Source organism: Ureibacillus galli, assembly GCF_014836845.1.
Taxonomy (GTDB): Bacteria; Bacillota; Bacilli; order Bacillales_A; family Planococcaceae; genus Ureibacillus; species Ureibacillus galli.
In genome coordinates this window covers 173,015-288,357 of record NZ_JACSQA010000001.1, presented here as the reverse complement: position 1 = coordinate 288,357, position 115,343 = coordinate 173,015, and the positions used below count along the sequence as shown (strand labels likewise).

Annotated in this window: 125 protein-coding genes, 1 pseudogene and 2 riboswitches (2 of these 128 running past the window's edge); of the genes and pseudogenes, 102 read left to right on the top strand and 24 right to left on the bottom strand. The window is 35.5% G+C overall.

Annotated elements, in window-relative coordinates; all coding sequences use genetic code 11:
- The 5 genes and pseudogenes from H9636_RS01460 to H9636_RS01440 all read left to right on the top strand — a co-directional run.
- Positions 1 to 601, top strand: partial view of an ABC transporter ATP-binding protein gene (locus tag H9636_RS01460; RefSeq protein WP_191705865.1) — the 3' portion only. The gene continues 161 nt to the left of window position 1, outside the view; only the last 601 of its 762 coding nucleotides appear in the window; its start codon lies beyond the left edge, outside the window; the stop codon is at positions 599 to 601.
- The gene (locus H9636_RS01455) at positions 602 to 1,351 is read left to right on the top strand and encodes an ABC transporter permease (RefSeq protein ID WP_191705864.1); all 750 of its coding nucleotides are present in this window, start codon (positions 602 to 604) and stop codon (positions 1,349 to 1,351) included.
- 283 nt (positions 1,352 to 1,634) lie between these two features.
- Positions 1,635 to 2,005 (top strand): annotated as a pseudogene (locus H9636_RS01450) (DUF2089 family protein).
- On the top strand, positions 2,006 to 2,395 hold the full coding sequence (locus tag H9636_RS01445; RefSeq protein WP_191705863.1) for an SHOCT-like domain-containing protein: 390 nt from the start codon (positions 2,006 to 2,008) through the stop codon (positions 2,393 to 2,395).
- Between the two features lie 3 nt (positions 2,396 to 2,398).
- Positions 2,399 to 2,668, top strand: a complete 270-nt coding sequence (locus H9636_RS01440; RefSeq protein WP_191705862.1) for a hypothetical protein — start codon at positions 2,399 to 2,401, stop codon at positions 2,666 to 2,668.
- A gap of 83 nt (positions 2,669 to 2,751) precedes the next feature.
- Here the strand turns inward: H9636_RS01440 and H9636_RS01435 are convergent, their stop codons facing one another.
- The 4 genes from H9636_RS01435 to H9636_RS01420 are packed head-to-tail and all read right to left on the bottom strand — an operon-like array spanning position 2,752 to position 6,152.
- The gene (locus H9636_RS01435; protein WP_191705861.1) at positions 2,752 to 3,540 is read right to left on the bottom strand and encodes a carbon-nitrogen family hydrolase; all 789 of its coding nucleotides are present in this window, start codon (positions 3,538 to 3,540) and stop codon (positions 2,752 to 2,754) included.
- A 5-nt stretch (positions 3,541 to 3,545) separates the two neighbouring features.
- On the bottom strand, positions 3,546 to 4,814 hold the full coding sequence (locus tag H9636_RS01430) for an MFS transporter (protein ID WP_191705860.1): 1,269 nt from the start codon (positions 4,812 to 4,814) through the stop codon (positions 3,546 to 3,548).
- A 14-nt stretch (positions 4,815 to 4,828) separates the two neighbouring features.
- Positions 4,829 to 5,500 carry a DUF2848 family protein gene (locus H9636_RS01425; RefSeq protein WP_191705859.1) on the bottom strand — a complete coding sequence of 224 codons (672 nt, stop codon included), beginning with the start codon at positions 5,498 to 5,500 and terminating at the stop codon, positions 4,829 to 4,831.
- Positions 5,484 to 6,152 (bottom strand): GntR family transcriptional regulator, encoded by a 669-nt coding sequence (locus H9636_RS01420; RefSeq protein ID WP_191705858.1) that lies wholly within the window; start codon positions 6,150 to 6,152, stop codon positions 5,484 to 5,486. The genes H9636_RS01425 and H9636_RS01420 overlap by 17 nt, the downstream gene beginning before the upstream one ends.
- A gap of 258 nt (positions 6,153 to 6,410) precedes the next feature.
- Here H9636_RS01420 and H9636_RS01415 point away from each other — a divergent pair, with 258 nt between their 5' ends.
- Complete coding sequence (locus H9636_RS01415) at positions 6,411 to 7,325, top strand: RCC1 domain-containing protein (RefSeq protein WP_191705857.1); 915 nt, start codon at positions 6,411 to 6,413, stop codon at positions 7,323 to 7,325.
- A gap of 261 nt (positions 7,326 to 7,586) precedes the next feature.
- Here the strand turns inward: H9636_RS01415 and H9636_RS01410 are convergent, their stop codons facing one another.
- Entirely contained in the window at positions 7,587 to 8,129 is a 543-nt protein-coding gene (locus H9636_RS01410) for a metal-dependent hydrolase (RefSeq protein WP_191705856.1), read from the bottom strand.
- Positions 8,130 to 8,244: 115 nt separating this feature from the next.
- Entirely contained in the window at positions 8,245 to 8,688 is a 444-nt protein-coding gene (locus H9636_RS01405) for an Lrp/AsnC family transcriptional regulator (protein WP_191705855.1), read from the bottom strand.
- A 132-nt stretch (positions 8,689 to 8,820) separates the two neighbouring features.
- Between H9636_RS01405 and H9636_RS01400 the strand changes: the two genes are divergently transcribed.
- The 7 genes from H9636_RS01400 to H9636_RS01370 all read left to right on the top strand — a co-directional run bounded on the left by H9636_RS01400 (position 8,821) and on the right by H9636_RS01370 (position 12,555).
- Positions 8,821 to 9,288 carry a carboxymuconolactone decarboxylase family protein gene (locus H9636_RS01400; RefSeq protein ID WP_191705854.1) on the top strand — a complete coding sequence of 156 codons (468 nt, stop codon included), beginning with the start codon at positions 8,821 to 8,823 and terminating at the stop codon, positions 9,286 to 9,288.
- 118 nt (positions 9,289 to 9,406) lie between these two features.
- Entirely contained in the window at positions 9,407 to 9,970 is a 564-nt protein-coding gene (locus tag H9636_RS01395) for a hypothetical protein (protein WP_191705853.1), read from the top strand.
- A gap of 203 nt (positions 9,971 to 10,173) precedes the next feature.
- Positions 10,174 to 10,581, top strand: coding sequence for a hypothetical protein (locus H9636_RS01390; protein WP_191705852.1), 408 nt, complete (start codon positions 10,174 to 10,176; stop codon positions 10,579 to 10,581).
- 157 nt (positions 10,582 to 10,738) lie between these two features.
- Complete coding sequence (locus H9636_RS01385) at positions 10,739 to 11,200, top strand: hypothetical protein (protein WP_191705851.1); 462 nt, start codon at positions 10,739 to 10,741, stop codon at positions 11,198 to 11,200.
- Positions 11,201 to 11,283: 83 nt separating this feature from the next.
- Positions 11,284 to 11,442, top strand: a complete 159-nt coding sequence (locus tag H9636_RS01380; protein WP_191705850.1) for a hypothetical protein — start codon at positions 11,284 to 11,286, stop codon at positions 11,440 to 11,442.
- Between the two features lie 108 nt (positions 11,443 to 11,550).
- Positions 11,551 to 11,745, top strand: a complete 195-nt coding sequence (locus tag H9636_RS01375) for a hypothetical protein (RefSeq protein ID WP_225230009.1) — start codon at positions 11,551 to 11,553, stop codon at positions 11,743 to 11,745.
- Positions 11,746 to 11,943: 198 nt separating this feature from the next.
- A complete protein-coding gene (locus H9636_RS01370; RefSeq protein WP_318240979.1) occupies positions 11,944 to 12,555 on the top strand; it encodes a Type 1 glutamine amidotransferase-like domain-containing protein in 612 nt (203 codons plus the stop codon).
- Positions 12,556 to 12,771: 216 nt separating this feature from the next.
- Here the strand turns inward: H9636_RS01370 and H9636_RS01365 are convergent, their stop codons facing one another.
- On the bottom strand, positions 12,772 to 13,329 hold the full coding sequence (locus tag H9636_RS01365) for a flavodoxin family protein (protein ID WP_191705849.1): 558 nt from the start codon (positions 13,327 to 13,329) through the stop codon (positions 12,772 to 12,774).
- 112 nt (positions 13,330 to 13,441) lie between these two features.
- On the opposite strand from H9636_RS01365, the gene H9636_RS01360 reads away from it, so the two are divergent.
- Positions 13,442 to 14,338 carry a LysR family transcriptional regulator gene (locus H9636_RS01360; RefSeq protein ID WP_191705848.1) on the top strand — a complete coding sequence of 299 codons (897 nt, stop codon included), beginning with the start codon at positions 13,442 to 13,444 and terminating at the stop codon, positions 14,336 to 14,338.
- 151 nt (positions 14,339 to 14,489) lie between these two features.
- On the opposite strand, the gene H9636_RS01355 is transcribed toward H9636_RS01360, so the two are convergent.
- Together H9636_RS01355 and H9636_RS01350 are read right to left on the bottom strand one after the other, a co-directional pair.
- Positions 14,490 to 15,059 (bottom strand): DUF6434 domain-containing protein, encoded by a 570-nt coding sequence (locus tag H9636_RS01355; protein WP_191705847.1) that lies wholly within the window; start codon positions 15,057 to 15,059, stop codon positions 14,490 to 14,492.
- 127 nt (positions 15,060 to 15,186) lie between these two features.
- A complete protein-coding gene (locus H9636_RS01350; RefSeq protein WP_191705846.1) occupies positions 15,187 to 15,768 on the bottom strand; it encodes a TetR/AcrR family transcriptional regulator in 582 nt (193 codons plus the stop codon).
- Between the two features lie 207 nt (positions 15,769 to 15,975).
- On the opposite strand from H9636_RS01350, the gene H9636_RS01345 reads away from it, so the two are divergent.
- Positions 15,976 to 16,710, top strand: a complete 735-nt coding sequence (locus H9636_RS01345) for a glucose 1-dehydrogenase (RefSeq protein WP_191705845.1) — start codon at positions 15,976 to 15,978, stop codon at positions 16,708 to 16,710.
- Positions 16,711 to 16,967: 257 nt separating this feature from the next.
- On the opposite strand, the gene H9636_RS01340 is transcribed toward H9636_RS01345, so the two are convergent.
- From H9636_RS01340 to H9636_RS01330, 3 genes are all read right to left on the bottom strand, one after another.
- On the bottom strand, positions 16,968 to 17,381 hold the full coding sequence (locus tag H9636_RS01340) for a hypothetical protein (protein ID WP_191705844.1): 414 nt from the start codon (positions 17,379 to 17,381) through the stop codon (positions 16,968 to 16,970).
- Between the two features lie 272 nt (positions 17,382 to 17,653).
- A complete protein-coding gene (locus H9636_RS01335; RefSeq protein WP_191705843.1) occupies positions 17,654 to 18,517 on the bottom strand; it encodes an AraC family transcriptional regulator in 864 nt (287 codons plus the stop codon).
- 206 nt (positions 18,518 to 18,723) lie between these two features.
- Positions 18,724 to 19,677, bottom strand: a complete 954-nt coding sequence (locus H9636_RS01330) for an alpha/beta hydrolase (protein WP_191705842.1) — start codon at positions 19,675 to 19,677, stop codon at positions 18,724 to 18,726.
- A gap of 258 nt (positions 19,678 to 19,935) precedes the next feature.
- Between H9636_RS01330 and H9636_RS01325 the strand changes: the two genes are divergently transcribed.
- Entirely contained in the window at positions 19,936 to 20,187 is a 252-nt protein-coding gene (locus H9636_RS01325) for a YqkE family protein (RefSeq protein ID WP_191705841.1), read from the top strand.
- Positions 20,188 to 20,276: 89 nt separating this feature from the next.
- On the opposite strand, the gene H9636_RS01320 is transcribed toward H9636_RS01325, so the two are convergent.
- From H9636_RS01320 to H9636_RS01300, 6 genes are all read right to left on the bottom strand, one after another.
- Complete coding sequence (locus H9636_RS01320; RefSeq protein ID WP_191705840.1) at positions 20,277 to 20,378, bottom strand: IS3 family transposase; 102 nt, start codon at positions 20,376 to 20,378, stop codon at positions 20,277 to 20,279.
- 10 nt (positions 20,379 to 20,388) lie between these two features.
- Entirely contained in the window at positions 20,389 to 22,731 is a 2,343-nt protein-coding gene (gene helD, locus H9636_RS01315; protein WP_191705930.1) for an RNA polymerase recycling motor HelD, read from the bottom strand.
- A gap of 313 nt (positions 22,732 to 23,044) precedes the next feature.
- Positions 23,045 to 23,128, bottom strand: coding sequence for an IS3 family transposase (locus H9636_RS19420; protein ID WP_404817732.1), 84 nt, complete (start codon positions 23,126 to 23,128; stop codon positions 23,045 to 23,047).
- A 393-nt stretch (positions 23,129 to 23,521) separates the two neighbouring features.
- Positions 23,522 to 24,874, bottom strand: coding sequence for an amino acid permease (locus tag H9636_RS01310; RefSeq protein ID WP_191705839.1), 1,353 nt, complete (start codon positions 24,872 to 24,874; stop codon positions 23,522 to 23,524).
- A 326-nt stretch (positions 24,875 to 25,200) separates the two neighbouring features.
- Positions 25,201 to 25,278, bottom strand: a riboswitch (glycine riboswitch).
- A 208-nt stretch (positions 25,279 to 25,486) separates the two neighbouring features.
- Positions 25,487 to 25,981, bottom strand: coding sequence for a VanZ family protein (locus tag H9636_RS01305; protein WP_191705838.1), 495 nt, complete (start codon positions 25,979 to 25,981; stop codon positions 25,487 to 25,489).
- A complete protein-coding gene (locus H9636_RS01300; RefSeq protein WP_191705837.1) occupies positions 25,978 to 26,877 on the bottom strand; it encodes an aldo/keto reductase in 900 nt (299 codons plus the stop codon). The genes H9636_RS01305 and H9636_RS01300 overlap by 4 nt, the downstream gene beginning before the upstream one ends.
- A gap of 83 nt (positions 26,878 to 26,960) precedes the next feature.
- On the opposite strand from H9636_RS01300, the gene H9636_RS01295 reads away from it, so the two are divergent.
- The 12 genes from H9636_RS01295 (at position 26,961) to H9636_RS01240 (ending at position 37,815) form a co-directional block, all read left to right on the top strand.
- Positions 26,961 to 27,500 carry an NUDIX domain-containing protein gene (locus H9636_RS01295; RefSeq protein WP_191705836.1) on the top strand — a complete coding sequence of 180 codons (540 nt, stop codon included), beginning with the start codon at positions 26,961 to 26,963 and terminating at the stop codon, positions 27,498 to 27,500.
- A 165-nt stretch (positions 27,501 to 27,665) separates the two neighbouring features.
- Positions 27,666 to 28,175 (top strand): hypothetical protein, encoded by a 510-nt coding sequence (locus H9636_RS01290; protein WP_122972857.1) that lies wholly within the window; start codon positions 27,666 to 27,668, stop codon positions 28,173 to 28,175.
- A gap of 66 nt (positions 28,176 to 28,241) precedes the next feature.
- Positions 28,242 to 28,694, top strand: a complete 453-nt coding sequence (fur, locus tag H9636_RS01285; RefSeq protein WP_122972858.1) for a ferric iron uptake transcriptional regulator — start codon at positions 28,242 to 28,244, stop codon at positions 28,692 to 28,694.
- Positions 28,695 to 28,812: 118 nt separating this feature from the next.
- Positions 28,813 to 29,715 (top strand): site-specific tyrosine recombinase XerD, encoded by a 903-nt coding sequence (gene xerD, locus H9636_RS01280; RefSeq protein WP_191705835.1) that lies wholly within the window; start codon positions 28,813 to 28,815, stop codon positions 29,713 to 29,715.
- Between the two features lie 131 nt (positions 29,716 to 29,846).
- Positions 29,847 to 31,025, top strand: coding sequence for a phosphopentomutase (deoB, locus tag H9636_RS01275; protein WP_191705834.1), 1,179 nt, complete (start codon positions 29,847 to 29,849; stop codon positions 31,023 to 31,025).
- Between the two features lie 12 nt (positions 31,026 to 31,037).
- Positions 31,038 to 32,342, top strand: coding sequence for a pyrimidine-nucleoside phosphorylase (locus tag H9636_RS01270; RefSeq protein ID WP_191705833.1), 1,305 nt, complete (start codon positions 31,038 to 31,040; stop codon positions 32,340 to 32,342).
- A gap of 286 nt (positions 32,343 to 32,628) precedes the next feature.
- A complete protein-coding gene (locus H9636_RS01265; protein WP_122972864.1) occupies positions 32,629 to 32,982 on the top strand; it encodes an STAS domain-containing protein in 354 nt (117 codons plus the stop codon).
- Positions 32,975 to 33,418 carry an anti-sigma F factor gene (gene spoIIAB / locus H9636_RS01260; RefSeq protein ID WP_191705832.1) on the top strand — a complete coding sequence of 148 codons (444 nt, stop codon included), beginning with the start codon at positions 32,975 to 32,977 and terminating at the stop codon, positions 33,416 to 33,418. The genes H9636_RS01265 and spoIIAB overlap by 8 nt, the downstream gene beginning before the upstream one ends.
- 131 nt (positions 33,419 to 33,549) lie before the next feature.
- Positions 33,550 to 34,338, top strand: coding sequence for a SigF/SigG family RNA polymerase sporulation sigma factor (locus H9636_RS01255; RefSeq protein WP_122972866.1), 789 nt, complete (start codon positions 33,550 to 33,552; stop codon positions 34,336 to 34,338).
- Positions 34,335 to 35,804, top strand: a complete 1,470-nt coding sequence (locus tag H9636_RS01250; protein WP_191705831.1) for a spore germination protein — start codon at positions 34,335 to 34,337, stop codon at positions 35,802 to 35,804. The genes H9636_RS01255 and H9636_RS01250 overlap by 4 nt, the downstream gene beginning before the upstream one ends.
- Before the next feature lie 102 nt (positions 35,805 to 35,906).
- Positions 35,907 to 37,232: a diaminopimelate decarboxylase gene (lysA, locus tag H9636_RS01245; RefSeq protein ID WP_191705830.1), complete on the top strand. Its 1,326-nt coding sequence runs from the start codon at positions 35,907 to 35,909 to the stop codon at positions 37,230 to 37,232.
- 211 nt (positions 37,233 to 37,443) lie between these two features.
- On the top strand, positions 37,444 to 37,815 hold the full coding sequence (locus tag H9636_RS01240) for a GNAT family N-acetyltransferase (RefSeq protein ID WP_191705829.1): 372 nt from the start codon (positions 37,444 to 37,446) through the stop codon (positions 37,813 to 37,815).
- Between the two features lie 50 nt (positions 37,816 to 37,865).
- Here the strand turns inward: H9636_RS01240 and H9636_RS01235 are convergent, their stop codons facing one another.
- Positions 37,866 to 38,384, bottom strand: coding sequence for a DUF309 domain-containing protein (locus tag H9636_RS01235; RefSeq protein WP_191705828.1), 519 nt, complete (start codon positions 38,382 to 38,384; stop codon positions 37,866 to 37,868).
- A gap of 107 nt (positions 38,385 to 38,491) precedes the next feature.
- Between H9636_RS01235 and H9636_RS01230 the strand changes: the two genes are divergently transcribed.
- From H9636_RS01230 to H9636_RS01155, 16 genes are all read left to right on the top strand, one after another.
- A complete protein-coding gene (locus tag H9636_RS01230; RefSeq protein ID WP_191705827.1) occupies positions 38,492 to 39,271 on the top strand; it encodes a segregation/condensation protein A in 780 nt (259 codons plus the stop codon).
- Positions 39,240 to 39,827, top strand: a complete 588-nt coding sequence (gene scpB, locus H9636_RS01225; RefSeq protein WP_225230006.1) for an SMC-Scp complex subunit ScpB — start codon at positions 39,240 to 39,242, stop codon at positions 39,825 to 39,827. The genes H9636_RS01230 and scpB overlap by 32 nt, the downstream gene beginning before the upstream one ends.
- Positions 39,828 to 39,857: 30 nt before the next feature.
- A complete protein-coding gene (locus H9636_RS01220; RefSeq protein WP_404817731.1) occupies positions 39,858 to 40,838 on the top strand; it encodes a D-alanyl-D-alanine carboxypeptidase family protein in 981 nt (326 codons plus the stop codon).
- A gap of 282 nt (positions 40,839 to 41,120) precedes the next feature.
- Positions 41,121 to 41,855, top strand: a complete 735-nt coding sequence (locus tag H9636_RS01215; RefSeq protein ID WP_191705825.1) for a pseudouridine synthase — start codon at positions 41,121 to 41,123, stop codon at positions 41,853 to 41,855.
- A 106-nt stretch (positions 41,856 to 41,961) separates the two neighbouring features.
- A complete protein-coding gene (resA, locus tag H9636_RS01210; protein ID WP_191705824.1) occupies positions 41,962 to 42,507 on the top strand; it encodes a thiol-disulfide oxidoreductase ResA in 546 nt (181 codons plus the stop codon).
- A gap of 5 nt (positions 42,508 to 42,512) precedes the next feature.
- A complete protein-coding gene (locus H9636_RS01205) occupies positions 42,513 to 44,180 on the top strand; it encodes a cytochrome c biogenesis protein ResB (RefSeq protein ID WP_191705823.1) in 1,668 nt (555 codons plus the stop codon).
- Entirely contained in the window at positions 44,177 to 45,364 is a 1,188-nt protein-coding gene (gene ccsB / locus H9636_RS01200) for a c-type cytochrome biogenesis protein CcsB (protein ID WP_191705822.1), read from the top strand. Before H9636_RS01205 ends, ccsB begins: the two co-directional genes overlap by 4 nt.
- 210 nt (positions 45,365 to 45,574) lie before the next feature.
- Complete coding sequence (locus H9636_RS01195; RefSeq protein WP_191705821.1) at positions 45,575 to 46,291, top strand: response regulator transcription factor; 717 nt, start codon at positions 45,575 to 45,577, stop codon at positions 46,289 to 46,291.
- Complete coding sequence (locus H9636_RS01190; RefSeq protein ID WP_191705820.1) at positions 46,284 to 48,059, top strand: ATP-binding protein; 1,776 nt, start codon at positions 46,284 to 46,286, stop codon at positions 48,057 to 48,059. The genes H9636_RS01195 and H9636_RS01190 overlap by 8 nt, the downstream gene beginning before the upstream one ends.
- A 231-nt stretch (positions 48,060 to 48,290) precedes the next feature.
- Positions 48,291 to 48,596: a hypothetical protein gene (locus H9636_RS01185; protein WP_191705819.1), complete on the top strand. Its 306-nt coding sequence runs from the start codon at positions 48,291 to 48,293 to the stop codon at positions 48,594 to 48,596.
- A 390-nt stretch (positions 48,597 to 48,986) separates the two neighbouring features.
- Positions 48,987 to 49,523, top strand: coding sequence for a sigma-70 family RNA polymerase sigma factor (locus H9636_RS01180; protein ID WP_191705818.1), 537 nt, complete (start codon positions 48,987 to 48,989; stop codon positions 49,521 to 49,523).
- Positions 49,513 to 50,709 carry a hypothetical protein gene (locus H9636_RS01175; RefSeq protein WP_191705817.1) on the top strand — a complete coding sequence of 399 codons (1,197 nt, stop codon included), beginning with the start codon at positions 49,513 to 49,515 and terminating at the stop codon, positions 50,707 to 50,709. The genes H9636_RS01180 and H9636_RS01175 overlap by 11 nt, the downstream gene beginning before the upstream one ends.
- A 99-nt stretch (positions 50,710 to 50,808) precedes the next feature.
- Positions 50,809 to 50,973: riboswitch (FMN riboswitch) on the top strand.
- A gap of 257 nt (positions 50,974 to 51,230) precedes the next feature.
- A complete protein-coding gene (locus tag H9636_RS01170) occupies positions 51,231 to 51,797 on the top strand; it encodes an ECF transporter S component (protein ID WP_191705816.1) in 567 nt (188 codons plus the stop codon).
- A gap of 298 nt (positions 51,798 to 52,095) precedes the next feature.
- Positions 52,096 to 52,491, top strand: a complete 396-nt coding sequence (locus H9636_RS01165) for a MerR family transcriptional regulator (protein ID WP_191705815.1) — start codon at positions 52,096 to 52,098, stop codon at positions 52,489 to 52,491.
- Between the two features lie 40 nt (positions 52,492 to 52,531).
- Positions 52,532 to 53,866 (top strand): type I glutamate--ammonia ligase, encoded by a 1,335-nt coding sequence (gene glnA / locus H9636_RS01160; RefSeq protein ID WP_191705814.1) that lies wholly within the window; start codon positions 52,532 to 52,534, stop codon positions 53,864 to 53,866.
- A 146-nt stretch (positions 53,867 to 54,012) separates the two neighbouring features.
- Complete coding sequence (locus H9636_RS01155; protein ID WP_191705813.1) at positions 54,013 to 54,735, top strand: TlpA family protein disulfide reductase; 723 nt, start codon at positions 54,013 to 54,015, stop codon at positions 54,733 to 54,735.
- A 50-nt stretch (positions 54,736 to 54,785) separates the two neighbouring features.
- Here the strand turns inward: H9636_RS01155 and H9636_RS01150 are convergent, their stop codons facing one another.
- Positions 54,786 to 55,562: an enoyl-ACP reductase FabI gene (locus H9636_RS01150; RefSeq protein WP_191705812.1), complete on the bottom strand. Its 777-nt coding sequence runs from the start codon at positions 55,560 to 55,562 to the stop codon at positions 54,786 to 54,788.
- Positions 55,563 to 55,757: 195 nt separating this feature from the next.
- On the opposite strand from H9636_RS01150, the gene H9636_RS01145 reads away from it, so the two are divergent.
- The gene (locus H9636_RS01145) at positions 55,758 to 56,099 is read left to right on the top strand and encodes a PadR family transcriptional regulator (RefSeq protein ID WP_191705811.1); all 342 of its coding nucleotides are present in this window, start codon (positions 55,758 to 55,760) and stop codon (positions 56,097 to 56,099) included.
- On the top strand, positions 56,083 to 56,754 hold the full coding sequence (locus H9636_RS01140; protein WP_191705810.1) for a DUF1129 family protein: 672 nt from the start codon (positions 56,083 to 56,085) through the stop codon (positions 56,752 to 56,754). Before H9636_RS01145 ends, H9636_RS01140 begins: the two co-directional genes overlap by 17 nt.
- A gap of 48 nt (positions 56,755 to 56,802) precedes the next feature.
- Here H9636_RS01140 and H9636_RS01135 read toward each other — a convergent pair whose 3' ends face one another.
- Positions 56,803 to 57,051, bottom strand: a complete 249-nt coding sequence (locus H9636_RS01135; RefSeq protein ID WP_097072328.1) for a ferredoxin — start codon at positions 57,049 to 57,051, stop codon at positions 56,803 to 56,805.
- Positions 57,052 to 57,156: 105 nt separating this feature from the next.
- Between H9636_RS01135 and H9636_RS01130 the strand changes: the two genes are divergently transcribed.
- From H9636_RS01130 to H9636_RS01110, 5 genes are all read left to right on the top strand, one after another.
- Positions 57,157 to 58,200, top strand: coding sequence for a helix-turn-helix domain-containing protein (locus H9636_RS01130; protein ID WP_191705809.1), 1,044 nt, complete (start codon positions 57,157 to 57,159; stop codon positions 58,198 to 58,200).
- Positions 58,190 to 59,635 carry a RecQ family ATP-dependent DNA helicase gene (locus tag H9636_RS01125; protein ID WP_191705808.1) on the top strand — a complete coding sequence of 482 codons (1,446 nt, stop codon included), beginning with the start codon at positions 58,190 to 58,192 and terminating at the stop codon, positions 59,633 to 59,635. Before H9636_RS01130 ends, H9636_RS01125 begins: the two co-directional genes overlap by 11 nt.
- Before the next feature lie 118 nt (positions 59,636 to 59,753).
- Positions 59,754 to 60,455 carry a LysM peptidoglycan-binding domain-containing protein gene (locus H9636_RS01120; RefSeq protein ID WP_191705807.1) on the top strand — a complete coding sequence of 234 codons (702 nt, stop codon included), beginning with the start codon at positions 59,754 to 59,756 and terminating at the stop codon, positions 60,453 to 60,455.
- Between the two features lie 222 nt (positions 60,456 to 60,677).
- A complete protein-coding gene (locus H9636_RS01115) occupies positions 60,678 to 61,394 on the top strand; it encodes a metallophosphoesterase (RefSeq protein ID WP_225230005.1) in 717 nt (238 codons plus the stop codon).
- 40 nt (positions 61,395 to 61,434) lie between these two features.
- Positions 61,435 to 62,403 (top strand): YpdA family putative bacillithiol disulfide reductase, encoded by a 969-nt coding sequence (locus H9636_RS01110; RefSeq protein WP_191705806.1) that lies wholly within the window; start codon positions 61,435 to 61,437, stop codon positions 62,401 to 62,403.
- A 421-nt stretch (positions 62,404 to 62,824) separates the two neighbouring features.
- On the opposite strand, the gene H9636_RS01105 is transcribed toward H9636_RS01110, so the two are convergent.
- Positions 62,825 to 63,793, bottom strand: coding sequence for an asparaginase (locus H9636_RS01105; RefSeq protein WP_191705805.1), 969 nt, complete (start codon positions 63,791 to 63,793; stop codon positions 62,825 to 62,827).
- An 84-nt stretch (positions 63,794 to 63,877) separates the two neighbouring features.
- Here H9636_RS01105 and prsW point away from each other — a divergent pair, with 84 nt between their 5' ends.
- The 35 genes from prsW (at position 63,878) to H9636_RS00930 (ending at position 95,883) form a co-directional block, all read left to right on the top strand.
- A complete protein-coding gene (prsW, locus tag H9636_RS01100; RefSeq protein WP_191705804.1) occupies positions 63,878 to 64,552 on the top strand; it encodes a glutamic-type intramembrane protease PrsW in 675 nt (224 codons plus the stop codon).
- 167 nt (positions 64,553 to 64,719) lie between these two features.
- Positions 64,720 to 65,487: a spore cortex-lytic enzyme gene (gene sleB / locus H9636_RS01095; RefSeq protein WP_225230018.1), complete on the top strand. Its 768-nt coding sequence runs from the start codon at positions 64,720 to 64,722 to the stop codon at positions 65,485 to 65,487.
- Between the two features lie 12 nt (positions 65,488 to 65,499).
- Positions 65,500 to 66,789: a PepSY1/2 domain-containing protein gene (locus H9636_RS01090; protein WP_191705802.1), complete on the top strand. Its 1,290-nt coding sequence runs from the start codon at positions 65,500 to 65,502 to the stop codon at positions 66,787 to 66,789.
- A 76-nt stretch (positions 66,790 to 66,865) separates the two neighbouring features.
- Positions 66,866 to 67,537 (top strand): flagellar brake protein, encoded by a 672-nt coding sequence (locus H9636_RS01085; RefSeq protein ID WP_191705801.1) that lies wholly within the window; start codon positions 66,866 to 66,868, stop codon positions 67,535 to 67,537.
- Positions 67,538 to 67,639: 102 nt separating this feature from the next.
- A complete protein-coding gene (cmk, locus tag H9636_RS01080) occupies positions 67,640 to 68,314 on the top strand; it encodes a (d)CMP kinase (RefSeq protein WP_191705800.1) in 675 nt (224 codons plus the stop codon).
- A gap of 126 nt (positions 68,315 to 68,440) precedes the next feature.
- Positions 68,441 to 69,586, top strand: a complete 1,146-nt coding sequence (gene rpsA, locus H9636_RS01075; RefSeq protein ID WP_191705799.1) for a 30S ribosomal protein S1 — start codon at positions 68,441 to 68,443, stop codon at positions 69,584 to 69,586.
- A gap of 159 nt (positions 69,587 to 69,745) precedes the next feature.
- A complete protein-coding gene (gene der, locus H9636_RS01070) occupies positions 69,746 to 71,056 on the top strand; it encodes a ribosome biogenesis GTPase Der (RefSeq protein WP_191705798.1) in 1,311 nt (436 codons plus the stop codon).
- Positions 71,057 to 71,080: 24 nt separating this feature from the next.
- Entirely contained in the window at positions 71,081 to 72,091 is a 1,011-nt protein-coding gene (locus tag H9636_RS01065) for an NAD(P)H-dependent glycerol-3-phosphate dehydrogenase (protein WP_191705797.1), read from the top strand.
- 129 nt (positions 72,092 to 72,220) lie between these two features.
- Positions 72,221 to 72,478: a DUF2768 domain-containing protein gene (locus H9636_RS01060; RefSeq protein ID WP_225230004.1), complete on the top strand. Its 258-nt coding sequence runs from the start codon at positions 72,221 to 72,223 to the stop codon at positions 72,476 to 72,478.
- Positions 72,479 to 72,537: 59 nt separating this feature from the next.
- Positions 72,538 to 73,263, top strand: a complete 726-nt coding sequence (locus H9636_RS01055; protein WP_191705796.1) for a hypothetical protein — start codon at positions 72,538 to 72,540, stop codon at positions 73,261 to 73,263.
- A gap of 217 nt (positions 73,264 to 73,480) precedes the next feature.
- Positions 73,481 to 74,959, top strand: a complete 1,479-nt coding sequence (spoIVA, locus tag H9636_RS01050) for a stage IV sporulation protein A (RefSeq protein ID WP_191705926.1) — start codon at positions 73,481 to 73,483, stop codon at positions 74,957 to 74,959.
- A gap of 205 nt (positions 74,960 to 75,164) precedes the next feature.
- Positions 75,165 to 75,437, top strand: a complete 273-nt coding sequence (locus H9636_RS01045; protein ID WP_004232618.1) for an HU family DNA-binding protein — start codon at positions 75,165 to 75,167, stop codon at positions 75,435 to 75,437.
- Positions 75,438 to 75,627: 190 nt separating this feature from the next.
- A complete protein-coding gene (gene folE / locus H9636_RS01040; RefSeq protein WP_191705795.1) occupies positions 75,628 to 76,197 on the top strand; it encodes a GTP cyclohydrolase I FolE in 570 nt (189 codons plus the stop codon).
- A 61-nt stretch (positions 76,198 to 76,258) separates the two neighbouring features.
- Positions 76,259 to 76,480, top strand: coding sequence for a trp RNA-binding attenuation protein MtrB (gene mtrB, locus H9636_RS01035; RefSeq protein ID WP_122970901.1), 222 nt, complete (start codon positions 76,259 to 76,261; stop codon positions 76,478 to 76,480).
- Between the two features lie 80 nt (positions 76,481 to 76,560).
- Complete coding sequence (locus tag H9636_RS01030) at positions 76,561 to 77,307, top strand: heptaprenyl diphosphate synthase component 1 (RefSeq protein ID WP_191705794.1); 747 nt, start codon at positions 76,561 to 76,563, stop codon at positions 77,305 to 77,307.
- Between the two features lie 26 nt (positions 77,308 to 77,333).
- Positions 77,334 to 78,038 (top strand): demethylmenaquinone methyltransferase, encoded by a 705-nt coding sequence (locus H9636_RS01025; RefSeq protein ID WP_191705793.1) that lies wholly within the window; start codon positions 77,334 to 77,336, stop codon positions 78,036 to 78,038.
- Between the two features lie 18 nt (positions 78,039 to 78,056).
- Entirely contained in the window at positions 78,057 to 79,031 is a 975-nt protein-coding gene (gene hepT, locus H9636_RS01020) for a heptaprenyl diphosphate synthase component II (protein ID WP_191705792.1), read from the top strand.
- A gap of 117 nt (positions 79,032 to 79,148) precedes the next feature.
- Positions 79,149 to 79,565: a nucleoside-diphosphate kinase gene (ndk, locus tag H9636_RS01015; RefSeq protein ID WP_191705791.1), complete on the top strand. Its 417-nt coding sequence runs from the start codon at positions 79,149 to 79,151 to the stop codon at positions 79,563 to 79,565.
- Between the two features lie 106 nt (positions 79,566 to 79,671).
- On the top strand, positions 79,672 to 79,923 hold the full coding sequence (locus H9636_RS01010; RefSeq protein WP_191705790.1) for a hypothetical protein: 252 nt from the start codon (positions 79,672 to 79,674) through the stop codon (positions 79,921 to 79,923).
- A 120-nt stretch (positions 79,924 to 80,043) separates the two neighbouring features.
- Entirely contained in the window at positions 80,044 to 80,814 is a 771-nt protein-coding gene (locus H9636_RS01005; RefSeq protein WP_191705789.1) for a CheR family methyltransferase, read from the top strand.
- Positions 80,815 to 81,065: 251 nt separating this feature from the next.
- On the top strand, positions 81,066 to 82,247 hold the full coding sequence (aroC, locus tag H9636_RS01000; RefSeq protein ID WP_191705788.1) for a chorismate synthase: 1,182 nt from the start codon (positions 81,066 to 81,068) through the stop codon (positions 82,245 to 82,247).
- A 3-nt stretch (positions 82,248 to 82,250) separates the two neighbouring features.
- Positions 82,251 to 83,342: a 3-dehydroquinate synthase gene (aroB, locus tag H9636_RS00995; protein ID WP_191705787.1), complete on the top strand. Its 1,092-nt coding sequence runs from the start codon at positions 82,251 to 82,253 to the stop codon at positions 83,340 to 83,342.
- Positions 83,339 to 83,716, top strand: a complete 378-nt coding sequence (aroH, locus tag H9636_RS00990) for a chorismate mutase (RefSeq protein WP_191705786.1) — start codon at positions 83,339 to 83,341, stop codon at positions 83,714 to 83,716. The genes aroB and aroH overlap by 4 nt, the downstream gene beginning before the upstream one ends.
- A 13-nt stretch (positions 83,717 to 83,729) precedes the next feature.
- Positions 83,730 to 84,830 (top strand): histidinol-phosphate transaminase, encoded by a 1,101-nt coding sequence (hisC, locus tag H9636_RS00985; protein WP_191705785.1) that lies wholly within the window; start codon positions 83,730 to 83,732, stop codon positions 84,828 to 84,830.
- The gene (locus H9636_RS00980) at positions 84,827 to 85,924 is read left to right on the top strand and encodes a prephenate dehydrogenase (RefSeq protein ID WP_191705784.1); all 1,098 of its coding nucleotides are present in this window, start codon (positions 84,827 to 84,829) and stop codon (positions 85,922 to 85,924) included. The genes hisC and H9636_RS00980 overlap by 4 nt, the downstream gene beginning before the upstream one ends.
- A 32-nt stretch (positions 85,925 to 85,956) precedes the next feature.
- On the top strand, positions 85,957 to 87,252 hold the full coding sequence (gene aroA / locus H9636_RS00975; protein ID WP_191705783.1) for a 3-phosphoshikimate 1-carboxyvinyltransferase: 1,296 nt from the start codon (positions 85,957 to 85,959) through the stop codon (positions 87,250 to 87,252).
- 164 nt (positions 87,253 to 87,416) lie between these two features.
- Positions 87,417 to 88,652 carry a tetratricopeptide repeat protein gene (locus tag H9636_RS00970; protein ID WP_191705925.1) on the top strand — a complete coding sequence of 412 codons (1,236 nt, stop codon included), beginning with the start codon at positions 87,417 to 87,419 and terminating at the stop codon, positions 88,650 to 88,652.
- A gap of 16 nt (positions 88,653 to 88,668) precedes the next feature.
- Positions 88,669 to 89,226: a ReoY family proteolytic degradation factor gene (locus tag H9636_RS00965; RefSeq protein ID WP_191705782.1), complete on the top strand. Its 558-nt coding sequence runs from the start codon at positions 88,669 to 88,671 to the stop codon at positions 89,224 to 89,226.
- Positions 89,227 to 89,407: 181 nt separating this feature from the next.
- The gene (locus H9636_RS00960) at positions 89,408 to 89,857 is read left to right on the top strand and encodes a YpiF family protein (RefSeq protein ID WP_191705781.1); all 450 of its coding nucleotides are present in this window, start codon (positions 89,408 to 89,410) and stop codon (positions 89,855 to 89,857) included.
- Positions 89,858 to 90,011: 154 nt separating this feature from the next.
- Positions 90,012 to 90,515: a QcrA and Rieske domain-containing protein gene (locus tag H9636_RS00955; RefSeq protein ID WP_191705780.1), complete on the top strand. Its 504-nt coding sequence runs from the start codon at positions 90,012 to 90,014 to the stop codon at positions 90,513 to 90,515.
- A gap of 21 nt (positions 90,516 to 90,536) precedes the next feature.
- Positions 90,537 to 91,211, top strand: coding sequence for a menaquinol-cytochrome c reductase cytochrome b subunit (qcrB, locus tag H9636_RS00950; protein ID WP_122970916.1), 675 nt, complete (start codon positions 90,537 to 90,539; stop codon positions 91,209 to 91,211).
- A gap of 47 nt (positions 91,212 to 91,258) precedes the next feature.
- Positions 91,259 to 92,047 (top strand): menaquinol-cytochrome c reductase cytochrome b/c subunit, encoded by a 789-nt coding sequence (locus tag H9636_RS00945; protein ID WP_191705779.1) that lies wholly within the window; start codon positions 91,259 to 91,261, stop codon positions 92,045 to 92,047.
- Between the two features lie 118 nt (positions 92,048 to 92,165).
- On the top strand, positions 92,166 to 92,768 hold the full coding sequence (locus H9636_RS00940; RefSeq protein WP_191705778.1) for a DUF1405 domain-containing protein: 603 nt from the start codon (positions 92,166 to 92,168) through the stop codon (positions 92,766 to 92,768).
- A 59-nt stretch (positions 92,769 to 92,827) separates the two neighbouring features.
- Positions 92,828 to 93,502: a zinc metallopeptidase gene (locus tag H9636_RS00935; RefSeq protein WP_191705924.1), complete on the top strand. Its 675-nt coding sequence runs from the start codon at positions 92,828 to 92,830 to the stop codon at positions 93,500 to 93,502.
- A gap of 179 nt (positions 93,503 to 93,681) precedes the next feature.
- The gene (locus tag H9636_RS00930; protein ID WP_225230003.1) at positions 93,682 to 95,883 is read left to right on the top strand and encodes an outer membrane protein assembly factor BamB family protein; all 2,202 of its coding nucleotides are present in this window, start codon (positions 93,682 to 93,684) and stop codon (positions 95,881 to 95,883) included.
- A 67-nt stretch (positions 95,884 to 95,950) separates the two neighbouring features.
- Here H9636_RS00930 and H9636_RS00925 read toward each other — a convergent pair whose 3' ends face one another.
- Complete coding sequence (locus tag H9636_RS00925) at positions 95,951 to 96,799, bottom strand: YitT family protein (protein ID WP_191705777.1); 849 nt, start codon at positions 96,797 to 96,799, stop codon at positions 95,951 to 95,953.
- Positions 96,800 to 97,083: 284 nt separating this feature from the next.
- Between H9636_RS00925 and H9636_RS00920 the strand changes: the two genes are divergently transcribed.
- The 16 genes from H9636_RS00920 (at position 97,084) to H9636_RS00845 (ending at position 112,710) form a co-directional block, all read left to right on the top strand.
- Positions 97,084 to 97,416: a nucleotide pyrophosphohydrolase gene (locus H9636_RS00920; protein WP_191705776.1), complete on the top strand. Its 333-nt coding sequence runs from the start codon at positions 97,084 to 97,086 to the stop codon at positions 97,414 to 97,416.
- Positions 97,417 to 97,418: 2 nt separating this feature from the next.
- On the top strand, positions 97,419 to 98,216 hold the full coding sequence (gene dapB / locus H9636_RS00915) for a 4-hydroxy-tetrahydrodipicolinate reductase (protein WP_191705775.1): 798 nt from the start codon (positions 97,419 to 97,421) through the stop codon (positions 98,214 to 98,216).
- A 14-nt stretch (positions 98,217 to 98,230) separates the two neighbouring features.
- Positions 98,231 to 98,635: a methylglyoxal synthase gene (gene mgsA / locus H9636_RS00910; protein ID WP_191705774.1), complete on the top strand. Its 405-nt coding sequence runs from the start codon at positions 98,231 to 98,233 to the stop codon at positions 98,633 to 98,635.
- Positions 98,636 to 98,833: 198 nt separating this feature from the next.
- Entirely contained in the window at positions 98,834 to 99,970 is a 1,137-nt protein-coding gene (gene bshA / locus H9636_RS00905) for an N-acetyl-alpha-D-glucosaminyl L-malate synthase BshA (protein ID WP_191705773.1), read from the top strand.
- On the top strand, positions 99,967 to 101,151 hold the full coding sequence (locus tag H9636_RS00900) for a CCA tRNA nucleotidyltransferase (RefSeq protein ID WP_191705772.1): 1,185 nt from the start codon (positions 99,967 to 99,969) through the stop codon (positions 101,149 to 101,151). The genes bshA and H9636_RS00900 overlap by 4 nt, the downstream gene beginning before the upstream one ends.
- Complete coding sequence (locus H9636_RS00895; RefSeq protein WP_191705771.1) at positions 101,129 to 102,112, top strand: biotin--[acetyl-CoA-carboxylase] ligase; 984 nt, start codon at positions 101,129 to 101,131, stop codon at positions 102,110 to 102,112. The genes H9636_RS00900 and H9636_RS00895 overlap by 23 nt, the downstream gene beginning before the upstream one ends.
- A gap of 497 nt (positions 102,113 to 102,609) precedes the next feature.
- Positions 102,610 to 103,446 (top strand): 3-methyl-2-oxobutanoate hydroxymethyltransferase, encoded by an 837-nt coding sequence (gene panB / locus H9636_RS00890; protein ID WP_191705770.1) that lies wholly within the window; start codon positions 102,610 to 102,612, stop codon positions 103,444 to 103,446.
- Positions 103,446 to 104,309: a pantoate--beta-alanine ligase gene (panC, locus tag H9636_RS00885; RefSeq protein ID WP_191705769.1), complete on the top strand. Its 864-nt coding sequence runs from the start codon at positions 103,446 to 103,448 to the stop codon at positions 104,307 to 104,309. Before panB ends, panC begins: the two co-directional genes overlap by 1 nt.
- A complete protein-coding gene (gene panD / locus H9636_RS00880) occupies positions 104,302 to 104,685 on the top strand; it encodes an aspartate 1-decarboxylase (protein ID WP_191705768.1) in 384 nt (127 codons plus the stop codon). Before panC ends, panD begins: the two co-directional genes overlap by 8 nt.
- Before the next feature lie 303 nt (positions 104,686 to 104,988).
- The gene (gene dinG / locus H9636_RS00875) at positions 104,989 to 107,802 is read left to right on the top strand and encodes an ATP-dependent DNA helicase DinG (RefSeq protein WP_191705767.1); all 2,814 of its coding nucleotides are present in this window, start codon (positions 104,989 to 104,991) and stop codon (positions 107,800 to 107,802) included.
- A gap of 30 nt (positions 107,803 to 107,832) precedes the next feature.
- Positions 107,833 to 108,315 (top strand): cell wall elongation regulator TseB-like domain-containing protein, encoded by a 483-nt coding sequence (locus tag H9636_RS00870; protein WP_191705766.1) that lies wholly within the window; start codon positions 107,833 to 107,835, stop codon positions 108,313 to 108,315.
- Between the two features lie 15 nt (positions 108,316 to 108,330).
- Positions 108,331 to 109,524, top strand: coding sequence for a pyridoxal phosphate-dependent aminotransferase (locus H9636_RS00865; protein WP_191705765.1), 1,194 nt, complete (start codon positions 108,331 to 108,333; stop codon positions 109,522 to 109,524).
- A 63-nt stretch (positions 109,525 to 109,587) separates the two neighbouring features.
- Complete coding sequence (asnS, locus tag H9636_RS00860; protein WP_191705764.1) at positions 109,588 to 110,883, top strand: asparagine--tRNA ligase; 1,296 nt, start codon at positions 109,588 to 109,590, stop codon at positions 110,881 to 110,883.
- Between the two features lie 87 nt (positions 110,884 to 110,970).
- Positions 110,971 to 111,690 (top strand): DnaD domain-containing protein, encoded by a 720-nt coding sequence (locus H9636_RS00855; protein WP_191705763.1) that lies wholly within the window; start codon positions 110,971 to 110,973, stop codon positions 111,688 to 111,690.
- A gap of 11 nt (positions 111,691 to 111,701) precedes the next feature.
- Complete coding sequence (gene nth / locus H9636_RS00850) at positions 111,702 to 112,367, top strand: endonuclease III (RefSeq protein ID WP_191705762.1); 666 nt, start codon at positions 111,702 to 111,704, stop codon at positions 112,365 to 112,367.
- Positions 112,360 to 112,710, top strand: a complete 351-nt coding sequence (locus tag H9636_RS00845) for a YpoC family protein (protein WP_191705761.1) — start codon at positions 112,360 to 112,362, stop codon at positions 112,708 to 112,710. Before nth ends, H9636_RS00845 begins: the two co-directional genes overlap by 8 nt.
- A 45-nt stretch (positions 112,711 to 112,755) precedes the next feature.
- Here H9636_RS00845 and H9636_RS00840 read toward each other — a convergent pair whose 3' ends face one another.
- Positions 112,756 to 115,343, bottom strand: the 3' portion of a protein-coding gene (locus H9636_RS00840) for a PBP1A family penicillin-binding protein (RefSeq protein WP_191705760.1). Its footprint extends 73 nt past the window's final position; only the last 2,588 of its 2,661 coding nucleotides appear in the window; its start codon lies off the right edge, out of view — the gene reads right to left on this strand; the stop codon is at positions 112,756 to 112,758.

Sequence of the window (115,343 nt, the reverse complement as noted above, 5' to 3'; positions counted from 1 at the left end):
GATGAAAGCTGAAGGAGGAGAGTTGGCTATTTGTGGTTTTGATGTCCAGCGCCAACCCGATCTTGTTCGTCAGCGTATCAGCTTAACAGGGCAATTCGCAGCCTTAGATGGCATGCTCACTGGGAGAGAGAACCTAATGATGATTGCTAAATTACGCGGAGTTTCCAATCCTACTCAAGTCGCAGACAATTTACTAACGAGGTTTAGTTTGACGGATGCGGCCAATCGTCGGGCAGACCAGTATTCAGGTGGGATGAAGCGTCGGCTTGATATCGCCATGAGTCTAATTGGTACTCCAGCAGTTATTTTTCTCGACGAACCAACAACTGGGTTAGACCCCGAAGCACGGATTGAAGTGTGGGAAACCGTTAAAGAACTTGCAGATGGTGGTACGACGATCTTACTGACAACTCAATATCTAGAAGAAGCAGAACAACTGGCGGACCGAATCGCCATTCTGCATGAAGGAAAAATCATCACGACAGGTACCCTTACTGAACTAAAAGAGATGTTCCCACCAGCAAAAGTGGAGTACATCGAAAAGCAGCCGACATTAGAGGATATTTTCCTCGCGATTATTGGTAAAAAGGAGGAAATGTAAATGAAAAACAGAACAGGGGTTTTACTTGGTCGTTTACTGCGTAACATCATGCGCAGTCCAGATACGATTATTACGGTGGCGATCACGCCGATTATGATGATGTTACTATTTGTCTACGTTTTTGGTGGGGCCATCGAAACAGGAACAGATAATTACGTAAATTATTTATTACCGGGAATCTTACTGATGGCAATCGCATCCGGTGTCGCTTACACATCCTTGCGGTTATTTACAGATGTAAAGAGTGGATTAATGGCCCGTTTCATTACGATGCCTATTAAGCGTTCGTCGATAATGTGGGCTCACGTGTTGACCTCTCTTGTTTCCAATGGGTTAACGTTAGTAGTAGTTATTTTGGTAGCCCTTTTAATGGGCTTTCGTTCCAGCGCTAATTTCTTAGATTGGCTCGCTGTAGCTGGAATAATCGGTCTGTTCACGCTAGCACTGACATGGTTGGCGGTCATTCCAGGGTTGAAAGCGAAGTCTATGGAAGGGGCGACAGCCTACTCATACCCGCTAATTTTCTTACCTTTTATTAGTTCCGCTTTTGTCCCTACGGAAACAATGCCTAAATTTATACGCCTATTTGCTGAGAACCAGCCTGTAACGTCAATCGTAAACGCCATTCGCACCCTCTTGTATGAAGGAGCTGTTGGCGACGATATTTGGATTGCACTTGCATGGTGCGTCGGCATCATGATCATCGCTTATTTTTTTGCAAGTAGAGCATTTAAACGGCAGCTAGGGTAAGTACACCATTTGCCTAGTATCTCTTGGGATAACTAAATGTTTTAAAGGCGAGGAGAATATTTCCGTGCCTTTATTAGTTATCAAGCTAAAGGATGATATTATTTCTTATTAAATAAAGTATTTTGCTTTTTACGAGTCAACCACATCCAAAAAATCAATTTATTTAACTTATTAATTAATTTTTTAAATAAAATTATAAAAAATTATAAATAAATTTAAATATAAGTTTAAAAAATAAAATGAATGGTGTATGATAGGATTAAAATAAAGAAAGGAGAACAGTATGGCGTATCCTTTACTTACTAATTGTCCTGTTTGCAGTAAGGCACTTAAAATAACTAAGTTACAGTGTAACCACTGCACGACAACAATAGAAAATGAATTTGAAGTTACAAAACTGGCGACACTTGGTCAAGAGCAGCTCCATTTTATTGAGATTTTTCTTAAATGCCGCGGCAATATTAAAGAGGTCGAAAAGGAGCTCGGAATTTCCTATCCAACGGTCAGAGGAAAATTAGATGAAATTATCTCTACTCTGGGATATTCCACTCAAAAGAAGAAGTAGATAAGAAAAAAATAGTATCGTTATTGGAAAAAGGGGAAATTACGGCAGAGAAAGCCATTGAGTTGTTAAAAGAAGGGGAGGAACTATAAATGAAGGACGAAATTTCAAGGGTCTTAACGCTCGTGGAGGAAGGAAAAATAGATAAGGAAAAAGCGAGCGAATTAATTAGTATTTTACAAGGTAATGATCAACCGGACGAAGGAACGTTAAAAAAGGAAGTCCCATATGGGAGTAAAATGTTAAAAGTTCGTGTGAAATCCGAAGAAGGTGATAATGTCAATGTGAATTTACCGATTAATCTAGTAAAGGCTGTTTTAAAAGTAGGTACAAATATTGCGGATAAAATACCTGAGGCAGAAAAATATGTAAAAGATATAAACGTTGACTTGCTTATCGAAGCAATTGAAAATGAATTGGACGGACAAATTGTTGACATTACATCGGCAAATGGCGATAAAGTTTCTGTGGTGATTGAGTAAATTATGTTAAAAGTTAAGATGACAGTTAAGGGTAAACGATACTTTATTCCGGTTCCCTATGCAGTTTTACACGTCGTTACTTTATTTATTACATCCAAAAGGATCACTGGCATTATCAATCGCGCAATGAAAAAGGAAAGTAGCAAATTCATTTTCCCAGAAATTGAAAGAAAAGATTTAAAGCACTTGTTGCAGGAAATCTCTCATAACAGTGGTGTTACACTTGTTGAAACGAAATTGAAGGATGGAACTGTAGTAGAAGTGAAGCTTTAATGAACTTCTTCTTTTAGATTTTTCGATGGAAAGAAATAGAGAAAAAGCTACTTCAAGAGATTTATCTTGAAGTAGCTCCACTATTATAATTTTCTATATTTCTCCGGTACTCTGGACTCGAATATCGGAACTTCTTTTCGGATTTTTGGTACTTTATCTAAATCTAAATTTGCTTTAAGCTCACCAACTTCTTGATCTAATTTTTGAACGATATCTCCCCACGGGTCTATAATTTGTGAGCAACCTGCAAATTCTACTCCTAACTTTGTCCCCGTAACATTGGATGCGACAACATACATTTGGTTTTCAATTGCACGCGCACGGAGTAACGTATTCCAGTGACTCTCCCTTGCAAGTGGCCATTCCGCTACAATATGGAGCACTTGAATACCTTGTAAGGCTAAATCACGAATAATTTCAGGGAATCGTAAATCATAACAAATAATGACGCCCATCTTTACACCTTCAAGTTCAAATACTTCCACTTGATTAAGGCCGGCACTTAAATACTTTGGCTCATCAAGCATTGGGACAAGATGCATCTTATCGTATTTGTGAACAATTTCACCCGTTCGATTGACAATAACAGCACGATTAAAGATATCGTTACCTTCCAATATGGCCATTGAACCGCCTACTAAGTTTACATTAAACTTTTTAGCTAACGACTGTAAAAATGTAATGGATTGCGAACCATCCACTTCACAAATATCTCTCAATTCTTCCAACGCATATCCGGTAGACCACATTTCAGGAAGTACTACGATATCTAAATCATTACTGTAGTTTGCTTCTAACCAGCTCTCTATGATTCTTCTATTCTCTTCTGGCTTTCCAACTTCCAATTCCATTTGAAATACTAAATAATTCATATTGGTCACTCCTCATTTGTATTTAATAATGATGTATCCGGTTTCACTAACAACCATAAGATAGCTGCAATGAATACTGGGACAATCGTTAGTCCTAACGTCATATTCCATCCGAACTCTTCCGCTAACCAACCACATAACAATGGTGACACGAATGCTCCTAGATTTCCCCACAAGTTCATCCAACCTGAAACGGAACCGGAAAAGTTTCTACCTAAATCTGTAGCAGTAGCCCAAGAACAAACAACGGTGAAACCTAGTGAACCTAAGCATAATGATAACCATAAAACATTCAAATAGGGCGAAACAGTCATAACAGCTAAGTACATTGAAATAATAAATATAATTAGGCCTGAAATAGCTAATGATGATCTAGAAATTTGTTTTGAAAAACCTTTGCGTACTAAACGGTCTGAAAGAATACCACCTAACATGACAGTTATTAATATTGCTAACCATGGTAGACTTGCAGCAAATCCCATTTTAGTTAATGAGAATCCTCTATCTTCTAGTAAATATGTAGGTAACCATACTAAAAAGAACGTAATGATATATAAAACTACAAAATATTGGACGCCTAATGCCCAAAATCGATAGCTTTTCAAAAATGTTTTCCATGGTGCTCTCGCCTTGTCGGTATTAACAATTTCTCTACCTTCAATAATATATTCTTTTTCGTGTTCATTTACTAATTTGTGAATTTCAGGATAATCTCTAGCAATCACCCACCATACACCCGCAATGATAATTCCGATTATCCCAAAAATATAAAATACTGCTTGCCAGCCAAAAAATTGATAGATGTATACTGTAACGATAGGGGCTATAACGGGTCCAAAATAGGAACCAGCCAATAAGGCACTGGATGCTCGAGCTTTTTCATCTCTTCTAAACCAGTTTGTATTAAATACAGCATTCGCTGGAAACATTGGCCCTTCTCCTACACCAAATAAAAATCTAACGGCATATAACAAACCGTGGGATTTAACTAAACCGGTTAATGCAGTAAATACCGACCACCATATTAAAGCGAAAGTAATCATTTTCCTTGGTCCAAATTTTTCTGCCAAAAGGCCAGCGGGAATTTGTACTAACGCATACCCTAATGAGAATAATGATGCAAGCATCCCAAATTGAACTTTATCTAAACCTAAATCGTCCATCATTGGTTTTGCAATGATTGAAATATTCGATCTATCCATGTAAGCGATTACACCAATGATAAAGAAAAAAAATGCTAGTCCCCATCTAACCTTTGTTGGTTTCTTTTTCAAGTAAATTCCACTCCTTAATTAACAATAGAATAATAGTGCTTAATTTTTCTGTTTAACTTCGGATGTTCGATTTCGTATTCGAATTTTTCACCAAAAATAAATCCATTTTTTGTAGGCACCGTACCGGAATAAATTACAGTGTTTTCTAAATCCTTTTCCCCTAAGTCGTCCAGTTTTTTTAATAAAATATCAACCTCTAAAAGGGCCTCTAAAGTGTCTTCTTGATATAAATATTTTTCTCCATTGGATGTAACATAGGAACGGAGAATAATATGATCCCAATCATCTTTCAAATCTGCTAATTTCCAAAAATCAGATGCAATTGGTTTATCACATATTAATTTAGACTTTAAAATATCTTCCTTTTCTACTTCCCGATCGGTATGATCGCTTCCAAGGGTAACTAACCATTCTGTTCCGTCATGGAATAAGACATATTCGGCTTCTCCAGAAGAAGTTTTGCTACTATGACATTCATTTGAAAAATTAAGTTGATCAATTTGTTGTGGGTAAATCATCGGTACACTAGATGGGGGTGCAATCCCTAATTCGTTCAATTCATCAATGTGTTCTTGGATTTTTTCGATATTTCTACCCCCATACCCAACAACAATTACTTTTTTAATATGAATTTCATGCTTTTTAATCTCTCCATTGGAAAGGTGTAAATTAATCATTTTCTTCATTTGATTTCCTCCTTAATTGGCTAATAATTTCATTTTTTGTATTGCCCACATGGGTATTTGAAGCTTTTAGAAGCTGATTGATATCTTGTGATTTTAAAGCTTCAATAATTTCTTTATGCTCCGAAATTGTTTCTTCAATCCGTGACTCTTTCGTGATAGCTTTTAAGCCGAACCATCTAATTTGATCTCCAATTTCCTCAAACCATTTTTCTAATCGCTCATTTTTAGTTAATAATACGATTTGGGAATGGAATTCCTTATCTAAATCAATAAATTTCTGATGGTTTGTTTTATTTTTTTCTTGTTCCTCAATGTAACCTTCTAATCTTTTAATTTGTTCTGACGTAATATTTCCGCAAATTTTTTCAAGTGAGAAACGGTCAAACATAATTCGGATTTCCATTACTTCTAAAACTTGTTCTTCTGTAATTTCATTAATAAACGTACCTACACGTGGCTTTGAAACAATCCATTTTTCTCGTTCTAATAACGAGAGTGCTTCTCTAATAGGAGTTCTACTTATTCCTAATTTTTCACTTAAGTCTCTTTCATAAATTGCCTGACCCGGTAAGAGTTCATAATTCAGAATGGATTTTTTAATTTCTTCAAAAGCAATTTCCCTTAAAGCCATCCCTGTCTCAATTTTTTTCATCTTTAACCTCCCTGGTATGTGGTATACCAATGATACTATAATCGTAAAATTCAGTCAACTTAATAAATTGCTAGTTAAATACATTTTTTTCTAAATTTCTTAGAAATGAACAACTGCATTTGCCATCGGAAAAAGATTATAATGAATTATAGTATAGAAAAACCTACTTCTTGAATAAACAGTAGAGGTAGGGAATCCATGAATTAAATGTACTAGTTTAAATAATTACTAGGATACTTTTATGAAAGGATGTAAAATATGGATTTTATTTCGTCCGAAAAAGCGATGTTACAGATAAAACAGTGGCCAAAAGATACCATTGCCTCGGGGCGTCGGCATACCGTTGGACTTAAATCGGACGGCACGGTGGTAGCTGTGGGTGATAATAAATTGGGCCAATGTGATGTAAATGACTGGCGAGATATAACGGCGGTCGCTGCTGGTAAAGTTCATATGGCGACAAACACGGGAAATGTTCATACAATCGGTCTTAAAATAGACGGCACCGTATTGGCTATGGGTTGGAATAAGTATGATCAATGCAATGTAAACAGTTGGCATAATATTGAGGCGATTGCGGCGGGTTGGCGTCATACCGTTGGATTGAAATCAGATGGTACGGTAGTAGCGGTAGGTCGAAATAATGACGGTGAATGCAATGTGAATGACTGGCATGATATTGTGGCAGTTTCTGCAGGTGATTGGCATACAATCGGTCTTAAAATAGACGGCACCGTATTGGCTACAGGTAATAATCGTTATCGTCAATGCAATGTTAACGACTGGGCTGATATAGTAGCCGTCGGAGCAGGTTATCTTCATACAATTGCTCTGCAATCAAATGGAACTGTGATGGCTGTAGGTTTCAATAAACATGGACAATGCGAAGTAAGTGACTGGCGAGAGATTGTGTCAATTGCAGCAGGAAGTAATCATACAATCGGCCTCAAATCAGACGGCACGGTAGTAGCGGTAGGTTGGAATGAGTATGGTCAATGTAATGTAAGTGATTGGTTTGATATTGTGGCGATATCGGCAGGTTGTGCCCATACGGTTGGTCTAAAATCGGACGGCACGGTTGTTGCAGTAGGTAATAATGAATATGGCCAATGTGATGTAAGTGACTGGTTTAATATCAAACTTCCTAACAGTTTATCTAACTTCGATTCGTAAAACACTAAACAATGGGATTTCCTTCTTTATTACTAAATAAAGGATAGTAAAATAATATTTTTTTCAAGCTAACGATTAAATTCTTGAACGTTAAAGCCTATTCCCTCCTTGCGAAGAAGTAATGTAATCTAGTACCGACTGCTCTTTGAAAAGATTCACCTATGGGAAATCTATTACCGGTAAGTTCAAATTGTAAAGTGCTCATTAAAAAAGGGTGTTATCTATTTGTAAAAATAGGATAACACCTTTTTTGGGGTATTTTTAGAAAACAAATGGAACGATCGTATCTAGTACCATTAAAACAATTAAAATTGGGCCAATTACCATTGTTAGGGAATCGCCGATGCCGCCCCCTTTAAATTTAGCAATACGGAAACTTTTTGAACTGAAAGGATAAAGGAGAGGAATGCCCCTTCTCGTTAACAGGTCTAAAAATAAATGACTAAACATTCCGTAACTAATCCCAATAACAAATAAGCGAGATAAGTTATGGATTGTACCTGTAAATTGGTTTGTAAGGAAGTAAAGTAATGCCGAAAATGCAAAAATGACAATCGGTGTATGGACGATACTTCGATGCCCTAGTGTTTTACTAATTATAAAAGAGGCAATTTTAAGCTTTCTGCCAATATAGCTATTTCGATGATCAATATCTGGTAACAGTGATCCTAATAGAGCACCGCAAAGTACTACTCCAATATTCACGATCCCATCTATCGCTCCGTTATTTATCGTTGGTATTATGTATTTTGAGACAGCAACTCCTGCTGTTAAGCCACCCATCAGATGTGCAGGTTTATTCATGGGAGTGGTCCTCCTTCTTTTAATTATGTTCATCTTCTAAGGGAGAAGAAGGATTAAACAAGGGTGACAATCTATTCCTTCAATAGGGAGTAGCTTCATTGTAAACAATTAATTCCTATTCGTCCAAATCAAATTTTAAATTTGTTGGAACGCTAGAAAAAATAAAGTGGGTTACAGTTTGGGCATAGGGACCGACAGCATCAATGAATTCTTCTGCTTTCGCAAGAGTATCAAATTGCATTTTAAGCATAAAACAGGCATTTCCTGCAATCCGATAACAAAATTCTACGTTTGGAAGGGATGCTATATATTGTTTAAAAGATAGATATTCGCCGTTTTTTATCGTTGCTTCTATTAAACATTGAATCGGTAAACCGATTTTTTCATAGTCAACCTCTAACGTATATTTTTTTATAATCCCAAATGACTCCATTTGTCTTACTCGTTCAGTTACTGATGGGGAAGACAAATTCACTCTTCTTCCAAGTTCACTCATTGATAAGCGACTATTTTGAAGTAATTCATCCAAAATTTTTTTATCCATATCATCAATTTTCATTTTTAAAGTGATACCCCCAAATTTCGTTAATTATTAAAAAAATTTCCCTGTTATTCGTTTTGAATTAAATGTGATTTAGTTTTTTTCTTCATTATAATTAAACCATATTAAATATAACAAGGAGGTCATGATATGGCAAGGATTGTAGAGTCACAATATGGAGAAACCCCATTTCAAAGACTTTTAGGGCATAACAAAGAAGTGATGGAAAGATGGTCCCATTTAGGAGATGTGTTAGAAAATGACGGTTTGCTTCCGGCAAAATTGAAAGAACAAGTGAGAAGAACTTTAGCCCAAAGTAATGGATGTGAATATTGCAAAGCAAAAGGGAAACCTGACCCGCTATTGTTTGACGAAAAAACATCTATCGCTGTTGGATTTGCAGAAGTTTTTTTAAAACAAAAGGGAGATATATCTGATGCTCATTTTAATATATTAAAGGATTACTTTACGGAAGAGGAAATTAGCGAACTATGTGCATTTATTACTTTTACAACCGCACAACAATACTTTGGCGCAATGATGAAATTAAAGCCACAAGAAGATCCTTCTTTTAATCAATTGCTTTATCAAATGTTAGATGGTAGACAAATGAAATAGAAATAGTTATGGATAGTAATTGATGAAAGGAAGTATTTTCAATAACTTAGTTTAAGAGGATAGTTGTCAACGTTTTGGAGAAAATAAACCTAATAATGAGAATTAGGAGCGATTCAAAATGCAAAAAACGATTCCTCTTATATTGTTGTTTGCTGTCTTCTTTTATGGAACAAATCATGAAACGGTATATTCCAAAAATGATTCTCCTCAACCGATGGAAGAAATTTATCCTGAAATAGGGTACAAAACGGTAGAAGGTGCAACAAAGGATTTTGAAAAACATTTTAAAAAAGAACTGAAACTGCCCCTCAGAGTGCCGCCCATCAGTTTTACCCATCAATTTGGAAGATTTTCTAATTTGAGTGGTGAAATGAACGACCATTTTGAAATAACGATGATCAGTGATCAATTCGCCCAACATCATTACAAAATTATAGTTCGGTCAATCAAGTACAAAGTTTCTTTTGATAAGTATATTTCAGAAGTCTTTAAGTTGAAAAATGGTAGTGAAGCAGCATATATTGAAGATCCGAATATTGGGTTTAATTTATTAGTTTTTGAAAGAGATGGTTGGCAATATGTTTTAAGTATAGATTCAGATGTGGTTGATAAAGTGGCGGCAGAAGTACTTGTACAAATTGCAAACTCTATAGATTATACAACGAAAGCAGAATCGTTCTAAGGAAAAAATAAAACTTGTATATTAAACTGAGTTATCTCTATGTTTATAGTAGTAATTAGAATATTCATTAAAAGGGTGTTGATCCAAGGGTCAGCGCCTTTTTTATGGGATAAAGAAAATGAAAAAGTAATTGAATGTTATGTGTAAAATATTGGAACTTATTTTGCATTTAATCGTAAGATGAAAGGGGGAGGTTTTGATTTATGAAAGAATGGTCTTATTATTGCTGGAAAATTATATGGGTCATTGGTTTATTTTTACTAACAATCCTTAGTTTTGATATTGAAAATCAAATTAAAGATAGTTCACAGTTTAATTATACTCCTGTATACTGGTCTAAATTTATAATTTACTTCATTTGGGGTATGTACTTATCACTTATTTTAATCAAAAAATGGTCTATTAAATTTAATTTTCCGTTGTTTATTTGCGTTTTCGTTCCATGTTTTTTCTTTTCGTTAATTGTCCCGATATCAGCTGCCTTTTCGATTTCAGTGCCATTTTTAGGGGTATGGTTTTTAAAAGTGATTCATTCTGGCATGATTGAAATTGTTGCAGGCTTAACATTCATGTTAAGTATTTTTCAAAATGGAAAAAATGAAAACGATTAGTTTATTTAACAAAAAATGGTAATTTTTAAGTTTATATTGGATTAAAATCAGAAGGGAATTCTACCTCTAAAAACTTAGCCACTTAAGAAGACAGAGAGACAAAGGATTGCCAAAAGCTATTAACTAGTTCAACAATTGATATAGGATGTGATAACGATTGACTGAAATTACTTTTTTAGCATCTTCGAAACCTTTTAAAATACCAGAGGAAATAGAAGAAAATAATAATATAACTGTGTTTGAAAGAGAGGAAGACGTTCTCTTTTTTTCAGTTCAAGAAATAGATAATGAATGGAAAAATTCAGTTGAAGGTTTATTCTCTTTGCCATATATCTATGAAGCTTACGGAGTGGGTAATCATTTATTTCTCACCTATTTAGCAAAATATATGGAAGTAGGGGATGTAATCGAAATCTATAATGTCCCAAGTCAAAGTGATTTTGATCAGTATCGACGTGATATGGAAGAACGACCTGAGCCAATTGAGGTCAATGTAGAAAGATATACTTATAGAAACGTCTATGGTTTGTTTCAATTAAATCCAAAAAAATGGTTAGAAGAACTTAGCCATCGCAATTACATATCCCATCATGGAGTCACAACATTCGTTAAGTATTAATTTTATTTGAAAACATATGAATTCTTTTTGAATTTATTTGTTTGCATAATAATTCGATGACTAGATTTTAAAGGGGACATAAAATGAGTAAAAAAAATGATGCGGAAAAAGAAGCTCAATTAGATTTTGAAAAAAGACTATCAGATCCGGGAAAACCAAGAAAGTTATCTAAAGAGGAAGTTGAAAAGTTGCGAAAAGAAGGAAAGACATTCTTCAAATTCTCTTTAAACTTAAGCAAGTAGAATCCAAAATGTACAAATAAAATGGACATTGTGTCTAACTCCCTAAAGATAACCGTTTAAGAAAAAGGAAATCAAATTGTTCGGATACTTTTTGTAGAGGAAGATTAAATGATGAAACTTTGGTTATACACTCGAAAAAGAGTTAAAATTGAGTTTAAAGATGGTGATGTTTTAACTGGCTTTATAAGAGACTATATAGATCAAGAAGATACAGATTATGATGAATTACATTTTAAACCTGACGGTCAAGAGGACTTCTTTGTGGGAGAACTAGAAATAAAGTCAATTGAGATAATTGAATAAAAGCACTTAACTTTAAAAGGTTAAGTGCTTTTATTTTGCATAATCGTCGCTATACAAAAATAAAATGAATTCATTTAAATAGTACGCTGTTTTCGTAAAGAATGTTGTTTTATGATGAAAATTTCTGATTCTCTATTTTATCTGGTAAAATAAGGATACATTTAATACGAAATAGAGAATAAAATGGGGTTGATTATAGTGAAATTGTTACTAACCTCCAATGGTTTTTACAATGATGCTATCAAAGAGAAATTTTTAAAACTCATTAAGGGCAAACCTAACGAACTGGATGTTGCTATTATCACAACTGCATCGCCACAAAAGGATAATAATAGGTTTGCTCAGAAAGCAAAAGAGGACTTTAAGGATATGGGATTTCAAAACATCGATTTCATTGATATAGAGTTTGATAACCCAAAAAGTCTTGCACATAAAGATGTCATATACATCAATGGTGGTAATCCATTTAATTTGTTATTTCATACTAAACAGAATGGGGCAGATAGTGTCTTTCGAGATTTAGTGAACAAAAATGTTGTTATTGTAGGTGTAAGTGCTGGTGCTGTTCTACTTGGTCCAAACATTAAAGTCGTTCATTTCTTCACACCGCAAATGAATACATTAAACACTAAGGATTTTTCTGCATTAGGCTTAACGGACAAACTTGTTTTTCCTCACTATGACCGAGAAGATTTGTTCAAGGATAGTACAAACAATACAATTGAAGATAGACTAAAAGAATTTGAAATACTTGAAGGGTGCCAAGTTACAAGATTAAAGGATGATGAATATATCACAATAGAAAAGTAAATTATTGACCTCTACTTAGAGGTTTTTTATCTTGCACTTCTTCTAAACATCTCAACTGTCATATAGTTAGATTAATGGACAGCACTACAACGCTAATTGTTCTGTTCTTGATAGGTCACTAAAATCACGATAAACGTGTCTCCAAATATCCGAACACCTCCATAAACGGCATTATATCAGCCTATTAAACAGCGAAATAACTTTGCCTACATATTTCTACATAGAAGTTTCTAACTGATGAAGCCATTTATTTAATAATTTGCTTTCATTCATTGCTTTTTCGTCTAATAAAACATCCCCAGGGCGGTTTCCTTCTGCAATTAAGTACTGATCAAAGGACATACCTAAGAAGTCGAAAATATATTGAAATTGTTGAATCATAGGTAGTCCTTTTATACGTGGTTCGTCTCCTCCAACAGCTAACACAATCACTTTTACATGTTGTAAATGCTCCTTAAAATTCGGAAAACGTTCATCTCGAATCGCCTGACTAAAACGGTCAATCATAACCTTCATTGTGCCTGACATGCTGTACCAATAAATTGGTGTACTGAAAATTAAAACGTCACTTTTTAAAATTTGATGGATAATAAAGTCATAGTCATCATCTTGAATTGAAAAGCCATTTAAATCGTGTCGTTTATCTTCAATGGGAACAATATTCAAATTTTGCAATCGAATTTCTTCATAGGAAAACCCCTTTACTACTTCCTTTGCCAACAGTTCACTATTGCCATTATTTCTCGAGCTTCCAAAAAATACGGTAATATTCATCTAAAAACTCCCTTTCTATTTATCTAAAAGAAGTTTATAGTAAAATAAATCATTTAAAAAGCTGAATAATTCGATGAAAACAATCGAAAAAAACGATTAAGGAGTTTTTTGTATGGATATAAAGCAATTGCAAACTTTTTTAGTTGCTTCTGAAACGTTAAATTTTACCCAAACAGCAAAGCAATTAGGCTATGCCCAATCAAGTATTACAGCCCAAATTAAAGCATTGGAAGAAGAAATAGGGGTTGAATTATTTGAAAGATTAGGGAAGAAACTAATCCTGACCGTTTCAGGAAAAGAATTTCAAGTGTATGCTACAAAAATGGTGAACCTTCACCTTGAGATGATGGAGGAAGTAACAGGTTTAGGAGAAAAGTATTTAAAAATTACTATTGGTGCTCAAGAGAGTCAATGTACTTACCGCTTACCTGCTATTCTAGCTGAGTTAAAGAAGAAGTATCCGAAAATACAGGTCATCTTTAAACCAGTCCATACGAGAGAAATTGCACAGGAAATGATTCATCGAGGAGAGTTAGATTTTGCGCTTATTACAGACACTTTCAAATCGTTGCCAACACTTGAAATAAAGCCCCTTGTACAGGAAGAAATTATATTTGTTACATCATCTTCAACTGCAAAAGAAGGGGATTCAACGGATTTTTTAACGGATCTCTCCAACCAGACCTTACTTTTAACAGAACAAGGTTGCTCCTATCGTAACCAATTGGAAAATATGTTAACGATGCAAAATATTTATCCTAAACAAGTAATCGAGTTCGTAAGCATTGAGGCTATTAAACAATGTACAATAGCTGGATTAGGTATTAGCTACTTACCGAAAATGGTCGTTGAACAAGAATTAGAGAAGGGTACATTAAAAGCATTAACTTCGGGTATCCAACTTGAGTCTATTTTTACTCAACTAGCTTGGCATAAAGATAAGAAGATGGAGGACCATTTTAAGTATTTTATTGAATTAACACGATTTTATTATCGTGAACTGATTTAAAAAGAATATTACTATTTACCGATAGATTATAAAATCTGTCGGTTTTTTAATATAACAACATGGAGAAATTAGTTTTTTGTTAGAGACATCCGAGTTAATGAAAAAAGCTTGAGCCCGAAACAGGATCGGATTCAAACTTTTGGTTTCTTTGCTAATGATGTTGTTCATATTTGTTGTTACCGGGAAGTTTCTTAATGTTATTCCATGCTTCAATCGCTTGTTTAAGACTTTTCCCTTGATTTTTCGGGTCTTCAAAAAAGTCGTGAATAAATCGATTGTATTCAAATTGAGGTGCAATTACTTTTTTATATGAGGGATCTTTCCTTCGTATTTCTTCCTCATACCAAGCATTTACTACATCCTGATAGGTTTTGCCTACATTATTTTTAAAAAAGTTTTGAATATATGTAGAAAAATGGAACTTCGGAATGACTGTTTTGAAAAAGGTCCTCACCTCTTGACTACATCGATGATTTTCTGTAATGACGGTATTTAAATTTAATTTTGTACTTTGTTCATTCTTTTTATTTGTACTCGATTTTCTATTAGGCTTTTTAATTTCTCCTGTCTGAAGAAATGTTTCAATTCGATGGGAAAGTTCAAATTTTGAACCTGTTGAACTTAGTCCATTTTCTCTACAAAAGTTTTGTAACTCTTCTTTTAACCAATAGTAATCTTTAAAACTTTGAATGCTAATATCCTTTGCTAAATTAGGTCTCACCAATTCACCTCCCCAATATGTCTATATCCAGTTTAGAACACTTGTTCCTATAAATCAAAGTAATCTTAAAACTAAAAAAGAATCGAAACGATTAGGAAATAGGAGGTAGCATGTGGATAAGCAATGATTATTCCTTTTTAACGATCGCCTCACCTATTGTTGTGGAGTATAGGAAGGATAATCTTTTGGCCATTTCTTCGGGGGAACTTTCGAACCCCTCTTTAATCCAATAAATAAATAATCCTAATAAGGCATATGTTTTGTACAAGTTAATTGCCTCAATATCAAACCAAATTTCATCCTTTAATGTTAAATCCGTTCTACTAATAGTTGAAATTGTTTCACAAAAATGATTTTGGGAACCCGGTATGACTTCACCCATTAACATGAGGGAAAACACAAATTGATTTTCATATACAAATTCAAAGATTGGAATATTTCTTGAATAATCAGATAAGGAAAATGATTTTTTCCCTTTAAAACTTTCTTTATAATGTTGTGCCAGTTCATTTAAATAATCTTGAAAAATATCTGCTAAAAGCTGCGTACTGTTTTCATAGTGGGAATAAAAGGTTACTCGGTTACAGCGGGCAGATTTAGATATTTCAGTAATCGATATATCTTTAAAGTTCTTTTCCTTTAATAGCTCCATCATCGCTTTCTTTAAATTGTTTCGAGTTCTTATAATTCGGCGATCTTCACTAGCCATTTTAATACCACCTTGTCAAATACCTTCTTTTTAAAATTATATCATGAAATAATAGTCTGTTTTTTGAAAAAGTGTTCGTTCCTTTTGACTTCCTATCAAAATTCTGTTAATTTACATTTGTAGTATAAATATTTTCTATTAAATGACTTAATGATTTGATAGAACCGATAACACAGTTATCGAAAGCCAAAAGGGAGGACTACACAAATGAATCGTTTAGAAGGTAAAGTTGCAATTATTTCAGGGGCTGCTCAAGGAATGGGGGAATCCCACGCACGACGCTTTATAGCAGAAGGCGCGAAAGTGATTATTACAGATTTAAATGAAGAAAAAGGAATGGCTTTAGCAAATGAGTTAGGAGAAAATGCTTTATTTGTAAAACAGAATGTTACAAAGGCAGATGATTGGGCAACTGTTGTTGCAAAAGCGGAAGAAAAATTTGGTCCAGTCAACATTTTAGTAAACAATGCTGGTATTACGATGGCAAAATCCATCCTTGAAACTTCCGAAGAAGAATACCGTCGTATTGTTGATATTAATCAAGTATCAGTTTTTTTAGGGATGAAGACGATTATTCCATCTATGCAAAAAGCAGGTGGTGGTTCAATTGTTAACATTTCTTCGATTAACGGTATTGTTGGTGGAGCTATTGGGTATACAGATACAAAATTTGCAGTTCGCGGTATAACAAAAGCAGCAGCGATGGAATGTTCCCATTATGGCATTCGAGTTAACTCGGTACACCCAGGTGTAATCGCTACTCCAATGGTAATTCAAGAGGACACAAAAGCTGCTGTAGAAGAGTTTTCTAAACAGATTCCATTAAAACGAGTCGCCCAACCAGAGGAAGTAACAAACCTTGTTCTTTATTTAGCTTCTGATGAATCAAGTTATTCTACAGGTTCTGAATTCATCGTTGATGGTGGAATCACGGCACTTTAATTCTTTCTATGCACCAATTTATATGAATGATTGTCTTTTAAATAGTAGGCACTCCTTTTTAAAAAAGGAGTGCCTACTATTTCTCCAATTGAAACATTTACCCTCTAAAGTGTGAAATGTCGCTAGAAACAAACCGTATAACGTGTATTCCAATACGAAAAATTTTTAACTACTGCTGAACATTCAGTAGCTGGTAAAATAATGTCAACAAGCTGTAATATAAGGTGTTTTCTTATTGACATAAAGTTCAAATCGTTCTATAACTGTTCAATTTTTGATTGATTACTAAAAAGACTTAAAATAAGTGTCATTCCTGAAACAATGCCGAACACTTCGAAAGTAGAGATTTGTATGATCCAATAATGAATTGATTTTCCTAAAGTAATCATGATGGGGGAAAAAATTGAAATGAATAAACAAGGAATTGATACACCCCATAATAAAGTTGGATTTATATTCAGTGACCATTTTTTTACGAAAATAAGAGAAATATAGATTCCTAATATAATCGAATCCATTAAGTTAACCCAAAATATTAGACTGAAAATATATGTTGAATCTACGTAACTTCGGACTTGTGTCTCCAAATTTAAAATTATTAATGATAAAATAATCAATCCGATAACCCATAGCAACTTCCATAAAAAAGTAGACCATTTAAACTTTTTCAATGTAGGGCTCCTTTTTGATCCGACTTTCTTCTCAATTCACCACAAATTCCTAATTAGTTAAAAATTCCAAAAGGAATGAATCCTAGAAAAATATAATCGTGGTTGTAGCTAAAAATAAGAAATCGTATGTTCGTATTAAACGGAAAAATAAATTGGGATGGAGCAAATAATTGATCTGTTATTTCAAAAACCAGTTAGTCTTTTTACTAACTGGTTTGGATTTAGATTTAATGGACTAAACTTTTGTGAATTTTACCATTCTATGTTTTACGCTACTTCTTTTCTTTTACTGGAATCCATATTTCACTATATACATTTTCTGAAGAATTATTATGCTTTATAAAAGAAATTCCTGGAATATCTGCTACTTCATAACCGGAAGATGGTAACCATTCAGCATATATTTTTGCATGGGTATCCTGGAATGTAGACGGGAATGGTCCGTGATTAGGGAAAATTGCCCAAAGGCTTTCGTCGATAGAAATTTGCTCTAAATCATCGAATGGATTTTCTTTTGTTGTTGCAAACCCTATCATATGCGTTAAATAGCCTGTTTCTTCTAAAAAACCATCATCAAAATCATACGATACATTCAACACTTGATAGGGGTATAGGTCAGCTAATTGATGCATTTCATTTCGTTGTTGTTCAGTGATTGATTGGGCTAGTTCTAAGATTGCCTTATTTTCACCTTCGAATTGAATAGGCACCCTTTTCGATACGCCAACAATATTGAAATTCTCCTTCTTTTCAATTTTAAATTCCATTGAGATTCCTCCCTTTATATCGATAATGAATGTAAATTTGGGAAAGGATTTTTGAATTTTGTTCTTTATTACTTCAGAAGGTAAGAATCCACTCCATTCACGAAAGGCTCTTGAAAATCCCTCTATCGATTGAAAACCATATTTATAAGCAATATCAGTTACCCTTGCTCCGTTAATTAATTCAGCATTTGCAACAGATAATCTCCTATTTTTGATATAGTCTTTTAATGACATGCCAGCCATATAAGAGAACATTCTTTTAAAATGATAATCAGATAGCCCTACAATTTTTGATATCTCTTCTCCAGATATCTCTTCCGTTAAATGTGTTTCAATGTAGTCCATTAAATGATTAAATTTTTCAATCATCTATTTTCCCTCCTTTACAATTACATCTTATCGATCATATTTAGGATTGACTCGACATTTTATATACGGAATATATCGGATAACAATCAAACATAAAAAGGGAGGTATATAAGAAAGTAGTCGAATACATCCAAAACAAAATCTGCCCCAACTAATGAAGAGGGCAGATTTTAATATTTTGTATGGAAGTTCGGCTTCCAACTTATTCATGATATGTCTTTTTCAATATATTCCAAATTTACATAAACATATTTTTGTAAAAATTCTAATACTGTTTCTTCATACTCTTTTGAGTTTTGATTAAAGGATTGGGCGTGAGCACCTTTTTCAAATAACTTTAACATTTTCGGTTCTTCTTTTTCTTCATACATTTCTTCGGTCATATAAGGCAAAATAAAATCATCCTCTAGACTATGGATAAAAAGTATCGGTGATTGAATATTTTTAACTGCTTCCTTCGGTGTGATGCTTTTTAATGTATAGCCATCACGCATTTTTAAAAAAATGTTTGCTAAATGGATTGGAATTTTCGTTCGTAAAATCGTTTCTTTTTTTAATATATATGATATAAGCTCGGAAAAATTGGAAAATCCACAATCTGCTATATAAAAGTCTGCACCGTCTTCAACTAGACCAGCATATAAAATCATACTTGCTGCCCCCATTGATTCACCATGTATTCCAATAATGGCATCTTCACCAACAATCGATTTCACCGTTTGGACGACCGCAGCAATATCAAATTTTTCATAATAACCATAACTAGTCGTTTTCCCTCCTGAATCACCGTGACGTCGATGATCAAATACGAAGGAATTATAACCAAGTCGTTCAAACATGCGAGCATATTTTACTGAATTAATTTTGTTTTCTGTAACACCATGACAGATGATAATCGTGTTTTTCGTTTCAAGCGGTTGAAAGAAAATGCCTTTTATCGGATATCCATTAGGAGAGTCAATACTTAATTCTTCTTTTGGACATTGATTGAACCAATTTACATCAAAACGTTGTGCTTTTAATTCACGATCGAAAATAAAATTTGCGTCTTTATTTTTAATATACATCAGTCGATTGGAAGCAGCGAAGCCGAAAATGGTAGTTGCAGTGGAAAGAATGGTGGTGATAATACTTGAAACCCAAAAGAATTTTCGTTTCATTAAAAACACCTCGATTCATTAATAGTAGTATTATTCTTTATTCTGTCAATATTCACGGTTATATGACGAAAAGGAAAGAAATTTATTTAGCTCTTACTTCCGTTGAATTCAATGTGTGGAAAATATCTTTCTTACTATCCTACGCAACGATATTTGTTTAAGTTCGTGACAAAAAGGAGAATGATTTAGATGAAAGAGTTTTTTTCAAAATCATGATAAACTAATATATAAATATGAAATTGCTAGTAGGTGAATAGAATGGCGAAAAAGAAAAAAACAGTATCTTCAGTACAACTGTCCAAAAATGAAGAGACATTAACATTACAAGATCAATTAAACGGTGATGTGTTAGCAAAATTAAAAGCAACGAAGAAAAATTTAGTAGAAGAAGAGCAGGCTAAAGAAGAAGAACGTCAAGCGCAGTTAGCCTTTGAAAGAAAACAGCGGGAAAAAAATATGTCTTTTGAAGAATTACTTGAGAAATATGGAGATCAAGGGTCGAAGTTTTAGTTACACAACTTCCTCAAACTAAATAAAAACAGTATAAGGTAATGAACTGCGCCCTAAATTTTGGGCAGTTTAATAAAAGTAACCTTGCTTTAAGCGACGAAAAGATGACTTCGGTATTCTACCGGAGTCATCATTTTTAAATTCCATTGTCGTCTTAATGCATTATAAAAACTCAAATAATCATTAACCATATGATTGAATTCATTCCATCAATTCAATGAAACCATCTTGCAATACCTTCTCCAAAAAGGGACTAGGTTCCCCTACACTGTATAACTGTAAATAATGCATCGCTCTAGTGCAAGCTGTGTAGAAAACTCGACGTAAGCTCTCATCACCGTATACTTCCTCCGATGCGTCATAGATAATAACTGCGTCGAATTCGATTCCTTTGGACAAATAGGATGGAATGACAATAACCCCTTGTTCATATTCTGTTGAGCCTTTTCTCAACAACTTAATATTATCAATACTCGATAAGGCTTCGTATGCACGCTCACTTTCTTCAGCTGATTTACATATGATAGCGATACTATTATATTGAAGCTTTTGTAAAGCCTCTACCTTGAATGTAATACAACTGTGCAATCCGGCGTGATTGGATATTCGAGTCAATACAGGTTTTTCGCCTTCCCGTTCAAAAGGGATAATGTGTTCGCCGTTCGGCACTAGTCTGCGTGTAAATTCAATAATCGGTTTTGTGGATCGATAACTTCGAGTCATATTAATGATCTCTGTTTCAGCCTCTCCATAAATACTAGAAAGTGTTTGGAAATCGTTCATTTGACTAGCATGGGTGAATATTGCTTGATTAAAATCACCAAGCACTGTCACTTTTGCAGCGGGAAATAATCGCTTTATAAACTCAAATTGAAATGGTGAATAATCCTGTGCTTCATCAACAAGTATGTGTTTGATTGACCGATTCGTTTGAAAGCCCAGAATTAGTTCTTTTATAAGTAAGAACGGTGTAGCATCTTCGTAAGAGAGCTTTCCACCATCAAGTGTTTCCAGCGTCTTTTGACAAATAGTCTCCCATTCTGTAGGCAATTCTCCATCAAACCATTTTTTAATAGTCATCGAATCAGCAAATAAATTTCTATATATCCCCTGAATATCAATGAAATGATACGCCTTGATTCTTCTTCGTAAAGGCTGCAATTTTTGTCGAACAATTAAGCGGGCAAGTGCTTTGGGTTCCAGTTCATAGTCGGAAAGTGAATCTCTTTTGAATCCCTTTTTTTCAGCTAAGTAGGTATATGCCTTATGAAATTCCTCGTTACTAAGCAGTTCAATTTCTTCTTCTACCCATTCCTTACTCGATTCATTCTTCACTACTTCATTTAATTGCTGTGATAACCAATTCTTCAACTTCTCAAGTCTGTTATGGAATCGATTCGAGGTGTCACTACTATAAAATCTTTCCGCGATTTGTTCAGCAGTAACAATCGGCATTCCCCGGAAGATGATATCTCTAAATACCATTCCGGATAATTCTAATGACTTCCTATATAAGTCGATTACTTCGAAAAAGCGAACAGACGCTTTAAATCGGATGCTCGCAACTCGTGCTTTATAGACGTGAGAATCCTCTACAGTTAAAATGTATTCCAATTGTTCGAAGGGATTTTCAACTTCGAAGTCATTACTCAATCGATTGTTTAGGTAGTCTTGAAAAGTGACCTGTTGCATATTCTCTTCACCGAGCTCCGGAAGTACATTAGATACATAACTGTTAAACAATGAATTAGGTGAAAATAGGATAATTTGATCAGCCTTTAACCTATCACGATACTTATAAAGCAAGTAAGCAATCCGCTGAAGTGCAGCAGATGTTTTTCCACTTCCAGCTGCTCCATGAACAATCAACAGTTTTCCACTATCATGACGAATGATTCGATTTTGCTCTTGTTGAATGGTCGCTACAATATTGTGCATCTTTTTGTCAGAACCTTTACCTAGTACTTGCTGTAAAATCTCGTCTCCAATAGTGAGGCTAGTATCAAACATAGATTGAAGAATCCCATGACGAATAAGGTACTGCCATTTTTTCTCCAATATTCCATGGATGATGCCTCCTGGTGTTTTATACTGAGCTTGCCCTGGTTGATAATCATAGTAGACGCTCGAAATAGGTGCCCTCCAGTCGTAGATAAGAAAATCATCTCCGCTTTTATCTGTAAGTGAAGAAATTCCAATGTAGATTTGTTCTGGAGTTGATGTTCCTTCTTCGATAAAATCAATTCGTCCGAAGTAGGGAATATCCTGCATACGTCGCAGCGTTGACAATCTCTTCGATGCATGTCTTTGGGTGCTTTCGTTCACAGACAAATTTTGTGCCTCTTGTCTCAATCCAATAATGGTCTCAAGATAATCGTCGAAGGTATCCGTATTCACCTTTACTTCATCCCAAAAGTGCCTGCGAATATTCACCACTTCATTCTGCCGCCGTGAAGTTTCTTCCTCCATTTCACGAATTCGATCAGCAATGATTTGCATGATACGATCAACTCGTTGTTGTTCATGACGAACATTTAAATTCATAGCAAACACTCCTTTAAAAAGGTTGACTAATCGTTAAATATATCTTATAATTATATTGGGTACATATACATTAAATGCAATTAAAAGATATATAACTTTATAAATTTATCATATATTTTCACTTTTTTCAATGTGTCCTTCTTATTACTGATACAATTCGAGTTCATATCCATAATGTATGATAAATTTCCCATCTGTACATACATTCATTCATAGGATGGATCAAAATTTACTCCTAAAACATTTAATAGGAACAAGTTATTCTGAAACTTCGTTCTAAATTTTGGACAGTTTAAAAAAGTTTCCTTGCTGCTTAAAAGGTGATTAGATGACTTCGATATTTTACCGGAGTCATCTTTTTTAAATTCCATTGTTGTCTTGACGCATTTACCTCGATACTTTAGATAATTTATATCGTTTGAAAATCCTTTTCCCAGTTCATGTTGTGTAAAACCTGATTTAATAAATTTGGTAATGTCTTATGTTCTTTTAGTCGCTTTTGCATTAGTTTATACGGGTTTTGCACTGTGGATTTTCGCAAAAAAATGATTTGTCTAATATAATAGTCTCCGAATTTCTTTGGATTCACTGGTTTTTCAAGTAACTCAAATCTTTTCATATAAAGCCTACGACCAACATTCCCTTAAAATGCTTCGTAGATACACTTTAAAAAGAGTGTGTCCACAAAATAGGCTTCTTTTAAAGAAAAAACCCCGAATAGGGCACTTTTTAAGTGTCTATTAGGGGTTCAGTTCATAAAACTAGTAAAACTACTTTCTTTTTATTCGGTTTATTTTCTCTTTGATTGTTTTTTTCTAAATGCGTAAGAAGTAAATAAAAGGATAAACCAAATAGGCGTTAATAATAATGCTATTCTCGTTTCATCAGCCATGAACATGATGAGTAAAATGCCTACGAACAGCACTAATACCACATAGTTTATAAAGGGTGTAAAGGGCGCTTTGAAAGTAGAATTTCTATGTAAATCCCGTCGAGTTTTTTTATAACGTATATGGGAAATTAAAATGATACTCCACACCCAAATAAAACAAATAGCACTAATTGTTGTGATAATACTAAACGCAGAATCAGGAATGACATAACTTAATAGTGCCCCAAAGGATAAAACAACGGATGATATGAAAAGGGCATTTGCTGGTACAGCATGTTTATTTAATTTACTTAACTTTTTTGCACCTTGTTTATTTTTACTTAAGTTATACATGATACGGCTTGTTGAAAATAACCCGCTATTACAAGCAGATGCGGCAGATGTTAATACAACAAAATTAATAATGCCCGCTGCTATTGGAATACCGACCAAACTAAATACTTGTACAAAGGGACTGCTTTCTGCATTCAGTTCTGTCCAAGGATTAATACAAAGAATTACGAAAATAGCTCCAACATAAAAGAGCAAAATGCGTAATGGAATTTTATTTATTGCTGATGGAATATTCTTTCCTGGATTAGAAGTTTCCGCTGCAGAAACGCCTACTAACTCTACCCCTACAAAAGAGAATAGAACCATTTGAAAGGCAAGTAAAAATCCAGTCACTCCGTTCGGGAATAATCCGCCATGTTCCCATAAGTTTGAGATTGAAACCTTACCATCATTTGTTTCAAAACCAGTGACAATCATTACAATACCGATCACGATTAAAGCAATAATTGTGACGACTTTAATTAAGGCAAACCAAAATTCTAATTCTCCAAATAGTTTAACAGTCAACAAATTAAATCCTAGTAATATCACGAGACATATAATAGCCGGAATCCATTGGGGTATATCGAACCAATATCGAACATAAACCCCTACGGCAATAATATCTGCCATTGCCGTCATAATCCAACAGAACCAATAAGTCCAACCTGTTACATAACCCGCCCAAGGACCGATATAATCCACTGCAAAATCGTTAAAAGATTGATAGCCTTTATTTGATAATAATAGTTCTCCTAGAGCCCGCATAACGAAAAAGACGGCTGCTCCGATAATCATATAAACGAGCAGTATAGAGGGACCTGCTTTTTCAATCGCCTTACCAGATCCTAAAAATAAACCAGTTCCAATCGTTCCTCCAATGGCGATTAATTGGACGTGACGGTTTTTTAATTCTCTTTTTAATTCTTGTTGTTCCATTCCTATGCCCCCAACTATAGCGGCATTGCATTTTGTAATGAACTTTTCTTTCAGATTTTTAATCAAAGGTAAAAAGGAACATAAATAGTTGAAATGAAATGTTTTCATTTTCAACAAATTACTGCCCAAGTTTAACCAAATCCTAAAGTAAGTCAGAAACAAACAGTAACAATGGGGAAAAATAAAATGAGATAGGATATCCTATCTCATTCGACATTTAAAAAATAACAAAAAGATAAACGAATAAACTTTTAAAATGAAGGGGAAATCCTTTCCTACATAAAAAGTTATCATTATCACGAATCCCTATTCGAGGGTTATTATTTGTTACTTTTTCTGTCCTTTTGCCTGAGATTGTGAACCCTTCGGCGTCGCTAAGATGCGATCTCTCCAGAAATTGCTCCTGCTATAGTCATCCCATAGCAATCACCGCTATTAAATTTGATAACAAAAGAACATCCATAAAAGGATATAGTTCTATTTTGTATACATTGTGTAATGTTATCAATGATTATAAAAATATTCAATTTGATTAAATAGCTAACGGGGGATTTTTGATAAAATATTGTCATTTTCTAGAGTAGTTTTACAAAAAAAGCACAAAAGAGAAAATTATGATTCAACATTCATTTTTTGTTTCATTTTTCGATACAGCGTGCCAATAACTTTAAATAAAATGACGAAGGTGATGGCACCATATGTATCTAAAAGAACATCATCAAAAATCCCTGTTCTCCCATCAACAAACGTCTGACGATATTCATCCATTGAAGCAATAACAAATATCGTTAACACAGAACAAATTCCAGCTAATTGAAATTGAAACTTTCGATAAATACGATAAATTAAAATGGCAATAAAGCCATAGCCAGCAAAATGTAATCCTTTACGAATTAAAAATTCTACAAAATAATAATAGCCACGGGTTTCAACGGAAATGGTTTGTCCCCAATAGGTTACTTCCAATTTGCTTAATAAATTGTAAAATGGTTTGTTCTCCAATGTTTCTTGCAATGTTGGTACGATAGTTTGTTGTTCATAGGTCATACTTGAAATACAAAACAACATTATCAAAATACCGAAGATTAAAATGATATATTTCTTCATCGATGCTCTGTATAAATCTCTTTTTTCGTTAATTGCTGAACCATTGATATATTTTGTATGGATTGGACTTTTTCGTAGGCTGCTATATTATCTAGTAATTGTTTTTTAGAACTAGCCCCAATAACTGTTGAAGCAACAACTGGGTGACTTAGATTATAGGCGAGTGCTAATGCATGAATATCATCATATTCCTCTTGTAGATTTGTTAATACTTCCTGTAATTCATCTTTCGAATAAGACAAATACCCTGTTGTTTTTTCTAATCTCGTTGGCCATTCCTTCGTAAGTAATCCCTTTGCAATAGAGCCGCGGGTTACGACAGAAGCACCTGCTTTTGAAATATCTTCAAACCATTCTTCGGGACGACGGTCTAAAATGCTAAATTGCATCATGTTTGATATAGCATTACTTTTTTGTAAAAAAGGTTTGAAAACATTTGGTCTAATCGATGAAATACCATATTCACGAATATAACCTTCTTTTTTTAGTTTCTCGAAGGTTGCAATAATGTCATCCCAAGGATCATTAATAGTTCCACCATGTAATTGGTAAATATCAATATAATCTGTTTTTAAACGGCGTAAACTTTCTTTTACTCCTTGTTCAATATGAGAAGGGGATGGATCCCAATGCCAACCTTCTTCACCATCGTTCCATCGGTTACCAACTTTTGTTGCAAGGATGATTTCATGCCGATGGGCTTTTAAAAGTTCCCCGATAATTTCCTCGTTGATTCCTTTATCATATAAATCTGCTGTATCAAAATAGTTAATGCCATATTCAAGGGCGGTATTTACAATATCCTTCGCCTCAAAAACAGAAGTCGGTAGAGACATACAGCCTAAACTAATTTCTGAAATTTCGATTGAACTATTACCAACTTTTCTTTTTTTCATGTACAAACCCACTTTCTCCCAAACAAATTCTTTCACTAATGGTACAATGAAATGAATCAACAGGACAAGTGAGGGCATTTAAAATGAAAAAATTTGAAGAAAAAACAATCGATTCAAATCCAATTTTTAAAGGAAAAGTCATTTCATTAAAAGTAGATGATGTGACATTGCCAAATGGAAAGCAATCGAAGCGGGAAATTGTGAACCACCCTGGAGCAGTTGCGATTATTGCTATAACAAAAGAAGGGAAAATGGTGTTAGTAGAACAGTATCGAAAAGCATTGGAACGTTCGATTGTTGAAATTCCGGCGGGAAAATTAGAGCCTGGTGAGGAGCCAGCCGTTACAGCAAGAAGAGAGCTGGAAGAAGAAACGGGTTATGGTTGTAACGAGCTAAACTATTTGCAAACTTTTGCTACTTCTCCTGGTTTTGCCGATGAAGTAATTCATTTGTTTGTTGCCAAAGATTTATACAAAATAGAGGAAAAAGCCGAATTAGATGAGGATGAATTTGTAGAACTATTAGAAGTTACTGTTGAAGAAGCGGAACAAATGGTAGCCAATGAACAAATTTATGATGCAAAAACGGCCTTTGCCGTACTTTGGATGAAAATGAACAAATAAAATTCATTTTGTAAAGGATTCATCCTTTTACTGAATCTCTAACTATCCCACTGAATTATAAAATGTATGACGAAATTTTAATAGATTTCTTTGAAATTTGAACATAGTTTTAGGACATATTGATAGAGGACGAGCATAAGCTATACCAACGAAAGGAGAATGCTTATGTTTCGTTCTGTATTATTTATTCAATATGCTGTTATATTAGCAATTAGTTTTATAAGCGGTGTCGTCTGTTTTCAAGTGTTTTCTTTGGACAAGTCTATGAAATTAATAAGCTATGTAGATCCGAGAGTTTTAGATTTAACCGATGTTTCCATTTGGAATACCATTATACCGTTAGTTGCTTGGATAGTACTCGTGCTGTTCTTTGCTACTCACCCGTATTTACATGTTTTATCAAAATTTATCGTCGCAGTAAAAATTACATTTTTTGGATTTAGTTCAGTTTTTTTATTAACCCAACAAGAATCTTTGTTAGTTTACAGTATTTGGTGGTTTCCATTCCAATTAATTTATTGTGTGTTATTATTTGTCCTTTGTTCGGTCTACACAACAAAGAAAATGGGACCAAATCGAAAGCATTTCTTTTCTCAACGATTATTTGTAACAATCATAGTTGCGCTAACAATAATTTGCGCAGGAGAGATTGTTGCAATTTCTTATATTTTATAATTCATCCCTCTCTTGTAATAGCTTTTACTCATTTGGTATAATAGAATGAGTTTAGGAGGGCGTCTTATGGAAAGCCGTATTGACCGTATAAAAAAGCAATTGCATAGTGCTGGCTATAAACTGACGCCACAGCGTGAAGCGACAGTTGCAGTGCTATTAGAACATGAGGAAGACCATTTAAGTGCTGAAGACGTTTACTTATTAGTAAAAGATAAAGCACCTGAAATTGGTTTAGCTACTGTTTATCGGACATTAGAATTATTAACTGAATTGAAAATTGTTGACAAAATTAACTTTGGCGATGGCGTATCTCGCTACGATCTTCGACAAGAAGGCGCAAAACACTTCCACCATCATTTAGTTTGTATTGAATGTGGTGCAGTAGATGAAATCCAAGAGGATTTACTAGAAGATGTTGAGGCGATTGTTGAAAAACGTTGGAACTTTATTATCAAAGATCATCGATTAACTTTCCACGGTATTTGCCACAGATGTCATGGCCAAAATGAAGAACAATGAAAAAGGATGTACATTTCGTTTATGACGGATGTACATCCTTTTCTATTAAGTAACTGCTATACTTGTAGACAATTTCGAAAAAATCTATAGTAAGAATAAGAAGGATAGGTGATGAACGATGAAAGAAGCAAAAGAAGCGATATTAGATTATCTTCATTTTTTACAAGTTGAACGACAATTATCGACGAATACATTATCTTCTTATCGCCGGGATCTCGAGAGCTATATCGAGCATATACATAATGTACAGGCAGTACAATCATTAAAAGCTATCGAACGGTCACATATATTAATCCATTTAGAAGCATTAAGGGGTGAAGGTATTTCGGCGCGAACGATAGCGAGACACATTTCATCGATTCGTTCTTTCCATCAGTTTTTATTGAGAGAAAAATTGACCGATACTGATCCAACTGTTCATTTGGAAATGCCACAAATAGAACAAAGGCTTCCAAAAGTTTTATCAATCGAGGAAATTGAAAGGTTAATTTCAGCACCTAATCGGGAAAAGCCGCAGGGAATTAGGGATATAGCGATGTTAGAGTTGTTATATGGGACAGGTATGCGTATAAGTGAGCTTATTGGTTTAAATTTAGACGATGTTCATCTAACAATGGGCTTTGTTCGTGTTTTTGGTAAAGGTGGAAAAGAACGAATTGTTCCCTTGGGGAAAAGTGCCATTCATACATTAGATCAATATTTACAAATTGCCCGATTCAAATTACAGGGGAAATATCCGAAAACAGATGCTTTTTTCATAAATCAGCGGGGAAAACGTTTAACACGACAAGGTTGTTGGAAATTATTAAAGGAGCATGCTAAAAATGCCCAAATTGAAAAGGAAATAACCCCCCATACGTTAAGACATAGTTTTGCAACCCATTTAATTGAAAATGGTGCTGATCTTCGGGCGGTTCAAGAAATGTTAGGACATGCGGATATATCAACAACTCAAATCTATACCCATATAAGTAAAACGCGACTTTCGGAAGTATATAAACAATTCCATCCAAGGGCATAAAAGATTTGGAACGGAATATGAACGCCGAAAAATAAAAGTTTCATTAAAGGATGACAAATATTACATATAAAATTATTTGTAAGATGTCTGACCTTTGTTTAATATAGAAAATGGAAGAGGAGGACACATTTATGAAACCGTTTAAAAAAATACATGTAATCGTAATGGATTCGGTTGGAATCGGAGAAGCACCTGACGCCGACCGTTTTGGAGACACTGGTGCTGATACATTGGGGCATATTGCTGATAAAATGAATGGATTAACAATGCCCAATATGGAATCTTTAGGACTATCAAATATTCGTGAAATAAAAGGTATTAAAAAAGTAGCACAACCAAAAGCGTATTTTGGGATGATGCAAGAGGCATCAGTCGGGAAAGATACGATGACAGGTCATTGGGAAATTATGGGTTTAAACATTGATAAACCATTTAAAGTTTATCCAGAAGGCTTCCCTAAGGAACTGATTGAACAATTGGAAATGAAAACAGGTCGTAAAGTTATTGGCAATAAGCCGGCTAGTGGTACAGGCATTATTGATGAGTTAGGACCAGAACATATGGAAACAGGTGCCATGATCGTTTATACATCGGCAGATCCTGTTTTACAAATTGCAGCCCATGAAGACATTATTCCATTAGAGGAACTATACAAAATTTGCGAAATCGCAAGGGAGCTTACTTTAGATCCAGAATTTTTAGTCGGTCGAGTCATTGCTCGTCCGTTCGTTGGAACACCAGGGAACTTTACCCGTACAGCCAATCGTCATGATTATGCGTTAAAACCTTTTGGTCGCACAACAATGAATGAATTAAAGGACTCAGGATTTGACGTCATTGCTATTGGGAAAATTTCTGACATATATAATGGTGAAGGCGTTACAGAGGCAATTCGTACAAAAGATAATACAGATGGAATGGATAAATTCATTGACGTTGTTAAAAAAGATTTCCATGGCATTAGCTTCTTAAATTTAGTTGACTTTGATGCGAATTACGGTCATCGCCGAGATCCAATTGGATATGGAAACGCTTTAGAGGAATTTGATCGTCGATTACCGGAAGTTTTTAATGAAATGAAAGAAGACGATTTATTAATCATTACAGCGGATCATGGGAATGATCCGACTTTCCCTGGAACAGATCATACGCGAGAATATGTGCCATTATTAGTATATTCGCCAAGATTTGAACAAGGGGATGAAATACCTCTTCGTGAAACTTTCGCAGATATCGCAGCAACGATAGCTGAAAACTTTAATGTAAAAGCACCACAATTTGGTTTAAGTTTCTTAACGAATTTAAAGTAGGAGGTTCTCCACATGAGAATGGTTGATGTTATTGAGAAAAAACGTAATGGTGAAGAATTAACAACCGAAGAAATTCGTTTTTTCGTACAAGGTTATACAGATGGATCAATTCCAGATTACCAAGTAAGTAGTTTAATGATGGCTATTTATTTCCAAGATATGAATGATAGGGAACGGGCTGATTTAACGATGGCAATGGTTGAATCAGGTGACCAAATCGATTTATCCGGTATTGAAGGAATAAAAGTTGATAAACATTCGACAGGTGGAGTAGGGGATACGACTACGTTATCTTTAGCAGCAATGGTTGCTGCATGTGGTGTTCCTGTTGCCAAAATGAGTGGCCGCGGCCTTGGTCATACTGGCGGAACAATCGATAAATTGGAGTCTATAAAAGGATTTCATGTAGAGCTTTCCAATGAACAATTTATGAAACAAGTAAATGACATTGGAACTGCTGTTATCGGTCAAAGTGGAAACTTAACTCCTGCAGATAAAAAGTTATATGCATTGCGTGATGTGACAGGTACAGTACCAAGCATCCCATTAATCGCAAGTTCGATCATGTCGAAAAAAATTGCAGCGGGTGCAGATGCCATTGTTTTAGACGTGAAAACAGGCGAAGGTGCGTTTATGAAAACGTTTGAAGATGCGAAAAGTTTAGCCCATGCAATGGTGCAAATTGGCAATAGCGTTGGTCGTAATACAATGGCGATTATTTCTGATATGAGTCAACCATTAGGTTTTGCCATCGGAAATGCATTAGAAGTAAAAGAAGCCATTGATACGTTAAAAGGAAATGGTCCAGAAGATTTAATGGAATTGTGCTATACATTAGGATCCCAAATGGTCGTATTAGGCGGAAAAGCTAATAGTATTGAAGAAGCTCGTACTCAACTGCAAACTGTAATCGCTAATGGCCAAGCATTAGAGGTGTTTAAGAAGTTTGTCGCTGCTCAAGGGGGAGATGCTTCTGTCGTTGACAATCCTTCTTTATTGCCACAGGCAAAATATCAAATGGAGTTACCTGCAAAGGAAACGGGCTATGTAGCGAAAATTGAAGCAGATGATGTCGGTGTTGCAGCAATGTTATTAGGTGCAGGACGTGCGACAAAAGAGTCAACAATCGATCTATCGGTAGGTTTAGTCCTACATAAAAAAGTGGGCGATGCGGTTCAAAAAGGGGAATCCCTTGTAACAATTCATTCAAATAGTGAAGATGTTACAGAAGTGATGGAGAAACTTTATAACCACATTGTCATTGTGCCAGAAAAAGTAGAAGCGCCAACTCTAATTAAAGAAGTAATAACAAATTAATTTATTATTTAAAAGTTAGTAACGTAATGAAAAACGTTACTAACTTTTTTTATTTTCAATAGAGATTATTTTTAAAATCCTCTTTTCAAATGTTTAAAATGTAAAGTTTTTTTCCATACTTATTTTGGTAATACAATCATTTTTTTATTTTATTTGATAAATCTATCCACTTTTCCTTTTGTCGTATTTTCACTAGTTTCAGCGAATTTCTTCTACTATTGTCAGTAAAAAGGAATCTGATAATAAAATGTTGAATTAGCGAACTTAGAGGAGGCGAATTAACAAAATGAACTATGAAGTTAACATGCACTTAAATGATATAGCAGTCATCAGGCTATATGGTGAATTAGACCATCACGAAACAGAAAAAATTCGCACACATATTTCCAAAACGATTTTACAAGGAAATTTGAACACGATTATTTGGAATTTAGAAAGATTGAATTTTATGGATAGTTCAGGAATTGGATTGATTTTAGGTCGTATGAAGGAGCTTAGTGCCGTAAATGGTCAAACAGTCATTTTAAATCCTTCGAATACAATGAAAAAAATCTTTCAATTTTCAGGACTTGCTTCATTCATTATGGAGGGTACAGAAGCAGATGCAATTTTACATGCAAGGGGGATTGTGAATGGATAACGAAATGACGCTTTCATTTGTAGCAATTAGTGAGAATGAAAGTTTGGCAAGGATGGCAGTTACAAGCTTTATTGCTCAACTTGATCCAACCATTGACGAACTTTCAGAGTTTAAAACAATCGTTTCAGAAGCTGTATCCAACGCAATTATTCATGGATATGACGAAGACGGGAAGGGTATTGTGACTGTTCACGCTGTTCGTGATGGGGATGTTATATCGGTAGCTGTTAAAGATAATGGAAAAGGGATTTTTGATGTGAAGAAAGCAATGGAACCATTGTTTACTTCGAAAGCTGAAATGGAACGTTCTGGTATGGGCTTTACGATTATGGAAAGCTTTGCAGATGACCTTCAAGTTGAATCTGAACCGAATGTTGGAACGGTTGTAACCTTTTCAAAAAAATTTTACTCGGTAAAGATGCCTCAAATCTCTTAAAGTAGCTTTTATTTTTGCGAAACTAGTCGTCACGTGAATGGTGTTTAGCACCTAATTGTTTTTAACAATTTGTTTTTACTATCAATTTTATGTGGACGCAAATACGGTCGTATTTGATAGAAGTAAGGGGGATGAGGACAATCGAACAGCCGTCCAATATTTTGTTAACGCAAGAGGAAATGCGTGGCCTAATTGAGAAGGCACAAGCTGGTGATATTGATGCAAGAAAGCAAATGATTGAAGGGAATACGCGGCTCGTTTGGTCGATTGTTCAACGCTTTGCTTCCCGTGGAGTAGAGCTTGAAGATCTATTTCAAATCGGTTGCATCGGACTGATGAAATCTGTTGATAAATTTGACTTGTCCTACGATGTGAAGTTTTCAACCTATGCTGTTCCGATGATTATTGGCGAAATTCAACGGTTTTTAAGGGACGATGGAATGGTGAAAGTAAGCCGTTCGATTCGGGAGTTAAATTATAAAATTCGCCATGCAACAGATGAATTTTTGAAAACGAATGAAAAGCCGCCATCTATTTCAGAACTGGCAGACATTTTAGGTGTTACGAAGGACGAGGTACTTGTTGCGACAGATGCAATGCGTGACCCGGCTTCTTTACATGAACAGCTTTTTGAAAGTGAAGGGGATTCCATTACTTTAATGGACCAAATGAAAGATGAGAAGTCTGAACTTCCATTTCAATATATTCCTTTAAAAGAAGTTTTAGCAAAATTGGATAAGCGAGAACAAGCCATTATTTACTTACGATATTACTTAGATTTGACACAAACCGATATTGCAGAAAGGTTAGGGATATCTCAAGTTCAAGTTTCACGTTTAGAAAAGAAGATTTTAGCACAACTTAAAACGTGGATGGAAACGAATACATCACGAACTACAAAAAAGACGGTGAATAAATGAGTAATCGAGTTTTTGCATCAATAGATGAAGCAAAAGATTATTTGTATAGTCAATTTGGTAAAGATGAATCCTATGATGTTTGTATTAAAGACTTGCATGTAAAAAGTTTGCCAATATTAATTGTTTATATTAGTGGACTTGTCGATGGGACTGCAACGACTGTCCAGTTAACTCCATTATTTTTTGATCATCAAGAGGATGAAAAGTTTTCTGAGTTAGACGTTGATGTTGAAAATGAAGACAAGTATTTTGATGATCACTTTAATTTCTACGGAAAATCAGAACCTAAAGATCGGGAAGAGTTCATGATTGGTGTTTTAGCTGGTCAAGTGGGGATTATTACATTACACGGTTATGGTTATTTATTAGAGCTTAGAAGTTATCCTGGGCGTCAGCCGGACGAACCGGATAATGAAAAAGTTATTCGTGGTTCCCGAGACGGATTTGCAGAGAACATTATGTTGAACTCTGCTTTAATTCGAAGACGGATTCGTGATCCCCAATTGCGGTTTGAGTTGCATAAAATTACCACAATAGGACATACCGATGTGGCCATTTGTTACATGAAGGATATTGTGAATAAAAAGCATTTAAAATGGGTTCAAAAAAGGTTAGAGGAAATCAAACATGATGGCCTTACGATGGCGGATAAATCTCTCGAGGAATGGTTGTTTAAGCAAAAATTCCATCCTTTACCGTTTGTCCGTTATTCGGAAAGACCGGATATTGTAGCGGCTCATTTATTGGAGGGACATATCGCAATTATTGTGGATACGTCCCCTTCTGTAATTGTTGTGCCAATTTCCTTATTCCATTTGTTACAACATGCTGAAGAATATCGACAAGCACCCTTTGTTGGATCTTTTACTCGACTATTAAGATATTTAGCAGCATTCTTTAGTTTGACGTTACTACCAATTTGGTATTTACTGGCCACCCATGATCAATATTTGCCGGATGCCATTGATTTCATCGGTGCGAAGGAAGAATCGTCCGTACCGCTATTTCTACAAATAATTATCGCCAATTTAGGTTTGGAATATTTGAGGATTGCTGCGATTCATACGCCAACACCTCTTTCTACCGCTATGGGGTTAGTAGCGGGGATTATTATTGGACAGATTGCAATCGATGTTGGATTGTTTTCTGCGGAAATTGTACTCTATTCTGCCATTACAGCAATATTCACCTTTACGATTCCAACCTATGAATTAAGTAGTGCGGTAAAGTACTTCCAATTTATCATATTACTTGGTACCGTCATTGCTGGTCCAAGTGGATTCTTTATCGGTATTTTCATTGTCTTCTCCTATTTATGTTCACTCAAGCCAATGACAGTTCCATATATGTGGCCTCTTGTTCCTTTTTTCCCGAAAGCCTTTTTACGTGTATTCATACGTTTTCCGATGGCCGACGATGCGCTCAGACCATATATTGTTGGAGCTAAACAGAGAAAACGTATATAAAATCATCCGTTGCGAAAGAAAATTACCTATGTTAAAGTTCATCTAAGGTATTTTTTAAATGGAAAAAGGATCTCCTTTTTCCGATCGAGCGGAGGAGAGAATATGCATCTTTATGGAACACAACAAATTAATGAAAATGGACATTTAACGATAGGTGGAGTTGATTCAGTAGAACTTGCCAAAAAATACGGCACTCCACTTTTCGTTTATGACTTACAACTAATTCGAGATCGTGCCCGTGGATTTATCGAAACATTTAAGAAACTTGGTGTGAAAGCAGAAGTTGCTTATGCGTCGAAAGCATTTTCATGTGTTGCGATCTATCAAATTGCGAAAGAAGAAAACTTATCGTTAGATGTTGTATCTGGTGGTGAATTGTTTACGGCGATTCAAGCTGGTTTCCCTACAGAACGAATTCATTTCCATGGGAATAATAAATCCTATTCAGAATTAGAGTTTGCCTTTGATTCGAAAATCGGCTGTATCGTTGTGGATAACTTTTATGAGATTGAGCTACTAAAAGAAATTTCTGAAGTAAAAAAACAGAATATGCGTATTTTATTACGTGTGACTCCTGGAGTGGAAGCCCATACTCATGACTTCATTACAACAGGACAAGCCGATTCGAAATTTGGATTTGATTTAAATAATGGTCAAGCTGATCGTGCCTTTTTAGAAGTAAAGGATCATGAATACCTTGAACTGTTAGGTTTACACTGTCATATTGGGTCTCAAATTTTTGAGACAGACGGATTCGGCCTTGCTGCAGAAAAATTAATGAAAAAACAAGGTGAATGGAAAGAACAATATCAATTCGAAAGTACCGTTTTAAATTTAGGTGGTGGATTTGGTATTCGTTATACTGAGGAAGATACACCTCTAGAGCCTCATGTTTATGTTGAAGGTATGATCAAAACTGTACAAGAATATGCTGCTAAGCTAAAATTAACAATGCCGGAGATTTGGATTGAGCCTGGTCGATCCCTTGTTGGTGACGCTGGTACATCTTTATACACGGTTGGTTCACAAAAAACTGTTCCAAATATTCGTGATTACATTGCTGTTGACGGCGGTATGAGCGATAATATTCGTCCAGCCCTTTATGATGCGAAATATGAAGCAGTTGTTGCTAATAAGGCAAATGAAGAGCGATTAAGTACATACACTGTTGCAGGGAAACTTTGTGAATCAGGTGATAAATTAATAGTAGATGCACCTTTGCAACAAGTTGAATCAGGTGATATTTTAGCTGTTTTCTGTACTGGTGCATACGGTTATTCAATGGCGTCAAACTATAATCGTATCCCTAGACCAGCAGTGGTGTTTGTAGAATCGGGTCAACATCAATTAGCTATTAACAGGGAAAGTTATGAAAATATTATTCAAAATGATCTCCCACTATCTTTAAAAAAGGGTGAGATTAAATGAAATTATCGAAATGGTGGCTCTTTGGAATCCTTTTAGCAGTTTGTATAATTTGGGCTTTAATCGATTTATTTATTATCCTTCCAAACGCATCTTTAAAATAGGATTGGTTGTTGACAATTGTAAGTTTATGGGAATTTAGTTGATTACTTGTCTTAAATCATGTAGTATATTTAAAGATGTTGTACTGATAGAAAATGAGGGAATGTTATTCATGTTAATACGCTATAAAAAATCTTTTGAAAAAATAGCAATGGGTCTGCTTTCGTTCATGCCTCAAGAAAAGGACGTAAAGCGTTTGATGGAAACAATACATGCTTATGAAGAAGAAGACAATTGGCATTTGTATTTGTGGAAAAAAGATGAAGAATATATAGGAATTGTAGGAGTGCTCGAAGAAGATTCTGTTGCTATCATTCAACATATTACGGTAGTGCCTTCTTATCGAGGTGAAGGTGTCGCAATTGCCATGCTGAAAGAACTTTTAAAGACTGGCCAATTTAAAGAATTAAAAGCGAATGAAGAAACACAACCTTTTATAGAAAAATGTTTACCAATAGTAGAAGAGGCGGACGACAACGAGTGACGTCAGCCTCTTCTTCTTCTTTTTTTATATGTGTTTTTTCAAAAGTGTAACTATTTATCATCTTTATGTTTTGTTGAAATGCCGAGTTTAATGTTCCGTGCTTCAAGAATATCTGTACGATCGCGTAGCATATGTTTATGGAGAAGAAATTCTTTTGACACATTGGGTAGTTCAGCTACTTTTCTATTCACAGTTGCAGCAAACTTAGAATTTGTGAAAGATAGTGTAAATGGTTTAAAACCATTACCGTTTAATATAGCTTCCAAACACAATTCGCAGTTTTTACATAATTCATCAAAATCGATAAACTCGAAAAAAGGTGATGATTGGTTGATAGAGAAATTGTTTATCGCTTTTTTTAATATTTTCATAGCACCAACCGTATTGTTACGGCGCCAATGATACATGCCAGTTGCAAGTTGGACATATCCTACCAATGGATGACTTTTATCACCAGGTGCAATTTCTTTCCAATATTCTTCTAGGACTTCGTGACATTCAAAATAATCTTGATTGCCATTAAAATATGTACAATAATCTATAAACAATGGATGAAACAGTGGATGCATTACAATCCTCTTTCCTCTATACTAAAATTTGAATTACAATAGTTAAGTGTCCCTAGAATTAGGACGAACTATAAAGTTAACGAACAAAAATGTCAGGTGGTTGACACATGTATGAAGTAAAATTAGAAGCCTTTACGGGTCCTCTTGATTTATTATTGCATTTAATTCATCGTTTGGAAATTGATATTTATGATATTCCGATGGCTGAGTTAACCGCACAATATATTGATCATATTCATGCAATGAAAGAGCTAGAGTTAAATGAGGCCAGCGAATACCTTGTAATGGCAGCAACATTACTTGCGATTAAAAGTCGAATGCTCCTTCCGATTCACGAAGGTGAAATGGATGATGCTGAATTTGAAGTTGAAGGACCTGACCCTCGGGAAGAGCTTGTAACAAAATTAATAGAATATAAGAAATATAAAGAAGCTGCGAACGAATTAAAGGATTTAGAAGCTGAAAGAGCACAGGTTTTTACACGACCACCTAGTGATTTATCCGGATTTATGCCAGATGAACAGCTCGCACTTTTTGATATGAATGTCAATGTCTATGATATGTTAAGTGCGTTCCAAAAACTCCTTCGTAGAAAGCAGCTTAAAAAACCATTATCTACTAGAGTTGCTAGACAAGAGATATCTGTAAAAGATCAAATGATTGCTGTTGTGGATTCTTTAAAGTTAAGTGGGGGTAAATCTTACTTTTCCGAACTTTTCCCATACGAAGATAAATCAACGATTATTGTAACGTTTTTATCACTACTAGAGCTAATAAAACGCCATGTCGTTTTTGTAGAGCAAGAAAATAACTTCGAAGATTTAACTGTTATTTTACAAAAGGAGGATATTGGCGATGAACTTAAACAATTTGATGAGCAAGATTGAAGCACTTCTCTTCGTAGTTGGTGATGATGGCTTATCTTTAAAGCAACTATCCCAGTTATTAGAAGTTGATGAAATGGAAATTGAAGCCGCTCTAAGTGAGCTGGAAACAAATTATAATGAATCCGAAGAACGAGGAATCACATTAAAAACATTAGCTGGTACATACCAAATTACAACTAAACCTGAAATGGCAGATAGTATTAAGAAGTTAGTGGAAAATCCGAATAGCCATGTATTATCAACGGCATCTTTAGAAGTATTAGCAATTATCGCTTATAAGCAGCCTATTACGAGAACAGAAATTGAAGATTTACGAGGGGTTAAAAGTGAACGCCCGATCCAAACGCTCGTTTCCCGCGCGCTAATACAAGAAGTCGGAAGAGCGGAAGGTACAGGACGAGCAATACTTTATGGTACGACAAAAGAGTTTTTAAATTATTTTGGATTAAAAGATATAAAAGAACTCCCTCCATTACCTGAAGGCGATCAAGGGGATGAAAATGAAGAAACAGATTTATTTATGACGAAATTCCAAGAAGCTTTTAGTGAAGAGTAAAGTGAAAAAAGGAGTGGCTAGTTGAAAAAAATTGCAAAAATCTTTTTTGCCTTTCTTTGTTCCATCGTATTTTTTTTCTCGATTACAACTGCAGCAAATGCTTCGTATGCTGTAATTGATGCGGAAACAGGTAGATTATTGGAAGGAAGTAATGTCCATTCTAGAATGCCAATCGCTAGTTTAACAAAAATATGGACTGCATTGATTGCGATTGAAAATAGTCAACTAGATGATGAAGTGACCATTTCTCACCAAGCAGCTTTAAGTGAAGGGTCATCAGTATACTTAGAACCTGGTGAAAAAGTTACTGTGGAAACTTTATTGTATGGATTAATGTTACGTTCGGGGAACGATGCTGCATATGCGTTAGCTGAACATGCAGGAAGTTCCTTAGAAGGCTTTGTGGATTTAATGAATGAGAAAGCCTATCTTTACGGACTAAATGATACTTATTTTACAAATCCTTCTGGTTTACACAATGAATTACATCTTTCATCCGCGTATGATACGGCTCAAATGTTACGTATTGCTTTACAAAACGATAAATTTAAAAAAATCGCTTCGACGATTAATTATAAAAGTCCAACAAAAAATGGTGTCACTTGGCAAAACAAACACCGACTTTTACGTCAACAAGTCGATGCTGTTGCAGGAAAAACAGGTTATACAAAAGTGGCAGGAAGAACGTTAGCAACTTATTTTGAAAAAGATAATAAAAAGGTTATTGTCGTGACATTAAGTGAATCAAATGATTGGCAAGTACATACTTCGCTTGCAAACAAAATATTTTCTAACTATGACTATGTTACAATTGCGGATAAAGGAGAATACCAAGCGACAGAACAGAAAACAGTAGAGTTAAGTAAACCGATTACGCTATTACTTAATAAAGAAGAAGAAAAACAAATACAAAACGTGGTACACTTATCTAGAAAACAAGATAACTTTGGAATTTGGCATGTATTTTTAAATAATGAAAGTATTTATTCAACTAGGGTTAACATCAAATAAATCGTTTCGCACAGTACAATTTAGATGGTAATTCTTTAAGGACTGCAAATCGAGCAGTCTTATTTTTTGTGTTTAAGTATTAAGATTATTTTTAAAAGGTTAAAGTAATATTAATCTATAGTTCTTAAAATAGAAGCAATATTTTTGCTTGTTTGTACATTGCTCCTTTCGAAATAATCAAACTACTTTATATATAAGCTGTTTCTCTTTAATAATGAAACAGAATATGACATAATTTTCAACAGATTAAATGTGCAGACACGAATGAACGGGGTGGACAAATTGGAAAGATTACAGAAAGTGATTGCATATGCTGGCGTAGCATCAAGGCGAAAAGCAGAACAATTAATTTTAGAAGGAAAAGTAAAAGTAAACGGAAAAGTTGTGAAGGAGTTAGGGACGAAGGTATCAAGCTCTGACACAATCGAAGTAAACGGTATTAAACTTGAAAAAGAAGATAAGGTTTACTTCTTGTTGTATAAACCAAGAGGCGTTATATCAGCTGTAACAGACGATAAAGGCCGAAAAACGGTGACGGATATTTTCAAGAAACATGTACATCAACGTATTTTCCCTGTTGGACGTCTCGATTATGATACATCCGGCCTGCTTTTATTAACGAATGATGGAGAATTTGCTTACCAAATGACGCATCCAAAGTTTAAAATCGATAAAACTTATGTTGCTCGTGTAAAAGGAGTTCCTACTATCGAAGGTTTAAAGAAATTACAGCGCGGTATAAAGTTAGAGGATGGTAAAACGGCTCCGGCAAAGGTAAGTATGACTTCCTTTGATGAAAAAGCTGGGAAAGCGATATGTGAAATTACGATCCATGAAGGGCGTAACCGCCAAGTACGTCGTATGTTCGAAGCGATTGGCACACCAGTTGTGAAATTAAAACGCGAACGATTTGCCTTTTTAGATTTAGCTGGATTAAATCCTGGTGAATATCGAGAATTATCAAAACATGAAGTGAAATTACTTCGAGTTTTAGCAGAAACAGGAAAAATTGACTAACCCTGGAGTAAAAGTTTCATAAATCAGTCAAAATCAAAAGATTATGCAAAAATGAAGTTTGCTATAATAAAGAAGATTGTATAGTTTTCGGGGGAGGAACCTGTAAATGGATAAAAAACAAAAACGTTCGATATTTCGTGGTGTTATCCTCGTTGTTCTTTTAGCTGCAATCGTCTATACAGTTTATAGCACGGCAACTAAGGATAAGGTAGAGGTTTTACAAGTTGGGGATAAAGCACCCGATTTTGAACTTGTTGATTTATATAATGGTGATTTAAAACATCGACTTTCAGACTATGAAGGCAAAGGAGTCTTCTTAAATTTCTGGGGAACTTGGTGTAAGCCATGTAAGAAAGAAATGCCTGCTATGTCTAATCAATATGCCATTTATAAAGAACAGGGCGTCGAAGTATTAGCAGTAAACATTGCCCAAACTGAATTTGAAGTGAAAAATTTCATCGAAAGTTTAGATGTACACTTTCCAGTTGCAATTGATCCTACAAAAAGTGTAATGACGGCTTACAATGTTGATCTCTTGCCAGCCACAATCTTAATTAACCCAGAAGGTAAAGTTGAGAAAATTATCACTGGTGAAATGAACGAACAACAAATCGCTTCCTATATGGAATCAATTAAGCCAGAACAGGAGTAGTTCGAATGGGAAAAATAATATGTGCTTGTGGTCATGAAAATCCAGAAGGTACTTTGCTTTGTGAAAAGTGTGGCCAACCTTTAACAGAAGAAGGTAAAAAAAGTAAAATTCTAAATATGCGATATGATGGCATTGCGATTCGATCTAAAACGCGAAATAAATCAATCGTTGATAAAATTTGGAATTTCTTTTCGAGTGTAAAAGTAGGTGTAACATTAATTATTATTAACCTCGTTGCTGCTTCAATTGGAACGATTTTTCCACAGGAATTTTATGTTAGCGTTTCAACAGAGGAGCAAAAGGCGGCTTACTATGAAGAAACTTACGGTTCCCTTGGAAAGCTGTATTATGAATTAGGATTATCAAATGTTTATAGTTCATGGTGGTTCCAAATTTTAGTCGGAATGTTAGCGATTTCGATAATTGTTGCGAGTATCGATAGAGGTTTACCGTTACATCGCTCTTTAAAAAATCAGCGTGTTAAAAGACATACTAGTTTTATGAAACGACAACGTATTGTTGCGGAAGGTCCAGTTACAGAAGGTGACCCATCTAAAACATTAAATTTAATTGAAGAAAAAATGAAAGCGTTAAAATATAAAGTTCGCCGAGATGGCAACGCGCTTTTAGCTGAACGCGGTCGTTTTGCCCGTTACGGCCCTTACATAAACCATGTTGGTTTGATCATATTCTTATTTGGTGTGATGCTTCGACTTGTACCTGGTTTTTATGTGGATGAATCCATGTGGATTCGCGAAGGAGAAACTCGGGCAGTTCCAGGAATGGATGGTTACTTTATTGAAAATGAAGATTTCATCTTAGAAATGCACGATAATGAAAAGACAGAAAACCAAGAGTTGCAAGGCGTTAATGTCGTAGCAAAAAACTATCAAACTGATGTGAAATTATATAAACAGTCTGAAGATGCAGTTCCGGGTCAAGCTGATAACTTAGAATTAGTGGAAGACTACTCTATACGAGTAAATCATCCATTACAACATGAAGGATTTTCCTTCTATCAAATGGATTTCCGTTTAAATGAACTGAAAACGATGAAGTTTGAGTTAACGAAAAAAGAGACAGGTGAATCTTTAGGTGAAGTTAGTATTGATCTAACAAATCCGCAAAAAGAATATGTTCTCAATGATCAAACTAAAGTTGAATTATTAGGTTTCTATCCTGATTTCTCAGGATTTGAAAATGGGGAACCGCAAACAAAGACACCGGACCCAAATAATCCTGCATTTATTTTTAAAATGGTAACACCTGAAAAACCAGAAGGGGAAGTAAGCTTTGTAGCGATTCAGCAAACAATTGAACCAAATGGTGATAACACGTATAAAATGGAATTCCAAAGTGTTGAAATGAGAGACATGTCCGGTTTAACTGTACACAAAGATAGCACGATTCCGATTTTAGCAATTGGAGGCGTTATTTTTATGTTAGGTGTAGCCATTGGTTCATATTGGAATCACCGTCGTGTGTGGGTGGAACAATTGGAAGATGGAACAATTCGCCTTGCAGCCCATACAAACAAAAACTGGTTTAGTATAAAGAAAGATTTAAATGCTTTATCAGAATTTGCCCACTTACCTCGATACATTGATCAAGGAGAAGAGGATAAAGAAGCTGATGGTGAAGGAAAAGAAAAGGAAGGTGACAGCACTTTATGAGTTTAATTGACATAAGTGGAAATCTGTTATTTGTTGCATTTATTGCATATTTAGTCGGAACATTTTTCTTCGGTGGAGCAATAAAAAGTTCAAAACCGGATGGAGCCGCAAAACGTGCTGATAAATGGGGCAAATTAGCGATTATCATAACAATTATTGGCTTTATAGCTCACTTAAGTTACTTTATTACGCGATGGATTTATACAGGACATGCTCCTGTAAGTAACATGTTTGAATTTACAACGGCATTTGGTATGTTTATCATTGCTGCATTTATTCTAATTTACTATATGTATCGTTTAACAGCTCTTGGGCTTGTGGCATTACCGATTGCGTTATTAATCATTGGTTATGCGGCGATGTTCCCGAATGATGTGGATCCGTTAGTACCATCATTACAAAGTTATTGGTTAACAATCCACGTTATTACAGCTGCTCTTGGCCAGTCCGTTTTAGCAATTAGTGCGGTTGCTGGATTATTATACTTATTAAAAGATACGGATCCAAATGCAAAAACTAAAGGACGATTTTGGTTAGAAGCAGTTCTATACTTTATGGTTTTAGTGATTGGGTTTATTTTGGCGACAGTTACTTTCAGAGTTATTGGTTATGAAGCTGATTTTACTTATGTAGATAAAGAAGGTATGAACCAAGAAATCACATACAACATGCCAGCAGTTTTCGGTATGAATGAATATGTGTTATTAACGGATGACGTTTTGGAACCGTTTGTTGAAACAGCGCCAGTTATAAATGCGCAAAAATTAACAACTGTATTTTGGTCATTCATCTTTGGAACGATTCTTTATATACTAATCCGTTTAATTACTCGTCGCAGTATTTTAAGTATGCTTCATCCGTTAGTTAAAAAGGTGAATTTAAATTTATTGGATGAAATTGGCTATCGTTCCGTATTAATTGGTTTCCCGATATTCAGTTTAGGTGCTCTAGTATTTGCCATGATTTGGGCTCAAGAAGCTTGGGGCCGTTTCTGGGGATGGGATCCAAAAGAAGTATGGGCACTTATTACTTGGTTATTCTATGCAGCATACTTACATTTACGTTTATCAAAAGGTTGGGAAGGTAATAAATCTGCTTGGCTTGCATGTATTGGCTTTGCCATTATTCTTTTCAACTTAATAGTTGTAAACTTAGTTATTGCAGGTTTACATTCTTACGCTTAAAAGTAAGTTAATGGATGAAAGTTCTTCTCATTAATGGGAAGAACTTTCTTTATAGAACCAAGTTTTTCAAATTATCATACAATTTTTCTCTAATCTATTTTCAAAAATCTCACAAAACGACATAACTGTGGAAGTTTTGTTATATCTCCTTTAAATTTTTAAAATGAAAATGTACAATAGTAAAGAGAAAGAATGAGAGGGGTAAAACCTATGTCTGAAAATATTTCTGTATTAGTAGTAGATGATGAAGATCGTATTCGACGTTTGTTAAAAATGTATTTAGAACGTGAAGGGTATGAAGTAGATGAAGCTGAAAATGGTGAAATCGCCCTTACAATGGCTTTAGAGAAAGATTATCATTGTATACTATTGGACATTATGATGCCTGAAAAAGATGGACTACAAGTATGTTCAGAATTACGCGAAAAGAAAACAACTCCGATTATATTATTAACTGCTAAAGGGGAAGAAGCCAACAGAGTACAAGGTTTCGAGCTAGGAGCAGATGATTATATTGTAAAACCATTTAGTCCACGTGAAGTAGTTTTACGTGTTAAAGCAATTTTACGTCGCTCATCTGTGTTTTCACCCGTTTCAAGTCCGTCTACTTCAAAGGATTTAGTGGTTTTCCCACATTTAACAATCGACCATGATGCACATCGTGTCACTGCCGATGGTACGGAAGTAAACTTAACACCAAAAGAATATGAGTTATTATATTTTTTAGCTAAATCTCCAGATAAAGTATTTGACCGGGAACAATTATTAAAAGAAGTGTGGCATTACGATTTCTTCGGCGATTTACGTACAGTAGATACCCATGTGAAACGTTTACGCGAAAAACTAAATCGAGTTTCGGAGAATGCAGCGAAAATGATTGTAACGGTTTGGGGCGTAGGTTATAAATTTGAGGTAATCAATGATTAAAATATGGAGAAGTATTGTCGGGAAGCTATGGATTACCATATTGCTTCTCGTTTCATTTGTATTGTTCGTATTTACGGTTTTAATGTTGGAGTTTTTAGAAGATTATCATCGGGAACAAGCAGAAAAATCGTTAAGTCAGACAGCCTCTACAATTGCTAGTATCGTTGATAATTACGATTTAGAACAGTTAACTGATGAAATTATTGAGGAAATGTTAACTGAAGATACAAACGCCTTTCTTGCTTCAAATGAAAGGGAAGTCGTTTCGTCCTTTCAGACAGCGATAAATGAAGAAGTAATTCAGAATAGTATTATTAAAAATAAAGCCTTTGAAAAAATTTACGAATCGGATGAGCCAATCATCGATGAAATGATCTTACCTTCCCAAACCGATGACGGGAAAATGGAAACTTATGTTGTGTTAAGTTATCCATTAAAAAGTGATAATAAAGTGCATGGCGCAATTTTCATTTACCAAAATCCAAAGGCATTACATGAAACATCCCAGGAAACGACGAAGATAGTTTTCTTATCTGCTTTTATCGCCTTTGTTTTAACAACGTTCTTTGCCTTCTTCCTGTCATCACGGATTACTTGGCCATTACGTAAAATGCGAGAACATGCTTTTGAATTAGCAAAGGGAAGATTCGATGAAACGTTGCCTACTACCCAAAATGATGAAATCGGTCAATTAGCCGTTGCCTTTAATCAAATGGGAAGACAATTAAAACATCATTTAGAAGTCATCAACCAAGAAAAAGAGCAGCTAGCAAGCGTACTAACTTCGATGACAGATAGTGTCATTACGTTTAACCGGGATCGTACTATCTTATTAAGTAATCCGCCTGCAGATAAATTACTTCAAAAATGGTTTATTGGGAAAAAAGGACAAAATGACAGTCCTATTCCGAAAGAAGTTTTTGAAATGTTAGATCATGTATTAAATTTCGAAGATAAACTGGAAGAAGATCTTGAAATAGGTGGATCCTATTATCGAATTACGATTAGTCCATTAAAAAATAGCGAACTATCCATTCGAGGGGCTATTGCGGTTATTCGTGACATGACTGAGCAATCTCGTCTAGAAAAATTACGTTCCGATTTCATTGCGAATGTATCCCATGAACTACGAACACCAATTGCAATGTTGCAAGGGTACTCTGAAGCATTATTAGATGATGTAGTGTCCGATGAAGAAGAACGCAGTGAAATGACTCGAATTATTTATGATGAATCCCAAAGGATGGGTCGTTTAGTAAATGACTTACTAGATTTAGCCCGCATGGAATCGGGTTACACAAATTTATATAAAGATGATGTTCCAGTCGTCCAAGTAATCGAAAGAATAACGCAAAAGTTTACACAAGTGGCTAAGGAAAGACAAGTTCATCTTCAATTTAACACGGAGCTATCAGAGGATGTTCAAATTAGTATGGATGAAGACCGAATCGAACAGGTATTAACGAATTTAATTGATAATGCGATTCGCCATACTTCTAAACAGGGAAGAGTAACAGTGTCCCTTACGCAAGAATTATCCTATGCAAAAATCCAAGTGTCTGATACAGGAGAAGGTATTCCACAAGATGATTTACCATATGTTTTTGAACGATTTTATAAAGCTGACAAAGCTCGTACCCGCTCGAAAGGTGGTACAGGATTAGGTCTTGCCATTGCAAAAAACATTGTAGAAGCGCATAAAGGAAATATTCATGTAGACAGTGTTGTTGGAGAAGGTACAACATTCACATTCTATTTACCATTATAAGAAGAATAGTGATAGTAGCTAGAAATCGTTGTTACAGCGTTTTCTAGCTTTTTTATTGGCAAACCTTCTTTAAGACTTGCGATAAGGTAGTAAAAGCTTCATTCACCAATATCCTAAAAAAAATAACACAATTTTAATTGAAGAAGTTTTTTTCGAATGAAATTTACATAAGATAAAAGAAAAGTCATCTAAATTTAAAAGAGGTTGTGTGGAAAAGGGGGAGACTTTTAAATGAGTTATGTTCTTGGATTATTTCAAGAGATTATAGATGAGTGTACGAATGTTCAGTACGAAATCCAAAAGCTTGAGTCTCAAGAGACAGATTTAAAAATAAAAAGGCAAGTTTTACAAAAGGTAGTTAGTATCTCCATTAATGAGTCGGATATCCAATATTTTACTTCAGAAATTCAAAAGATAACTGATGAACAGAACAAAGTATTGCAAGAAAAAGAGAAACAACAAATGCTTCATAGAGATTTATTAAGAAGAATTAATGCAATCGAAATGGTCGTAAAACAATTAGAACAAAAATCATAGCCCAATTTACTTCTTTATATATCACACCAAAGAAAGACAAGAATTGAATTCATTAATGAAATAAATAACTTACGGGTTTTAATTAGAAATGGACAGAGGGATGAAAGGGATTAGTTTTAGATGAAAATTAATATTTTGAAAAATTAAAGTCGTACTTACTATAAGTGGCGACTTTTTATTTTTAAACTGTACCATTATATGTAAAAACGTTAAAATAAAGGTTGTCCTTAAAGTATTTTTTGTGTACTTTATGGACAATCTTCTCAACAATTATATGTATATCATTAGAAAGTCTATTTATAATGAAAATGAGTAAGAAGAAATATTATGAATGAATGAAACTTTTCTATGTTGTATACGACAAATTAATAGGAACGGAGGGCTGATATTTTGAAAGAGTCCATATTCCATCGTTTGTATGAATTGTACCATCAAGATGTCTTTCAATTTTTAATCTACTTAGTTAAAAATCGAACAGTTGCAGAAGATTTATCCCATGAAGTATATGTAAGAGTATTAAAATCCTATGATCGATTTGAAGGTAGGAGCTCTGAGAAAACATGGCTATTTGCTATTGCGAAAAACGTAGCCATCGATTATTTTAGGAAAAATACTGTTCAATCTTCCCATACTTTCAATACATTTAATTGGGAAACAGAACAGTTAGTATCACCAACTAAATCTCCTGAAAGTTTCACTGAGCTTAATGACGATATGAGGCATTTATTAATAGCGTTAGAAAAATGTACTGGTGATCAAAAAATGGTCATCATTATGAGATATTTTCAAGAACTATCCATTACCGAGACGGCAGAAGTTTTAAATTGGACGGAAGGGAAAGTAAAAACGACACAGCATCGAGCAATTAAACAACTCCGTGAATTTTTAACAACGTCTAAAAAGGAGGCGAATCAACATGACTCATGATCAATGGGATGACGACAAAATCGAAAATTTATTATCTAATGCACCGAAAATTCATGATCAACGTTCAAAGGATGAAATCTTTCAACGATTAAAGGAAGATGGTCTCTTTGATGAGGAGCCTTTAAAGAAAAATAGGAAACGATTTAATTGGGTTCCGGTTGCTATTTCAATAGCCGCAGTTTGTTTAATCGCTATTATACTTCCTTCAATGATGAGCCAGCAAACTTCCCAAGAAACAAGTGTTATGGATCGTTCAGATGAATCAAAAGAGGCCACAGAAAAATTCGTGACTGAATCTTCATCTGACCAAGAAATGAATATATTAGGAAGTGAAGGAGCTGACCTCCGTACAGCAGTATATCCTGATCAAATAGAAGGAAATACGATATTTAAATTAGGGTTAGCAAGTGTTGCAGCAGATAGTATCCCTGTAACTGTTTTAATTCCAAACGAAAGAATTCAAGCCGATTTTGGAGATGTACAACCGACTGGGGTTGAACTGTATCATAAATACGCAGCATTGTTCAATGAAGAGGCGATTGGTTTTGAAAATTATCATCCTTATATAGGTGAAATTTCTGAACAGGACAATCAAGTGCTTCATACTTTACCTAATGATCAACAATATGATTTAGGAACTGGTTCACTTACAACATATACAGCGTCATTAATAGATACATTTGGAGATCGTTATGATGAAGTTGTTCAATTAGACGAAAATGGTTCACCCTTTATATTTAGTGAAGTAGGCGAAGCGACACCGATTCAACTAAATGGTGAATCAACGCAATATAATTATTTTCAATACACACAACCAGATGGGCAAAGCTATTTAGTGCCCAATTTTAGAGCTTATTATACAACGGTGGAAGAAGCGATTCTTGCAATGAAAGAAAATACAAATGACATTTACCAATCGGTAATACTTCCAAATGTTAATTATGAAGTAACGGTGGAAAAAGATGTTGTGACGGTTACATTTAAAGAACAAATAGATTTAATGACTCTTGATCAGCAACAAGCGATGAAAATGATTGAAGGAATTTTATTAACTGCAGCAAGTTTTAACATGGGTGTACAATTTAAAAATGTTACTCCAACCGAATGGCAAGGTTTTGATTTTGCTACAACATTACCAATTCCAGTTGGTGCAAACGAAATTCCATATTCAACGGTTTTTCAATAATAGCGTTGGGAAATAGGAAAGAAAAGGAATTGTTTTTTCCTATTGAACCATCTTTACAATATTTCAGTTTCGAGATATAATGTTAAAAAATAATATTTGATTCATCTTCGGGGCAGGGTGAAATTCCCGATCGGCGGTATTAGAGACTGCATTCTCTTCAAAATGGAGGGATTGCTAATAGTTTCTTAAGCCCGCGAGCTCTATTGAGCAGGATTTGGTGTGATTCCAAAGCCGACAGTATAGTCTGGATGGGAGAAGGTGAAGGTACGGTCTCGAGTATTCGTCTGTGGATAGGAAACTGTATGTGAAAGTATCGTTTATACGTTTTCGTATGGACTTTACTTTTATTAAGCGTATCCTTTTAAAGTACGCTTGTTTTCGCATACGAATTTTCTTATTTTTAATGTGCCTTTTTCTCCCTTATGCATTTTTGCATAAGGGATTTTTCATGGAGAAGACGATATTGGTGAAGACTGTCCTTTCTTCTTGCGGGTTGAATCAGCAAAGAGGAGAGAAAGTAAATGAAAAATCAAAAACTTAAGTTACGATCTTTTGTAACGATTGCGATGTTAAGTAGTATATCTTTTATTCTAATGTTAATTAACTTCCCGTTACCGGGATTCCCGGTATTTTTACAAATTGATTTTAGTGATACACCAGCTCTAATCGCAGCGATTACAATGGGGCCGTTAGCTGGAATATTAGTAGAACTATTTAAAAATGTGTTAGATTGGATTTTCTCAGGTACACCAACAGGGGTTCCGGTAGGTCATATAGCTAACTTTGTTACAGGTATTTTATTTATTTTACCTGTCTACTATTTTTATAAGAAGATACCTAAACTAGAAGGGTTAATCTTCGGTTTGGTTGCTGGTACGGTTATTATGTCAGTAGGAATGAGTCTATTAAACTATGTAGCCTTTTTACCAATGTACTCTCACTTCCTTGGATGGGGTACTTTTGATATAAAAGAAACAATTGTGTTAGGTATCTTACCATTTAACTTTATTAAAGGGATTATGCTCATGATTGTCACGGTCTTACTTTTCCGTACAATGAAAGTTTGGATTGAAAATCAACGAGCGTAATATTTACTATAAAGAAAAGCTGTTCATTTATGTCATAAAAAATGACGATAATGAACAGCTTTTTCTTTTTATAAAGTGAAAACAATCAGTTGTTAGCTTATTTTGCATAAAAAACCCAACGTGAAAACGTTGGGTTTTTTATGTTTCTATGTCATAAACCCTTGGTAATACTGGGGTATTGTTTCATCTAATAATGTGATAAAAAAAATCTAAATTTTATATGTTATTTTTTCTAACATGGTATTGCTATTATAAATGACATAGTTTAAAATAATGCTATGAAAGGGAGGAGATGTCGATGAGTCGAGAGTTTCGAAGAGCAATGCCGTTACTCCCTATTAGCATGGTTATGCAATTAACGGAGTTAACTGCAAGACAAATTCGATATTATGAGGAACATAAATTAATTGAGCCAGCTAGATCTGAGGGCAATCGTAGGATGTTTTCATTAGATGATGTAGATGCATTATTAGAAATTCGTGAACTTCTCGATCAAGGAATTAACATGGCCGGAATTAAAAAAGTTTTTGATATGAGAAAAACCAACAATGTAAAATCTTCTAACAAATTATCTATTTCAGACGCAGAACTTCGTGCCATTTTACGTGAGGAAATGCAACAGGCACAAATAATGCAAAAGGCGTCATTAAGGCAAGGGGATTTATCTCGTTTTTTTCAAGTGAAAGGCGAGTAAATTATATTTTATTAATTTAAAATTTTAGGAGTGTGGAAAAATGGCTAAGTACACGAAAGAAGACATTAAACAAATTGTGAAAGATAAAGGCGTAAAATATATTCGCCTACAATTTACAGACATTTTAGGTACGATTAAAAACGTAGAAATTCCTTTAAGCCAGTTGGATAAGGCTTTAGATAATAAAATGATGTTTGACGGATCTTCCATTGAAGGGTTCGTACGTATCGAAGAATCGGATATGTACTTACAACCGGATTTAGATACTTTTGTTATCTTCCCTTGGACAGCGGAAAAGGGGAAAGTAGCGAGACTGATTTGCGATATTGTAAATCCAGATGGTACACCATTTGCTGGAGACCCACGATCAAATTTAAAACGTGTGTTAGGTAACATGGAAGAGCTAGGTTTCACAAGTTTTAACTTAGGACCTGAGCCAGAATTTTTCTTATTTAAATTGAATGAAAAGGGTGAACCAACATTAGAATTAAATGACGATGGGGGTTACTTTGACTTAGCACCAACGGATCTTGGTGAAAACTGCCGACGTGATATCGTATTAGAATTGGAAGAAATGGGCTTTGAAATTGAAGCTTCTCACCACGAGGTAGCTCCTGGACAACACGAAATTGATTTTAAATATGCAAATGCTATAGAAGCATGTGATAATATTCAAACTTTCAAATTAGTAGTTAAAACAATAGCTCGTAAACATGGTTTACATGCGACATTTATGCCAAAACCATTATTCGGTGTAAACGGTTCTGGTATGCACTCGAACTTATCATTATTCAAAGGAAACCAAAATGTGTTTTGGGATGAAAATGCAGAGTTAGAGCTATCTGATACTGCCCGTGCATTTATGGCAGGGATTATGAAACATGCGAAAGCATTTACAGCAGTAACAAACCCATTAGTTAACTCTTATAAACGCTTAGTGCCAGGATATGAAGCACCATGCTATATCGCTTGGTCTGCACGCAACCGTTCACCATTAATTCGTATTCCGGCATCTCGTGGATTATCTACTCGTGTTGAATTACGTTCAGTTGACCCAGCTGCAAACCCATACTTAGCGTTAGCGGTACTTTTAGAAGCTGGTTTAGATGGAATTCGTAACGGTTTAACGCCACCACCTGCGGTAGATCGTAATATTTACGTGATGAACGCTTCAGAATTAAAAGAAAATGGTATTGAAAGTTTACCGGGATCACTATTAGAAGCTTTAAAAGAATTAGAACAAGATGAAGTGATTAAAGGTGCTTTAGGTGAACACATTTATTCGAACTTTAAAGAAGCGAAAGAAATTGAATATGATATGTTCCGTACAGTTGTACATCCTTGGGAACGCGATCAATACTTAAAAATGTATTAATTTACCGTTATAAACGCCCCATTACTGTACTCCAACTTTTTTGGAGTGTCAGTTGAATGGGGTTTTTTTATATTTTTGAACTTTACATGATATTTAATAAAGTTCATATACTAATGATAATTATGCATCATAAGGAGAGTTATTGATTGAAAAAAAGATTATTTTCTACTGTTTTAACGGGAGTTATTGTCATTGTTCTGTTCATTACAATTTATTCAAATATGGCCGAATCGAAAGGTACTACATTAACCATTGATCAGGCAATTCAATCGAATTTGTTGCAGGAACTTCCAAGTGATGAGGAAGGGTCCGGAAGAGAAAATCCTGCTATTTCTTATCGAATCATTGAAGAACCAGTTATGGGCGATACTGAGGGAGAAGAAGGACATGCCCATAATCATGACGACAATGATACCCATGAAGAGGAAAGTATACAACCAGAAGTTCGGACGATGAATAAGAAAGCGCCTGATTTTGAATTGAAAACATTATCTGGTGAAACAGTGAAACTTTCAAATTTAAAAGGAAAAAAAGTATTTATTAACTTTTGGGCAACGTGGTGTCCTCCATGTGTTGAAGAAATGCCTACAATCCAACAATTTTATGAAAAGTATGCTAAAGAACATAATGTAGAAATTTTATCCGTTAATGCTACAGATTTAGAAACGAACAAAGAAAAAGTGAAACAATTTGCAGACAAGCATGGAATTACCTTTCCAATTCTATTAGATGAAGACGGGAATGCATCTATTGCTTATGAAGTTCTTACAATTCCAACAAGTATTATTGTGAATGAAGAAGGGGTAGTTGTTGAACAAATTATTGGACCGGTTACCGAAGAACTATTATTAGAAAAATTAGGTAAGTAAATGTAAAAGGACTTCTTTATGCAATGATGCATAGAGAAGTCCTAAATACTTTAACCCATAATATTGTAGCCAGAATCAACGTAAATCGTTTCTCCTGTAACTCCGCGTGACAAGTTACTTAACATAACTAAAGTCATATCTGCTACTTCTTCTTGGTTTGTATTACGTTTTAATGGTGATAGTTCTTCGATTTTGTGTAATGCTGTGTTAAAGCTAGGAACACCTTTCGCAGCTAATGTACGGATTGCACCTGCAGAAATTGCGTTTACACGGATACCTTGGGAACCAAGATCTGACGCAAGATATTTCATTGCTGATTCCAATGCAGCTTTTGCCACACCCATTACGTTATATCCTTCAAGAACACGTTGTCCACCTAAATAACTCATTGTGACAATAGAAGCACCTTCTGTCATATATGGTAGGGCAGCTTTTGCAACGGCGATTAGCGAATAAGCACTTGTATCTTGAGCAAAGGCATAACCTTCACGAGTCGTTTCAACAAAACGATTTTTTAAATCTTCTGCATGGGCAAAAGCAACGGAATGGACAATTCCGTGAATTACACCAAATTCTTCGCCAATTTGAGTAAATGCTTTTGATATGCTCTCATCACTGTTTACATCACATTCAATAACGGCCGTTTTATATTCTGCATAATCAGCTAAAACTTTTTCAATTTTTCCTTTTGAACGTTCTTTTCGGTAAGTGAAAATAACGTTTGCGCCAACTTCTAAAAGTTTCTTTGCGATTCCCCAAGCGATACTACGCTCGTTTGCAACACCCATTACGACAATATTTTTGTCTTTTAATTGTAAAATATCCATCCAATGTACCCCTTTATCGATAATGTTATATCAGTTATTAGTACCAACTACTAATTTCAGTTTAACAGTTCTACAATGAAATATCAATGCTATTTGAGTAACTTGCATAACAAAATAGTTGACTACTATTTTGTTATGCAATATAGTTATTAGTGAAGGTATCTTGCAAAGCCAAATAGTGAGGTGAGAATTAGGTTGTCCATAAGAAGTCAGTTGCTAAAAGGTATTTTAGATGGTTGTGTTTTATCGGTTATCGAAAAAGAAGAAGTATACGGCTATGAATTGTCTCAAAAACTTCAACAGCTTGGTTTAAAAGATATCAGTGAAGGTACCATTTATCCAGTATTATTACGTTTGCAAAAAAGTCAGTGGATTAATGGAAAAATGCGTCCTTCCGATGCTGGTCCGAATCGGAAATATTATTCTTTGACCGATGAAGGGAAGAAGGCTCTAGAATCTATACGTGAGGAATGGGAGCTATTAAGTAGACCAATTACTAATATATTAAGAGGTGAAGAGAATGACATTAACAGTTAAGAAAATGGTGAAACAAAATAATGAAAAACGCAATTTATTAACACCTGAAAATAAAACATATTATGAAAATATGCTTTTATACATTCGAACAAATGCATTCAAAGATGAAAAGGCAACAGAAGAAGTGTTGCTAGAAATGTTAGATCACTTACTAGAGGCACAAAAAGAGGGGAAAAGGGCAGAGGAAGTGTTTGGAAAGGCGCCTCAACAGTTAGCTCAAGATATTATCGAATCTCTTCCAAATGAATCCGTAAAAAAAGTGATGGGGTTTAGTTTGGAAATAATATTAACATTATTTGGTTGGTATTTAGTTGCATGGGGAGCTCCGGATTTAATTCTAAAGGAAGGTTCTACAATTTATTTGGGTACGGCGTCAGTCTCTATCGTTCTAATTGTCGGAAGCTTAGTCGGTCTCATTTATTTTATATTTGCCGTATTAAAAAAGAGTGCATTTACGAACAAGAAGAAGAAAAACAAAGTTACTTGGGGTCTTGGAATAATATTTGGTTTAGTTTGGGCAGGCGTTATACTTTTAAATATTTTTGTTAAACCTTTTGGTCCAGCTATTCACATTAATTATTATACTGCCTTTGGATTAGGCTGTTTCTTGTTATTAGCATCTTATTTATTTAAAAAGTCTCGTGAGGCAAAGTAAAAAAGGTAGGTAAAGGTGAACCCTTTACCTACCTTTTTAAATAAAATATTATTCGTATTTTAAAGGATCGCCCTCAAATGATTCGTCCGCCACTTTAATAGAATCTGTCGGACAGCCTTCAAATGCATCTTGCATATCCTCTAGTAGATCTTCTGGTACTTCAGCTGTACCCATGTTATCATCTAAAATAACGAAGGCAATTCCTTCATCATCATAATCATAAATATCTGGGGCTGCAGCACCACAAGCGCCACAAGCAATACATGTATCTTTATCAACAATTGTATATTTTGGCATAGTATTCTCTCCTTTTTAACGTGCGCTCCAATCAAGCTTCTTTTCTATTCTAAAACTGTTTAATCGACTTTTCAACATAATACTACGAAATGGAGGGGTTGATTTTTGATTTTCGAACAAATTCTTTTACAAATTTTCCACAATTTCAATCAAGAACGAACGATTTCCGCACCTTTCCATTTACTTAAAGGAAAACGTTCAGGTCAAACAATACAAGATGTGGGAATTTACCATTTACATAAGTTCTTCAGTATTTTACCAAAATTATCAAGGCAGCATTATAACGACATACTAAACTCATTAATCGAACAGCAATATATTAAAGTATTTGATGAAGGAAGCTACCTACTGACAGAAAGAGCAAAAGAAGTAGCAAAAATTGGTGAAGGTTACTTTTTTAATGGGTGGTATTACAGAGGAAATGAACATATTTTTTTTGCTAGACTTTCTTTGATTGTGCAATCCTTATCTCACCAAGGAGAGAATCAAATGTCTTTTAGTCCTATTCAAAAGGACGAACAAATTCAACAATGGGTTCGACAGTTTTTAGTTGTGAACAATTATAAGGAAGGCCATTTACAACAAAAATTATTCGAGGAAATGGTATCTAGTCTTGAAAGTTCGAATTTAGAAGAACGGGCTAAAACAATTGTGATAAATCGTTTGGCGGGTTTTCAAACAGCGGGTTTAACTTGGCAGCAAATTAGCTATCAAGAAAAACTTACTGAAATGGATGTTCAATTAATTTATATTTCTACTTTACATAGTTGGATTACGCATATTTTAAACCATTCGGAGAAATACGTATTATTACATCAGCTGGCAAAAGACATTCGAGTTATCATTCCATTAAGCGGGTCAGCATATCAAACAGCTGAACTATTTCGTAAAGGGTATTCAATGGAAGAGATTAGTCATATTCGCCGATTAAAGATTAGCACAATTGAAGACCATATCGTTGAAATTGCCATGAATGACCCCGAATTTTCCATCGAACAATTTATTTCGACAGAAGATGTTAAAAAAGTAATGATGGCAGTCGATGATTATAATACAAGAAAACTAAAGATTTTACATGAGGTCGTCCCTCATTTATCCTATTTTCAAATACGACTTGTATTAGCGAGGGGGGAAGAAGTTGGAACTTGAGAAAGTTTTAGAACAACATTTTGGCTATACATCCTTTCGCCCGGGTCAAAAAGAAGTAATCGAACAAATAGTAAATGGTAAAGATGTCATTGCCCTTTTGCCAACGGGTATGGGGAAATCTTTATGCTATCAGCTTCCAGGCTATATTTTTAATAAGCCGGTATTAATTATTTCTCCATTATTATCGTTAATGCAAGATCAAGTGGATCAAATTAAACAATTGAAGGAAAAAAGGGTAGTGGCCTTAAATTCCTTTTTAAACGCCAGTCAGAAAAAAGGAACAATCCAACATTTACATCAATATCGGTTTATTTTTATTTCACCTGAGATGTTACTTCAACAGCAAGTTCAACAGAAGTTAATTTCAATGGAATTATCATTGATTGTTGTAGATGAAGCCCATTGTATTTCCCAATGGGGATTTGATTTTAGACCGGATTATTTAAGAATTGGTGAAGTAACGGCTAAAGGAAATCGGCCACCGATTTTAGCTTTATCCGCAACCGCTACAAATAAAGTGCTTGGTGATATTGAATTCTATTTAAAGATGAATAATCCATATACATTTATTCATTCTGTTGATCGACCAAATATCCATATAGGTAGAAAGATGTTTCAAAATAGAGAAGAGAAATTGGATTGGATATTGGAGCATGTAATCGAAACTGAGGGACCCGGAATTATTTACACCCAGTCTAGATCAAAAACAGAGAGTATAAGTGAACGATTACTTCAAATGGGAATCTCAACAGCTGCCTATCATGGTGGAAAAGATCCATTAGATCGACAATTCATTCAACAGCAATTTATCGATGGTTCGTTAGAGTGGATTGTTGCGACGAATGCTTTCGGCATGGGCGTACATAAACAAAATGTTCGGCAAATTATTCATGAGTCAATCCCATCGAATGTTGCCAATTATATGCAAGAAATAGGAAGAGCTGGACGGGATGGTAGGGATGCACTCGCAATGCTTCTTTTTGCGGATGGAGATGATGAGTTTGCGAAATTTGTCGGTATGGATGATTTTCCAAATGAAGTGCACGTAGATCTTTATATTGAGTATCGTAGAAAAGATGAATTACCATCAACAATGATTCAAAATGGAGAAATTTCCGAAACAGCTTATCGAGTATTAGATTATTGGATGCATCAGTTTCATCCGAATGAAGTAAAACAACAATTGTATGCTATGAAAAACGATAAAATGAAAGCTGTTGAAGAAGTGCTACAATTAATTCAAACAAAAAGTTGTATGAGGGAAAAGCTTGTTCATTATTTTGGACAAACTTTAATGGAAAAACCATCTAATTGCTGTGAATGTTGTGGTTTAGAATATAAAGATATTATTCGTAAAAGGGAACAATCCGATTACAAGGAACCAACTGTTTCTTGGAGAAGAAGGCTTGAAAATATCCTATTAGGTTTTTCGTAAATATATGTTAAAAATATCGATTTGTCGACAAAAATCTATTAAAATATTCTCCCCGATTATTTACATTTTAAAGAAATTTCGTCATAATTAGAGAAAGATAGTTTTGGAGGTGGCACTTATGAGTAATGAAGATTACAGAGAAAAAATCGAAGAGCATCGTCAAACAATCGAAATGGAAGAAAAAAAATCTAGAATGTCACGATCTAATCGAAATAAGATAAAGAATAAAAGAAAATTTTCATTAATGAATGTACTAGTTATATTACTACTGGGGATACCGTTGTTGTTACTCATATATGTATCTGCTTTTTATGATCCAGGCAAACATGAAGTAGCAGAGGTAGAAAAAAATAATGATACGATTGTAGAGTTTCAAACAAACAATACAGTATCTGCAAGTGCGAAAGAAAAAGAACCGGAAGTAGTTCAAGAAGAAGAAGAAGAAGAAAAACAGGCTGCTGAAGCGGAAGCAGCGAAAAAAGCGGAAGCGGAAAAACTAGCCGCCGAAGAAGCAGCGAAGAAAGCAGAGGCGGAAAAACTGGCCGAAGAAGCAGCGAAAAAAGCAGAAGCGGAAAAACAAGCCGCCGAGGAAGCAGCGAAGAAAGCAGAAGCAGAAAAACAGGCTAAAGCAAAAAAACAAGCTGAACAAGAGGCAAAAAAACAAACGAGCGGTAAAGTACATACAGTACAAGCAAACGAAAATTTATTCCGAATTGCATTGAAGTACTATAACGATGCAAGCGGTGTGGAGAAAATTAAACAAGCAAATAATTTATCTTCAAATGACGTTTACGTAGGGCAAACTTTAGTTATACCGTAACACATTTTTCCTTTGTTCTGTTCCATGATAACCTTTCCTTTTAGTGGACAGATTCATTAATTTGCATTAATCTCATCTGTATAACGATTACATATTCGGGTGAAACCGAATATACTAAAAAGACGATGGTAAATTACCTCGTCTTTTTGTTTTTGAAAGGGAGGGTTAACAATTCTTTTCTTTATCTTTTTTATTTTAATCGTCATGTTTTTACTGCTCTTTATGTATAAACAAGCGAATGAAAACAATGTATTACGCCATGAAATCACTTTACATGGTGAACAGGAACAAGTTTCTATTTTTTTCATTTCAGATGTCCATTTAAGGAAAATTGATGTCCCAATGATCGAACAAATTTCTAAACGTTTTCATGCGGTCATTATTGGTGGGGACTTTGCCGATAAACGAACACCAATTCAACGTATTTATCAAAATATTGAACTTCTTCAAAAGTTAGGTCCGTTATACTTTGTGTGGGGAAATAATGACCGTGAAGTTGGCGAACAAAGGTTGCGAAACATTTTTAAAGAGACTGGTGTCCACATTATAGAAAATGACGCTATTCTATTAGAAAATATTAAGAATAAATGCTGGTTAAGTGCGATAGATGATACATCGACGGAAAATGAAAATTTTGATCTTGCTTTTGAAAAGTGTGGAGGAGAGGAAAATGTTATTTTTATTTCCCATAATCCAGAAGTATTTCGTGAAGTACGCCAAAACTTCCATACCAAATTAATGTTAGGCGGACACTTCCATGGTGGCCAAATTCGATTAGGTTCAATCGGAATGTTACCCCATGGATCATTTTCTATTCGAGATGGGGTTTTTACACTAATTAGTAATGGATATGGTACGACGATGGTACCATTCCGTTTAGGAGCAAAACCCCAGTGTCACATTATTGATTTGCATTTTCGTGTTACAATAAAAAAGTAAAAATATTTCATGTGGTAAGTTGTTTTAAGGAGAGGTTAAGATGCAAAAAGTAGACGCAATCATCGTAGGGGGAGGTCCTTGTGGTTTATCGGCTGCAATTGAATTACAAAATATCGGATTAAAACCAATTGTTATTGAAAAAGGGAATGTGGTGAATGCGATTTATCATTACCCTACCCATCAAACTTTTTTTAGTACTAGCGAAAAATTAGCGATTGGCGATGTTCCTTTTATTATAGAGGAACGTAAACCCCATCGAAATCAAGCGCTTGTCTATTATCGAGAAGTAGTGAAAATGAAAAACATTCAAGTCAATGCCTTTGAGAAAGTGGAATCTGTCATAAAGGGAGAGCAGTTATTTACGGTAAAAACCGATAAAGAGGTATACGAAACACCGTATGTTATCCTTGCAACAGGCTATTATGATCAACCGAATTATATGGATATTCCAGGTGAAAATTTACCAAAAGTTTTTCATTATTTTAAAGAAGCCCATCCATTTTTCGACACAGATGTACTCGTCATTGGTGGCAAAAATTCTGCAGTGGATGCTGCCCTTGAATTACATAAGGCAAAGGCAAGAGTTACCGTTGCTTATCGAGGTAGTGACTATTCTCCAAGTGTTAAACCATGGATTTTACCAGAATTTTCATCCCTTGTTCGAAATGAAGAAATCACGATGCATTTTAATACTGTTGTCAAAGAAATCCGGGAAACAGAAGTTGTCCTTTCGACGAACGGAATAGAGCAAGTTATTAAAAATGATTATGTTTTTGCGATGACAGGTTATCATCCGGATCATCATTTTATCCGTGCAATCGGTGTTGAAATTGATTCTGAAACAGGAAGACCGTTGTATGATGTGGAAACGATGGAAACGAATATAGAAAATTTATATATTGCGGGTGTTCTTGCAGCGGGAAATAATGCGAATGAAATTTTTATTGAAAATGGAAAGTTTCATGGAGGATTTATCGCGAAGGACATATCACGAAAAATGAAAAAATAAGCTTTGATTTAACGATTTTCCATAGATTCGGATATGTTGAAAAGGAAAAGAGCTCTCCTTTTTCTTTAAGGGAGACGCTTTAAAAAGACAAAGAAGCCATCTGGTGTTGGTATGGATTTGTGCCAGATGGTGGAGTCTTTTTAGAAATACAATGGTAGGTTTCTTGAGATTAAGTTAGTCAAAGTATACATATTTTTTTGATAAGGCAAATACACTGATTAACGCTGAATCCTATTGCAAAAAATGTACTTCCTTACCATTAAACTGTTAAGAATTAAAATCAAAAAAGCCTATGTGTAAAAAATTCCTTTTCCTATGTATGAAAAATCCCCTTTAAGTAAATGGTTCTATACAGCACATAGTAAGTTTTTTTACTTAAAGGGGATAAGATTATTTTTTAATACATTTATTAAACGTTTATTTAATTAAAAAATTCTTTTAAATCGATTGGTTTATTTTGTTGATTCAAGCCGATTAGAAGTTTTAAGCGTGCTTTTTGTCCATTAATTCCAGTGGCAAATATCACACCTAAGTTTTCTAGACTTTTGCCGCCACCTTCATATCCATAAACACCCTCAGCGATTCCATTAAAGCAACGGGAAACTAATATAACTGGGATATTCGCTTTTAGTAATTTCTGAATACCGACTGCAACATCTGGCGGTACATTCCCTTGCCCTAATCCTTCAAGTACAACACCATCATAATTTAAGTCTAAAATAGCTTCGATTAGATCTCTTTCCATTCCAGCATATACTTTTAATAAAGCAACCCGTTTTTCAAAGGAGTTAACTTCTACATATCTTCTTTTAATTGGTGCTTGGTGAATGTGTACCATCTTTTTCGTTACTAACCCAATCGGTCCGTACTGTGGGCTTTGGAAAGTGTTTACGCTAGATGTTGAAGTTTTAGTAATGTTAAAGGCTTGGTGAATCTCATCATTCATCACAACGAGTACACCTTTATTTCTTGCATCATCACTGCAAGCAACCTGGATGGCCTCCACTAAGTTATAGACACCATCTGCACCAAGTTCATTAGATGAACGCATCGCACCAGTTAATACAATAGGAAACTCAAACTGAGTTGTTAAATCTAAAAAATAAGCAGTTTCTTCTAATGTATCTGTTCCGTGGGTAATGACGATACCATCCACTTCATGTTCTTGAGTGTATTGAACAATTGTATCACGCAAGTAAAGCATTTCTTTCGGTGTAATATGCGGTGACGGGTAATTAAATACTTCCATTTCACGGATATTCGCATATTTTGAGAGTTGTTCACTAACTCCTAAAAGAGGGTTTTTTTCATTTGGAAGAACTGCCCCCTTCTCATTCATTTTCATTGAAATTGTACCACCTGTATGTAGTAATAAAATATTTTTTACCATAAAAATTCCCCTCTAATTCATTTTTTCGTGAGCTAATAATGATATAATAACATTAATGAGTTTTGAAAGGAGCGTAGCCAAAAAATGTTCATATTGTTTTCTGCTGCGATTGCTCCTGGGTTAGCGCTGCTTAGTTATTTTTATTTGAGAAATCAGATGGCGACGGAGCCTAGAAAAACGCTGTTACAAGCATTTCTTTTTGGAACTTTAATTACTTTTCCAATTATGTTTATACAATATGTGGTAAAGACGGAAGAAACTTTTTCTAATCCTTTTATCACGGAAGTGTTATTTTCAAGTGGACTAGAAGAGTTTTTTAAATGGCTAGTCATCTTTACTGTTATTCTCAGACATATTGAATTTGATGACCCGTATGATGGTATTCTATATGGAGCGAGTGTTTCTCTTGGATTTGCAACGGTTGAAAATGTTTTATATTTATTATCCTTTGGGATCGATACTGCCTTTATGAGAGCGATTTTACCTGTGTCGAGTCATGCATTATTTGGTGTTGTAATGGGTTATTACTTTGGTAAAAGTAAATTTGCTAACAATGATAAAAAAGCAGAGTACTTAATTCTTTCTATTTTAACACCATTTTTACTACATATCATTTATAACTCCATACTTTCCTTTAAAGGCTACTGGGTATATTTAATTGCACCATTTATGTTTTATTTGTGGTGGCTTGCCTTAAAAAAGGTAAAATTAGCCCATCAACATTTACTGCAACATTTATTTGAACAAAATAAAATTTAATGAAACTAAAGGCGAGAATAAAAACTAATGGAAGTATCGCTTTTAAGGAAATTTGGTTGATTCAGACAAAAAATGAATCAACCTTTTTTATTTGGCAAAACGTATAAAACGAATTCTTTTTTACATGCTATGAGAAAGGAGTGAAATACATGGTAAGAAGTATCTTTATGTCTGTCATTTTAATTTTTGGCACATTAGCTGTAGTAAATCCAAATCAAACATTCGCATTTTCAGGTCAAGTAGTGGAACGTGGAGCTTTTGGAGATGATGTGATTGAATTACAGGCAAGGCTACAATACTTAGGATTCTATAATGGGAAAATTGATGGGATATTCGGTTATGGGACATATTGGGCTCTTCGAAATTTCCAAGAACAATACGAACTTAATATAGATGGAATAGCGGGCGCTAAAACAAAGGAACAGTTAGTTTCAGTTAGTGAATATCATAGAGATTGGGTACATGAACAAATTGAAAACGGAAATCGTTTTACCCATTATGGTGGCGTGCCTTTAGCACAACAGACTACTGCAGGAGCAGGCTCATCTGAAAGTACAGATGTTCAGCTTCCAACCAAATATACAGAACGAGATTTACAATTAATGGCAAATGCTGTTTATGGAGAAGCTCGTGGTGAACCTTACGAAGGACAAGTTGCCGTTGCAGCCGTTATATTAAACCGACTCGAGTCACCAGATTTTCCAAATACAATTTCGGAAATTATTTTCCAACCGGGTGCTTTTACAGCGGTAGCCGATGGTCAAATTTGGCTAACACCAAATGAAAGGGCACGAGAAGCCGTATTAGATGCAATGAATGGTTGGGATCCTACTGAAAATGCACTTTATTACTTTAACCCAGAAACAGCGACAAGTGCTTGGATATGGTCTAGGCCACAAATTAAAAAAATCGGTGAACATATATTCTGTTATTAAAGGAGGGACAACATGAAAAGTGCTATCTATTTACTTTCCATTGCCGTGTTAGCGCTAGGGTTATATTCATTTGAAGTTAGACAACAAAATACGCAACTTGAACAAACCGTTCAAGCCCAATATACAAACGCATTAACAAATGCTTCTGAAAAACTATCTACACTGCAACGTTCTGTCTCTCAATCTTTACTATTTCAAGACCAACAAGCACTAGAGGCAGAACTTGATAACATTTGGAGAATAAGTAATGAGTTTCGTTCTACGATTAGTAGTTTACCTTTAAGTAGGGATGTAGCAAACGAATGGCTCCGGTATGTTGGGAATATCGGTGAAGAAGCTAAATATGCTTCAGATAACCGTGATTTTGAAGGTTGGCATGATCGAATGCAAGTAGTAAATCAAAACCTACAGTCACTATCAGACGAATGGACAGTTGCTACTTCAAATTTCTATCAAAATGATGCTGATATATCTCAATGGACAAATGTAGCTGAGAAAGATACTGAGCAATCACCTTTTAAAAATGTTGCTTCCAATTTAAAATCTTATTCAGAAACGGATTTCCCTTTAACAGCAAGTGAATCAGATTGGTTAAAGAAAAGGGATCTTCAAAATTTAGATGATAAAGAAATTACGAAAGAACAAGCGATTGAGAAATTAGAAATATTGATTCCAGGAATAAAAGATGCAACCTATACTGTGACGAAAAGTAAAGAAGATGCACCTTATCCGTTTTATCATATTCAATTTGTAAAAGGTAGTCGAATTGGTTATGCCGATATTACTGTAAAAGGCGGCCATATTCTATCCTTCTTATCTGAACGCCCTATTCAAGAACAAAAGGGTGTAAGTCAACAACAAGTTAGAGATTTAACCAACGATTTTTTAAAGCGTGCTGGTTATAACGATGTACAAATAGTTGAAATGCGCGAAAACCACCAAGCATGGCATATTGCTTTAGCAAGAGTAGTCGGTGAAGATAAGGCACTTGTATATCCGGATGGTATTCAATTGAAAATATCGAAAGATAGTGGCGAGTTATTAGGATTAAATGCAATGGAGTATGTTCAAAGGGAAGAAATAAACGAGGATCAAAAAGTCGTTCCGATTAATTGGGAAACGTTCTTCCGCCCGGGAACTCATGTGGAAGAAGAAAAATTAATTTATACTGAAAATGAAGCGTTCCAACTTCGAAAATGTTATGAAGTCATCGCGAGATTTGATAGTAAACAAAACGAAACCTTTAGAATTGTCGTAGATACAGAAAATCATGATGTTTTAAAAGTTGAATATATGCCGTAGATAAAATGTTAAACTCCCTAGAAAAAAACGGGTATTCGTGCAATAATTAGTTATTATTATTGTGCGAGGGGATACTATGGAGCTTAAAGTTGGTACTGTATTAACTTTAGAACAAGAGAATATGGAAAAAGTTGGGAAATTCCATTGTAAAATCGTTGAAATAAAAGAGAATATTATTTATATTGATTATCCAAAAAGTTCGCTTACACAAAAAACGGCCTTTTTAGTAGATGGATCCCCATATTATGTAACATTTATCTCAGAAAGTAACATAAGCTATGCTTTTAAAACGAAAGTAATCGGTAGAAAAATGGGGACTATTCCGACCGTCATGTTATCTCTTCCTACTGAGGAAGAAATTATGAAAATTCAAAGACGGGAATTTGTTAGAGTTCAAACATCAACAGATGTAGCAATTGAATATAACAATGAATATTTTCAATTTGTTACCGAAGATATAAGTGCTGGTGGTTTATTACTTCGCCTTAAATCGGAAGTACCCTTTCATGAAGGTGAAATCGTTCCATTAACTATCGTTTTACCTTTTGCTAATGGGGATATGCGATATGTACGAACTAAAGCAGAAGTCATTCGAATTTTTGAAAGGGGTACGATGCGACTAGCATCGTTACAACTTGCAGAAACGGATGAAGTGGATAAGCAATACATTGTTCGATTTTGTTTTGAACGACAATTGATGGTAAGAAAAAAAGAATCGAGTCCCATTTTAAAAAGCCCTATTTCTTAATAGAGGCTTTTTTCTTTTAACGGACATTTTATATTTAAGGCTCTTTTGAGAAAGTAATTACTGAGTAAATATGGTACAATGTACAGGGAAAGTAGGGATATTATGGTTAAAAAAATTCAAATTGCAATTGATGGCCCAGCAGGTGCCGGCAAAAGTACGATTGCAAAAATTGTAGCAGAAAACTTAGGCTATACGTATATAGACACTGGAGCTATGTACCGTGCGGTTACGTATAAAGCATTAAATCAAAACATAGAATTAAGCGATGCGGACTCTTTAGAAGCAATGTTATTAAAAACAAATATTGTTCTAAAGCCATCTTCAAAAGGACAACTTGTTTTCGTAGATGGAGAAGATGTGACACAATTAATCCGTTCAAACGAAGTCACAGCAAATGTTAGTCAAGTCGCTGCCCATGCGAATATTCGGGAAATCTTAGTAGCAAAACAGCAGCAACTTGCAGCTAATGGTGGAATTGTAATGGATGGACGAGACATTGCGACTCATGTTTTAAAGGATGCTGAGTTGAAAATCTTTATGTCTGCTTCTGTTGAAGAAAGGGCGAAAAGACGTTTTATCGATAATGAAAAACGGGGTATTCCATCCACAATAGAAAAACTAAAAGAAGAAATCGCTCTTCGAGATAAATTGGATAGCGAACGTGAAGCGTCACCTTTAATCCAAGCTGAAGACGCTATTTATTTGGATACGACCGCACTATCCATCGAAGAAGCGGCGAACGAAATTTTAACTTTAGCAAAGCAAAAAGTGGAATAAACTTTATTTCTCAAATAGGTATAAAAAATATTTTTTACAAAATTTTTGATAATAAAGGAAAATTTTTTGTTTTTATGGACAATTTCGAATAAAATAGAAATTGGAAGATGCGAAGGAGGGTTACATATGTCTGAAGAAATGAACTTAGGATCAAACCAAGAATTTCGTGAAGGAGATATTGTGAAAGGTGTTGCTGCTCAAGTGGATGATAAAGCAGTAACCGTCTCGATTGAAGGTGCTCCTTTCGATGGGATATTACCAATCAGCGAACTTTCAAGCTTGCATATCGAAAAAGCTTCTGATGTAGTAGCAGTTGGAGATGAGCTAGAGCTGATGATTACCAAAGTGGAAGAGGAAAACTTTGTATTATCAAAACGCAAAGTGGATGCGCTAAAAGCTTGGGATAAGCTTGAAGCACAATTTGCATCAGGAGAAATATTTGAAGCAGAAGTGAAGGATGTTGTGAAAGGTGGCCTAGTTGTTGATTTGGGCGTACGTGGCTTCGTTCCTGCATCTCTAGTTGAAGATTATTTTGTTGAGGATTTTGAAGATTACAAAGGTAAAACATTAACGTTTAAAATTACTGAATTAGATAAAGAAAAAGGGAGATTAATTTTATCCCATCGCGCGGTTCTCGAAGATCAAAAAGCGAATAAAAAGAAAAGAGTATTTGAAGAAATTCACGCTGGTGATGTGTTAGATGGTACTGTACAACGATTAGCACCATTTGGAGCTTTTGTAGATATTGGTGGTGTTGATGGTTTAGTGCATATTTCACAAGTTTCCCATGAGCATGTGGACGATGTAAGTACGGTTTTAGCTGAAGGCCAAGCGGTAAAAGTTAAAGTACTATCGGTTGACCCGGAAAATGAACGTATTTCCTTATCGATAAAAGATACGTTACCAGGACCTTGGTCTAATATTGAAGAGCGGGTGTCAAAGGGTAGTGTTTTAACAGGTACTGTTAAACGTTTAGTATCCTTCGGTGCATTTGTTGAAGTGTTCCCTGGAGTGGAAGGGCTTGTTCACATTTCGCAAATTTCACATAAACATATAAATACACCTCATGAAGAATTAAAAGAAGGTCAAGAGGTGGAAGTGAAAGTATTAGATGTAAATGAAGCTGAAAAACGTTTATCATTAAGCATTAAAGATCTTCAAAATAATCCGGTAAAAGAAGAAGAGTTTGATTACGAATTACCAGAAGAAAACACTGGTTTCTCTTTCAGTGATGTTATTGGCGATAAATTAAAAGGATTCACGAATAAATAAGATTGTTTATTATACAGACGTGCATAATAAATGCATGTCTGTATTTTTATTTTCGTTAACAAATAATGACAGATATTATTGATTTGTAGTCAAAAAATGATATAATTTACATTTTCGTGTATAATACTAAAGATAAGAATTTGGAAGGATGAAGTACAGATGACAAAACCAGTAATCGCCATCGTAGGTCGTCCGAACGTTGGGAAGTCGACAATATTTAATCGTATTGTTGGAGAACGCGTATCAATCGTGGAAGATATTCCAGGTGTAACACGTGACCGCATCTATAGTTCGGCAGATTGGTTAACACATGAATTTAACATAATTGATACAGGTGGAATTGAAATAGGAGACGAACCTTTTTTAGATCAAATTCGTTCCCAAGCAGAAATCGCGATACAAGAAGCGGATGTCATTATTTTTATGACAAATGGACGTGAAGGTGTTACGTTAGCCGATGAACAAGTAGCGAAAATTTTATATAAAACAAAAAAACCAGTTGTTCTCGCAGTGAATAAAATTGATAATCCAGACATGCGTGAAATGATTTACGATTTTTATTCCTTAGGATTCGGTGAGCCGTTCCCGATTTCCGGTTCCCACGGTTTAGGTATTGGGGATCTTTTAGATGAATGTGCTAAACATTTTCCAAAAGAAGATGAAGAACAGTATCCAGATGATACAATTAAATTCAGTTTAATTGGTCGTCCAAATGTTGGGAAATCTTCATTAGTAAATGCTTTCCTAGGGCAAGAACGGGTAATTGTGAGTGATATAGCTGGTACAACTCGAGACGCTATCGATACGCCGTACTCTTATGATGGACAAGACTATGTCATCATCGATACAGCTGGGATGCGAAAAAAAGGGAAAGTATACGAAACGACAGAAAAATATTCTGTTTTAAGAGCATTACGAGCAATAGAACGTTCCGACGTTGTCTTAGTTGTCCTAAATGGGGAAGAAGGCATTCAGGAGCAGGATAAGAAAATTGCGGGATATGCTCATGAAGCAGGGAAAGCTGTCGTTATTGTTGTGAACAAATGGGATGCTGTTGAAAAAGATGAGAAAACAATGAATCTTTATACACAACAAATTCGAGAACATTTCCTATATTTACATTACGCACCGATTATTTTCGTTTCTGCAAAAACGAAACAACGTGTGCATCAAATTTTAAATATTGTTCAACGGGTAAGTGAGAATCATGCAATGCGAATTCAATCATCTATCTTAAATGAAGTGATTGAGGATGCAGTAGCTCGTAATCCAGCCCCAAGAGATAAAGGGCGCCGTTTACGAATTTACTATACGACTCAGGTTGCAGTAAAGCCACCGACATTTGTTACATTTGTAAACGATCCAGAACTTATGCATTTCTCATATGAACGTTTCCTTGAAAATCGAATTCGTGAGACGTTTGATTTTGAAGGTACACCTATTCGCTTAATTGCTCGTGCTCGCGAATAACCGAATTAGAGGGGGATTTAACAAATGGAAAATGTAACGATTTTAGGTGCGGGTTCTTGGGGAACTGCTTTAGCCAACGTGTTGGCTGAAAATGGCCACAACACCCTTTTATGGACTCATCGTATAGATCAAGCAAATGAAATTAATGAACAACATACGAATGATAAATATTTGCCTAATGTGCAATTACCGTCTCAATTAACGGCTACAGCTAATTTACAAGAAGCATTAAATCACTCAGATGTTATCGTTGTTGCTGTTCCGACAAAGGCCATTCAAGAAGTTTGTCATTCGTTGATGACATTCTTGAACGATAAAAAACTATTTGTCCATGTTTCGAAAGGGATTGATCCAGATACATTAAAACGAATTTCAGAAATGTTGAGAGAAAATTTATCTCCCGATGTAATTAAAGAAATTGTCGTACTATCTGGACCTAGCCATGCAGAAGAAGTTGTATTACATCATCCTACAACAATTACAGCAGCATGTGGGAACTTAGAAATGGCTGAAAAAGTTCAAGATTTGTTCATGAACCAATATTTCCGAGTATACACGAACGAAGATGTTATCGGTGTTGAACTTGGTGGCGCATTAAAAAATGTGATTGCCTTAGCAGCCGGTGTTTCGGATGGTTTAAATTATGGTGATAATGCGAAAGCAGCATTAATTACGAGAGGTTTAGCAGAAATTACTAGACTCGGTGTAAAAATGGGTGGTAATCCTTTCACCTTTGCAGGATTAACGGGTATGGGTGATTTAATTGCTACGTGTACAAGTGTTCACTCCAGAAACTGGAGAGCTGGTAACATGCTTGGTAAAGGGATGAAGTTAGACGAAGTTTTAGAGAATATTGGGATGGTTGTAGAAGGGGTAAGAACGACAAAAGCTGCCTATCAATTATCTCAAGAATACGATGTTCCAATGCCGCTTACAACTGCCCTTTATAATGTATTGTTTAATGGGAAAGAACCAAAAGAAGCGGTAGATGAATTAATGATCCGAATGAAAAAGCGGGAAATTGACATTTTATAAAGGAAATTTCATAATTTCTTCATTTGTTATATTGTGAAATAGGAGGTATGTTAAAGATACCTCCTATTCTTTTGCTATAGCAAAACGTTTTTTATACATAGAAAGTTAGATCGAAAGGTGGTTTTTTACTTGCAAAACTTGTTATCAATGAATTTTTTAACAATCTTAACAGCAAGGGGACCCCTAGCTAGTATGCATTCATTAGATGTCATGTGGGTTTCTTTTTATTCAATAGGGGCAATGTTATTATCTGTACTTATTGTTTCGATTACAAGAAAATGGGTAAACAATGGATGCTTATCATTGATTTTACGATTATTTGCTTTTATTATTTTTGCAATCGGTTCCATTTTAATGATACTCGTTGTCTTTACATGGCCTAACTAAATATTCGTTTTCATAACGATTAGGTCGATATTTGGGATATCAACATTGAGGTGAGAAAAATGACAAGAAAATGGAGCTTATTTTTAATGCTCGCATTAACTACAGTGTTATTATCAGGCTGTCTATTTCCAGAAGAGGAAAAGGTGGAAAATCAAGTGCCCGATGATATACAACTAGCATCTGTACAAAAGGCTGTTGAAGAATATCAAGCGGATACAGGCGTACTCCCAATTAAAAATCGTGATATGGATACGGATTTATTTATTAAATATCCAATTGATTTTGAAAAGCTAGCTCCAAAATATTTAGCTAATGCTCCTGCCAATTCTTATGAAAAAGGTGGCATTTTCCAATATATTATTTGGGATCCAGAGAAAAATCCGACTGTAAAATTAGTAGATTTACGGGCAGCTGAACGTATGCGCGAATTGAATATTCGTTTTATGGGCTCTCAATACCCAACCTTTAAAGATAAAATAACTGATTATATTTATACTATCGATTATAAAAAAATCGGTTATAAAGAAGAATTAACCGTTCCTAGCCCTTATACGAATAATCAACTACCGATCATTGTAACTACAGAAGGTGATCTGTATGTCGATTATTCAATGGATTTAAATACGTTCTTAAAGGAAAATAATTTAAAACCAACTCCAGGTGAAGATATACGAACGTATCTTGTAGATGCCTACCCAGTTGTTCCTGCTTATTCACTACCTTATACAGTTGATGAGAACAACGAACCAGTATTTATGTACGACCCAACACTAGAAAAAGAATAAAATACTATAAAAGGTGCCTTTAAATAATGTCATATTTAAGGGCACCTTTTCATATTTTTAAACAATGGAAAATGAATCCATCCATTTCTGAGTAAAAGTCATTCACTAAATGAACTAGTGGAAAAAATAATCCATTTATTTTTCTGAAATTATACATGGTTGTTTCATAATTGAGGTAAGGCAATCATAAACTGAATTACGTAAAGGAGGAGCTACAATAGGCGAAGAAATTTTTCATCAAATAGCAGAAAGAACGAATGGGGACGTATATATTGGTGTTGTAGGGCCTGTTAGAGTTGGTAAGTCTACTTTTGTGAAAAAAATGATGGAGTCAATTGTGCTCCCGAATATCGTAAATGAAGAAGATCGCAAAAGAGCTCTGGACGAGCTGCCTCAAAGTTCACCGGGTCCTGTCATCATGACGGCTGAACCAAAATTTGTTCCTGCCCAAGGAACGGAGATTAATATTGGCGAAAGTGAAATACCTTTCCGCATTCGTTTTGCAGACTGTGTTGGTTACATTATTGATGGTGTGAAGGGATATGAGGATGAAGATGGTCCAAAATATGTTCATACCCCGTGGCATTCTGAAGCTATTCCCTTTGAAGAAGCAGCTAAAATCGGGACTGATAAAGTAATTCGGGATCATGCCAATATTGGCGTTGTTGTGACAACAGATGGAACAGTTAATGGGATTAACCGAATTGCTGCAGAATCAGCAGAAGAGCAAATTGTTGATCAACTTAAAGCGATTGGAAAACCATTTGTCATTGTTCTAAATTGTCAAATGCCTACGCATAACAATACGATGGCCCTTCGTAATGAACTGCTGGAGAAATATGGGGTACCTGTAATTCCAGTGGCCATTGACCAAATGTCAGTAAAGGATATGGAGTACATTCTCCAGGAAGCATTATATGAGTTCCCAATTGAAGATATTGAAGTTGAAAAGCCAGATTGGTTAGATGTGTTAGATTATACACATCCATTGAATGTGACGCTTTCTGACGCTGTTGGAAACGTATTAAATTCAGTAACAAAAATTCGAGACGTATCCCAAGCTGCATCCCAATTACGGGAAATTGACTTTGTAGAAGAAAGTGAAATTGAGCGAGTTGATGCTGGTCTAGGTTTAGCAACTGTTCGTATTACGTTAAAGCCTGAAATTTATAAAGCGGTATGTAATGAATGGTTGGATTCACCGATTGCAACGAAAAAAGATTGGCTACTCTTTATTAAAGAAGCGGCAGAAGCAAAACAGGCACATAGACGATTCCGTGAAGCAATAGAAGAAGCTAGTGAACATGGCTATGGTGTGACATTACCGACAATGGAGGAATTTGAGCCAAGCGAACCAGAAATTATTAAACAAAATAATTTCTATGGAGTTCGAATGAAAGCTTCAGCCCCATCGTATCACATTATTCGTGTAGATATGGAAACTGAGTTTGCACCATTAATTGGAACAGAATTTTATAGTCAACAGCTTTTAAAAGATTTACAGTATGCCTATAAGCATGATCGGGAGCAATTATGGAAAACGCAACTATTTGGAACTACGTTACACGAAGTGTTAAAAGAAGGTATTCGTTACAAAATGAATGCAGTACCATTGAGTGCGAAGAAAAGAATGCGTCAAACAATTGAAAGAATGGTCAATGAGGGTGAACGCGGTTTAGTAACCTTTATTATTTAGTGTTGTATAATTTCATAAAATTTGGCACAAATTAGTAACAGGGCTTTCCCTTTTTTAGGAGAAAAGTCCTGTTATTTGTGTTTTATTTAAAAAAAGACAATTTATTATAGAAAAACATGGATAAATATTGTTGCGTCGCGATTTTCTATATGTTACTCTTTTTACATGATTTAGGTTCATGACCCTTTGAGAGGAGGTGAATGGTGTGAATAAAACAGAATTAGTAAACTCTGTTGCTGAAGCTGCAGGTCTTTCAAAAAAAGATGCTTCTAAAGCAGTTGAAGCTGTATTTGATACAATTCAAGATGCTCTTGCAAAGGGTGACAAAGTACAATTAATTGGTTTTGGTAACTTCGAAGTACGTGAACGTGCCGCTCGTAAAGGGCGTAACCCACAAACAGGTAAAGAAATCGAAATCGCTGCTAGCAAAGTACCTGCTTTCAAACCAGGGAAAGCGCTTAAAGATGCTGTAAAATAATAGCATCCTGCAGTTACATAGAGCAGTCGTCATGGACAAGCATGATGACTGCTCTTTTTAATATTACCAATACATAACATTGATTGATAAATTTTTTAAAAAGGGAAGAAACCCTTTTTGCGTATAAAGTCAGTATATGCTACGATTCATTTTGACAGTGCAACGTTGCATCGGTTTAGGAGGAAGAAAGATGTCGAAAGTGAACTTAGAAAAAATAGAAGAAGCCGTAAAAATGATATTAGAAGCCGTTGGTGAAGATGTAAATCGAGAAGGTTTATTAGATACACCGAAACGAGTTTCTAAAATGTATGAAGAAATGTTTAGTGGTATCGATACAGATCCACGAGAATTTTTTAGCACAGTTTTTCATGAGAACCATGAGGATTTAGTTTTAGTGAAAGATATTCCCTTTTACTCAATGTGCGAACATCATTTAGTTCCATTCTATGGAAAAGCTCATATTGCCTATTTACCAGAAGGTGGACGTGTCGCAGGTTTAAGTAAATTAGGGCGTTGTGTCGAATCAGTTGCGCGCAGACCTCAGTTGCAGGAGCGTATCACTTCTACAGTAGCAGATTCTATTATGGAAATGTTACAACCTAAAGGAGTGTATGTCGTTGTGGAAGCGGAACATATGTGTATGACGATGCGAGGATTAAAAAAACCAGGTTCAAAGACAGTTACTTCCGTAGCTCGAGGAGTATATGAAGAAGACGAAATTTTACGTCGGGAAGTTATTTCATTTATTCAAATGTCTTAAATATAGTGTTTTATTGTGATATGATGTACAAGAATATGTTTATTTGAGGAGAAACGATACTATGACACAACCAGATTATATAATCATTGAAGCTCAAGAAGATGGCGTACATGTAATCGGTTTAACACGTGGTACGGATACAAAATTCCATCATTCAGAAAAATTAGATGCTGGAGAAGTAATGATTGCTCAATTTACAGAACATACATCTGCGATGAAAATTCGTGGAAAAGCAAAAATTATTTCTGCCCATGGTATAGTAGAAAGCGGCTCAAAGAAGTAAAATTCATTTGATTGGTGAACCAATCGAACCAATGCAATTGTCAAGAACAGTTGCACTTTAAGTAGAATGGAGTAATATCTATGGATGCAACATACATTCAACAATCAATAGAACAATTAAAAACAAATATTTTCATGCATGTTCGTCATAGAACTTTACTGCAGTATACTGGAACACCAGTGGTGAATGAAAATCAATTGTTTTATTTATTATTACCATTTTTGAATGGAGAAAAATGGAATAAACAAATAGACGAAAGCGCTATTACAGTTGGAATCGTTCATGCTTCCCTTTATGAACATGAGAAGATTAATGAGAAAAATGCATTGAATAAAGAGCAGCAGCTAACAGTTCTGTCGGGGGATTTCTATAGCGGACGTTATTATGAAATTTTAGCTCGTTCTGGTAACATCTCGTTAATTCGACAGCTTTCTGAAGGCATTGTGAGTCGTTGTGAACATCAAATGAAAGTATATGAATCCAAACAATATACAATTGACCAATGGTATGAAACGATTTCAGTGATACAAACTGAGCTAATTAAAAGATTTTATCAAGTTTATGAATTTGAACAATATAGTGCATTTATGCATACAGGGTTACTGTTGCTTCAATTACTTGAGGAATATCGTCATCTCCAACAAGGCAAACCATCTATTTTATTTAAAAAAATGATCGAGAGTGCTGAGGATGAAAAATTATTTGAGAGTATGATTGAAAACCAAATTTCTTCTCTTAAAAATTTGTTAAACGAATATCTTCAATCGTCTAATGTATTAAAAGACGATTTAAAGTTATACATAAAGCAACAAATTGCGCTAAATTAGATTAGCGTTAGAAAGGTTTTGAAAAAATGGCAAAATCGAAAGAACAACATGTACACGAAGTTTTCGAAAGTATTTCAGAAAGCTACGATAAAATGAATTCAGTCATTAGTTTTAAATTACATGTCAAATGGCGTGAAGATACGATGAAGCGGATGAATGTACAGCCGGGCTCTAAATGTTTAGACGTTTGTTGTGGAACAGCGGATTGGACCATAGCATTAGCGAAGGCAGTAGGAGAAAACGGTGTTGTAAAAGGATTAGACTTTAGTCAAAATATGCTGAAAGTGGGAGAACAAAAAGTTGCCCCGTATCCACAGATTGAGTTAATTCACGGAAATGCTATGGAACTTCCTTTTGAAGATAACACTTTTGACTACGTCACAATTGGTTTTGGTCTTCGTAATGTTCCAGATTATATGCAAGTGTTAAGGGAGATGAATCGTGTCCTGAAGCCAGGTGGAATGGCTGTCTGCCTAGAAACGTCACAATCTGAAATACCTGTATATAGACAACTATTTCGTTTTTACTTTAACTATATCATGCCTTTATTCGGTAAACTTTTTGCTAAAAGCTATAAAGAGTATTCATGGTTACAAGAATCTGCGAGTGATTTCCCAGGGATGAAAAAACTTGCAAAAATGTTCCAAGATACTGGTTTTGAAAAAGTAACTTATAAAGGATATAGTGGTGGAGCAGCTGCAATGCATTTGGGTTTTAAAAAAGAAAATTAGGGGGAGAAGGTTTCACGCGTGGAAAAGATGAAGTTAAAAATACTCTATTCCGATTTGAAATCGGATATAGACATCATCGAAAAAGAATTGGAAAAAGCGTTAAACTCGTCTTCGCACTTGATAAATGATGCCTCTCTCCATTTACTACAATCTGGTGGTAAGCGAATTCGCCCGGTATTTGTATTAGTCAGTGCAAAATTTGGGCATTATAACATTGATAAGGTAAAAAATATCGCAGTGCCGTTAGAGTTAATTCATATGGCATCTCTTGTCCATGATGATGTTATTGATAATTCGGATTTGAGAAGGGGTACACATACTGTTAAAGCGCAATGGAATAATCGTGTTGCCATGTATACTGGCGACTTTATTTTTGCAAGGGCTTTAGAGTATGTAACATCTATCGAAAATAAAAGAGTCCATCAGATTTTAGCTAAAACAATGGTTGAAATTTGTAATGGTGAAGTTATACAAATAGAAGATAAGTTTCGTAAAGATCAAAACTTAAAAGATTATTTCCGTCGTATTAAACGAAAAACTGCTTTACTCATTGAATCGAGCTGTGAGCTAGGGGCAGTTGTTGGCGGATTAGATGATAAAAGTGTCGGTCATCTTAGACGATTTGGTTATTTTGTAGGGATGAGCTATCAAATCGTGGATGATATTTTAGATTTTACTGCAACTGATAAAGAGCTTGGTAAACCTGCAGGTAGCGATTTGTTGCAAGGGAATATTACGTTGCCGATACTTTTGTTAAAAGGAAATCCAACAATTGATCAATTTATAGACCAAGCATCTGTGGGAGAAGTTACAGAAAGTGGTCGTCTAGAAATGTTGAAAGTTGTTCGAAATTCCGATTCTATAAAACAATCTATTACAATCAGCAATCAATATTTAAGAAAAGCCTTAAAGGAAGTAGAGGCTTTACCAAATCACCCTATGAAAAAGAAATTACGGGATATCGCTTTATTTATTGGTAAACGAAAATTTTAAATGATCGATGAAGTGATTCGGTATATATTGGTTTTAGTTGATGTATCTAAGTTATTTTGGTAATATTTATCGGTAGGTGTAAATGCCTTATTAGAACTTAAGGAGTGTAAATAAAACATGGCAATTGAAAAAACATTTTTAATGATTAAACCAGACGGTGTAAAACGTCAAGTAATCGGAGATATCGTGAACCGTTTTGAACGTCGCGGATTTGAACTAAAAGGTGCAAAACTTATGGTAGCTAGCCGTGAAATCGCAGAAGCTCACTATGCAGAACATGCGGACAAACCTTTCTTTGGCGAATTAGTTGATTTCATCACTTCTGGCCCAGTATTTGCAATGGTATGGGAAGGTGAAAATGTTATTTCATTAGCTCGTACAATGATGGGTAAAACAAACCCAGCTGATTCTCAACCAGGTACTATCCGTGGTGACTTCGCTGTAACAGTTGCTGAAAACATTATTCACGGGTCTGATTCAGTAGAATCTGCAGAACGTGAAATTAGCTTATGGTTCGGTGAAGGTTTAGCTTAATAGTTAGAAAAACCAAAAACAACTGTCGTTACTTGCGATAGTTGTTTTTTTAGTGTAAATTAACAGAATAATTAGCTTTTAAGCCGAAATAAAGTGGGGGTTACATATGGGAACGATAATCGTTATTTGCGTATTTGTATTTTTAACGTTAGTGTCAATTTCGGGAATTATGACAGATTATTTAAACAAACAAACAAAATATAAATTAGAAGCGATGAAACAAGAAATAAAGTTAGAAAAATTAAGACAAGAAAGTTATATCGTTGAAACAGAAAAGCTACGTTTAGAAATAGAAAAAACGAGACAGCAGTTAGCAATTGATACTGCTAATCAATCTTCTTTACAAGAAAAACTGTAATCGGACTGTTATATTTTTCATCCCTGTGACGATAACAATATAGTTGGAATGATATATATTTAAGATTTTCTAAAATTCCGCTATAATAAATTTACGAATAATGAGGGGATAGATGGATCGATGTCAGATTATGAACAATTTATTGCCGGTATAAAACATAAGACGGGGATTGACCTTGCCCTATATAAAGAAGCGCAGATGAAGCGACGTTTAACATCCCTTTATGAGAAAAAGGGCTATCGTAATTTTGTTGAGTTTTTACATGCCCTCGAAAAAGACCGGGATTTAATGAATGAATTTTTAGATCGTATGACAATTAATGTTTCGGAATTTTATCGAAATAGTAAGCGTTGGGATGTACTGCAAAACAAAATTTTTCCATTATTATTGAATCATAATAAACGATTGAAAATTTGGAGTGCCGCTTGTTCAACTGGAGAGGAACCTTATACGATTAGTATGGTTCTATCCCACCATATTCCACTGTCACAAATTCAAGTTTTAGCAACTGATATTGATGAAAATGTCATTCAGAAAGCGAAACTAGGATTATATCCTGAACGCTCCCTTGAAGAAGTACCAGCAGATGTGAAAAATAAGTATTTTATCCAAGAAGGACCATTCTTCAAAGTAAAGGATGAAGTTAAACGGACTGTTACTTATAAAAAACATAATTTACTTAAGGATACATACGATTCAAATTTAGATTTAATTGTATGCCGAAATGTAATGATTTATTTTACTGAGGAAGCAAAGGATCAAATCTATCAAAAGTTTAGTCAGTCATTACGTCCAGGAGGGATATTATTTGTTGGTTCCACCGAACAAATTTTCAATCCTATCCGTTATGGATTTGAAGTTGTGGATACTTTCTTTTATCGAAAAATTTAAAATGAATAATTAAGGAAAAGAAAGTGTTAAGTGGCTTTTACTTTAAAACTTCTTTGAAATGGATCACGCTTTTCGTATGAACGAGAAGCGTATTTTTACTATTTAGACTTAAAGCTTGATTGTATGATGCCTTCATTTCTGAATATTCGGTACTATTTCTATTTAGTTTCAAAATTGCCACTGTTTTTTCATGTATAATATGTTATAGTAAAAAATACATACTTTAGCGAGTTGAAGGGAGAAAGTGTTTTATGCGTTACCTTACTGCAGGAGAGTCTCATGGACCCCAGTTAACTACCATTATTGAGGGGTTACCATCCCTTTTACCAATTACATCTGAAAAAATTAATTATGATTTAAAACGTCGTCAAGGTGGACATGGTCGTGGAAGACGTATGCAAATTGAAACGGACACAGTTGAAATCGTTGGTGGTGTTCGCCACGGGCAGACTTTAGGTTCCCCTGTTGCCCTAATCGTCAAAAATGATGACTGGAAACATTGGACTAAAATTATGGGTGCAGACCCACTACCAGATGATGTCGATCCAAACGAGATTAAACGTCAAATTTCCCGTCCCCGCCCTGGCCATGCAGATTTAGTAGGGGGCATTAAATATGGACATCGTGATTTACGAAATGTTTTGGAAAGATCTAGTGCCCGGGAAACGACGGTTCGTGTAGCTGTTGGTTCCGTAGCAAAGGCGTTACTAAACGAATTAGGAATTTCAATTGTAAGTCATGTAACGGAAATTGCAGGTATTAAAGCTGATACGACGAAAATTGAAGGGAAATCTACAAAGGAAATACGTGAAATTGTAGAACAAGATCCTTGCTATTGCGTTGACGAAGAAGCTTCAGCAAAAATGGTTGAAATGATTGATGAAACGAAAAAAGCGGGTGATTCCATCGGCGGTGTAGTGGAAGTGATTGTGGAAGGCCTTCCTGCTGGAATCGGTTCCTATGTTCATTACGATCGAAAATTAGACGGAAGACTAGCGCAAGCAATGTTGTCAATCAATGCGTTTAAAGGGGTAGAATTTGGTATTGGTTTTGAAATGGCCCGTCGTAAAGGATCAGAAGTTCATGATGAAATTTTATGGGATGAAGAAAAGGGATATACACGGAGAACAAACCGCTTAGGTGGGTTAGAAGGTGGTATGTCTACAGGTATGCCGATTGTCGTTCGAGGTGTTATGAAGCCAATCCCTACTCTATATAAACCACTTCAAAGTATAGATATCGAAACGAAAGAGCCATTTAAAGCAAGTGTGGAACGTTCTGATAGTTGTGCAGTACCTGCTGCCTCTATTGTTGCAGAAAATGTCATCGCTTGGGAAATTGCGAGTGTCATTGTGGACCAATTCCATAGCGATCAATTACCCCAATTAAAAGCACAAATTGATGAGATGAGAAAAGTTGCGAAGGAGTTTTAGTCAATGAAAATCCCCGTTAATACGGCTTCCCATCAGTATGAAGTGACAATAGGTAACGAGATACTTACGAATGCGATCGAATCTTATGGCAATTTAATAAAAAAGGCAGATAAATTATTCGTATTGACAGATAAAAATGTATGGGACAATCAAGGGACTTATTTTAAAGAGCATTTTCCATATCCTTTTGAAGTTTTTGTTATGCCTCCAGGGGAAGAATGTAAAAGTTTTGATAACTTTCAAGGGGCCCATACGTTTTTAATTGAAAAAAAATGTACTCGGAAATCCATTTTATTTGCATTTGGGGGAGGGGCAGTTGGTGATTTAACTGGTTTTGTTGCAGCGACATATATGCGCGGCATTCCTTTTATACAAATTCCAACGACTATTTTAGCCCATGATTCAGCAGTAGGTGGAAAAACGGCAATCAATCATCCACTTGGGAAAAATTTAGTGGGTGCCTTTTATCAACCAGAAGGTGTTATTTACGATATTCATTTTTTACAGTCTTTAAATGCACGGGAAGTTCGTTCTGGAATGGCGGAAGTCGTGAAACATGCCATGATTTCGGATGAGAAATGGCTAACAGAGTTAATGGCTAGCCCTGACTTTTATAAGATGGGACAGGAGAAATTAGCTCACCATCTAAAATTAGGAATTGAAGTAAAAGCGAAAATTGTAGCTGAAGATGAGACAGAACAATCCGTTCGAAAGTATTTAAACTTTGGTCACACATATGGTCATGCCTTAGAAGCAGCAGCGGGGTATGGGGGACTTGCCCATGGTGAAGCTGTCATGATAGGGATGGTTTATGCGTTATTATTAAGTGAGCGTTATGGCCATATTAGTCGTTCATTTACAAAAACATTCTTACACTATGCTTATCATACGGGATATCCGGTTGAACAATTAGCAAAATATCCGTTCGAAACTTTGCAGCCATTTATCGTGAAAGATAAAAAGGCAGAGTACGGGGAGTTAAAGTTTGTTTTACTAAGTAAAATTGGAAAGCCTTTTATGCAAACCATTGATTTAACAGAATGTAGAAAAGTAGATAGCGAGTTTCGAGCGTTAATTATGGAGGTATGTAAATGATTAGAGGAGTTCGAGGGGCAACGACGGTAACAGCGGATCAGCCTGAATTGATCTATAACGAAACCGAAATTTTAATGAAGGAGATTGTCAGACTTAATCAATTGCAACCAGAAGATATTATTTCGGTCTTTATCTCCACAACGACGGATTTAATTTCAGGTTTCCCAGCTAAGGCAGTTCGCTCCATTGAAGGGTGGCAATATGTTCCGACAATGTGTACCCATGAGATGAATGTCCCTAATGCTCTTCCAATGTGTATTCGTGTATTAGTCCATGTGAATACGGATCTAAGCCAAAAGGAAATTCGTCATGTTTATTTAAATAATGCAGTCGTACTAAGACCGGATTTAGTACAAGAGAAAAACCATAAATAGAGGAGACAGTTATATGAAGTGGAAACAACAAATATACGGAATGAAAGCTTACCAACCTGGTAAACCGATGGAAGAAGTAAAAAAAGAGTTTGGCTTAGATGAGGTCGTAAAACTTGCATCAAACGAAAACCCTTATGGTTTTTCACCGAAAGTAAAGGCTTTTTTGAATAATGAAGAAACGAATCATGCGATTTATCCAGATGGTTATGCTCAAAATCTTCGTACGGCAGTTGCCAATCATTTAGGAGTTAAAGAAACTCAACTGCTATTCGGAAACGGGTCTGATGACATCATTGCCATTATTACCCGCGCTCTTCTTTATCCTGGTGTAAATACTGTAATGGCTACCCCTTCCTTCTCCCAATATAGTCATAATGCTGAAATCGAAGGTGCTGAAGTAAGAAAAGTTCCTTTACAAAATGGTAAACATGATTTAAAGGCAATGCTGGAAGCGATTAATGAAAGTACTTCTGTCGTTTGGGTATGTAATCCTAACAATCCGACAGGTACAATTGTTGATCACAATGAATTAGAAATTTTTTTAAAGAGTGTTCCGAGTGATGTATTAGTTGTACTAGATGAAGCTTATTTTGAATATGTGGATTCAACTGAATATAAAGATTCAATCGGTTTCATAAATGAGTATTCGAATGTCATCATTTTGCGTACCTTCTCAAAAGCTTACGGATTAGCTTCTTTCCGTGTAGGATATGCCATAGCAAATGAAGAAGTAATTGCAAAACTTGATCCAGTTCGTGCACCGTTTAATAATACGATTTTAAGTCATAAAGTAGCCATCGTAGCTCTAGAAGATCAAGAATTTATTCATTCTTGTAAAGAAAAAAATAAGAATGGTAAAAAACAATTTGTTCATTTCTGTGAAAAACACGGGTTACATTACTACCCAACTCAAACAAACTTTATCCTATTTGAAGTAAAAGCAGATAGCGATGTGGTGTTTCATGAAATGATGAAACGAGGATTTATTATCCGAAGTGGTAATGCGTTAGATGCTCCAGGATATATTCGTGTAACCATTGGAACAGAGGAGCAAAATGAAAAATTTTTATCATTACTTGAAGAAGTGTTAACAGATCAAGGAGTTTTTGCATGACACGCAATGTCTTTGTAATAGGATTAGGATTAATCGGGGGCTCTATCGCCTTATCTTGTCAAAAAGCTCCGGATACAAAAGTGTATGGTTACGATCATAACGAAAAGACAAGAGCCCAAGCTGCAAAATTAAAAGTTGTCCACGAAGTCGTAGAAGATGTGACAGTAGCAGCAAGTATGGCAGATGTTATTATATTTGGTACACCGGTTAATGCGACAATTGAATGGTTAGAGCAATTAAAAAAATGGTCGTTAAAGAAAAACGTCATTGTAACAGACACAGGAAGTACAAAAGGCTTAATAATGGAAAAGGGAGCCGAGTTACGTGAATGCGGGATTACCTTTATTGGAGGACACCCGATGGCAGGTTCCCATAAAAGTGGTGTTCAAGCTGCTAAAGCCCATCTTTTTGAAAATGCTTATTATATGTTAACCCCTTTAAACAATGAAGCAGATGACAAAATTAAAGAATTAGAACAATTATTAAAATATACATTAGCAAAATTAGTTAGAGTAGATGCCCATGAACATGATCATATGACGGCGGTTGTTAGTCATTTTCCGCATCTCGTAGCAGCTTCCCTTGTACATCAATTAGACACAGAACAAAAGCGTTATCCTATGACAAGTCTACTTGCTGCAGGTGGTTTTCGTGATATTACCCGCATCGCTTCTTCTAATCCGCTTATGTGGAAAGATATTGTTTTACAAAATCGAGATGAGTTACTATCCCAATTAAACTTATGGTTAGAAGAAATGAATCGGGTCAAATCTTTATTGATTGACTATGATCAAACTGCAATTGAAGACTATTTTTCTACTGCAAAAGAAGTGCGAGATCAGTTGCCAATTTCAACGGGTGTTTTCTATTCAACTTACGATTTATACGTAGATATTCCTGATTATCCTGGTGTTATTTCCGAGTTGACAGGATATTTAGCTGAAGAAAAAATTAGCATTACAAATATTCGTGTTGTTGAAGCGCGGGAAGACTTATTTGGTATTTTAGTCATTAGCTTCCAAAATGCCGATGATCGTGATAAGGCTGAAAAATGTATTAGTAAAAAAACGAATTATGAAATGTATGTTTCGTAACAGGCACATTTGTTTCTGAAAGGAGTACTTGAATGTCTTCTACAAAAATTTTAGATAATAAAAATATTCGCCTTCAAGGTTCAATTACTGTACCAGGTGATAAATCAATCTCCCATCGTTCCATTATGTTTGGGTCAATAGCAAAGGGTAAAACGACGGTTAGCGGTTTCCTTCTTGGTGAGGATTGCTTAAGTACCATTGATTGTTTCAGGAAACTTGGTGTAGATATTGAAGTGAACGGAACGGATGTTACAATTCAAAGCAATGGCATAGATAAATGGGAAGAACCAAAGGAAGTACTTTATACAGGAAACTCAGGTACTACAACTAGATTAATGTTAGGCATTTTATCAGGTACGCATTTGCATACTGTCATGACCGGTGATGCCTCCATTGGTAAACGCCCAATGCGACGTGTAACGGATCCACTTCGTTTAATGGGAGCGAAAATTGCTGGTCGTGAGAACGGTCAATATACGCCTTTAGCCATACAAGGGACACAATTAAAAGCGATTGACTATACGATGCCAGTAGCTAGTGCTCAAGTGAAATCAGCTATTTTGCTAGCTGGACTTCGTGCTGAAGGAACTACAGTTGTCCGGGAAAAAGAAATTTCTCGTGATCATACAGAACGAATGTTAAAGCAATTTGGTGCAAACATCGAAGTTCGTGAAGGGGTCGTTTCCTTTGAAGGTGGCCAACAACTTCATGCAACACATGTCAATGTACCAGGGGATATTTCATCGGCTGCTTTCTTTTTAGTGGCAGGGGCGATTACCCCGAATAGTGAAATTACGATGAATAACGTTGGAGTAAATCCTACTAGAGCGGGTATTATTGAAGTTTTAGAAAAAATGGGAGCAGATATGGAAGTAATCGAGGATGACCATGCTGCTGAACCAACCGCTACCATTACAATACGCACATCTTCACTTCAAGGAACGACGATTGAAGGTGAAATGATTCCGCGACTGATTGATGAAATTCCAATCATTGCACTGTTAGCAACTCAAGCGAAAGGGACTACAGTTATACGCAATGCTGAGGAATTAAAAGTAAAAGAAACCGATCGCCTATCAGCTGTCGTAGCTGAGTTGAAAAAACTTGGCGCGAATATAGAAGCAACAGATGATGGTATGATTATTCAAGGACCAACACCTCTTCATGGTGGCCATTTACAGTCCTATGGTGATCATCGTATGGGTATGATGTCTGTAGTCGCTTCTTTTATTTCCTCATCACCTATTGAAATTGATGATACAGATTGTATCGCAGTATCATATCCTTCGTTTTTTGAACATGTTCGTAAACTGAAAAATGAAATATAATATAATAAGTCCACTTGATCAATGGATGGATACTATTTATAGTAGGTAGGATCTTCCCGAAATGGGGCAGGTCCTTTTTCTTGTTTCTATTAATTGAGTGAGGTAGCATAGTATATTGACTATGAATAAAAAGGTGAGTAATTTTGACAAATAACACGAATGAAATGATTCAAGCAATTCAAAATGGTGATTTACAACAAGTTAATGCTTATTTAGAGACGTTTTTGTTAAATGAAAATCCAGAGGTTCAGTATGAAATGGCAGATTTACTAATGCAATTTGGCTATCTATCGGAAGCAAATCGAGTATACGAACATTTACAGTTTTTATTTCCGGATGAAGCCCAAGTGGCCATTGATCGAGCTTCCGTCTTAATTGAATTGGGTGAAGAGGATGAAGCACTTCAATTATTAATGAATGTCGATTCAGAATCTCCTGAATATCCTCAAAGTCTATTACTTTTAGCAGACTATTACCAAATGCAAGGGTTATATGAAGTAGCTGAAATACGAATTAATGAAGCATTAGATTTATTGCCAAATGAGCCATTGTTACAATTTGCTAAAGCGGAATTACTGTTTGAAACAGGACGTTTCACTGAAGCAGCTCGTATTTATGAAGAATTGCATGGAAAACAAAGCGAAATAGCGGGAGTAGTACTTGCGGAGCGGCTTGCAGAAGTTTATCGTTCTGGAGGGGGCTATGAAACAGCCCTTGATTATTACATGGAAGCATTAGAAAAATCCGTAACACCGGATTTATTATTCGGATCAGCCTATGCTGCTTTTCAATCAGAAAAGTATGAATTAGCGATTAAACAGTTAGAAGATTTGAAGGAACTGGATGTTGATTATTTTAGTGCCTATTTATTATTAGCTGAAAGTTATGCAATGATAGAGGACAACCAAAAAGCGTTACACATTATTGAAGAAGGATTAAAACGGGATGAGTATGATAAATCCTTTTATCTATTCGCTGGTAAAATGGCGTTGAAAAATAGTCTTCCTGATAAAGCGATTCATTATTTACAACAAGCTATTGCTTTAGATGGTGAATATATGGAAGCCATTCTTGTGTTAATGTCGATTTATGCAAATCAGGAACGTTTTGGAGAAATTATCGATTTATATGAAGAATTAAAAAACGATGACTTTGATTGGAGCGCTTTATATCCAATAGTTGCAGATGCTTATGCAAAAGATGAGCAGTATGAACGCGCATACGAAATTTATAAGGTAGCATATAATGATTTTAAAGACGAACCGTCGTTTTTAGAAAAATATTGTTATTTCTTGATAGAAGAAGGAAAAAGAGATGAGGCACGCAATATTGTTAATCAATTAATCGCTTTAGAACCTACTGAGCAACAATGGTTAGATCTGCTTTACACTCTTGAATAAAAGGAGGGATAGCAAAATGACTTCTTCCGTTCCGATTATAGATAAAAAAACTTTTGTTCGTTGGTTTCTGAAAAATTTCCAATTGAAAAGAAGAGAATGTGTTTGGATTTTAAATTACTTATTAAGTAATGATAACTTGTTGGAAAATATTCACTTTGTTGAAGAAGCCCATTATTGTCCTCGTGCAATCGTTATGTCATCTGTTGATTCGAATGGGGTACCGTTTCGTTTCTACAAAGGGAATATTATGACAAGTGATGCAGAGAAGTCTTTTCACGATTTACGATTACATCCGAATGAAAGTATGTATATCCAACTGAATTTCCCCAATATACCACCAAGTGGTCAATATTTGGCGGTTCTAGAAGAAAATCCTTTTATGCCAAAATATTTACACATCAGTGAAAAGGATCGACTCATTGCAGAGGAAATGTTAAATAATAGTTTGTTGGCATTCCAAGAAGAAAAGCTATTAAAAGAAATTGACGATGCATTAGATAAAGGGGATAAAGAAAGATTTTATACGCTATCCAACTTACTCCAAGCATTAAAGCAAACATCGAAAAACTTTTAATTTGTCCCATTCAGCTGAAGCAATCATCGGCTGAATGGGAATTAAGTTGTTTGGACAATGTATTAATAGTATTTTAATAAAACGAAATACATACATAAAAGAAAAATAGTTTTTATCATTCAATGATAATTTTTTATTATTTTTGGCAATAGTAAATATTGATATAGATGGAGGAGAAACAATGTTTTTTAATGTAAATGATGTACAACAGTTTCAAACCCAAAAGGATTTTATCGATACGGTTCTCGTACCATTATTATCTTTAGATTTCGAAGAGGGGAAAATAAAACAAAGTAGTTCTGCTGCAGAGTTTCTTATGTCGCTTACTTCTTTTATTGAACAACAATTTAAAGGACGCTTAATGCTTGTTCCACCATTTTCTTATACCGAACAAACGAAGAGCGGGTTATCCATTACTTCATTAAAAGAAGAGCTAAACAATGCAGGGTTTAAACATGTCCTTTTTATTACAACAGATCATTCATGGACAAGCTTTAATGAGCAATTAGATATCCTATGGTTACCGTCTATTCCATTGGAATTTATGGATAGCACAGTAAAGAAAACAGTACTTGAAGAGCAACTTAAACAAGTGATTCCAATACTTTCTACCAAATGGTCTCAAAGTTAGCAAATTGTTTCATTAAATGTTCACAATCTTGTCGAATCTACTGAATGCATTATTGACCAACCTATTTTCTTGATATATCATAGATATGTCCTAGTATTACTATTTGTAAAAGTATGTCCGTTGGACTGACCTTTTAGTTAGAGGGGGGAAAAGGATGAGTAACAATCGAGTTTCAAGACGTCAATTTCTTAACTACACTTTAACTGGTGTTGGTGGATTTATGGCGGCGGGCATTTTAATGCCAATGGTACGTTTTGCAATTGATCCAGCGTTACAAACACATGCAGAAGGTGATTTTGTACAAACAAGTACAAAAGTTGCAGATCTTACAGAAGAGCCAGTAAAAGTTGACTTTTCATATGAACAAGTTGATGCTTGGTACAAATCAGAGGTTACTGATACTGCTTGGGTGTATAAAGAAGGAGATAAAATTATCGCTCTTTCACCAGTGTGTAAACATTTAGGCTGTACTGTAAACTGGAACAGTGATACAGCACACCCAAATCAATTCTTCTGTGCTTGTCACGGTGGACGTTACGAGAAAACTGGTAAAAACGTTCCGGGTACACCACCATTAGGTCCGTTGGACGAGTATGAAGTATCAGAAAAAGATGGCTTCTTATTGCTTGGGAAAAAAATGGCAAATACTTTAGTTTAATTAGTTAGGGGGTAGACAAGAGTGCTAAATAAAATTTATGATTGGGTCGATGAGCGACTAGATATTACTCCTATTTGGCGTGATATTGCCGACCACGAAGTGCCAGAGCACGTTAACCCTGCACATCACTTTTCAGCATTTGTATACTGTTTCGGCGGTTTAACATTCTTTGTTACAGTTATCCAGATCTTATCCGGTATGTTCTTAACAATGTACTATGTGCCAGACGTAGAAAATGCATGGAAATCAGTTTATTATTTACAAAACGAAGTAGCTTTTGGTGAAATTGTTCGTGGTATGCACCACTGGGGAGCTTCATTAGTTATCGTAATGATGTTCTTACATACACTTCGTGTATTCTTCACAGGTTCTTATAAAAAACCTCGTGAACTAAACTGGATTGTAGGCGTATTAATCTTCTGTGTAATGTTAGGTTTAGGTTTCACAGGATACTTATTACCTTGGGATATGAAAGCGCTATTTGCTACAAAAGTAGGTATCGAAATTGCCGCTTCTGTTCCGTTTATTGGTGAGCTGATTAAAGTTTTACTTGCAGGGGATGCAACAATAATTGGTGCTCAGACGTTAACACGTTTCTTCGCTATTCATGTATTCTTCTTACCAGCAGCATTATTTGCATTACTTGCAGCACACTTTATCATGATTCGTCGTCAAGGTATCTCAGGACCTCTATGATTTCGTTCATACTAAAAGGTCTATGATTTTTTAAAGGAGGGGACACTATGCATCGCGGAAAAGGGATGAAATTCGTAGGTGACTCGCGTGTTAAAGCAAATAACCGCATGGTCAATATGCCTAAAGATTATTCCGAATATCCAGGTAAAACTGAAGCGTTCTGGCCTGATTTCTTATTAAAAGAATGGATGGTTGGTGCTGTTTTCTTAATTGGATATTTATTATTAACTGTCGCACACCCTTCACCACTTGAAGGTCCGGCAGATCCAACTAACGCTTCATATATTCCATTACCAGACTGGTATTTCTTATTCTTATACCAATTATTAAAATATACTTATGCTTCTGGTCCTTACAACATTGTCGGAGCAATTATTATTCCTGGTTTAACAATTGGTGCGTTATTATTAATGCCGTTCTTAGACAAAGGTCCTGAACGTCGACCATCAAAACGTCCATTACCAACAGCATTTATGTTATTAGCGCTTGCTTCAATGATTTACTTAACTTGGGAATCTGTAGTAAACCATGACTGGGAAGCTGCAGCAAAACAAGGTGAAATTAAAGAAGAAGTAGACATCGAAATTGATGAAACTGCAGAAGGTTACTTAATCTTCACTGGTGAACAAGGTAAATCTTGTATTGCTTGTCACGGTGCTGACATGCAAGGTGGAGGTGCAGCTCCTGCTTTAGTAGGTAACGAACTTACTGCAGAAGAGGTTGCAGAAGTAATTAAAAATGGTCGTGGCGCAATGCCAGCAGGTCAATTTGCAGGTACGGATGAAGAACTTCAAATTTTAGCTGAATTTATTGCAAGCTTAAAAGCTGAAGAATAATATTTGTATTTATAAAGAGAGTCGGGAAACTGACTCTCTTCTCTTTTATTTTTTACTTTTACATATATAACTTTTGAAAACGTATACATAAAAATTGTAAGACAAAAGGGGATTAGGTATGAAGTCATTGTTAACGCAAGCTTGGTTTCTATTAACTCACCGCTCATTTTTAACATTGTTATTTTTTATAAACTTTTTAGGCACAATTTATGGTTATATATGGTATGGGTGGCAATTGTCTGTAACGGAGCCTCAATTTTTAATATTTGTTCCAGATAGTCCAACAGCTAGTTTATTTTTTTGTATAGCTATTATTGGATGGATTTTTGGAAGACATTTTAAATTAATTGAAGCATTGGCACTCATTACATTAGTCAAATATGGTGTGTGGGCTGTTGTGATGAATTTACTAACTTTAGGAGAAACGGGTTCGATCGGGTTTGCCGGATGGATGCTTGTTGTTTCCCATGGTTTAATGGCTGTTGAAGGTTTACTCTATATTGCAAAATACCGTTTTACAATGATTCATATTGGGATTGCTGCTATTTGGACATTGCACAATGATGTAATTGATTATGTATATGGACAAATGCCAATTTATCGAATATTAGACCATTATACAAATCACATTGGCTACTTTACGTTTTGGTTATCAATTTGCTGCATTTTAATTGCTTATTTTGTATATAATAAGCGTGAATATTTGCATAAGATTAAGTAAATCATTAAAATTATTAATATAGTAAGTAAAAGAAAGGACGAGGGTAATTGACAACAGGGATGTATATAATTTACTTTTTGATTATATTAATTTTACCGATTTATGCACAAATTAAAGTGAAAAATGCCTATCGAAAGTTTTCTCAAGTACCTGCAACGAAAGGTATGACTGGTGCACAAGTAGCCCGTATGATATTAGACCATCACGGATTATATGATGTGCGGGTAGTTCCGACACAAGGAATTTTGTCAGATCATTATAACCCAGCAACGAAAACAGTTGCCCTTTCCGAAGATAATTACTACAATACATCAATTGCAGGAACAGCAGTTGCTGCCCATGAGGTAGGACATGCTATTCAACATAAAGAAGCTTATTCCTTTTTAACTTTACGTTCAAAACTTGTACCAGTTGCAAATATTTCTTCAAATGCATCGTGGATTTTTGTGATGATTGGTATTTTTGCTGCAAGTACGAATATGTTGTTGTTAGGTATTGTGTTATTAGCAGCAGGAGTATTATTCCAAATTGTAACGTTACCAGTTGAATTTGACGCTTCTAAACGGGCAATGAACGAAGTTGTTTCGTTAGGAATCATTTCAAACAACGAAGAACGTAGTGCAAAGAAAGTATTAAGTGCAGCAGCGATGACATATGTTGCAGCAGCAGCGGTTGCAGTACTAGAATTACTTCGTTTAGTGTTAATTTATACAAACATGAAATCTGAAGATTAAATATAACTTTATTCGGATATGAAACCGGCCTTTATAGGTCGGTTTTTTTATTTATTTTACAAAATACTTTATAAAAAATAATATCTATTGAACTAGATTAATAAAATAAAGGGAAATTGTGATTTGTTATGAAAGCGCAATCAAGTGCTTTGCATAAAGAACAAAAAGGGGGGAGAACAATGAACATTAGTGGGACGAAAATGATCTTATTTGGGTTTATTACACTCATTGTTATTATTGCTTTAGCTTATTGGGCAGGCGTGTTATCAAAACAAATTATAGAAGACGATTCAAATGAGGAAAGTGGATTTATTATTGAATCTTCAGATGACCAAGAAGCTAGTGGAAGAGATCCGGGTCAACCGAATATTAAAGTTAATTATGCAGAAGATGAATGGGTGACACACGGAGGTGATTATTACAACCGTCGTTTCTCACAGCTAGATCAAATTAATGTTGAAACGATTGGAAATTTAAAACCTGAATGGGTAACAAGTCTTGGAGCAAGTCTTGATATGAAATTTTCGGGGGAAGCAACTCCTATTGTAGTGGATGGTGTAATGTATATTGCAACGGCTGAAAATGATATTTTAGCCCTTAATGCTAAAACGGGAGAAAAAATATGGGAATATCGTCCTGAGATTGAACAGAAATTAGATACAGTTTGTTGTGGTTGGACGACTCGAGGAGTAGCTGTGGCTGATGGAAAAGTATTTGCTGGTTTATTAGATGCTAGATTAATAGCGTTAGACCAAAAAACAGGCAAGCTTCTTTGGGAAACGGAGGTAGCGGATTGGGAAGAAGGGTATACGATTACTAGTGCGCCTCTTTATTATAACGGAAAAATTTATACAGGTGTAGCGGGTGGGGAATATGGAATTCGTGGTCGAATTATGGCTTACGATGCAGAGTATGGTCATGAAGTTTGGAGATGGTATTCGATACCTAGCCCTTATGAAGAGAATGGCGATACATGGCCAGACGATGAAAATAAAAATTGGTTACACGGAGGAGCACCAATATGGAACACGCCAGCAGTCGATCCCGAACTTGGTTATCTATACTTTGTAACAGGTAATACATCTCCGGATTTAGATGGAAGTAAGCGGGAGGGAGATAATTTATACGCCAATTCGATTATTGCATTAAATGCTGAAACAGGTGAATATATTTGGCACTTCCAACAAGTCCATCATGACATATGGGACTTAGACCCAACAAATCCGGTTATTTTATTTGATGTAGAGATCAATGGGGAGAAGAGAAAAGCATTGGGGGAAGCCGGGAAAACAGGCTGGATTTACTTCTTAGACCGAACAGATGGTACACCATTAATTGGGATTGAAGAAAAGGAAGTACCTCAATTAGCAGAACAAAAAACGTCACCAACACAGCCGTTCCCAATTGGAGACTCTTTCGTTCCGCAAGAGGTTACAGAAGAAGATGTGGAGCGGGACTTAGCGGATGACTTTGAAGGGGAAATTGGTTCGATTTTCACACCGTTCTGGGATGAACCGATCACATTAAAACCTTCTGCCTTTGGAGGTGCCAATTGGCCACCATCAGCCTATTCACCTGAAACGGAATATTTTTATGTGTTAGGTACGGACGGGTATATTGCTTTATCGAGGATGGATGAAGACATTTACGAAGAAGGTAGTATGTATATTGGAAGTATTATGGTACCTGTATCAGATGCTCCGCAAAGGGGAACTGTTACAGCCATGGATGTGAAAACGAATAAAATTGCTTGGCAAGTCGTTTGGGATGACAATGCTTATTCTGGCGTGCTCGCAACAGCGGGTGACCTCATCTTTGTTGGACATAATGACGGTCGACTTATAGCCTATAATGCGAAAACGGGAGAAGAAGTATGGAGCTATAAAATGGATGCAGGAGCAAATGCCCCATCTGTCACCTATGAAATTGATGGGGAACAATATTTATCCATTTTTGCTGCAGGAAACTCGTTAGCCGGATCCGTTCATGGTGATAAAGTGTACACGTTTAAAATCGATGGGAAATGGAATGGTACAGCGATTGATGCTTCTGAAAAAAGTCCAGGTAGTAAAGTTGGAACGACGGAAGAACCAAAAGAAACCGAGCCTTTGGATACGACAGGTGAAACAACAGATCCTTATGAATTAGGTATTTCTGTATATGAAGGAAATTGTTTATCTTGTCATGGTAATATGGGGGAGAACGGCCATAATGGTCCGAACTTACAACTAAGTGAATTTGCCGAAGATTATGAAAATGTAGTGGAAAAAGTTAACAATGGAGGCGAGGTAATGCCTGCCTTCGGAGAAAATCTATCAGAAGAAGAAATTGAAGCAGTTGCTCGATATGTAAATGAAGTATTAACAAAAGCAGACGAATAAAAAAAGTGGGATGGCTATGATGAGCGCCATCCCGCTTTTAGCATTAAGTTATTTAAAAATGTAATGTTTAATCATCAATTTTAAATCCTTCACCTGTTACATCTCTAACATCAATGATTGATACAAATGCATTCGGATCAATACTGCGCACTATCGATTTTAGACGAACAATTTCCCTTGTCGCAACGATACAATACAACACATCTTTTGACTGTTTTGTATAGTGGCCGTATCCATGAAACACTGTTATTCCTCTTTCCATTTTTTCAGAAATGAAGTTTGCAATTTCCTCTGGGTGGTTAGAGATAATTAAAGCAGCCTTTGCTGAATAAGCCCCCTCTTGTACCATATCAATCACCCTTGCACCTACGTAAACAGCAACTAAAGTGTACATCATGGAACGGGCATCTAAGAACGTAGCCCATGATGCAAGAATAACAAAGGCATCAAATAAGAACATCGTACGACCCATACTCCAGCCTAGATATTTATTGGCAATCCGTGCAATAATATCTACTCCTCCTGTAGTACCACCACAACGGAAAATAATACCTAATCCAATTCCGACAAAAACGCCGGCAAATAAAGAGGCTAATAATAAATCGTCCTGTAAATTTAGTTTAAACTGGTACACTTGGAACAATCTTAAAAAGACCGAGACAGATACGGTGCCAATAATCGTATAAATAAACTCGATTCTACGAAATAGTTTCCAACCTAAAATAAACATTGGAATATTTAAAATTAAGTTCATAATTGCTGGATCCAAGTTTAAGGTGAAGTATAAAATTAAAGTAATTCCACTAAAACCGCCTTCACCAAGCTCATTTTGCATATTAAAGTGGACAAAACCGAAACTATAAATGGCTGCACCAATAATAATTCCGATAATGTTACGAATATTTAACCCTTTCAAATGTAAACCTCCTACTGTAAGCCAAATAAATTTTCATTTCTAGTAACATGCTGTACGATGTAATTGCTGCATTCACTTGCAGTGCCATCCACTCTTTCATATTATTAGTAGTAAAATAAAAGTGTGTATATGTTTTTCTACAAGAAAAAGCAGTTTGTAAACAAACAATGGGTGGAAATCATAGAAATTCCACTAATTGATAGTTTCACCTTATTATGTTGTATTTTTCATCTTTTGACAACCGAGCCTTAAATTATTTACGATGTTAGTAGGAGCGTGTTATGATGACGAGTGAACTTTCCTTGCAACAATTACAGAAAAAAGTAGATGATTACATAGGTCAATTTAAGGAAGGGTATTTTCCCCCCTTTGAAATGATAGCCAGATTATCAGAAGAATTAGGCGAATTATCTCGTGAAGTTCAAGATGTATATGGTCATAAAAAGAAAAAGATTACAGAATCAAAAAATAGTATTGAAGAAGAATTAGGAGACTTTTTCTTTGTATTAGTATGTTTTGCTAACGCGCAAGGTATCCAATTAGATAATGCATTATTAAACGTATTAAATAAATATGAGACGAGAGATAAAGATCGTTGGACACGAAAGGAAGAATAACAGTGACGATTCGAGTAGCAATTGCAGGGGCAAGAGGAAAAATGGGCTCGGAAGCAGTTAAAACCGTATATAAACGTGATGGTTTAGAACTAGTAGCTGCATTGGATTATAAACACGTCGGGGAAAGTTTATCTGAATTGGAAATTTTCCCTCCAAATTTAGATGTACCGATTTATACAAATTTAACTCAATTAATTAGCGAGACAACACCAGATGTATTAATAGATCTAACAAATCCAGATTCCGTTTATGAACATACAAAAGAAGCGATGTTACATAATGTTCGAACAGTTGTTGGTACGACAGGATTTACTGATGACCAATTAGAAGAATTAAGAAGCTTAGCAAAAACAAATAAAGTAGGATGTATCATTGCGCCTAATTTTGCTATTGGAGCTGTCTTAATGATGAAATTTGCAAAAGAAGCTGCTAAATATTTACCTCATGTTGAAATTATTGAGTTACACCATGACCGAAAACTCGATGCTCCGTCAGGTACTGGTAAAAAAACAGCACAAATGATAGCAGAAGTTCGTGAGGCAAGAAGACAAGGCCATGAATTCGAAACGGAAACAATGCCAGGTGCAAGAGGCGCTGATTTTGAAGGGATGAGAATTCACTCCGTTCGATTACCGGGATTAGTTGCTCACCAAGAGGTTCTTTTTGGTGGAGAAGGACAAATGCTTACAATTCGACACGATTCCTATAACCGTGAATCGTTTATGGGTGGAGTCGTTTATTGTGTTGAAACGGTTATGACATTAGAAGAATTAGTATATGGATTAGAAAATATCCTATAGAATGGAGATTTGAAATGAAAATAGCCCTTATTGCGCATGATCGAAAAAAAGATAGTCTAGTCGAGTTTGCTATCGCATATAAAGAGATATTACGACAACATGACCTTTTTGCTACCGGTACAACGGGACAGCGAATTCAAGACGAAGTGGGTTTGAAAGTCACAAGATTTCGTTCAGGTCCATTAGGAGGCGATCAACAAATTGGCTCGATGATTGCTAATAATGATATGGATATGGTATTTTTCTTTCGAGATCCGTTAACTGCTCAACCCCATGAACCGGATGTGACAGCGCTTGTTCGTTTATGCGATGTATACCACATTCCATTAGCAACAAATATGGGAACAGCTGAGATTTTGCTAAAAGGATTACAAGAAGGTTTTGTTGATTGGCGATTAATACAAGAGAGACGTAAATAAATTAATATTGGTTACTAATTCTAAAATTAAGCTTTAAAATGGTTGTTAATTAGCTGAATATATAGTGAACTTCTGGCGGATGCGACTTTTGTTTTTCATTAAGCAAAATGCGTATTAATGAATCTACTCATATTTGATTAATTAATTTGTTTTAGATTAAAGTAATTAAATATTTTGGATAGAGAGGATGAACGTCGGATGAGAAAATTAAAAATTGGTATTACATGTTATCCAACAGTTGGAGGTTCGGGTGTACTTGCAACAGAATTAGGTAAAATGCTTGCAGAAAGAGGTCATGAAATTCATTTCATTACTTCTAGTGTACCATTTCGACTGAAGAAAATTTATCCGAACGTATTTTTCCATGAGGTAGAAGTGAGTAATTATTCAGTATTTCAATATTCCCCGTATGACATAGCTTTAGCAAGTAAAATGGCCGATGTTATAAAAGAGGAAAAGTTAGATGTACTGCACGTTCATTATGCAATACCCCATGCAGTTTGTGCGGTCCTTGCCCGTGAAATGAGCGGAGAAAATATTGGAATTGTTACAACATTACATGGTACTGATATTTCTGTTTTAGGGCAAGATTCGACCCTTGCACAGGCAATTCGATATGGTATAAATAAATCCGACATTGTAACGGCTGTTTCGAATTCGTTAAAAGAACAAACTTATGAATTAATTGGTACAACAAAAGAAATCGAAACGGTTTATAATTTTGTTGATGAGTCGGTATTTAGACCAATTGATTCGAGCCATTTAAAAGAACAATTTGGAATTCGGCCGGATGAACGGATTATGATACATGTATCAAATTTCCGTAAAATTAAAAATTTACCGGATATTATTAATGTCTTTTTTAAAGTACGAGAACAAATGCCTGCTAAACTGCTTCTTGTAGGTGATGGACCAGAGAAACAACGAGTGATGGATTTAGTAAAGTTATCTCCGTATAAACAGGATGTTTTATTTTTAGGAAAACAAGAAAATGTTGCAGAGTTATTCGGAATTAGTGATCTAAAATTGTTAATGTCTGAAAAAGAATCCTTTGGTTTAGTTCTCCTGGAAGCAATGGCCTGTGGTGTTCCAGGTATTGGTACGAATATTGGGGGCATTCCGGAAGTCATCGACCATGGCGAAAATGGATATCTTGTAGAACTAGGGGACGTTGAACAAGCTGCACATTACGCAATTGATTTATTACAAGATGAAGAAAAGCTAATGATGTTCCGTGAAGCAGCGATTAATACGGTACAAACTAAGTTTTTAGCTAAACCGATTATTGATCATTATGAACAATTATATGAACGATTGGTGGCACTAAGAGTATGAAACTAAGTGAGGAATGGCTTGTTGCTTTAAAGGTCATTGACAAAATTGAAAAGGCTGGATTTGATGCAGTAATTGTAGGTGGGGCCGTTCGTGATTACCTATTGCATAAACCCGTTAATGATGTAGATGTAGCAACAAGTGCATTACCTTCTGAAGTAAAGGAAATTTTTTCATCTACTGTGGATGTAGGAATTGATCATGGTACAGTTTTAGTACTAGATGAAGGGGAACCGGTTGAGGTAACTACATTTCGTACGGAAGGAACTTACACAGATTATAGGAGACCAGAAGAAGTAACATATGTACGTACTTTACAAGAGGATCTTGAGCGCCGTGATTTTACGATTAATGCAATGGCCATATTGAAAGATGGTACCATTATTGATTTATTTGGCGGTCAAGAGGATATTGAAAAGAAAGTTATACGTGCAGTCGGAGATCCGAATGTTCGCTTTCGAGAAGATGCACTGAGAATGCTTAGAGCTATTCGATTTAGTGCTCAACTAGGATTTACTATTGAAGAAAAAACGTTAAAGGCAATTCAAATTGACAGTGATTTAATCGATTTTATAGCAAAAGAACGGATTACAATGGAATTGTCTAAAATTTGGAAAAGTGATTATGTTTATGATGGATTAAAGTTCCTTGTTGTAAGTAAATTAGCCCATTATTTAGTGGGAAACTTTAGAGATCACCTTAAATGTTGGAAGGAATTTCGAGCTAGTAAGCCGGAAGTTGGGTGGGCTTATTTATGTTTATTAAATCGAGAGGATATTCAACATATCTTTGAATTTTACCGATTGTCCAAAAAAGAAAAAACATTTATACGAGATGTTTTAAATTTATACGATGGTTTACTACAAAAGTGGACATTAATGGATTATTTTTCCAATGACTTAACGGTTTTAGAAACTGCCTATGATTTCGCTGTATGGCAAAATCATACCATTTCCTTTTCAAAGGATGATATTGCAAAAGTAAAAGAAAATTTGCCAATTCAAAAAGTTGATGACTTGGCGATTAATGGAAACCATCTCATTAATTGGACCAATAAAAAAAGAGGACCATGGATTAAAGTGGCACTTGATGCAGCAATGATAGCGGTTTTAAATGGATATGTAGAAAATGAAGAAGAGAAGCTGAAGGAATGGTTCTTAAATGACTTTAACGATCAAAGATGAAATATTAAAACGTTTTTTGTCTGCTAATGGTGAGCCAATTTCTGGTCAATTATTGGCAGATGAATTAGGTATTTCTCGTACGGCAATTTGGAAACATTTACAGACGTTACAAGAGGAAGGCTATACATTTGAAACGATAAAGAAAAAAGGATACGTTTTAATGACGAAGCCTGACAAAGTAGATGTGCCGAGAGTAAATGCGTTTTTAACGACAAAACGCTTCGGTCAAACAATTCATTATTTGGAAGAGTGCACGTCAACCCAAACAATCGCCCATGAATTAGCGCGGAATGGTGCGAAGGATGGAACTTTAGTTATCGCTGAGACTCAAACTTTGGGGAAAGGTCGTATGAGTCGTCCTTGGGAGTCGACAAAAGGGAAAGGCATTTGGATGACGATTATTATCCGTCCAGATATTTTACCCCACCAAGCCCCTCAGTTTACACTTGTTGCTGCCGTTTCAATAGTGAATGCGATTAAATCTCTTTGTAATCAATTTACTCCTTACATCAAATGGCCAAATGATATTTTAATTAATGGACGAAAATGTACTGGGATATTAACGGAAATGATTGCTGAAATGGATCGGGTGCAATCTCTATTAATAGGGATTGGCATTAATGTAAATCAACAGCTTTCTGACTTTCCAGAGGAGCTTCATCCAATCGCAACATCTTTAAGATTGGAAGAAAGTAAACCTCTTAATAGGGCTGAACTTGTTGGCACCATTTTAAATCATTTAGAGAATTATTGTGACCTTTATGTAAAAGAAGGTTTTGCTCCTATTAAAAAACTATGGGAAGAAGCTTCTGGAACAATTGGGAAACGGATTAAAGCAACAACGTTAACGGAAGTAATTGAAGGTAAAGCAGTTGGTATTACAGAATCGGGTGTATTAGAAATTCAAACTGATACGGGAGAAATAAAAAATGTTTACTCTGCAGACATTGAATTAAAATAAATTCATTTTGGAAAAAGAGAAGTTTTCCTTTTGATAACCTTATTTGTAGTGGATGGTTCAACTATAAATAAGGTTTTTAATTTTTTTCAATTAGAATTTTCGCTATACCTTTTCATGAAAACTTGTTATAGTAACGTTAAGGACAGTATCCTACCAGAACTGTACCTTAAAACCTTTTGAAACATGAAAAAAAGATCTGCCTTGATCTGAAAAGACAGGGACGGAAGAAAACAATGCGTAGCATATTGAATTATACTGATTGAGTATAAATTCACACAAAATCAGTATAAAAATACAGCTATCACAATGATGTGAGTTAGGTGTATTTAAATCGATCACGCTATCCTTCTGTCCGTTTAAGACAGAGGGATATTTTTATGTTGATAAAAGTTTCATTGATTCTTTTATTGGCATAAGAAAAACATCGTATCGCCGCTTTTGGCGTTCAAAAGTGTTTTTCGTTGTTTTCTTCTTTTAAAAAAAGGAGGAGAAAAGGAATGAAAAGTACGAGTGATTTTTTGAAAATGAAATCACAAGGTGAAAAAATTGCGATGATTACGGCATATGATTACCCATCTGCCAAGTTTTCAGAAGAAGCTGAAGTCGACATGATATTAGTAGGGGATTCTTTAGGTATGGTGGTACTAGGTTATGATTCTACCATTCCTGTGACGGTGGAAGATATGATTCATCATGCAAAGGCGGTTCGCCGTGGCGCTCCAAATACCTTTGTTGTAGTGGATATGCCCTTTGGATCTTACCACGGTGATGTGAACGAAACGTTAAAAACAGCGGTGAAAATGATGCAAGAAACGGGAGCAGATGCGTTAAAACTAGAAGGCGCTGGTGACGTGACGAAAGTTATCGAAAAATTAACGGGTATCGGTATACCAGTAGTTGCCCATCTAGGATTACAACCTCAGCTAGTAGGTGTACTTGGTGGCTATAAAGTACAAGGAAAAACAGCGGAGCAAGCGTTAAAGTTAATGCAAGAAGCGCAAGATTGTGAGGCTGCTGGTGCATGTGCAGTCGTTCTGGAGTGTATTCCACATCAATTAACAGAGTCGGTTTCAAAAGAGTTGACGATTCCAACAATCGGCATTGGTGCAGGTCCTGCTGCTGATGGGCAAGTGCTCGTACATCATGACTTATTACGTTACGGAAAACATCATATTCCTAAATTTGTTGAAAGTTTTGCATTCGTAGGCGATGAAGTTGAGAAAGGAATCAAAGCTTATACAAAAGCTGTTAAAGATGGTTCGTTTCCGACCGTCGCCCATAGCTTTACGATGAAGGAAGAGGAATTATCGCAAATTTATGGGGGCGTCAAGTAATGGAAGTTGTAACGAAAATTGCCCAATTAAAATCGATAGTAGAACGGGTAAAAGGGGAAGGGAAAACGATTGGGCTAGTGCCTACAATGGGTTACTTGCATGAAGGGCATTTGACTTTGGCAAAGGCAGCCCGAGTTGAAAATGATCTAGTCATTATGAGTATTTTTGTCAATCCAACCCAGTTTGGTCCAAATGAAGATTTTCAATCGTATCCTAGAGATTTAGAACGAGACAAAAGATTAGCGAAATCTGCAGGAGTTCATGTCATTTTTGCCCCATCAGTCGAAGAAATGTATCCGTCAGATGGGGGAATTTCTATCCATGCAGGTAGACAATCGGAAATTTTATGTGGAGCATCCCGACCAGGGCATTTTAATGGTGTACTACAAGTCGTAACAAAGTTGTTCCATTTAGCTGAACCAGATCGTGCATACTTCGGGCAAAAAGATGCCCAACAAGTCGCAATCGTTCAAACGTTAGTAAGGGATTATAATTTTCCTCTTGAAATTCGGACCGTTCCGATTGTACGGGAAGAAGACGGTTTGGCCAAATCTTCTCGAAATGTATATTTATCAAAACGAGAGAGGGAAGAAGCACCAGCTATCTATGAAGCATTACAAATAGCGAAAGAAACCTTTCTCTCTTCTAGAGATGTAAAAAATGCGCTCAATGAAGCAACAACACATATGATGCGTAAAACATCCGGAACAATTGATTATTTAGAGTTGTTATCATATCCAGATCTACAACCAGTTAACGAAGACACAAAGGAGTTTTTACTAGCAACAGCAGTCTATATCGGTAAAACACGACTCATTGATAATATTATTTTTTCTATAAAAGGGGAAACAACAAATGTTTAGAATGATGATGAATAGTAAAATCCATCGGGCACAAGTTACACAAGCCGATTTAAATTATGTGGGCTCTATTACAATTGATGAAGACATTCTTGATGCGGTTGGTATGCTTCCGAATGAAAAGGTTCATGTTGTGAATAATAATAACGGAGCCCGTTTTGAAACTTATATTATCGCAGGTGAACGTGGAAGTGGAGTGATTTGTGTAAACGGTGCTGCTGCCAGACTCGTTCAAAAGGGCGATATTGTCATTATCATTTCTTATGTTTATGTAACAAATGATGAAGCAAAGGATCATCAGCCAACAGTTGCGATTATGGGAGAAAATAATACGATAAAAGAAATGATTTCTTATGAACCGGAAGCTACGGTAAAATAAAAAATTCCTTGTTTTTCTATTCGGTATGGTATAGAATATAAAGAAGGTGCCAAACCTAGTAAAGTTTTTACTTTACAATCAAAGTACTCATTACGACACGGATTTGTCGGAGTACTTTGTTTTTATGAGCAGGGAGATGAGCCCCTGCTCTTTTTATATCCAATAAAATTAAAAAATGAACAATTTGTCTCAAAGGTCTATGTGACTTTTGAGTTTTTTTTGTTTCTGTATTACAATAACATGACCGTTGACAGTACATATGATAAAATTCGCTTATAATTACTTAAATAGTGAGTTGAGAAAATGATGGAAAGTCAGAAATATGCAATTGTGGATATCGAGACAACAGGACATTCCCAGTCAAATGGGGACCGAATGATTCAAATAGCAATTGTAATTATGAAAGATTGGTGTATTGAGAAGACTTTTACATCATTCATTCACCCTGGGAAATCAATCCCTTTATTTATTCAAGATTTAACAAACATTACAGATGAAGACGTAAAAGATGCACTACCTTTCGAGGCCCATGCAGATACAATATACGAATTGATACAAGATGCTATTTTTGTTGCCCATAATACGGATTTTGATCTTTCTTTTTTACAAGGAGAGTTTAAACGGGTAGGATTGCCGAAATGGCATGGAAAGAAAATTGATACCGTTGAGTTGGCAAAAATTTTATTTCCTTCTGCTTTAAGCTACAAATTAGGAGATTTAGCAGCAGAATTAAATATTCCGTTAGATAATGCACATCGTGCAGATGACGATGCGAAAGCGTGTGCCTTTCTATTAAAAAAGTGTTGGGAAGAGCTATTAAATTTGCCTCTATCGACATTAGAACAAATGCATAAAAAATCTTTTCGATTGAAATCAAATTTATCCCAATTGTTTTTTGAAGCGTTGCAAATCCGTCGAAGCAGTGTCTCGAACGAGGATGATTTTATTTACTATAAAAAGTTAGCGTTAAAAAAACCGTTCTTCACGAATAAGAAAGTTCATCACCAAATGGATTTTCCTAAAACAAGCGAGGAAAAAAGTACTTTATTTAAAAAAACATTGTCGCATTTTGAAGAACGACCGAAGCAATATCAAATGATGGATATAATATGGGAAAATTTAAATAACAAATCTGAAGTGATGATTGAGGCATCTACGGGAATTGGGAAAACAATTGGCTATTTAATCCCTTCAATCATATATGCGAAACAAAATCATCGGAAAATCTGTATCAGCACTTATACGACGTATTTACTAGAACAGTTATTAAGCAATGAAATTCCAAAAGTGGAAAAAATTCTTGGTTGTCCAATTAACGTCACGTTATTGAAGGGTCGGAAAAACTATGTAGATGTAGTTGTGTTTGAGCAACTAATGAAAAGCAATGATTTATCCTATGATGAAACATTAACAATCCTTCAAGTGCTCGTGTGGTTATCAAAGACTGAAACAGGAGATTTATCGGAATTAAATTGTTCCGGTGGAGGTCAGCTGTTTATCGATAAAATCCGCAAAAATGCTGAATATCACAACAAAAAACAGCCTTTTGATTATTATGATCGAGCGATACAAGAAAGTGAAAAAGCAGATTTAATTATTACAAACCATTCGATGCTATTAGCAGATCTAGTTCGCCATGAACCTGTTTTTAATCAAATTGATGCTTGGATAATCGATGAAGCTCATCAATTTGTTCAAGCTGCTGTTCAACGGGATCAAGCAATCTTTTCCTATACGAATTGGAAATATTTATTTGGTCAAATTGGCTACTCTTCTGATCATCAACTATTTTCTATCTTTCAAAAAATTGCATTAAAAAAACAAAGGGTTCCATTTATTTATTTCCAACAATTAGAGAAAAAATTTATGCAAATGGTCGAATTATTCGATAAAGCGATGCAAGAAATACTTTATCATATGAAGAAAACGTCATTACCTTCTAAGTTCGAATCAAAGCAAATCGCTTTTTTACAAAATGTCTTGACGAATCGGGAGACGATGCATGCCTTTTCCGCTGCAATGCAAGGGTGGATTGATTTAGCAGAGCAAATAAGTAATCTCTTTAAAAAGGATATCGAACAAATTGCTCCAGAACATCAATTAATACTTGAACAATGGGACTTTTTCGTCCGTGAGTACAAGATGAAAGCAAATGAATGGGATGAAATTTTCATACAGACGGATGAAGATTATACAGCGTGGATTGAAATAGATCGGAGAAATTTACCGGGTAGTATTCGTGTGTTAAAGAAACCAATCAGTATTACAGCAACCATTCAACAGTTATTCAAGTCTATACGAAAGAGTGCGGCTGTTATTTGGACTTCTGGAACTTTAACGGTGCCAAAGAACGAGCGCTTTATTGCGAACCAATTAGGAATTGATGAAAAGGTGCCGATGGTCGTTCTACAAGCGCCTGCGGATTATTATAAAGGGGCTAAAGCTTATGTTGTAAACGATATGCCGGATATTCAAGCGGTATCCCAAACAGATTATATTGAATCGGTTGCTTTAGCTATTACAAGAATTGTCCGCTCTACAGAAGGTAGATGTTTTGTCCTATTTACTTCACAAGATATGTTGAAGAAGACGGTGGAGTTGATTCAAGAAAGTGAATTACTCTATGACTACATGCTTTTCGCCCAAGGAGTGACAAGTGGTAGTCGTATGCGGTTACTAAAGTCGTTCCAAAAGTTTAGTCATTCTGTCTTATTTGGCACGAATAGCTTCTGGGAAGGCGTAGATGTTCCAGGGGATGGTCTTTCATCCGTTGTTATTGTCCGCTTACCATTTTCTGCACCAGAAGAACCAACTTTTAAAGCGAAATCGATTAGCCTTCAGCAACAAGGACGAAATGCTTTTACTGAGTTATCATTGCCGGAAGCGATCCTACGATTTAAACAAGGTTTCGGTAGACTCATAAGAGCTTCGCAAGATAAGGGCGTATTTGTTGTATTAGACAGACGTATTGAAACAAAATCGTATGGAGTAGAATTTTTACGTGCATTACCGCAAATTTCTGTTACTAAACTACCTCTACAAGATATGGTTTTAGAGATAGAACATTGGTATAATAACAAAGATGGGAAAAGAAAGCAGGTTGACAAAAATGAATAATAAAAATGTACAAACTTCGAAGGTGATTCGATGAAGAACTGGATAATTTTCATTTCCGTTTTTATTCTATCTTTGGCACTTGTCATTTCGGTTCTCGTAATTTGGAAATCTGATGCACCATTTAATGAAATTGAAAAGAAAGCAGAAGAATTAGCATTATCTTCTGACACACTAGCTGCTGTATCGGACTCATATGTTTATAATGGTAATAAACCATACGTTACCGTATTCGGTGAAGATAAGGACGGTAACAAAAAGGCACTATTTGTTCCTATTAATTTAGAAGAGAAAGCAATTCAGGAAGTAAACTTAAAAGACGGTATTTCTGAAGAGCAAGCTTTGTCTGTTCTCAGTAAAGAAGAGGAAGTAAAAGAAATACTTCATACAAAATTAGGCTATGAAGAAGTTGGTCCTGTTTGGGAAATTACTTATAAAAACAAATCGGATAAACTGAATTATGTCTATATTTTATTTGAAGACGGACAATGGTGGAAACGTATTTTGAACTTGTAGAGGAGAAGATTTTTGATGAAAGAATTATTAGCCAATCGTGTAAAAACTCTAACACCATCAGCAACTTTAGCGATTACGGCAAAAGCAAAAGAATTAAAATCACAAGGAATCGATGTGATTGGTTTAGGAGCGGGAGAACCGGATTTTAATACACCTAAAAACATTCTTGATGCGGCTGCAAAATCAATGTATGACGGTCATACGAAATATACTCCAGCTGGTGGACTTCCCGCGTTAAAACAAGCAATAATTGAAAAATTAGCACGAGACAACAAACTGGAATACAAACCGAATGAGATTCTTGTTGGTGTTGGGGCAAAACATGTTCTTTATACTTTATTCCAAGTCATCTTGAATGAAGGTGATGAAGTCATTATTCCAATTCCATATTGGGTTTCTTATCCTGAACAAGTCAAATTAGCAGGTGGAGTACCGGTTTATATTGAAAGTACTAGTGAACAAAATTATAAAATTACAGCATCTCAATTACGTGAAACAATAACTGACAAAACAAAAGCCGTGATTATCAACTCACCTAGCAATCCTTCTGGTATGGTTTATACTCGAGAAGAATTAGCGGAAATAGCTGCAGTAGCAGTAGAAAAAGATATATTAATCGTATCGGATGAAATTTATGAAAAACTTCTATACAATGGACTTGAACATTTTTCAATTGCCCAAGTTTCCGAAGAAGTAAAGTCGCGCACTATCGTTATAAATGGAGTAGCGAAATCCCATTCGATGACTGGCTGGAGAATTGGATATGCTGCTGGAAATGCCCAAATAATTAATTCGATGGCTGATTTGGCATCCCATTCAACATCTAATCCAACAACTACTTCTCAACATGCAACGATTGAGGCATACAATGGATCGCAAGATTCTGTTGAAGAAATGAGAAGAGCCTTTGAAGCACGCTTAGAAACAATTTATCCGAAATTAAATGCAATCCCCGGCTTCCGTGTCGTGAAACCTCAAGGTGCATTCTACTTCTTACCAGATGTATCAGAAGCAGCTGAAAAAACTGGATACAAATCAGTAGATGATTTTGCCACTGCACTTTTAACTGAAGCAAATGTTGCAGTAGTTCCAGGTTCAGGTTTCGGCGTACCTACAACGATCCGTTTAAGTTACGCGACTTCTTTAGAATTATTAGAAGAAGCGGTTCGACGTATCGATCAATTCGTAAAATCAAAATGGCAAGACTAATTTAGTAAACTGTTGAAATACGAATACGACAATAATAAAATTAGTCCTTTGTGGAGGAACAATATGAAGAAAATTATGATTCAAGACATGCCAAATCATATTGGCGAAACTGTAAAATTAGGTGTTTGGCTATCAAACAAACGATCAAGTGGTAAAATTGCCTTCTTACAATTACGTGATGGTTCAGGTTTTGTCCAAGGGGTCATCGTAAAAGAAGAAGTAGGAGAAGAACTATTTGCAACAGCAAAAGGTTTAACTCAAGAAACGTCTATGTACATCACGGGAGAAGTTAAGGAGGATACTCGTTCTAGCTTTGGATGTGAGCTTGCTGTTACTGATATTGAGGTGATTCACGCTGCTGTGGATTACCCAATCACACCAAAAGAACATGGTGTCGAATTTTTAATGGACAATCGTCATTTATGGCTTCGTTCTCGTAAACAACACGCCATCATGAAAATTCGTAATGAAGTCATTCGAGCTACATATGAATTTTTCAATAACAATGGCTTCGTTAAAATTGATCCGCCTATTTTAACAGGTTCTGCTCCGGAAGGAACATCAGAACTATTCCATACAAAGTATTTTGATGAAGATGCTTATCTTTCTCAATCGGGTCAGTTATATATGGAAGCGGCAGCTATGGCTTTAGGAAGAGTATTCTCATTCGGCCCGACATTCCGTGCAGAAAAATCAAAAACTCGTCGTCATTTAATTGAGTTTTGGATGATTGAACCGGAGATGGCCTTTGTCGAATTTGAAGAAAATCTAGAAGTTCAAGAACAATATGTTGCTTATATTGTTCAGTCTGTACTTAAAAATTGTAAATTGGAATTAGAACGATTAGGACGCGATACTTCCAAATTGGAAAACATTCAAGCGCCATTCCCACGCATTACTTATGATGATGCGATTAAATTCCTACATGAACAAGGGTTTACAGATATTCAATGGGGAGATGACTTTGGTGCACCTCATGAAACAGCAATTGCGGAGCATTTCGATAAACCAGTATTTATTACTTGCTACCCAGTAGGAATTAAACCATTCTATATGCAACCTCATCCAGAAAGAGATGATGTTGTATTATGTGCAGATTTAATTGCACCTGAAGGTTACGGTGAAATTATTGGTGGCTCTGAACGTATTCACGATTATGAACTGTTAAAACAACGTATCGCAGAACATAACTTAGATGAATCTGCTTATGCTTGGTATTTAGATTTACGTAAACAAGGGTCTGTACCTCATTCTGGTTTTGGTTTAGGGTTAGAACGTACTGTAGCCTGGATTAGTGGTGCAGAACACGTTCGTGAATGTATTCCATTCCCAAGACTTTTAAATCGTTTATATCCATAATGAAATAAGGAAGATTTTTCCCGCACATAAAAAGCGTCCGTATATACGGGCGCTTTCCTTACGATAAGAATAGAAAGGAGTCTTCTTATGAACGATAAAAGACAGCGACTCCGTACGTGGACAGGGCAGGGGAATGTAACAGTTCCTCAGTTTTTTTTTCAACATTATAAAGATCTAAAGATCGCTGATGATGAAGCATTACTATTACTGCATTTGTTAGCTTTTCATTCTGAAGGAAATGATTTTCCTACGCCAACAGATATTGCGAAACGTTATCATGTCAATGAAAATGACATTTCATTAAAACTTCAACGACTCCTACAAAAGGGCTTTTTAGAAATTACCCAAGGCATTGACGGTAGTGGAAGATTATTTGAAAAATACTCGGTTTTCCCGCTATGGGATAGGATTTTGGATTATATTGAATCTACGACGATGCAGAAAGAGTCTTTAGAAGTGAAAAATGAAGAGGGCGAAATTTTTTCGATATTTGAACAAGAATTCGGTCGTCTTCTATCACCGATGGAAATTGAAACGATTTCGATGTGGTTAGACGCAGATCATCATTCCCCTGCTATTATAAAAGCAGCATTGAAAGAAGCGGTTTTGGCTGGTAAACTTTCTCTACGATATATTGATCGGATTTTATTTGAATGGAAAAAGAAAAATATTACTTCAGTAAAACAAGTTGAAAAGCATACAGAACAATTTCATCAAAAAACAACAGTAGTACAACAAAAGCAAAATACGGTGCAGGAAAATAAAAATAAAGTTTCCTTTTATAACTGGTTAGAAGAAAGAGAGTAGGGGGTGTAACTATGCTTACGAAAAAACAGTGGGAACATTGTTTAAACGTAATGGACGAAATGTTTCCAGATGCACATTGTGAGCTCGTACACGAGAACCCGTTTGAGTTAACAATTGCTACACTATTGTCAGCCCAATGTACAGATGTCCTTGTCAATAAAGTAACCAAAACATTATTTCAAAAATATAAAACGCCGGAAGATTATTTAGCTGTACCATTAGAAGAATTGCAAAATGATATTCGTTCGATTGGACTTTACCGTAATAAAGCGAAAAATATACAGGCGTTATGTGAAAAATTGCTTACGGATTTTAATGGGGAAATTCCACAAAGTCGAGAACAACTTGTCACACTACCTGGTGTAGGACGCAAAACCGCGAATGTTGTATTGTCCGTTGCATTTAATATACCTGCCCTTGCAGTTGATACACATGTTGAACGTGTTTCTAAACGTTTAGGATTATGTCGATTAAAAGATTCGGTATTGGAAGTAGAAGAAACGATTATGAAAAAAACGCCAAAGGAGAATTGGTCGAAAACGCACCATCAATTAATTTTCTTTGGCCGGTACCATTGTAAAGCCCAAAATCCTCAATGTCATACATGTCCATTACTGGACGATTGTAGAGAAGGGCAGAAACGTTTGAAAAAAGGTTTGGTGAAAAACGTTGATTAAAGTAAGACCGGAAGCAATTCAAAAAGAGAGGGTCGAACCTTATTTTGCGCAATGGGAGGAACTAAGTCTGCTTATTCATCAAGCCCATGACCAACGGAGTGGCGAAGCAAAAACGTTAATGGAGAAGGGGATATCCCTTTTTGAAGAGTGTGTAGTAAACAGTTCGTACTGCAATGAACAAACAGTTAATGAAAACGAAGAATATGAAGTTCTCCCCATTAATGGAATGGAACGGCTTTCATTTATTAAAGCAAGACCGGGGCAGTATGCTTGTTATCGCCAATTGGATGAACTATTTAAAGAGTTAAAAAAACGATTAGCCCGCTTAAGAATTAAATCATAAAAAAAGGAACATCAATCATTTTCTTCTGATTGATGTTCCTTTTTATTATTGTTGTGTTTCGGTCGGATCGGTCGGTTCTGTAGGGGCTTCTATTTCACTATCACCATTATCAGTGACATCTTCGCCGCCATTATCCTCTTCTCCTGGTATTATTAAATCATCTAAATTATCATCGTCACCGTTACCATTTCCGTTATTCCCATTATTTCCGTTCCCATTATTGCCATTGCCATTGTTATTCCCATTTCCGTTGTTTTCATTTCCATTCCCGTTTTCGCCATTTCCGTTATTCGGGTTTTCTGGATTTTCAACTTCTGGTTCTTCTATTTTATTTTCAATGAAAATTGAAACGGTTGCTGGTTTACTACGGATATCATCTGAAACTGCTACTACTGAGAATGTATAGTTGCGTCCAGGTTCGATATTCGGAATTTGTATTTGTTTATCTGACGTTGTATTAACGACAACAGGTTGTTCTTGATCGACGGTCATCGATACTTCAAAGGAAATATCCATATCTTCATTTCCTTTAGGTGCTTTAAAGTCCCAAGTTAAATCAACTGTGCTTCCTTCATCATTGTATTTCGCTTGTAATTTGGTAGGAGCATCTAATTCAATCTCTTCGTATTTCTCTGATACTTGAGATGGTTCAGTTCCTTTAACAAATAATTCTGTTCTTCGTAATTCTTTTGGTGTATATTCACTTGCTAATTGTAATGGATTTGTTCCGACTTCAATCGTTACTTCTACAACGGAACTTGGTTTTTTAAATTTAGCTGTTTCAACATCATCGGATATTTGCCCCATGATTGATTTAAACAATCTTTGTGGCAAACGACGTTCATCCCAAGTCGTAATTGGTTCAGAACGTTGAGCGTAACCGCTCCAAATCGCTATTGAATAATTCGTTGTATATCCTGCAAACCATGAATCAGGAACACTGCTACTTGGCAAGTCGAATTTATCAAAGTCTTCTGCAGAGTAATTTGTTGTACCCGTCTTACCTGCAATATCTAGGCCCGGTACTGCAGCGGCAGATCCAGAAGCTCCTGGTTTATCGCTTAAAACATCACGTAAAATGTCTGTAACCATATAGGCTGTATAGTCGCTCATCGCCACTTCTGGTTGGGATTTATAAGATTTTTTTGAACCGTCCCGGTACTCTACTTCTTTAATCGCAGTTGGTTCATTATAAACACCATTATTACCGAAGGCAGCATAAGCAGCAGCCATTTGGATAGGAGACATATAAATTGCTCCGCCTCCAATTGCATCAGATTCATATACATCTTCAGTTTCGATACCTAATTTTCCGATAAATTCTTTCGCTGTATCTGTTCCAACTTCTTGTAAGGTTTTAACAGCTGGTACGTTTCGTGATTGATATAATGCTTCACGTACTGTCATTGTGCCCAAATATTTATTATCCCAGTTCGTAATCACTTTATCTGAATTCGAATAAGTCATTCTTTCATCAACAATCGTTTGTCCAGTTGACCATTTTAAGTTTTCAATGGCAGGACCATAGTCAAGTAAAGGTTTCATTGTAGAACCTGGTTGACGATCTTTTAAATCATCAGCATAGTTCCAACCTCTCTCTGCACCGTAATTTCTTCCGCCACCGATTGCACGAATCTCACCAGTTTTTGTATCAATAACAGAAACACCAGATTGAATATCCTCTGTAGGGAAGTTTTCAGGATCATTCATAATCCCTTCTACAACCGATTGAGCATTCGGATCAAGAGTAGTGTAAACTTTTATTCCTTCTGCTAATGCTTCGCCATCCCCGTTTTCTTCAAGTTCTTCTAATACAACATCTAAAAAGGCATCATATTTTGTACCTGTTACAGTTTGACGTTCTTCTTCCGGTAAAATCCGTGAAGCAATTTCAACTTTTTTCGCTTCAGCAGCTTGTTCTTCTGTAATTTTTTCATGTTGTACCATTAAATCAAGTACTAAATCCCGTCGTGCTTTCGCTCGGTCAGGATTTTTGAATGGATTATAGTTGTTCGGGCTTTGAGGGATACCTGCAAGTAAAGCCATTTCATCCAATTCTAACTCATCTAATTCTTTACCAAAGAAATATTCTGCAGCAGTTCCAAATCCATAAACCCGTCCAGACATAAGTACTTTGTTAAAATACATTTCAAAAATTTCTTCTTTTGAATAATGTTTTTCTAGTTGAATCGCAAGCCATGCTTCCTGTGCTTTACGTTTTAACTTTTTGTCATTACTTAAAAATGAATTTTTTACAACTTGTTGGGTAATCGTACTTGCCCCTTGTGCACCGAAACCTTGAGTGACGTTAGCAATGACGGCACTACCTAAACGCCAAATATCAAGACCAAAATGGTCGAAGAAGCGCGAGTCTTCAGTTGCTAAAATGGCGTCAATCATTTCTTGAGGAATATCATCGTATTCTACATATTTACGGTCTTCTGCACCGATTTTTGCAAATAACTCACCATTTTTATCGTAAAACTCGGAAGAAATCGGATCTTTTAATAGTTCTTCATCTAACTCGGGAGCCGAACTTGCATAATACGCAAATAATCCAGCACCACCTAATAATCCGACAACACCAATGATAAGAATTGTAACGATAATTCGTTTAATCCAAGAACTTGCTG

Excerpts from the sequence above, each read along its gene's own strand:
- H9636_RS01135 (WP_097072328.1), bottom strand. The coding sequence starts at position 57,051 with ATGCCAAAATATACAATTGTTGATAAAGATACATGTATTGCTTGTGGC.
- H9636_RS01195 (WP_191705821.1), top strand. The coding sequence starts at position 45,575 with ATGTCTGAAAATATTTCTGTATTAGTAGTAGATGATGAAGATCGTATT.
- H9636_RS01175 (WP_191705817.1), top strand. The coding sequence starts at position 49,513 with ATGACTCATGATCAATGGGATGACGACAAAATCGAAAATTTATTATCT.
- H9636_RS01140 (WP_191705810.1), top strand. The coding sequence starts at position 56,083 with ATGACATTAACAGTTAAGAAAATGGTGAAACAAAATAATGAAAAACGC.
- H9636_RS01115 (WP_225230005.1), top strand. The coding sequence starts at position 60,678 with ATGTATAAACAAGCGAATGAAAACAATGTATTACGCCATGAAATCACT.
- mtrB (WP_122970901.1), top strand. The coding sequence starts at position 76,259 with ATGACACAACCAGATTATATAATCATTGAAGCTCAAGAAGATGGCGTA.
- H9636_RS01435 (WP_191705861.1), bottom strand. The coding sequence starts at position 3,540 with ATGAATTATTTAGTATTTCAAATGGAATTGGAAGTTGGAAAGCCAGAA.
- H9636_RS00970 (WP_191705925.1), top strand. The coding sequence starts at position 87,417 with ATGATTCAAGCAATTCAAAATGGTGATTTACAACAAGTTAATGCTTAT.
- H9636_RS01085 (WP_191705801.1), top strand. The coding sequence starts at position 66,866 with ATGGAGCTTAAAGTTGGTACTGTATTAACTTTAGAACAAGAGAATATG.
- scpB (WP_225230006.1), top strand. The coding sequence starts at position 39,240 with ATGAACTTAAACAATTTGATGAGCAAGATTGAAGCACTTCTCTTCGTA.
- H9636_RS01230 (WP_191705827.1), top strand. The coding sequence starts at position 38,492 with ATGTATGAAGTAAAATTAGAAGCCTTTACGGGTCCTCTTGATTTATTA.
- H9636_RS01300 (WP_191705837.1), bottom strand. The coding sequence starts at position 26,877 with ATGAAAAAAAGAAAAGTTGGTAATAGTTCAATCGAAATTTCAGAAATT.
- H9636_RS01400 (WP_191705854.1), top strand. The coding sequence starts at position 8,821 with ATGGCAAGGATTGTAGAGTCACAATATGGAGAAACCCCATTTCAAAGA.
- H9636_RS01365 (WP_191705849.1), bottom strand. The coding sequence starts at position 13,329 with ATGAATATTACCGTATTTTTTGGAAGCTCGAGAAATAATGGCAATAGT.
- xerD (WP_191705835.1), top strand. The coding sequence starts at position 28,813 with ATGAAAGAAGCAAAAGAAGCGATATTAGATTATCTTCATTTTTTACAA.
- H9636_RS00865 (WP_191705765.1), top strand. The coding sequence starts at position 108,331 with ATGAAAGAATTATTAGCCAATCGTGTAAAAACTCTAACACCATCAGCA.
- H9636_RS01305 (WP_191705838.1), bottom strand. The coding sequence starts at position 25,981 with ATGAAGAAATATATCATTTTAATCTTCGGTATTTTGATAATGTTGTTT.
- H9636_RS00855 (WP_191705763.1), top strand. The coding sequence starts at position 110,971 with ATGAACGATAAAAGACAGCGACTCCGTACGTGGACAGGGCAGGGGAAT.
- H9636_RS01335 (WP_191705843.1), bottom strand. The coding sequence starts at position 18,517 with ATGATTGAAAAATTTAATCATTTAATGGACTACATTGAAACACATTTA.
- H9636_RS01415 (WP_191705857.1), top strand. The coding sequence starts at position 6,411 with ATGGATTTTATTTCGTCCGAAAAAGCGATGTTACAGATAAAACAGTGG.
- H9636_RS01410 (WP_191705856.1), bottom strand. The coding sequence starts at position 8,129 with ATGAATAAACCTGCACATCTGATGGGTGGCTTAACAGCAGGAGTTGCT.
- H9636_RS01360 (WP_191705848.1), top strand. The coding sequence starts at position 13,442 with ATGGATATAAAGCAATTGCAAACTTTTTTAGTTGCTTCTGAAACGTTA.
- H9636_RS01150 (WP_191705812.1), bottom strand. The coding sequence starts at position 55,562 with ATGGATATTTTACAATTAAAAGACAAAAATATTGTCGTAATGGGTGTT.
- H9636_RS01375 (WP_225230009.1), top strand. The coding sequence starts at position 11,551 with ATGATGAAACTTTGGTTATACACTCGAAAAAGAGTTAAAATTGAGTTT.
- H9636_RS01295 (WP_191705836.1), top strand. The coding sequence starts at position 26,961 with ATGAAAAAATTTGAAGAAAAAACAATCGATTCAAATCCAATTTTTAAA.
- H9636_RS00900 (WP_191705772.1), top strand. The coding sequence starts at position 99,967 with ATGAAACTAAGTGAGGAATGGCTTGTTGCTTTAAAGGTCATTGACAAA.
- H9636_RS01105 (WP_191705805.1), bottom strand. The coding sequence starts at position 63,793 with ATGGTAAAAAATATTTTATTACTACATACAGGTGGTACAATTTCAATG.
- H9636_RS01420 (WP_191705858.1), bottom strand. The coding sequence starts at position 6,152 with ATGAAAAAAATTGAGACAGGGATGGCTTTAAGGGAAATTGCTTTTGAA.
- H9636_RS01025 (WP_191705793.1), top strand. The coding sequence starts at position 77,334 with ATGGCAAAATCGAAAGAACAACATGTACACGAAGTTTTCGAAAGTATT.
- H9636_RS00935 (WP_191705924.1), top strand. The coding sequence starts at position 92,828 with ATGTATATAATTTACTTTTTGATTATATTAATTTTACCGATTTATGCA.
- glnA (WP_191705814.1), top strand. The coding sequence starts at position 52,532 with ATGGCTAAGTACACGAAAGAAGACATTAAACAAATTGTGAAAGATAAA.
- H9636_RS01190 (WP_191705820.1), top strand. The coding sequence starts at position 46,284 with ATGATTAAAATATGGAGAAGTATTGTCGGGAAGCTATGGATTACCATA.
- deoB (WP_191705834.1), top strand. The coding sequence starts at position 29,847 with ATGAAACCGTTTAAAAAAATACATGTAATCGTAATGGATTCGGTTGGA.
- H9636_RS01345 (WP_191705845.1), top strand. The coding sequence starts at position 15,976 with ATGAATCGTTTAGAAGGTAAAGTTGCAATTATTTCAGGGGCTGCTCAA.
- H9636_RS01055 (WP_191705796.1), top strand. The coding sequence starts at position 72,538 with ATGACAAGAAAATGGAGCTTATTTTTAATGCTCGCATTAACTACAGTG.
- H9636_RS01010 (WP_191705790.1), top strand. The coding sequence starts at position 79,672 with ATGGGAACGATAATCGTTATTTGCGTATTTGTATTTTTAACGTTAGTG.
- hisC (WP_191705785.1), top strand. The coding sequence starts at position 83,730 with ATGAAGTGGAAACAACAAATATACGGAATGAAAGCTTACCAACCTGGT.
- H9636_RS01265 (WP_122972864.1), top strand. The coding sequence starts at position 32,629 with ATGAACTATGAAGTTAACATGCACTTAAATGATATAGCAGTCATCAGG.
- panD (WP_191705768.1), top strand. The coding sequence starts at position 104,302 with ATGTTTAGAATGATGATGAATAGTAAAATCCATCGGGCACAAGTTACA.
- H9636_RS01325 (WP_191705841.1), top strand. The coding sequence starts at position 19,936 with ATGGCGAAAAAGAAAAAAACAGTATCTTCAGTACAACTGTCCAAAAAT.
- H9636_RS00960 (WP_191705781.1), top strand. The coding sequence starts at position 89,408 with ATGTTTTTTAATGTAAATGATGTACAACAGTTTCAAACCCAAAAGGAT.
- sleB (WP_225230018.1), top strand. The coding sequence starts at position 64,720 with ATGTCTGTCATTTTAATTTTTGGCACATTAGCTGTAGTAAATCCAAAT.
- H9636_RS01405 (WP_191705855.1), bottom strand. The coding sequence starts at position 8,688 with ATGAAAATTGATGATATGGATAAAAAAATTTTGGATGAATTACTTCAA.
- nth (WP_191705762.1), top strand. The coding sequence starts at position 111,702 with ATGCTTACGAAAAAACAGTGGGAACATTGTTTAAACGTAATGGACGAA.
- H9636_RS00965 (WP_191705782.1), top strand. The coding sequence starts at position 88,669 with ATGACTTCTTCCGTTCCGATTATAGATAAAAAAACTTTTGTTCGTTGG.
- helD (WP_191705930.1), bottom strand. The coding sequence starts at position 22,731 with ATGAATTTAAATGTTCGTCATGAACAACAACGAGTTGATCGTATCATG.
- H9636_RS01445 (WP_191705863.1), top strand. The coding sequence starts at position 2,006 with ATGAAGGACGAAATTTCAAGGGTCTTAACGCTCGTGGAGGAAGGAAAA.
- H9636_RS01290 (WP_122972857.1), top strand. The coding sequence starts at position 27,666 with ATGTTTCGTTCTGTATTATTTATTCAATATGCTGTTATATTAGCAATT.
- spoIIAB (WP_191705832.1), top strand. The coding sequence starts at position 32,975 with ATGGATAACGAAATGACGCTTTCATTTGTAGCAATTAGTGAGAATGAA.
- H9636_RS01005 (WP_191705789.1), top strand. The coding sequence starts at position 80,044 with ATGTCAGATTATGAACAATTTATTGCCGGTATAAAACATAAGACGGGG.
- H9636_RS01255 (WP_122972866.1), top strand. The coding sequence starts at position 33,550 with ATGAGGACAATCGAACAGCCGTCCAATATTTTGTTAACGCAAGAGGAA.
- H9636_RS01380 (WP_191705850.1), top strand. The coding sequence starts at position 11,284 with ATGAGTAAAAAAAATGATGCGGAAAAAGAAGCTCAATTAGATTTTGAA.
- H9636_RS01330 (WP_191705842.1), bottom strand. The coding sequence starts at position 19,677 with ATGAAACGAAAATTCTTTTGGGTTTCAAGTATTATCACCACCATTCTT.
- H9636_RS01350 (WP_191705846.1), bottom strand. The coding sequence starts at position 15,768 with ATGGCTAGTGAAGATCGCCGAATTATAAGAACTCGAAACAATTTAAAG.
- H9636_RS01240 (WP_191705829.1), top strand. The coding sequence starts at position 37,444 with ATGTTAATACGCTATAAAAAATCTTTTGAAAAAATAGCAATGGGTCTG.
- H9636_RS01165 (WP_191705815.1), top strand. The coding sequence starts at position 52,096 with ATGAGTCGAGAGTTTCGAAGAGCAATGCCGTTACTCCCTATTAGCATG.
- H9636_RS00940 (WP_191705778.1), top strand. The coding sequence starts at position 92,166 with ATGAAGTCATTGTTAACGCAAGCTTGGTTTCTATTAACTCACCGCTCA.
- folE (WP_191705795.1), top strand. The coding sequence starts at position 75,628 with ATGTCGAAAGTGAACTTAGAAAAAATAGAAGAAGCCGTAAAAATGATA.
- H9636_RS01030 (WP_191705794.1), top strand. The coding sequence starts at position 76,561 with ATGGATGCAACATACATTCAACAATCAATAGAACAATTAAAAACAAAT.
- H9636_RS00870 (WP_191705766.1), top strand. The coding sequence starts at position 107,833 with ATGAAGAACTGGATAATTTTCATTTCCGTTTTTATTCTATCTTTGGCA.
- panB (WP_191705770.1), top strand. The coding sequence starts at position 102,610 with ATGAAAAGTACGAGTGATTTTTTGAAAATGAAATCACAAGGTGAAAAA.
- H9636_RS00930 (WP_225230003.1), top strand. The coding sequence starts at position 93,682 with ATGAACATTAGTGGGACGAAAATGATCTTATTTGGGTTTATTACACTC.
- H9636_RS01310 (WP_191705839.1), bottom strand. The coding sequence starts at position 24,874 with ATGGAACAACAAGAATTAAAAAGAGAATTAAAAAACCGTCACGTCCAA.
- mgsA (WP_191705774.1), top strand. The coding sequence starts at position 98,231 with ATGAAAATAGCCCTTATTGCGCATGATCGAAAAAAAGATAGTCTAGTC.
- H9636_RS01170 (WP_191705816.1), top strand. The coding sequence starts at position 51,231 with ATGAAAAATCAAAAACTTAAGTTACGATCTTTTGTAACGATTGCGATG.
- der (WP_191705798.1), top strand. The coding sequence starts at position 69,746 with ATGACAAAACCAGTAATCGCCATCGTAGGTCGTCCGAACGTTGGGAAG.
- prsW (WP_191705804.1), top strand. The coding sequence starts at position 63,878 with ATGTTCATATTGTTTTCTGCTGCGATTGCTCCTGGGTTAGCGCTGCTT.
- H9636_RS01185 (WP_191705819.1), top strand. The coding sequence starts at position 48,291 with ATGAGTTATGTTCTTGGATTATTTCAAGAGATTATAGATGAGTGTACG.
- H9636_RS00945 (WP_191705779.1), top strand. The coding sequence starts at position 91,259 with ATGCATCGCGGAAAAGGGATGAAATTCGTAGGTGACTCGCGTGTTAAA.
- aroH (WP_191705786.1), top strand. The coding sequence starts at position 83,339 with ATGATTAGAGGAGTTCGAGGGGCAACGACGGTAACAGCGGATCAGCCT.
- H9636_RS01270 (WP_191705833.1), top strand. The coding sequence starts at position 31,038 with ATGAGAATGGTTGATGTTATTGAGAAAAAACGTAATGGTGAAGAATTA.
- H9636_RS01455 (WP_191705864.1), top strand. The coding sequence starts at position 602 with ATGAAAAACAGAACAGGGGTTTTACTTGGTCGTTTACTGCGTAACATC.
- ccsB (WP_191705822.1), top strand. The coding sequence starts at position 44,177 with ATGAGTTTAATTGACATAAGTGGAAATCTGTTATTTGTTGCATTTATT.
- H9636_RS01425 (WP_191705859.1), bottom strand. The coding sequence starts at position 5,500 with ATGAAGAAAATGATTAATTTACACCTTTCCAATGGAGAGATTAAAAAG.
- H9636_RS01250 (WP_191705831.1), top strand. The coding sequence starts at position 34,335 with ATGAGTAATCGAGTTTTTGCATCAATAGATGAAGCAAAAGATTATTTG.
- asnS (WP_191705764.1), top strand. The coding sequence starts at position 109,588 with ATGAAGAAAATTATGATTCAAGACATGCCAAATCATATTGGCGAAACT.
- H9636_RS00955 (WP_191705780.1), top strand. The coding sequence starts at position 90,012 with ATGAGTAACAATCGAGTTTCAAGACGTCAATTTCTTAACTACACTTTA.
- H9636_RS01065 (WP_191705797.1), top strand. The coding sequence starts at position 71,081 with ATGGAAAATGTAACGATTTTAGGTGCGGGTTCTTGGGGAACTGCTTTA.
- H9636_RS01320 (WP_191705840.1), bottom strand. The coding sequence starts at position 20,378 with ATGGTTAATGATTATTTGAGTTTTTATAATGCATTAAGACGACAATGG.
- H9636_RS01235 (WP_191705828.1), bottom strand. The coding sequence starts at position 38,384 with ATGCATCCACTGTTTCATCCATTGTTTATAGATTATTGTACATATTTT.
- H9636_RS01090 (WP_191705802.1), top strand. The coding sequence starts at position 65,500 with ATGAAAAGTGCTATCTATTTACTTTCCATTGCCGTGTTAGCGCTAGGG.
- lysA (WP_191705830.1), top strand. The coding sequence starts at position 35,907 with ATGCATCTTTATGGAACACAACAAATTAATGAAAATGGACATTTAACG.
- H9636_RS01440 (WP_191705862.1), top strand. The coding sequence starts at position 2,399 with ATGTTAAAAGTTAAGATGACAGTTAAGGGTAAACGATACTTTATTCCG.
- panC (WP_191705769.1), top strand. The coding sequence starts at position 103,446 with ATGGAAGTTGTAACGAAAATTGCCCAATTAAAATCGATAGTAGAACGG.
- H9636_RS01205 (WP_191705823.1), top strand. The coding sequence starts at position 42,513 with ATGGGAAAAATAATATGTGCTTGTGGTCATGAAAATCCAGAAGGTACT.
- aroA (WP_191705783.1), top strand. The coding sequence starts at position 85,957 with ATGTCTTCTACAAAAATTTTAGATAATAAAAATATTCGCCTTCAAGGT.
- ndk (WP_191705791.1), top strand. The coding sequence starts at position 79,149 with ATGGCAATTGAAAAAACATTTTTAATGATTAAACCAGACGGTGTAAAA.
- aroB (WP_191705787.1), top strand. The coding sequence starts at position 82,251 with ATGAAAATCCCCGTTAATACGGCTTCCCATCAGTATGAAGTGACAATA.
- cmk (WP_191705800.1), top strand. The coding sequence starts at position 67,640 with ATGGTTAAAAAAATTCAAATTGCAATTGATGGCCCAGCAGGTGCCGGC.
- H9636_RS01110 (WP_191705806.1), top strand. The coding sequence starts at position 61,435 with ATGCAAAAAGTAGACGCAATCATCGTAGGGGGAGGTCCTTGTGGTTTA.
- dinG (WP_191705767.1), top strand. The coding sequence starts at position 104,989 with ATGATGGAAAGTCAGAAATATGCAATTGTGGATATCGAGACAACAGGA.
- fur (WP_122972858.1), top strand. The coding sequence starts at position 28,242 with ATGGAAAGCCGTATTGACCGTATAAAAAAGCAATTGCATAGTGCTGGC.
- bshA (WP_191705773.1), top strand. The coding sequence starts at position 98,834 with ATGAGAAAATTAAAAATTGGTATTACATGTTATCCAACAGTTGGAGGT.
- H9636_RS00895 (WP_191705771.1), top strand. The coding sequence starts at position 101,129 with ATGACTTTAACGATCAAAGATGAAATATTAAAACGTTTTTTGTCTGCT.
- H9636_RS01395 (WP_191705853.1), top strand. The coding sequence starts at position 9,407 with ATGCAAAAAACGATTCCTCTTATATTGTTGTTTGCTGTCTTCTTTTAT.
- H9636_RS01120 (WP_191705807.1), top strand. The coding sequence starts at position 59,754 with ATGAGTAATGAAGATTACAGAGAAAAAATCGAAGAGCATCGTCAAACA.
- rpsA (WP_191705799.1), top strand. The coding sequence starts at position 68,441 with ATGTCTGAAGAAATGAACTTAGGATCAAACCAAGAATTTCGTGAAGGA.
- H9636_RS00920 (WP_191705776.1), top strand. The coding sequence starts at position 97,084 with ATGACGAGTGAACTTTCCTTGCAACAATTACAGAAAAAAGTAGATGAT.
- aroC (WP_191705788.1), top strand. The coding sequence starts at position 81,066 with ATGCGTTACCTTACTGCAGGAGAGTCTCATGGACCCCAGTTAACTACC.
- H9636_RS00980 (WP_191705784.1), top strand. The coding sequence starts at position 84,827 with ATGACACGCAATGTCTTTGTAATAGGATTAGGATTAATCGGGGGCTCT.
- H9636_RS01390 (WP_191705852.1), top strand. The coding sequence starts at position 10,174 with ATGAAAGAATGGTCTTATTATTGCTGGAAAATTATATGGGTCATTGGT.
- resA (WP_191705824.1), top strand. The coding sequence starts at position 41,962 with ATGGATAAAAAACAAAAACGTTCGATATTTCGTGGTGTTATCCTCGTT.